Genomic DNA, 115,343 nt, shown 5'->3' with positions numbered 1-115,343 from the left:
GAGAATGAGGCGCCTGCGGCGTCCATTTTAGCCCTGATTTGTTGTGGGTTATTATGCAAAACATCCGTGTGACCCTGGTCATCCAGAACTGCCCTGTGAACCGGTTCGCGCACAATCTTGCCCTGACGGTCAAAAATATTTCTGATGCGGCACAGCAGAACTGTGATTTTGTTGTGTTCCCTGAAATGAACCTTACAGGGTATGCCCCGGCGGATTTAAGTAATGCCGTTGCCCTTGATTCCGGATGGATGGATGAGCTGAACCGGCTTGCACAAAAATACAATATCGCGATACTAACCGGACTTGTTGAAAAGGCGGCGTCTAAAAAAATCTATGCCACCCACCTGGTGTTTCGCCCGGATCAGTCCGTGGCCAGGTACAGAAAAATTCATTTATCTCCATTTGAGGCACCCTATTTCAGCTGTGGAGATGATGTCAAGGTCTTTAAATTCAAAGGGGTGCATTTCGGAATCCAGCTTTGTTACGACGCCCATTTTCCGGAATTATCCACGGCCATGGCATTAAAAAAGGCGGATATTATTTTTATTCCCCATGCGTCTCCACGGGGAACGCCTGAAGAAAAAAGCGCATCCTGGAAGCGCCATTTAACGGCACGGGCATTTGATAATGCCGTGTTTGTGGCAGCGGTTAATCAGGTCGGCGAAAATGATGCAGGGCTTAATTTCCCCGGAATATCCATGATGCTTGGCCCTGACGGATTTTTGGCCGGTGAAAACATCGCATACGAAAATAAAATGCACACCTATATACTGGACATGTCGGTACTTGAACAGATCCGCACCCACAAAATGAGATACTTTCTGCCCAACAGGCGGGCCAATCTCATTGAAAAATAATCCTCCAGCCTCAATGTTTTAAAGTTGAGATACTTCCAAATTAAAACCATAAAGCGCATGAAGGACATGAAGATTAATTTCCCGATATATATTCTTCATGTGCATCATGTCCTTCATGGCTATCACAATATTGAAATATGAATCTTTTACACAAATTATAACAAATACTTCCTAAACTAAAATATCATGAGAAAATAATTTCCTAAGAGAAACCCATAGTTTTCCGAATATGATAATGGGGGGATTGCCTGGCGAAAATATTCTTATGGGTTGAAATAATAAGCTTTTTCAGCCCGACTTTATTTGTTTGATATTTGTTTATTAAATTCGGTATGAAGATTGCTTATTTTCTCGAAAAAAAATAGAAAATACCAAACCTGTTGTGAAGCAGGGACGGAAAGCCACGGGTCTTAAAGTTGCATCAATAGAAAGCCGGGTTGCCTTTTGAAGGGTGACTCGGTTTTTGTTTTTATGGAGGGCAAAGGAAAACCGTCTGTTTTTTTAAATGGGGAATCAAGGAAAGCGAAATAAAAATAAACGAGGAAAACTCGGCCAGGGTGTATTTATTATGCGGTTGATCCAGAGGGCGTCATTGGAAGAGATCTGTTAATTTCAGGGTGATAAGGAGGAGCAGAAATGAAGATGTATAAGCTTTTATTGGTGGTCGTAGTATCTTTTTTCGCAATACCGCAAACCTCACCCCGAAAAGGGTTGAATAAAGGAAGTTCTCATGGCAATAAATGTTTTGCCAAAAACAAAGACGCCCAAAGGAGAACATGCCATGAGAACACGTCGTATATTATACCCTCAAACATCGGAAATGTACATTTGCGAATTAGATCAATGTCCGTTATGTGGTGAACAAAAGTTGAACTCAGGAAAACGGTCCGGGAAAATGCCGGGGAGATCATCCGTCCGGAGCATGTGGAACAACCCGGTATTGACGGTAACGGGTTTGCTGCCGTCACCTGTGATTGAAAATCCTACCACCGAGGGGAAAACGGAACAACATTCAGTCGATCAGGTGGAACAGGAACGGCAATCCATTGTGGATTCGCTGATACGCAGGGTGCGTTATCTGCTGACTTTAAAGGGACGTCCACCATTCCGCATGGCAGGCATTGAAATGTATCAAGGCTTTAGGGAAGTCTGTGATTGCCTGGAGGTATTTATCGCTCATATTTCAGATGAACGGCTGATCCGGTTACAGCACGGTCTGAGTGAAGCCCTCAAATGCTTTACGGATGACTATGATCAATTGAGCTGCGTAGCTGCGTAGGTTGGGTTGAGGAACGAAACCCAACAATTAAATGCAAACCGGAGGAAATAAGGCTGGGATATAACGACCCAACAAACAATTGATTCATTAAAATTTTTTGAATGGGATATGGGCTGAAAATTTATATGAACATGGATGGTTTGATGAATGCTCCTGGTTAAATGTTGGGTTTCGCTGCGCTCAACCCAACATTGGAGACCACAGGGGCGGCACCGGGCAGATGGGAAAATGGATAACACAAATTAACGAACCATGATGAAACGGTTAAGATATGCGGTACCGTCGGGCAAAGATTGCAGGAGGAACTTATTTTTTCACGGTAGTAACGTTCGGGCGGAAAAAGGTGTTTTCTGCCCCTGAAAACAAAAAACAAAGATGAGCAGGATTTTATGCGGCATGTGGAATACATTCATTACAATCCCGTTAAACATGGCTTGGTTAATGCCCCGGGAAGTTGGAAATATTCAAGTTTTCACCAATATGTGAAACAGGGACAATACCCGGAAAATTGGGGGGGCGGTGTGGTTTTGGATTTTGATGAAGGTGTTGGGCATGAGTGATGGATTTGAAAAGATAATTGTTGGGTTTCGTTCCTCAACCCAACCTACAGGGGGCTACAGGGGACACGTGGTTTAGTGAATAGAGCCTTATAAAATATTTAGGAAAATATCATGAAGGACCGTGTCAGACAAAATATATTTAAGGAACTTTTGGGACTGCTCAGCCTGAAAAAAAATTGAAGCTGTCTTTTATTCTTTACTGTCCTTTAATTTTTGCGCGCCGGTCAAGTCTTTGACAAGGGCGTTTCGGTTCTGGATATAGGCATTACGCATGGCTGTGTAAGGATCTATTGACGCTTTTTTGAACGCTTCATACTCTCCGATGTGAAATGATGCCCCGTTCACCGTTTCAAGCCCCCGTCCCCCCCAGCACAATTCCCAGGGCTGTACATAGTTGACTGGATTGATAAGCGAGTCTCCTGCACGGCCCACGGCATCCCTCAAAGAACTGGGACCAAGAACGGGCAGCATCAGGTAAAATCCGTTGCCAATGCCGTATGATCCAAGGGTCTGGCCAAAATCTTCATCCTGAAGCCGGATGCCCACATATTTCTGGGCAAAATCATTTAATCCGCCAAAACCAAGGGTTGTGTTGATGAAAAAGGCGGAGAATTCCATGCCTGCAGCTTCACCCTTGGCCTGGAGCAAATCATTGACAAAACGGATGGGGAAAAACAGGTTGTTAAAAAAGTTCTTAACCCCTCTACGGGCAAAGGTGGGAACTACCCGGGCATACCCCTTTGCTATTGGCCTTAAGCCATACATGTAAATCTTATCGTTAAAAACGAATACAGCCCGGTTAAATCCTTCAAGAGGATCTGCTACGATGGCATGGGTACTCTGCTCTGCCTGATCTTCCTGAAAAATATCTGCTTCAAACCCATCATCCTGTGCCGTATCTATTTGATCGGCTGCACCGGCTTCCTGATCAGCGCCTGAAAATACCATTTGTCCGGTTTGATCTGCTATATTACCGGCAACAACCGGGCCTGAGATCAGTGTCAGAATCAGAATACTAAGGACCCAATAAGATTTCATAGATATTTCCCCTGCGGTTTTTACCTGTTCATGACTCATTATCATCTTTAAAGATAAATTTTCTGATCAGCGACTCAATATCCAGGGTTGATTCGGTATTATTAAACGCCTCTTTATCTTCAAGCATGATATCAGATCCACCCGGAGAAATGGAAATATATTTTTCACCAATGATGCCTGCGGTTTTAATAGAGGCAATGCTGTCTTCGCTGAGTTGAAGTTCCTGATTGATTCTGAAGGCAACCTTTGCCTCCAGACGCTCTTTGTCCAGCCTGATCTCAGAGACATTGCCGATCTCAACACCGGCCATCTCAATTCGGGCACCGTCTTTCAAACCGCTTACAGAGGTAAAATATGCATACAGCGTATACCCCTTCGGGCCGAACATCGGGACACCACCCAAAACAACCGTAAGATAACCCGCACACAAAAGGCCGATAAGAACAAAGACGCCTACATATAATTCCTTATTTATTAATTTCATGAACCTGTCCTTAATTTTTCACTTATCAGGTCTCTTTTCCTGTCTCTTTTCCTGAAATAAATGCCTTGACTGTCTCATTGTCAGTCTGAAAAATCTCGTCACTTTTTCCAAAGTAAATAATTTTACCCTGATCAAGCATGGCCACACGCTGTGATATGGTAAATATCTTCGGGATATCATGGCTGACAATAACAGCGGTAAAGCCGAATTCTTTCTGGTATGTTGAAATCATGGCATGGACGCTGTTTCTTCTCACCGGATCAAGCCCTGACGTAGGCTCGTCAAAAAGCACGGCAACAGGCTCGGTAATCAGGGCCCGGGCAAGGGCCACACGCTTTCTGATCCCTCCGGACAACTGGCCCGGATATTTGTTTTCATGCTTGCTGATCTCCAGGGCCTGCATTTTTTCCTTTACCCGCTGCCGGATCTGATCCATGGGCATCTTTTTTTTCTCGGTTAACGGCAGAGCAATATTTTCCCACACCGTTAAAAAATCAAACAGGGCATTATCCTGAAACATAAAGGATATTTGTTTATAAAACCGGTGTTTTTGATCATTGTCCATTTCATTCATGGGTAAACCGTCCACGCGGACCTGACCGGAATCGGCATGTATCAGACCAATAATGTGTTTGATCAAAACAGATTTCCCCGTGCCGCTTTTACCGATTATGCATGTCACCAGACCCTTTTCAATGGTGAGATTGACGCCGTCAAGCACATGATTGGCTGAAAAACTTTTATGAATATCTATCAGTTCAATGTAAGGCTGACCCATGATTAAACCAGAAAAAAGGTGATGATGTAATCAGATATTAGAATAAGGACACAGGAATTGACAACCGCATCGGTGGTGGCCAAGGATACACTTTTAGCACCCTGCCCTGCCTGGGCCCCGGAAATATGTGCAAAAAAACCCTTGTAACAGCACATGGTAGAGACAATCACGCCAAATACGAGGGCTTTGACAAATCCACCGGTGACATCTGCAAGGTCAATGCTTCGGATCACTCTATCCATGTATATATAGCGGTTAACACCCAGCATTACAACGCCTGTCAGGTATCCGCCGAATATGCCTGTAACATCAAAAAGTGCGGTTAAAAGCGGAAAGCTGATAATGGACGCTGAAAGACGCGGGGAAAAGGTAAACCGTACCGGATTAATGTCCATGGTTTCAAGGGCGTCGATCTGCTCTGAAATTCGCATGACACCGATTTCTGCAGCCATGGCTGATCCGGCCCGGGCCGTAATCATGATAGCGGACAGTACCGGCCCAAGCTCACGGATAAGGGTCATGGCCACGGCTGACCCAAGGGTCGCTTCGGAACCGAAATCCACCAGGGTGTAATACCCTTGAAGACCTAGAACCATGCCGGTAAATATTGCCGTCAACACAATGACAAACATGGACTTAGCCCCAATAAACCACACCTGTTCCATGATTTTTGAAATCTGAACAAAAGGCACAAAATTCCGGCAGATACCCTGAGAAAAAAAGATTGATATTCGACCAATGGACCGGATGCCGTCAATGCAGGCGGAGCCTAATTTTTCAATACGCTGTTTGAACATAGTCCATACCTTATAAGCGTTCTTTATTCAAAAAACAAGCGGTTTGAGGCTGCCCCATACTTGACAAATCTGATTTGGAATCCGTCAACCCTGATAAAAAAAATTGACACCTACTCACTATTCTAATACGTATTGGTATAGCTAAAACGACGTAAGGGAGCATATTAAAGCATGGATAAACCTGCCACGATCCTTGGCATTGATGCCGGATCCGTATCCGTTCATCTTGCAATTATTGATAGAAACGGCAATCTTTTGCATAAAGCATCTGAATACCATCATGGCGATGTCAGGGCATGTCTGACAAAAATGCTGAACCATAAGGTCCTTTCATCGGTGACCCATGTGGCTAAAACCGCATCCACGCCCACAGATGTCAATGCAGCGCTCTGTGTTGACGAACAGGTGGCTGTCATACGCAGCGCACGTCACATCCATAAAGATTTCAGCGCTATTCTGCATGTGGGCGGGGAAAAATTTTTCCTAAGCCTGTTTGACGGCCACGGCAATTACAGGGGCCAGCGGCAGAATTCAGGGTGTGCAGCAGGCACCGGTGCATTCCTCGACCAGCAGGCCGGACGAATTCACCTGCCGGGATCGGAAAAAATTTCATCCATGGCCCTTGAAAACGGCGGTCGGCGGCCGGACATCGCCACCCGGTGTGCGGTGTTTGCAAAGACAGATCTGATCCATGCCCAACAGCAGGGCTATGATCTTAAACAAATCTGTGACGGACTGTGCTACGGGCTTGCCAGGAACATTGCCGACACCTTGTTCAAGCAGAATATCCCGGAAAAAGATATTATATTCTGCGGCGGTGTTTCCAAAAATAATGCCGTTAAAAAGCATCTTGAATCCATTATCGGCAAACGCCTTGTCAACGGAGAACATGCCCTGTTTTATGGGGCCATGGGCGCAGCGCTATGTCTTGCTGATGAAATGATGAATACCCATGTACCTGCCAAGTCCTTGAATGATATCAACACCTTTTTCCTGGACCGAAAAAAAATAAAAGGCATGCTTAATCCGGCGCTTGAGCTTACCCTGTCTGATTATCCTGACTTTTCGTCCGTTGAAACCCTTGATTTTGAATCCGTTGAAATTGAAATTTTCAAACCCATTGATAATGGATCTTCGATTAAAGGTTTTTTAGGGCTTGATGTAGGTTCCACAAGCACCAAAAGCATTATTATTGACCAGAATGGTGAGCCTATAGCCGGATTTTACACCCGGACCGCGTCAAGGCCGGTGGAAGCTTTCCAGCGCATATTTAAAGCCTGTGACCATCTCATGGCTGAAAAAAAGGTGGTGTTCAAAATCCAGGGGTGCGGAACCACAGGTTCCGGCCGACGCATTTCCGGTAAAATCATTGGTGCGGACTTAGAACCCGATGAGATCACGGCCCACGCCACCGCAGCCGTGAATCTTCACCCGGATGTGGATACCATCATTGAAATCGGAGGCCAAGACGCCAAATTTACCATCGTTAAAAACGGCCAGGTCACTTCATCGGTCATGAATGCGGTATGTGCCGCAGGTACCGGCAGCTTTATTGAAGAACAGGCCATGCGCCTTAACTGCCCGTTATCCGAGTACTCCCAGAGAGCACAGGGCATTGCGGCACCGGTATCCAGTGACCGGTGTACTGTTTTCATGGAAAGGGATATCAATTATTTTTTTGCCGAGGGGTATGGGAAAAACGAAATTTTGGCATCGGTGCTGCACTCGGTACGCGACAATTACCTGACCAAGGTCGCCAATATTGCTCAAATCGGTGACCGGGTCGTATTCCAGGGGGCCACTGCCAGAAATAGGGCCCTTGTGGCAGCCTTTGAGCAAAAATTGAATAAACCGATCCATGTATCCCGGTACTGCCACCTCACCGGTGCCCTTGGCATCGCCCTGATGGCCAGGCAGATGAAGGAAAAAGGCGAGCTGCCTGAATCTGGCTTTAGGGGTTTTCACCTATGGAAAGAAACTATTCCAGTGCGTCAGGAGGTTTGCCGACTTTGCACCAACCATTGCAAGATCACCATTGCCGAAGTAGAAGGAGAAGCCCTTGCCTATGGATTTCTGTGCGGCAGGGATTACCATACAAAAAAACGGGTTAACCCTTCAGGTCTTTATGATCTTTTAGGGCTTAGAAAAGAGGTCCGGCACAGGACCCTTCCCGAACAAGGCGTCTTAAAAAAGAGTGGAAAAAAAATAACCATAGGCCTTCCCAATGCCCTTCACATGACCCATGATCTTGATTTCTGGCAGATTTTTTTCAAGGAAATTGGATTGTCTGTGGTGACCAGCTGCAAGTGTACCGATCCTGTCAAACAAGGCAAACAGATTGCCGGGGCCGAATTCTGTGCACCTGTTCTTGCGCTGCACGGACATGTACGTTTTCTTGAGGATAAATGCGATTATATTTTTCTGCCCTTTTATTTTGAAGACAAAACCAATGAAAAAGGATTGCGTCGTCACCACTGTTACTATACCCAGTTTGCACCGGCAGTACTGAGTACCCTGACAAATCAGGGAAAAATACTCTCTCCCATAGTCAAATATCTGTATACAAACTTTCATACAAAAATGCAGCTATATGACACATTTAAGAAAATTGGAGCAAATATCTCCTTTTTTGACATATCATCTGCCTGGGATCGGGCGTTATCTGCCCAAAAAAACATGGAGCAAGCACTTGCCGGACTGTGGCGGTCCCAGAGATCGACCGGACGAGCCGACGTGCTGCTACTCGGTCGCCCATATACGGTTTTATCCTCTTCCATGAACAATAATATTCCAGGCATTTTTGCCAATTTAGGCATTAAAACATTTTTCAATGACATGATTGATCTGGAAGGCATTGATTATTCACCCATTGAACCATTGCTTAAGCAGATCCACTGGAAACATGCGGCGAAAAATTTACAAGCAGCGTATGTTGCCGCCACAACCCCCAATCTGTATCCGGTCTACATTTCATCTTTCAGATGTGCGCCGGATGCTTTTGCCGTGGATTACTTTAAAGAGATCATGGGATCGGCAAACAAACCCTATCTGGTGCTGGAACTGGATGAACATGACTCCAGCGTGGGATATGAAACCCGTATTGAAGCGGCTGTGAGGGCCTTTGAAAATCACAGGCGGCAGGATCAGGCCCCTCAAACCACTGATGCGTCTTTATTTATACCGAAATTTGATAGAAGCATTGAACAGAAAACGGTCATTTTCCCCAACTGGGATGCCATCTCTGGTCACCTCATTGTCAATATCATTAAAAATGAGGGGCACAATGCCATATTGATGGAAGAGAACCAGGAGACCCTTAAAAAAGCGCTTTTAACAAATACCGGACAGTGCCTGCCCTTAAATGCCGTGGCAGCGGGATTTATCCATACCGTTGAAAAAAACGGGCTCTCCCCGGAAAACACCGTTTTATGGCTCAATCAGTCCGATATAGCCTGCAATATAAAAATGTACCCCTACCATATCCAAAAAATTTTGACCCGCCATGGAAAAGGTTTTGAAAAAGCCAGGGTCTATTTAGGGGAGCTCTCTCTTTTTGATTTGGGGTTTAAGGCGTCCACCAACACCTATTTTGCATATATGTTTGGCGGACTTTTCAGGAGCATCGGCTGCAAAATTCGTCCATATGAAATAAACAAGGGACAGACCGATGAGGCGTTGCACACTGCAGGTGCCATCATGGGCACGGCATTTCTCACAGGCGGATCAAAGGAAAAAGCCCTTAAGGAGATCATGTCTGTCTTTGAACAGATCCCGGTAAAAAAAGAAACACGTCCCAAGGTGGGAATCTTCGGGGATCTGTATGTCAGGGACAACCGGATAATGAACCAGAATCTGATCCAGTTCATTGAGGATAATGGCGGAGAAGTCGTAACCACGCCTTATTATCAGTATGTTCAGATCATCGCCAATGCCTATTTTAAAAAATGGTTCAAGGAGGGCAAATACTTAAGCCTGATTTCAAACAAAGCGCTTCTGACAGCCGTAAAAACAATGGAAAAAAAATATTATCCATTTTTTGCGCCGTTTTTCAATGAAACGGAACTCAAGGTAAACGCGCCCTATGAACATATCCTTGAAACCTACGGCATGCTGCCGGAACATACCGGAGAGTCCATGGATAACTTGCTCAAGATCCACTATATTGTCAATGAACATCCGGATATAGCTCTTCTGGTTGCCGTCAACCCGACATTTTGTTGTCCGGGTCTTGTGACCGAGGCCATGGCCTCACAGATTGAAAAAAAGGTCGGCGTTCCGATTGTCAATATTACCTATGATCTGTCCGGAGGCAACAAGAACAGGGTGGTGGTGCCTTTCCTGAAATATTTGCGCAGATCCCCCTATTCCCAGAGCCGGAAAGCTTTTGTCTAACGTTCGGCCGGCAGATATGCCTTGGTTTCAGGGTATCTTTTTATAAAGTCATTCTGAAATTCAATGCGCTTGACATTAAACCGATTGTGGGAGTCAACAGCCCTGCGGTAACGCAGATAATATTCATCATACTTTTTTAAATGGATTGTACTTTCCGACTTGGTTATGGCGTCAAAATTCCGGTAACAGAAGCGCAGCAGGGTTTCAAAATTATCCAGATAATTTTCAAGGCTTTTAAAGCGCGCAATCACGATGCGGTTGTTGTAAAATTTTTTGATTTCATATACCCATTGCAGATCCTTTTGGGTGAAGAGATCCCTATAATGCCCCACAAACTCAACCATTTGCTTAATAGCGGCCTGATTATCAAGCATGGCCTGGCGAAGTTGGCCTATAAATACAATGGTCTGCTCAAGTTTATATAGATTTGACTGAACCTTGGACTGCTGCTCAAGTTCAATTAAAGCCTTGTCCAGGCTCTGGGTGGTCTGTTTAAGGATTTCACTGTAACGGATAAGCTGCCGGGTAACAGGCGGCAAGTAATCATATTTATATGTTGCCTTCATTCTGGAATAGATAAAAATTTCGCCGACAGTTACAATAAAGAAGCAGACCATAAAAATCAAAAACAAAACCAAACGATTACCTTTTCCGGATTTAAATATGAAATACGGGGTCGTTACAGGCGCTGCAAATACAATCGCAGCCCACCATTTAGGAAGGCTTTGACGCTTGCATTCTACGAACATCAGACCGGATAAAATAAAAATAAAAGAAAAATAAATATAATACACGCGTTAAAATTTCCTATGGGTTTTAATGGTATAACCAATACCGTCAGACTGCAGTGTAACAGCGCCCATCAGATCCGTTCGAAAAATTGAGATCCTTTTTTGCAAATACCGCTGGAAAACTCTCCGGCAGGGGAACTTATGTCTGTTCATATAACCGCATGATATTATAACTCCTGACGGGCTGACTTGATCAAGAAAAAGTTCACTTGAACTGGAACAACTGCCATGGTGGGGGGACATAAGAATATCTGATTTGAGACTAAAATTTTCTGCATGTATAAGTTCCCTTTCTCTTTTTTCTTCAATATCGCCTGGAAAGAGCATGGAAAAGGATAAAAAATCAAGTCGGGTAACAAGACTGTTGTTATTAACGTTATCAGATAATTGCGGACTTTTTCCGCCAATAATACTTATTTTAACCTGATCCCACGAAAACCGCCAGGGGTCAGGACCCGGGACATGAATTTTAATATCTTTTTTTTCAGCGATATCCATCAGATTTTTAAAAAAAACAGATGAGAGCATCTCATGATTTTTTATCCATTGTCTGACCCCAAAGTTTTCAAAAATAAAATAAAGGCCATTCATATGATCACTGTCCGGATGTGTCAGAATAACGGCATCAAGAGATAGAATCCAGCGCTTCCACAAAAAGGGGCCCACAATATACCGGCCGGTGTCAAAACTGGAACCTGAGCCAAATCCGCCGGCATCAATGAGCAGGGTTTTTCCGTCAGGCGTAATGATAACAGAGGCATTCCCCTGCCCTACATCCAGGGTGTGCACCACAAGTTTTCCGGGATAAAATCTTTTCAACATCCCCTGGCCTGTGGATACCATGCCGGCCGCAGTCAGAAGAAAGGTCAGATATATCGCACCCTTGTTCTTTTCCATGATTGCAAATCCAAGGCAAAGTATCAGTGCATAATATATTATAATTTCAATTGGCCGTGGTGTGACGACCCTGGCCCAGGTCCAGTCGAAACCGGCAATCCAATGAATACCCTGAAGACAATATGAAAGAATGTGGATATCTAAAGTTAAAAAAAGGTCGGAGAGGCCAGGCAAAAGATCCATAAACATCAGGCCTGCCAATCCCAGGGGAAGCCCTAAAAAACCGATGACAGGAATCATGACAAGGTTGGTCCCCACCTGGACCATGGGAAACATATTAAAATAAAACGCTGTCACAGGGGCTGCGCCGATCCCTGCAAACACGGTTGTCAAAATCATTAAACAAATTCTTTTAATCCATTTATTCTCGGGTATGCCCAAAGTCCGTCCAAGGAACATAAAGCCCGAGATAATAAAAAAAACACAAACAAATGAGAGCTGAAAAGAGATCGAAAACAAGGTACCGGGATCAATAAAAAGAATTAGACTTGCGGCAAAGTAAAGGGTGTTTAAAGGATCTTTTTCCTTTTCAATGAGAAAAGAGGTTAAAAAAACCGCTGTCATGATCAACGCTCTTTGGGTCGATGGTGAGAACCCGGCAAAAAAAGCATAGGCCGTCAAAGGCAAGAGCGTGAGAATGCCTGCTGCTTTTTTTGCATGGCCTGTTATGACAAAAGACGAGTGCTGATTTAATATAAATATAAAAACAGAAAAAAAACCAAATCCGACAAGAGACATGTGCAAACCCGAGACAGCTAAAATATGAGAAAGACCTGCTTTGGAAAAATTATCACGGGTTTTTTCATGAATCATCTCTTTTTGCCCTGTAACCAGTGCTGTAAGCACAGCCCCGGCCTGGTTGGAGAAAAAATCAGGCTGCCTCTCATCTGTGTTTTGGAGGGCTTTTGCAACATTGTCGGAAAAGCGTTCCCGGGTCCTTTGCAGAAATCGCATGCCCCGGGCAAATAAACTGCCGTCAACCCTGCCTGTATGTACAATGGTGTACGAATTGGCGTAAATGGTGCCGGTTATACCTTCAAGACGCATCCGAAATTCATGATCATACCCCCCGGGGTTGGAAAAATTTCGTATGGCTCTAATTTTTGACGTAACGATAATATGTTCCCCAAAACGCAGGGATGATACAGGTTGCTTTAAAGGATCATGATATATGGTTAAAATCAATTTTCCAACAGCGGTATCCGTACCGATGCTGGTACAATTTATGGTGTATCTGGTTTTATCTGGATATTTTTTAGGAAGAGAATTAATTATACCTGAAATCGGGTAAGTTTCACCATTGCAAAACCTGATGACATGTTGATCAGAATAATCTGGAGCGCAGATGCCTGCCATGCGGAATGCAGTCAAGCTAAAAACTGCAAGACATGATAAAAAAATAAATTTATCAGGTTTGAAAAGAATAAAGATAGTTGCGGCAGGCAGACACACCGCAATAAAATATATCCAGGGTGCAACCGGTGCCCAACTACCTGCTATGGCACCGGTTGCAAAGCAGAGGAAGATAAAGAGCATTGGCGCAAGGGTTAGCTTATGCCGTATGTCCACTTATGCCCTCCTTGGATGGGGGGTGTCAGGATGAAATTCTCTTAATATCTGCGCCCAGACCTTCAAATTTCTTTTCAATGCTCTCATAACCCCGGTCCATATGATAAACACGACTGATGACAGTGGTTCCTTGAGCAATTAAGGCTGCAATCACAAGGGAGGCACTGGCACGAAGGTCCGATGCCATTACAGGCGCACCCTGAAGATGAGACACGCCGCGGACGTTGGCGATATTCCCGCCGGAAATTTTGATATCAGCACCCATGCGCAGAAGTTCGTTTGCGTGGATAAATCGGTTTTCAAAAATGGATTCATGAATCACGCTGTTCCCCTGAGCAATAGTCATCAGCGCCATGAACTGGGCCTGCATATCAGTGGGAAATCCCGGGTACGGCAGGGTTTTTATGTCAATATTTTTGATAATTTCACTGCCTTTAATATGTATTCTGTCCTCAAAGGCGTCAACAATTGCCCCTGTGGCCCTAAGTTTATTGATAACGCCGCCTAAATGATCAGGTATACAGTCTCGGATAAGCACATCTCCCATAGTTGCTGCGGCAGCCACCATAAACGTGCCGGTTTCGATCCGGTCCGGTATTACACGACAGTTCGCACCATGAAGGCGACTCACCCCTTCAATGATGATAATGGGGGTACCCGCACCCGTGATGTTTGCCCCCATCCGGTTTAATGCGTCGGCCAGGCATACAATTTCAGGTTCCCTTGCCGCATTCCTCAATTTGGTTTGTCCTTTGGCTAAAACGGCGGCCATCATAAGATTTTCCGTACCGGTCACCGTGGGGATGTCAAAATAGATTTCATTTCCGGTAAGCCCCCCTTTAGCCGTTGCTTCAATGTATCCGCCGGCAATTGAGATGGTGGCACCTAACGCCTCAAGACCGGAAAGATGCATATTCACAGGACGGGCGCCAATGGCACACCCTCCGGGCATGGAAACCTTGGCCCGGCCGAACCTTGCCACAAGTGGGCCTAATACCAGAATAGAGGCTCTCATCTTTCTGACCAGTTCATACTCAGCCTCTATTTTATCGATTCCGGACGCATTAACAGTAAATGTATGACCCTTAAACTCACATAACGCCCCAAGATCTTCAAGAAGCATCTGTATTGAGGAGATGTCCATCAGGCGGGGTACATTTTCAAACGTGGAAACCCCATCCACGAGAATACTTGATGCAATAAGTGGAAGCGCAGCATTTTTGGCGCCGCTGATCAAGACCTCACCTTTTAGCTGCCGGCCTCCGTTGATTTGTATTTTATCCATTAAATAATTTCATTCCTGACTTGAAAGGAGGATTAATCATTGAAAAAACGCTGACAATAATCCATATTACCATCTTAACTATTTATAAATATTGGCGTCTTTTAGCATATAATATTAAGTTTTAAAACATGTTTTAAGGATGTAGTTTTTTTTAAGGATTCTGACTTTAAAATTATGCAAAACAGATATAGCGGTTCCGCGATAAAAACCGTACTTGTTACAGGGGCAACAGGTTTTCTTGGCTGGATGATCTCAAAGAATTTATGCCGATATGGTTATCAAGTTATTGGCACCGGCCGCTCGGAAAACCCGGCGCACAAGGGCGTAAAAAATTTTGAATACATCAAAGCCGATATTTCAGATACAACAACGCTGGATAAGATCTGTCATGACAAGCAACCGGATGTGATTGTTCACTGTGCAGGAATTGCTCACCAAAAGATGTTTCGGCCCCTGCCGGATACCTTGTATGACAAAATTAATTATCATGCCGCAGTGAATCTTGCCCAAATCGGCGGAAAAACCAATCCAAACCTTTATTTTATTCTTTTGTCTTCAATCTGTGTATATGGTGAGAATGGCAATATTAATGTTGATGAAACGGATCAATGCAATCCGACCAGTGCCTATGCAAAAAGCAAACTGAAAGCGGAAATCAGACTTAACGCCTTATTTGAAACCGGATGTATCAGAAAACTCGATATTCTCAGATTAGCGCCGGTTTATGCAACTGACCGGCGCATAAATTTAGAAAAACGGATCTGTGCACCTGGAAAATTGTTTTATTTTAAATATGGCTCGGGCCAACAAAAACTTTCTGTTCTTGCGCGAAAAAATTTGGTTGATTTTATCCGATACCGTATTTCGATTGACAATGCAACGCGTACCGGCAGTATTATGAATATCTCTGATCCTGAACCCTGCTCTTTTAATGAGATGATCCGCCTTATGAACTTCGGGCCAACTGGTCACAAAAAGCCTGTGTTTACAATCCCATTACAATCAATTAATATAGCAAGCCAAATAGCACGGTTTTGTTTTCCCACTAAAAAACAATTCATCTCTTCCTGCCACCATAAACTTGTCCGGGATATAGTAATCAACAATCAACGCATGTTGGAATCAGGATTCAAACCCAAATACACAATAGAAAACATATTGCAAAAAAAATACGAATGAAAGAAATTATATTACTATTTTTATGCTTTTTTTTAGGCATTGCAGGCGCGTGGACGCTTATCCGGCTTGGGGAACAAATCGGCATGACGGATCTTCCGAACGAAAGAAGTTCCCATAACAAAAAAGTCTGTAAAGGGGGCGGCATCGGCATTCTTTTCGCGATTATGATCGCGTCATTTTTTCTAAAAATAGCTCATTTTTTATGGTTACCAGCCCTGGGGATTTCTCTTGCAAGCCTATGGGGTGGAGATCGCTACAAACTCACTGTAAAACAGCGGTTATTTGTTCATTTTGGTTGCGGCATATACTTTCTTTTATTTTTATCTGAAACCATAAAAATTGGGGGTGATTTTTATTTGCTGAGTATTCCTCTGGCCCTCCTATTTATTGTAGGTACTTCAAATTTTTACAATTTTATGGACGGAATTGATGGAATTGCGGGAATAACCGGTCTTGTTGGTTTTCTTTTACTGGCAAATTACGGCATACGTATCCATGCGGCCCCCAATTATATTACCTTTTGTGTTTGTATCTGCGCTTCTTGCATCGGGTTTCTTTTTTTTAATTTTCCAAGGGCAAAAGTCTTTTTAGGAGATGTCGGCAGCATTTTAATAGGGTTTGTTTTTTCCTGTTTGACCATTGTACTGGCCAATTCCGCAATGGATTTTTTAATTATGGCTGGATTTATATTTCCATTTTATATTGATGAGATATCTACGATGGTGATCCGCATAAAAGATAGAGAGTCTCTTATTCTTGCTCATCGACGACATTTATATCAATTGCTGGTTAATGAAATGGAAACCCCTCATTGGCTTGTTTCAGTAGGATATGGAATTTTCCAAGCCATTGTCGGCTTGTCACTCATGACGGTTAAACCCTTGGGAGTATCGGCTATATTTTCAACCTACTTCATATATTCAATGTTATTTATAGTAATATCTTTGTTGGTCCGTTCTAAGGCTCACGCCTATAAATGACATAAGAATGAGGTTGGTTTCTATCCCTGCTGCTCTCCCGGAGAGAATTTACTGAATTTTTATTTTTACATTGCCCTGATCGTACTGCCCACTATCATCCACAAGAAACGGATCAAAATGGTACCATTCATAGGGATGTTCACGCAGGGTCTTTTCCAGCATGCCGGCATAAACCCCCGCCGATTGCGCAACAGCACAACTGCGTTCTTCCCGTGATGGGCAGGCAATACGGATGGGATCGGAGAACATAAACCGATAGGTTCCGGGAGCGGTGCGAAAGGTAAAAAAAACAAACAAAGGGGCTTTGGAGAGCAGGGCAAAGACATGGGGGAACTCAGGAATCCGTGCGGTTTTTCCTAAAAATGGAACACTGACCGATCTTTGATCCGGGTGCCACAGCTTATCCCCGGTCAAAGAGACCACCCCGCCGGACTTTAGAAAACGGATACCCTCTACAACATCAAGGGGAGAGCCCCCGGAGGGTTCAACAGCAACAATGCGGATGCCTTTGTCATTGAGTTCCTTTTTCTGGACAGATTCAATCTGTTCTTTGGCTTTGGACCCCATATAAAGGAGCAGCTTGAGATCCTTTCGCTTTTTTGCCATAAGGCTTGCGGCCACATCCCAATTGCCCATGTGTGACATGAGGACTATGGCGCCGCGCCCATTGTCCAGTGCTTCTTCAAACCCCTGCCAGCCCGTGGAGGTAAAACGGATATTGTCCTGCTCTCCGGGCCTGATCCGGTCCATAAATACAGTGGTAAAATTCTGGTATTGGCGCCAGACGCATTGCCAATGAAACAGACGGCCTTTGCCGGGAAAAAGAGCGCTGTAAAACCCGGCATTCACCGCAGCCCTGCCCGGAAAAATGAAAAAATAGCCCGCCGCAATGATCCGGGAGACCAGAGTAAAAATCCAGGGACCCAACCAGCGTGACAATACAATGAGTACTTTATAGGTCAAAGCCTTCACAAAAAAGACCCCTCTAAACCAAACCAATGATACGCCGGAAGACCAACCGGCTGAATGTGGCACTGTTGCGTAAAAAATCAATAACGGGATGAAAATGGGAGACCCTGTCCGCAGGATATGCGACACGGATGGGCACTTCAATAACGGCAATTTTATTTCTGTGGGCCTTAACCAGCACCTCCACTTCAAATTGATACCGCCTGGATCGGGTTTTCAGGTTCAGGGTTTCCGACAGCGGGTAGATGCGGAACCCACTTTGGGAATCCCGGAGGCCGGGACCGCCCGATGCCGTGATCCACAGGTTTGAAAACCGTCTGCCCATGCGGCTTGTCCATGGAACAGACGCATTCTCCATCTGTTTTCGATACCCAATGATCAATGCTTTTTTTCCCTTTGGGACTGCAGCAATCATGGCCAGGGCATCCTTGGGAAAATGCTGGCCGTCAGCATCCATGGTTATGGCAAAATCAGCCATTTCAGCCGCAACCCGGAATCCGGTCATCAGGGCGGCGCCCTTGCCAAGATTGTGTTCATGGGTAATCACGCGGATTCCCGGGATCCCTTGAAGCCGTTTCGGGGTGATGTCCGTGGAGCCGTCATCCACAACAATAACCGGCAATCCAAGCGTCACCGCCTCAAGCACCACCGCTTTGACTTTTACGCCATGGTTATACACAGGGATCACCACGGCAAAACGGCGCTCCGGAGTTTCCCGGCACCCATTTATCCTGGCTTTGGCATCCACGTATTTCCTCCTTGTGTGGATAATTTAGATCAAAGTAAAAAATTTAATTTTACCGTAACCCCAATTATCGGGTATAAATCGGTCATGGTGACCCTGCTCAATAAAATTTCCAACACCCCTTTTGTCCGCAATGCCATTGAAGACAAAGCAGATTTACGTGCTTTTCGTGAAAAGCCCTCTTTTAGAGTACTGGCCGGTGTCTCTGCCATTGCCTTCAGCTATGTTTTAGGCTGGCCCATGGTCGGTCTGATGGGCATTATCTCTCTGAAAACAGGAAATCCCTGGTTCGCCGTTATCGGCGGTCCCGCATTTTATGCTCTTTCCCACCTGGTTTTCATGGCCGGCATGGTCCTTTCCGGGGCCGAATACTCCCTGATTTTCCTTCGCTGGCTGACAAGAGTCACCATGGAGTCACTCATTGAGAGGTTCGGTACTTAGGATTTCGGAAACTGTGTCCATACCCGGACTGTTTTCTCATCCACGCCAACGGGTATGCCCTGGGCATTGGTGGCGCAATGACGGGTATAGCCCTTGCAGATCATCTGGTCATAGGTCTGGCTTGTGATCACATAGTCAAACTGAAGCTTAACCCGTTCCAAGCCGGCAGGCCGGGTATGGATCCACATCAGGTCATCATAAAACAGCGGCGCAAAATAGTTCAGCTTGGTCTCAATGATGGGATAGACAAACCCGCTCTCTTCAATCTCCCGGTAGGGGTAGGCGATATCCCGCATTAAAGCGGCCCTGCCCTGCTCAAAGAATCTTAAATAATTGGCATGGTAAACCACCCGGGAGCGATCCGTGTCTGCATAAAGGGTTCTATGGCTGGTTCTGTGCCAGAAAAGACCTGTGGTCAGATCCTTTACATAGGGCGTATTTTCATCTGTAATTTCAGGTTTAAACGGTTTGGGTTTCATACTGTTATACCCCTTTGAATACGATGCAGCAATTGGTTCCGCCAAACCCGTAGGCATTGGACAAAAGAAAAGAGTGCGGGTGAGCCCTGAAGGTATCCGGCACAACATCCAGGTCGTCAAAATCAGGGGTCGGACAATGGTTGATGGTGGGAAGCACCATGCCCATCTGCATGCCTTCAATGCTCAATGCAGCCTCAATGGCGGCTGCCGCCCCCAGGGTGTGACCGATCTGGGACTTGTTGGATGATACGGGAATCTGTCCTAAATGGTGCCCGAATACCTGCCTTAAACAGTCGGCCTCTGACAGGTCCCCCTTAAACGTGGAGGTGCCGTGGGCATTGATGTACTGGATATCTTGGGGTGCAATTTGCGCATCCTCAATGGCCTGGTGCATGGCCCGGACAATGGTCTCAACATTGGGACTGGTAAAATGAAAGGCATCCGAGGTCCAGCCCACGCCGGCCACTTCGGCCCGGGGTTTAAGACCGTGGGCTTTTACCACCTCTTCTGCGGCCAGCACCAGCACGCCACACCCTTCGGAGAGCACCATGCCCTTGCGGTCGCAGCTGAACGGACGGCTGGCCTGGCCGGGGTCATCATAGGCCCGGTCCTCGGGAGTGACTTTTATGGTGGCCCCCATATTGGCAAAACCCTGAATGATTTCCGGTACCAGAGGCGTGTCCACGCCGCCTGCCAGCACAACGTCCACATCACCGTCCCGGATCATCCTGGCCCCCATGCCGATGGCATGGTTGCCCGAGGCACACGCCCCCTGGGGGGAGAACAACGGCCCTGTAAAGCCTAAATCAATACCGGCCTTGCTTGCCGGCATGTTTCCGCACAGGTTGGGCAAAAGATAGGGGCTGACCCGCAAAGGACCTGCATTGGCATATTTCTCCGAGGCAATCCTGAAGGCATCCATACCGTTCAGGGCGGAGCCGATCAGACAGGCGGTCCGCCGACCGATATCGGGTTCCATGACAAGACCTGCATGAGCCAGCGCCTCCCGGCACACGGCCACGGTCAACAGCACAAACGCCGCATTCCAGTTATGGGCCTCTTTTTTTTCAAACATCCCGCTTGCCACCGGATCCCAGTCCGGGATTTCTCCGACCACATTGCTCAGGGTTTTCACCTCACACCGGGTAATCCTTCTAAACCCTGCTTTACCGGCCACAGCATTTTCAAAGGTCAGATCAAAGGTTGCCCCCAACGGGGTGGCCGCCCCGTACCCCAGGACAAAAACCCGCCTGTTCATTGGTGCTTTCATGGTCTTATCTCTATTCTTTCAGCATTTTTGCAGTACAATGCAGGCATTGCATCCGCCAAATCCAAATGCATTTTTTAACACATACGGCTGGTCCAGGCATCTTGCATTGTCTGTCACACAGTCAAACACCATGTCAGGATCAGGGTCATAATTAATGGTGGGGGGGATTTTCCCGCCAATCATCCCCTGGACGGCAAAAATGGTCTCAATGGCGCTGGATGCGCCCATGGCGTGGCCCATCATGGATTTATTGGCTGTCACCGGCGGAATCTTTTTGCCGAATACGGCACAAAGCGCATCATACTCCACCTTGTCTCCCACCTGGGTGGAGGTGGCGTGGGCATTGATACTGGAAACCGCACTGGGAGCAATCCCGGCATGGGCAAGGCTTAACTCCATGCACCGTGTTACCGTAGGCAGGTGGGGGGCCACCACATGGTGGGCATCCGAGGTCATGCCCCACCCGGCAAGGGCCACCTGATACCTCAAGCCCCAGCTTTGGGCAAACTCCCGGGCAGCCAGGATCACGGCGCCGGCCCCTTCGGAGACCACGAACCCCCGCCGATTGCTGGAAAAAGGACGGCTCGCCGCCTGGGGCGGGACGTTTTCCCCGGGCTTTGGATAAAAGGTACCGTTCATGGTGGCAAACCCGGCAATAATGGCGGGCACCAGGGCAAAATCGACCGCACCGCAGATGGCCACATCGCACAGGCCCTGCTCAATGAACATGGCACCGATGATCATGGAGGTGGACCCTGTGGCACAGGCCGAGATGGTTGCGGTGATGGGGCCGGTGGCGCCGGTGAGGATGGAAACCTTGCCTCCCACCATATTGATGCAGGCATTGAGATTGGTAAAGGGCTTGGGCAGGCGGTTCTCCTTCACCAGTCTTCGGTCCGCCTCCAGAGCGGCATCCAACCCGCCCAGGGCGGAACTGTAGGTGATGGCGGTTCTGGGGGCAATGTCAGGGGTGATCTCAATCCCGCTTCGCGCAATGGCCCGGGATGTGGTCAGCATGGCATGCTTGAAAATGGGCGACGTCCACTTGGCGCGTTCCCTGGGATTTAGAAAAGGATAGTCCAGATCCTCGATGCTCTCGATTTCTCCTGCAATACGCACCGGAAAGTTGTCATCCATGGGAAACCGGGTCAGCGGACCAATACCGCTGTCTCCGTTCAGCGCCTTTTCCCAGGCATCAGGAAACCGCGTTCCCAGGGCGCAAACCGCGTCATATCCCAAAATTACGGCTTGTCTGTGTGATGATCCCAAGGAGATGTCCTTTGTTTTTTACTTAAAATCCTTGCGGCCTGTTCCATGAGCCATGCCGTAGAAACCTTTTCTTTATCATAATCCGGCTGGATCGTACCGGCAAGTTCAACGCTGATGGTCCCGGAAAAACCGGTATGAAATAAAAACCGCCCGGGTGTGAACAGTTTGTCGGTATTGCGGATCACCAGCACACTTATGGGTGCGCTGCAAAGCCTTGCCATTTTAAACACACCGCTGTGAAATGCCAGAGTACCCTCTCCGGCGTTGCGGTTCCGGGTGCCTTCGGGAAATACAAAAAAAATCCCGCCCTTTTCAAGAAAGGGGGCAAGGGTTGTGGTCTGCCGCACCATCAGACTGGACAGCCGCCCCGTGGGCATGGACGGGATATACCCTGCCGCCCGTAACACCCAGCCGAACACCGGCACCTTGAAAAAGGTGCTCTTGACAATGGTTTTATGACGCCTGAACAAAGCGATCATCATCAATGGATCCAGATAGGAGACATGGTTGGCCACAATAATGCAGTTTTCAAGATTTTTGACCTCCGGGGCAATATGCAGGCCAACGCCCGGCATAAGCATACGCACCAGAAGAAAAAAACCTCTGTAAAACAGACAATTAAGAGATTGGATAGCCGATTCACGCATGGACGGGCAAAAAAAGACGATCAGGTAAAACGGGGAGAAAAACAGAAGAAATCCAAAAATAAAATAGCCCCAGAGCAGCAGCGTAATGATCAGATCCCGGGTAAAAGAGAGAAAAGTGAACCCCCTGGTTTCCGTTGCATTCACGGCGTTTGAAGATTGAGGGTTCATCAGTTGAATTTTCTCAATATTAAGGCAGTATTCACCCCGCCAAAGGCAAAGTTCTGAACCGACGCCGTATGGATCTTCTCCTCCAGCAACTGCCTTGTATGGTTGATCATGGCACAGGATTCATCCACGGTGTCAAGATTGAGGGTGGCCGGGATAAACCCGTGCTTCATCATCATCAGGGTAATGATGGTCTCAATGGCCCCGCAGGCGGCAATGGTATGGCCCATGTAGCTTTTCAGGGCCGTCACCCGGGGTTTTTCTCCATACACATTATGGATGGCTTTTGCCTCAATGGTGTCACCCTGGCGGGTGGCTGTGGCATGGGCGCTGATGAAATCCACATCCCGGCCGGCGATTTGCGCATCAGCCAGGGCCAGGGTCAGCGTCTGGGTGATCCCGGCCAGGTTGGGCAGAATCATGTCCCCCCCGTTGTTGTTGGAGGCAAACCCCACAACTTCACCCAGAATGGTTGCGCCGCGACGTTTCGCGTGGTCCAGGGACTCCAGCACAAGGGCGCCGGCGCCTTCTCCCACCACCAGACCGTCGCGCAGACTGTCAAAAGGACGCGGAGTGAGGTGGGGGGTGTTGTTGAACCGGGTGGAACAGGCCCGAAGGTTATCAAAAACAGCCACGGTTGAGGTGTCATACTCGTCGGCACCGCCGCACACCATGGCATCCTGCATGCCGAAGCGAATGGTTTCGTATCCGAAACCAATGGACTGGCTGCTGGTGGTGCATGCCGTACAGGGACTGATGACCCGGCCTGATATGCCGAACATCTTTGTAATATTAACGGCCGTGGTGTGGGCCATGGATTTTAAAAAATCGGCCGCATTGATGCCTGGATCACCCTCTTTACGGCCCTTAAAATAGGTTTTCATGATCTCGCGCTGGACAAACGGGCTACCGTGGATGGAGCCGAAAGCCACACCAACCTGTCCCGAGGTCAAAAATTCCTTATCCAGACCCGATTGTTCAATGGCCCGCCGGGCCGACTCGCAGGCAACAAAAGCCACCGGTCCCATGGTTTTTCGATGGTTTCGTTCAAAGTGATATGTCTTGGGATAATCAATGCTGCCATAAACACCGGACTGTATAAACCCGGACAGAAATCCGTCATCTTTAAGCTCTTTAACCCCGGAAATCCCTTGGGTCAGATGCCGGATGATCTCATCATCCGTATCCCCGATGGGGGAGATGACGCCATACCCTGTTATAACGACTCTGCGGTGCATTTTTCCTTAGCCGGCCTCCGGTTCAAACAAGGCCGCAACAGCAGCGCGGTCATACTTGCCGGAACGGGTCATGGGTATTTGATCGACAACCTTGATCCACCGCGGATGGGCTGCCGCTTCAAGGCGACCTGAAAGAAATTGCCGGATATCCCCAGGGGTGCAGTTCCCTTCCACAAACGCACAGATATCAAAGGCCCTGCCCCGGGGAACGGCCTTTGCCAGAACAAGCGCATCCCTGATACCGTCCATTGCCTTTAAAACCGACCCGACCCGGTCCAGGTCAACCCGGAGGCCGGCTATTTTCACAACAGCATCAGATCTGCCAAGGATGGCAAAGCGGTTTACGCAACATTTTTTTACCCTGTCGGGCACCAGATAAAAACCCGCATCATTCCGACTAATTTCAGACGAAATAAAAGGGGAACGGATTTTTAAGGATTCCTCTGCAATACGGGTTTCAATGACATCAAAAGGGGAAAAAAAAGTCTCGCCTCGCCCCCGGCATCTAAAGGCGATGCCGCCGGTTTCTGTTGAACCGTAAACCTCCATCACAAAAACGTTATTGCGTTGGCGAAAATTTCTTTCATCCGCCTCATCCAGTACGCCTGCCGAAGAAAAAGCCAGACGCAGGTTATGACCGGAAAAATCATGATCTTTCAAGGCCCTGAAATGGGCCGGCACGCTGACAAGAATGGTTGCAGCCGTATCCGTCACCGTATTGACAATCTCATGGGGAAATCGGCAGGTTTGATCAACCACCCTTGCGCCTGCCAGCAAAGGGGCAACCACGGAAAACAGCAGACCGTATATATGATAGGGCGGCACCGTGGCGACCACCACGTCATCACAGGAGATCTGATGCTCACCCACATGAAACAGGGCTTCGCCCATGATATTCTCCACGGTCTTTGTCCATATGGTCGGCGTCCCTGTTGAGCCGCCGGTATAAAGTTTAAGCAGGGGCGCACCCGGGTCAATGCCGGCGTTTAAGGGTATGGGAGTACGGCTGTGGCCGTCCGGGGTAACAAAAAGTTCTTTAAACCGATCAGGCAACGTCCTGTCCGGATCCGTCACCACCCATGTATGTTCCGGGTCACTTGCCAGATCCATAAGCGCCCCGTCCGAGATATCATGGGGCAGAATCAATATGGGCCCGCCGGCCAGCGCCGCAACAATTGCGGCAGCTATGACAGCCCGATTCATGGTAAATATGGCAAGGTATCCCCTCTGCGGATGGGTTTCAGGACACCTGTCAAGAATGACGTGGGCCATGGCATGGATATCCCCATAGGTGCATTTCCCGCAAAAAGATCTGTCACGCGCACCGACCATCTTCAAAGTCAAAAGGTCAGCCACGGCCTGTTCAGTCAAACAATGCAATGCATCGATTTTCATAAGTCACTGACCCTTGCAACAAAAAATCCCAGGGGCATTAAAATGCAGGGCAAAAATTCAGATGCAGCCAGGAGATATTTCAAGATATTATACACCCGCAACTTATTATTTTTACACACAAGGCTATAATGAAAGGCCTATGGTAGATAAGAGACTGTGAACTGTCAAGGACAAATCAGGACGCCCTTGGGGTGATTTGCGCGTGCTGCATGTTCCGATTGATTATGGGAAAAAGTGTCTTCCTATCAGCCGAGATGATGGGTTCCGGTAAAGGGATAAGAAAGCATCGTGTGTCGCTGCCGTCCCATACCGGAACCTGAAACAATTGGTTTTGAATATATGCGCTATTCTTCGTATTTGATTTTAACTTTCAATTTTTTCAAATCATCCGGCGTGAAGGGTTCGGCGTAAACTGCCATCTGTACAAGCGGTTTTGTCTTTGGTTCGAACGGCACCCACTGCTCCCCTTTCTTTTCCAAAAAAGGCCAATTCAACAGATCCGGAACAACAGGAATGATTCCTTTGTAAAATTCGAGTTTGCCGTCCTTAAATACGGCCGGGGTAAATGTTTGGGATGACGCAAGTGTTTTGACCGCTTCCGTGCCGTGGCATTGCTCACACTTTCTCCCTTCTTTCATAATTGAATGGGTAAAATAAGGCACGTAAGAAACAAACGGTTCGTTGTTTTTTCCAACCAAGGTTTGCATGGTTCCGCTTGTCACTGTTCCTTTGTACTTTACTAAAAGCAAAAAGTCTTTGGCTTTCATTGCAAAGCTTTTAGGTTTGGATTTTGTCTTGGCAAGTACACCGAAGTGACAATTATAACAGGTCATGGAATTTTGTACATGACAAGCGTTGCATGCCAATTTGCCCTTATGAACGGTATGGGACTTGGTGTCCGGAAGCGCGGGATAATCTTGCGTATCTTTTGTGTGACAGTTTGTGCACGCCGTATCCATTGCGCCGTCCTGTCTCATACTGCTGTAGATTTTTCCATCTCCGTGAACCTCTTTTTTGCTATGACAATCCATGCAGCTCATGTTGCTTGCTGCATGGGCCCCCTGGCATTCATGCAGCTCATCATATTTGCGTGTGGCTTCCTCCCGGGCATGGCATTTAAGACAGGTATCACTTGACCGGGCTATTTCGGTTGAGTAAACAAGGCCTTCTTCTGTTTTCTGAAGATGACAATCATCACAACTTTGCACATGACAGTTCTTACATCCAAGGGAGTTGTACGGTACGCCGCTTATCGCCATGAAACCGTCCTTGGCCTCATACCAATAACGCATGCCTTCACCGGTGTGATGTAAGCTTGAGATAAAACAGCCCTGTTGTTCTTCGGCATGGAGAGGCCCACCGAACAGAATCAGCAAGGATACAAAAAACAGAATAAAACAAAATTTGCACTTCATCTTTTCTTTTTCTCCTTTCTTTTTGTGAATAACGACCAATAGCAAACGGCTTTGCCATAACGAAACATAAGGATCTCAGACCAATTACTAAACGATCGTTCAAATAAACACGCATGATTAGTCTCTCAAATCTCAACAGATTGCGTCAAATTTAATTAGGAGACACAAAAAATTGAGCGAAGTCCTAGTTATGAACTCCGCCCCATATTTTTCAAACTTCAGAGAAAAAGTCAATCAACAATCAGGCAGACAGGCACTATTTGAATTTGTCCGGCATCTTATAAGGGTATGGCCCATTCCAAGGCCGTCATCAACCGATTCAATCCGAAAACCCGCCTTTGTGATGAGAGATTCTATCTGCGAAAACCGGTACATACGGCTGTTCCCATTTGCCATGGCTGTAAAATAGGGTGAAGAATTGATTAGACAATATGCAGCGATTTCATGTTTTTGGCGATCCCAGTATGTATCCAGAATGAACAAGTTGCCTTGGGGGGCCAATGCCTCCTTTGCCCGCTCAAGCAAACTTGAAATCTGCGCCTCGGAAAAACAGACCAGAAACTGACTCATCCATACCGCATCAAAACCGCCGGGAAACGGGGCTTTGGAATCGAGCAGATCACAAATAGGATATTCGGTGATTCTATTGCCGAAACCTTGTGCCGCAATATTCTCTTTTGCTTTGGCAAGCTGCCCGGGCAAATCCATCATAGTGACATGGACATCCGGATTATGGCGAACACATTGGATGGCAAATTTTCCGGTATTTGCGCCGATATCCAGAAGTGACTTCGGTTTAAGGTCAAATACATAGGGTAAGGCGTCGGGAAAGGCAGAGTCACTGTAGAAGTGGTCAAAAGCAAACCAACTTTTTTGAACCTTGGGAGGCAGATGACTTAATGCTTCGTAAATTGTGGACCACTTGCCAAACACTTCCAATCCGGAAGGCTTCCCTGTTGCAATCGCCTGATCCAAGCGAAAAAGTCCCTCATAGCAGACGTCATGGATAAAATCCATGTTCACTTTGGTTAATTCATCATTGAGCAGAAAATGTCCGACATTGGTTAGTCTATAGCAATCATCCTTGATCTCCAGAACATCCTGGCTAAGTCCGGTTTCACAGAGAATGGTCACCCCGTAGCAAGAGACGCCTGTTTGTTCTGCAATCGCTTCGATTTTAAGCCCGGGCTTTCCGGCCGCTTCAATAACTTTGAGAATGTTCAGATCCCTTAGCAGGCGTACCGCTTGGAACACCACAGGTGCAAAGGCAATTTTCTGGGCCTCATAACGTGCCCTGAGCACCTCTTTTTTGCCGGAATCAAATTTTTTATCCACTATTCACCTCATGAAAAAAACTAAGTGATCAAACAAAAACAGCCAAGTGAAAAAACTATCACGAATATAATTTCCTATACAACAGGATCTTTGTCATTTTTTCATTGCCTTATGAACAGTCGATATTTTTTCGATAAACCGGAGCAGACTGCATAATCCGCTCCAACGTGAGGATTCAAAGAAAACCTCCCTAATTAAATTTGATGTTTTTGGAAAACTGGCTTATAAAACAACTATCTACGGGCCGCCCGGCAAGAAGACAGTGTAATGGAGACCATCAACCGGATTATTAAAAAGGGAACATAATGCCGACAAAATCTTTGCCGGAATCCTTTCATGCCTTCTATGATACAGGATTTGAAGAAATGGAGCATACCGCCGACTGTGCCCTTCACGTTTGGGGGCAAAACCTGAACGAGTTACTGCTGAATGCAGCTCGCGGCATGAACAGCCTGATCGCCTTCGATCTTTCCTCTATTCCTGATAATATAGAAAAACAGTTTGAATTGGCGGCCATAGATGCCGAAAGTTTGCTGGTAGAATGGCTAAACGAACTGGCCTATTGGGCTGAAACACAAATGCTCATCTTCCGGCGGTTTGACCTGTACAAGGTCACGCCGACCCATTTACAGGCTGTTATGCACGGCGGTCACGCCTCACGCTTAAAAAAGCATATAAAGGCGGTAACCTATCACAACCTGAAAATTGTCGAGACAAAAAAAGGGGTGGAAGCAACTGTGGTGTTTGACGTATAATCATACGGCAAATTACAAAGAAGGTGTAAAATGATCAGCAGCCATGATTTTAAGCAAATCAACAAATACCTGTACGAAATCCCCAGGTCGTTTCGTGCCGATATGCGCGTGCCGGCCCGGTTTTACGCGGATTCGGAACTGCAAAAGGCTATACAGGGCGATCGAAGTCTGGAACAACTGGTCAATACAGCCACCCTGCCGGGAATTGTCAAGTACGCACTGGCCATGCCCGACATGCATCAGGGATATGGCTTCCCGATCGGCGGCGTGGTCGCCACCCAACTCCCTGATGGAATTATCTCGCCCGGCGGTGTGGGCTATGATATCAACTGCGGCGTGCGCCTGCTGGCAACACAACTGGAAAAAGAAGAAGCAGCCCCTTATCTGGAGGATTTGGCGTCGGCGCTCTACGCCAACTGCCCCAGCGGCCTCGGCAAAGGCGGCCATATAAAGCTTAAGCCGGGTGAACTGGATCTCTTGGTCGTAAAAGGCGCAAAATGGGCCTTGAAACGTGGCTATGCCACCGAGTCCGACCTGGAACGAACCGAAGAGGGTGGCTGCCTGGAGGGCGCCGATCCAGGCAAGGTCAGTGACAGAGCCAAAAATCGAGGCCAGGACCAGGTCGGCACCCTGGGCTCAGGCAACCACTTCATTGAGATAGATATGGTCGACCGGATTTTCGACGAACCGGTCGCCACGCGCATGGGCATCTTCCACAACCAGGTGACCGTCCAGATCCATTCCGGCTCACGCGGCTTTGGACATCAGGTATGCAGTGATTATGTCAAACGGCTTCAAAAAACGATTCAACAATACGGGTTTAGTTTGCCGGACCGGGAACTGGTTTGCGCACCCCTCAGCAGCCCGGAAGGACAAGATTATTTGGCAGCAATGAATGCCGCCGCCAACTATGCCTTTGTCAACCGCCAACTGCTCACCTATCATATCCGCCGCAGCTTTGAACAGGTATTGGCCGGAAAGGTAAAAAATCACCACGTGTACCAGGTGTACGACATCGCTCACAACATGGCCAGAATCGAAGAACACGAGGTAGACGGGCGCCGGATAAAGGTATGCGTTCATCGCAAAGGCGCAACACGCGCCTTTGGCCCCGGATCATCGCTACTGCCCGGGATATACCGTGACATCGGCCAGCCGGTTCTGGTACCCGGCTCAATGGGAACCGCCAGTTGGGTGCTGGTCGGCACGGAAGGTTCCATGACGCAAACCTTCGGGTCGATATGCCACGGGGCCGGGCGAGTAATCAGCCGCAGCAAGGCCAAAAAAGCTGTACGGGGTGCCAAACTGCGCGAAGAATTAGAGGCTTGCGGCATCCATGTGCGGGTCAGCAGCATGTCCGGCCTGGCCGAAGAAGCACCGAGCGCCTATAAAGACGTAGACCGGGTGATCGAGGTGGTTCACGGCGCAGGCATCGCCAAAAAAGTGGCCCGATTGATTCCGCTTGCCGTCATCAAGGGTTAGGGAGATGATAGACTCTCATTAACATTAAAGGTAAATTCCCAACTGGGTTTTATAAGTAACGCTATTTATAATTAGGGCTCACACTCAATTTGTCGTAAAAAAACAAGCCCTAAAGAAAATCAGCCCTGTTAAATCTGCTCAAGAATCTTTCTGGCCTCGTCTGCCCCTTTAAAGTCTTTTTCCAGTTCAAGTGCCCTCTCCAGATATTTCTTTGCATTGATGTAATCCCATTTTTTGTTATAGGCCAGGCCCAGGTGGTAGTTGAAAACGGGATTTTCAGGCTCCTTTTCGACGCAGCTGGAAAACTCTTCAATGGCCGAATCATAGACGCCTTTTTTATAGTAGATCCAGCCTAGGGTATCCATGATGGCCGGAATCTCTCCGCCCAGTTCCTTGGCCTTCCTGGCCATATCCAGGGCCTTGTTCATCTCCTTGTTCCGTTCGGCAAAGAAAAAGGCCAGGTTGTTCAGGGCCGGAACATGTTCCGGATCTAGCTCAAGAACCTTTTTGTAATGTGTCTGGGCCAGATCGTCTTCCCCTTTTTGTTCGTAAAAGGTCCCAAGATAGAAATGGGGAGCGGACTGATCCGGTCGCTGGGCTAACAGATTTTTATATGTCTCAAGCTCTTTTTCATCATTTTTTTCCGAATGAAAGATCTTGGCCAGTGAAAAGTAGGGTTGAATAAATTTCGGATTGTTCTGAATGGACAGGTCAAAGGCTTTTATTGCGGCATCCGTATTTCCAAGGGCCATGAAAAGGTCTCCCCTGAGCCCCTGGATGATGGACACGACAACGGGGGAGGCATCTGCCATGGCGTCAAGATGGGCATCACACCTGTGAAGGGCTGTCTGGTACTCTTTTTGGGTGCTGTACAACCGGATAATGTTGATAAAAACATCCATAAGGTTCGGGTTGATAGCCAGAGCTTTTTCATAGGCATCCAGGGCCTTGTCCGGTTGTTTATCCATGACGTAAAGATTGCCCAGGCTGAACAGGGCAGCCGGGTTCTGCGGATGGGTTTGAATCAGCTCCTCATAAACAGCCCGGGCTTTTTTCATCTCTTTCCGGGCGGCGTAAATATTTCCCTTCAATAAAAGGGCGTTATAGTTTTTGGGACTTAGTTTCAATGCCTCATTGATTTCAGTCTCGGCCAGAAAATAATCTGCCTGCTTGAAATAGATATCTGCCATGATAATCCTGGCTTTGAGGTGGCGGGGATTCTTTTTCAGGGTTTTGGCAAGATAAGAGATGGCCTGATCTGGTTTTCCCTGTTCCAGCAGCACCGATCCCATCAAGAAATTGTACAAAACAGAATCCGGCTCATCTTTTAACAAGGAGAGGAAAATCTGCCCTGCCTGATGCGGTTGTTTCCGGATTATCAGCAATTTTCCTTTAAGAACCTTGGCCTGGGGAAAGTCAGGGCGTACCGCCAATACCTCATCAACCATCTCCTCGGCTTTTTTGTACGCCTTGTGAAGAAAATAAAAATCCGCATACACGGTTTTCAAACCGGCATCGTCCGGATGGACGGCCAGGGCTTTTTTGATAAATTTTTCTGCTTTGTCCGGCTGCTCATTGGCATTGTAGAACCGGGCAATGAGCATATAAGGCAGAGGATTGTCCGGAGCCAGTTCAACCGCCTTTAAGAAGGATGCCTCGGCCAGGTCGTTTTCCTGCCGGTCGGCATGAAAGGTGGCCAGCATGATCCTGGGTTGAACCGCTTCAGGTTTTTGGCGGACCAGGTCTTCTAAAACGATCTGGGCTTTGTCATAGGATTTGTGGGCAAGGTAATACATGAATAATGCCTGACTGATATTCAGATCATCCGGAGTCGCTTGGACGGCCCTTTTCAGGATGGCTTCGGCCCTGGCGGATTCTCCCTGGGCCTCGTATATCCTTGCAAGGAGCAGCATGGCCTTGGTCTGTTTGGGATCCAGCGCAAGAATCCGGTCATAGATGGGTTCCAGGGTTTCCAGTCCCGCTTTTTTGCTGCCCAGAATTCCGGCTTTCAAATAGAGCCCCGTAATGTTGTCCGGATCAGCAGCAAGGACCTGTTCCACTTTTTTTTCCGCCTCAGGCCGTTTATTGGCCAGAAAATAAATCGAGGCCAGCTGGAGTTTGGTTTCAAGATTATCCGGTTCCAGCTGCTCCAGCCGTAAAAATGTGCCAAATGCCTCCTGGACCTTTTTCTGCTTGAGATAGGCCTGGGCCAGAAGATGGTAGGCCTGGGCCGAATCCGGTGTCAGCTTGAGGGCATTTTTCAACTGGATTTCAGCTTTGGCATATTCCTGCTTCTCAAAATAAGCGTTTCCTTCCCGGATAAAGGTGTCGGCTTTTTCCTGTTCGGAAGCACAGCCTTGAAGGGTGATAAAAAAAATCAAAAAAAAGGGTAACAAGCGCTTCATGTTTTCCTCCTGAAAGGTTGGCCCCTTTATTGAGGCAGAGAATGAATAATATTCCTATCATTGCGGTCCGGGTTTTCCAAGCCTCTTTTTTTATGCAATTGAAAAGAGACAATATTTGTATGCTGTGAAAAATGGAAAAACACTATCGTTAAAAACACGCCTGATTTTACAATATGCTTCCATTGGTGTGCCTGAAATGATATTTCGGAACCTGCAGATCACCCTCTTGATGATAGGAGCTAACGCATGTTGTTTTTCTGCCTTAAAACCATTTTAAACAAAATATTCTTCAAAAATCCGGAGATATAAATAATGACATGCGGTGCGTACATTGCGGCAATGGGAATCATCTCCGCCTTAGGGACAGGGACTGAGAGTACCTGCCAGGCCCTTAAACAGGGTGAATCGGGACTGGCCCGCGTGGATTTTTTCCAACTCAACCGCCCGGATTTGCCCAAGGTGGGCGTGGTTCCGGGAACAATCAAACACACGCTTCCCAGAACCCACGAACTTGCCCGGATAGCTGCCGAACAGATCATGGCGCAATGCAGCCGGGTCCCGGATGCCGTTGTTTTAGGGGGCACCACCGGGGGGATGCTGACCTGTGAATCCCTGCTCAAGGAAAAAGAGACCGATCCCGAACGCTTCCGGCACCACGGACTGGGCACGGTTGCCGAAGATATCGCCGACCTGATGGGCTGTACCGGCCCTGCCATCACCGTGTCCACAGCCTGTTCTTCGGGAAATACGGCCCTGGCAATCGCCTTGGAGATGATCCGTTCGGGCCGGGCCAAAACCGTCCTGGCCGGGGGAGCGGACGCCCTGTGCCGGATGACCTGTTTTGGGTTTCAGTCCCTGCAGGTGGTTGATCCCGCCGGGGCCCGCCCCTTTGACAAAAATCGTTCCGGCATGAGCGTTGCCGAAGGTGCAGGCCTGCTGCTCCTTGTATCCCAAAGGCCTGAAAATCCGGTGGCGGAACTGTCCGGGGGCGGCCTGTCCTGTGATGCATACCACGCCTCATCCCCGCACCCCGAGGGTAACGGCGCGTTTGATGCCATGGTAAAAGCCATGGATGACGCCGGCATCACCCCCGAGCAGATAGATTATATCAGCCTTCACGGCACAGGTACCGAGGCCAATGACAGGGCGGAAGCCCTGGCCGTGAACCGGCTTTTTAACAAAAACAGACCTGCGGCATCATCGGTCAAAGGCGCCACAGGCCACCCCATGGCCGCAGCCGGAGCCATCGAAGCGGTCATCTGTGCTATGGCCGTATCCAAAGGTTTCATCCCCGGCAATACCGGATTCAGTGCGCCGGATCCTGAACTGAATTTCATTCCGGTACCCAACCCCATCCAACAGCCCGTTCACAGGGTATTGTCAAACACATTTGGATTTGGCGGGAATAATGCAGCCATTGTGATCTCAAAAGCAGAAAACCGGAGAGCCGGAACCTGCTCCCGGGATGCAACAAGGGTTCAAAAACCGACAATGGGTCCCATGTCGGTTCTGGGTTCTGCCTGTGTAACCGGTGCGGGCACCACGGCTGACAGCCTGGAGGCATTTTACAAGGGACACTCTTTGGCAGGAATGATCACGGACTCAACCCTGACAGACCTGCTCTCTTTGAAAAAAGTGCGGCGGATGAAACGATTCTCCCGCCTGATGCTGGCCCTGGCGGTCCTGGCCGGAAAAGATGCGCCCCCCGGCATATCCCCGGCATCCATTATCGGCGGAACCGGCTGGGGATCGCTGTCGGAAACCTGGGACTTTCTTTCACGGCTTTTTGCAGGCAATGAAAAGTCCTCCAGCCCCATTGATTTTGTGGGGTCGGTCCATAACGCAGCCCTGGGCCATGTGGCCATGGAACTTGGTGCAAAAGGGGCCAACATCACCACCACGGGCGGGGATACCTCCTTTGAACAGGCCCTTTGGACAGCCGGGATTCTGGGTCAAAAAGACCATGCCCCGATGATGGTCATGGGCGGCGATGAACACCATCCGGACCTGTCTTTCAAATTTGACATGTCTGTGATCCCCGGGGAGAGGGCGGCAGACGGCGGCGGCGCCCTGGTGCTGGCCCCCGGAGCGGTTCCCGGCAAAACCACCCTGACCCCCCGGCTTTTCATGAAATATGACGACCGTCTTGGGCCCAAGGATTCCCTGACAGGCCTTATCCGGGAACTGCCGGATTTTAATGACAGGTATGGTGCCGTCATGGCAGGCATCCCCCGGACCTGTGCGGCCCGGCGAAAGGACCTGGCCGAAGCCTTGACCAATGCGTTTTCATCGTCCTTGCCAATTCTGGATTACCGTAGCCTTACCGGGCAGTTTGCTACGGCCCCGGCTGTTGCAGCCGTGCTTGCCGTGGACGCGGTGGAAAACAACAGGCTGCCGAACCCGAATGTCCAGGGACAATCCATGGATCTTCAACACCGCGGCATTCTCCTTCTGGGCCTTGGCAGATATCTTACCGCTGTTGAGGTGATGCCCGGATGAAAGCGCTCTCCGGACACTATTTTAGTCTTGTTTATGGCGTATCATTTTATTATATTACTTACCTTTAAAAAAAACCAATACAGGCAAGGCAAGGAAACTGTCTATGAAAACAGTGAGTTCTCTTCTGGATCAAGAATGGTATGCACGATATAAAGCCATCTCCAAGCTCAACATAAGAAGCTCCATCTATGATGTAACCAATCGCTGTAACCTTCGCTGCAAGGGCTGTTTCTTTTTTTCCTCCGGGGAACACGAGGCGGCCGAAGAGCAGATGGATATTTCAGAATGGAAAGCCTTTATTGATCGGGAAAAAGAGCGGGGCGTAAATCTTGCGATTCTCATCGGCGGAGAACCCACCCTCTGCATGGACCGGGTCGAGGCGTTTTATAAACGCATGCCCACCTTTGTTGCCACAAACGGGCTGATCAAAGTGCCCAGGGAGCGTTTTCCGAATATGATGGTGGGCATTTCGCTGTGGGGCAGCAGTGATGACGAAAAGACATTAAGGGGAAAGGATACCTTTGCCATATCCAGCCGCCACTATGAAGGCGATCCCCATGTTTACTATCTTCTGACCATTACCCCCAAACTGGTGGGAAATATTGAGCCCATTGTCCAGAAAATTCGCAATGTAGGCGTCAAAGTTCATATGCAGCTTCTTTCCAATGACGAAGGTGTGGACGGATTCAACTGGACCAATCAAGAGCTTGCAGACGTGTGCCGGGAAATGGACGACCTACTGGACCGCTATCCGGACACGGTGGTCTCCGCAAAATACTATCACAAGATCATCACCACAGGCACCATGTTGGGCAGGTCCTTCGGGTGGGCGGAGTGCCCCTCGGTGACGCAGCCCCTGGACGACCGGAAAAACAATCCCAGACGGCTGACCAACTTTATCCGCTGGGCCTCGGATCTAAAAACCATGCACCGCTGCTGCACCTCTGAAACCCGGGACTGCAGAACCTGCAAGGACGGCGCAGCCCATATGAGCTGGGTCATGGTCAATAAACGGGCACATATGAACAGTACCCGGGATCTGCAGAACTGGATCACCGTTTATGAAATGTTCGCAAAACTGTATCAGTTCATTCCATGGTAACAAAAAACGAAAATAAAAAGCCGATATACAGACAGATCGAAACAGTACACAAAGTGCCGTTCCACGACCTGGACCCCATGCATGTGATGTGGCACGGCAATTATTATAAATACTTTGATATTGCAAGGTTCGACCTGTTTAAAGCAGGAGGCATTGACCTGTATGAATACTCCCTTACAAAACATGTCAGCTTTCCGGTAAGCCGCTCATCCATCAAGCATGTTGCCCCTTTAAAATTTCATGACGAATTTATCTGCAAAGCGTCTGTGACAGAGGCTGAATACAAAATTGCCATAAATTTTGAGATCCGGCTTAAAAATACGGGCCAGGTCTGTGCCCGGGGAAAAGGAGAACAGGTGGCTGTGCGTGTGCCTGAAATGAGGCTTCTGTACAGAATCCCCGAGGATATCACCTCATCCCTTCTGGTGTGACCTCATGCCCCCAGGCCTTTTTGAGTGTACGAACATACAAAAAATGACAAAAGCCTTTGCCATTGGGTATGAAAGAATTGTGGCCTGGGCGGATCTGCTGGATCAGGTCAATGTCTTTCCGGTCCATGATTCAGATACCGGCAAAAATCTGAAAATCAGCCTGGCACCGTTTAAGCAAATCAAGCCGGCTCATGGCGCGTGCAATGGCGCCGGCAAACCATCGCCAGGGAGCTCTTTTGACCAACGCCCTTTTGATAAATTAATTGATAACCTGTCACGGTCGGCCGTCGGCAATTCAGGCAATATTGCGGCAGCCTTTTTTTCAGGCTTTTTGGCCCATCCATTGCCCATCTCTTTTCCCAATGCCGCCAGGCAGGGCTTAAACATGGCCATGAACGCCGTGGCCGATCCCAGGCCAGGTACCATGCTGGATCTGTTTGAAAGCCAGGCCCGTTTTTTTGATGACAAGGCAAGTGACGCCCGGCTGCACGAAGCATTCTTTGACACCGACGAACTGACCGAAGTACTCAGACAGAGTGTGGCCCAAAGCGTTACCCGACTGCCCGCCCTGCAGAAAGCAGGTGTCGTGGATGCAGGAGTGTTAGGGATGTTCCTGTTCCTGGAAGGATTTTTCAAAGCCCTTGAAGAGCGGCAGGATCAATGTATCCCGGTCATGGAAAGCTTCAAGGATCATCTCTGTGTCTCTGCCGGATACACGGAACCCGCAGAACCGGCGTTTTGTGTGGATTTACAGATCCGGATGGATCAAGGTGCCGGGGCCCCGGACGCACTGATTAAAACCCTTGGTGACAGTATTGTCATGGCACAAACCGATCAATCCCTGAAAATCCATGTGCACACCCGGGACAGGGAGGCGCTTAAGCGGCGGGTGTCTGAGCTAGGGGAGATCACGGCATGGGATGATGAACCCATCACAACCCGGCCGGAAAAAGCACCGGCCCGGGCAACCCCTGACACGGTGGGCATCATCACGGATGCGGCAGGCTCCATCACCCTTGAGCGGGCCGCAGCGCTTGGCATCACGCTCATGGACAGTTTCATCGTGACAGACGGCGGCGGGTCTCCTGAAACCCTGGCAGACCCGGCCCAAATCTATGCGGACATGGCCCGGGGTAAAAGGGTCATGACGGCCCAGGCCTCGGTATTCCAGCGCCGGGAAACCTTCAGGAAGGCCTTGGAACAATATGACCGGGTGCTTTACCTGTGTGTGGGGTCTGTGTATACAGGCAATTATGAGGTTGCCGTCCAGTGGGTTGCGGACAACGACCTTTCAGAACGCATGCAGGTTGTGGATACCGGTGCGGCATCCGGCAGGCTCGGGCTGATTGCCGAAACCGTTGCCCTGGCAGCCGAAACCCTGAAGGATCCGGCGGAACTGGCAGCCCATGCGGTAAAAATTATCGGGGCTTGCGACGAACTGCTTTTCCTCAACCAGCTGAAATACCTGGCCATGGGTGGCAGGATGTCCAAAACAGGCGGTGTAGCGGGTGATCTTCTCAGCATCCGGCCCGTCATCAGCCCCAGGGCAAACGGCGCCCAAAAAGTCGCAACCGTGAGAAACAGTGACAGCCAGATCCGGTATGCCGTCAACCGGCTTCAACACGAGTTTGAAAAAACCGCTTCACCAAGGATAGTTCTGGAATATTCGGACAACAGGGCATGGGTGGAGGCCTCGGTCATGCCCCAAATACGTCAGGCCTGTCCCCGGGCGCGTCTTTCCCTTGTCCCGTTGTCTCTGACCTCAGGTGTTCACATGGGGCCGGGCACGTGGGGAATGGCATTTTTACCCGGAGAACTGGCCCCGGGGGACACAGATAGAGGCTATTGCCATGAAAATCTTTTCAATCGTCATTATCCCTTTTTCCAAGGAGAGTCTGCCATGAAAGTACTCCTGATGTCCATGCCCGATGTAGCGCCCCTGGTCATTCACCAGAATGCCGTGCACTTCCCCAACCTCGGGATTGCCAGCATCGGGGGCAACATCCATGAACGCCATGAGGTCAGAATCATTGACCTGATCCGAAAACGCCGGGCCATCCGCGCCTATCTGACGAAACAGCTGACAAGGCTTGCGCCGGATATCGTGGGGCTTTCAGCCATGTCATGGCAATGGGACACCTGCTGCCGGATTATCCGGCTGATCAAACGAATCCGCCCCACGGCCAAAATCGTGGTCGGGGGATACCATGCCACCCTGATGACCCAGGAGATCACAAAATCCCCGGAAGGCAAACTCATTGATTTCATTATCCAGGGAGAAGGAGAGACGGCTTTTAAACGGTTGGTGGAAGCCCTGGACGGCCAAGACACCTTCCAGGACATCCCCTCCCTGACCTACAGGGATGGAGACGGATTCATCACCAATCCCATGGGTGAACTGCAGGATCTTTCCAAGTTGAAACCGCCCATCCGGGACAAACGGCGGCTGACCTGGGGATACCATGTGATGAACATGAAGGCCGAGGTGCTGGAGACCTCAAGGGGATGCACCCGAACCTGCAATTTCTGCAGCATGAAGCACATGTACGGCCGCACCTTCAGAACCTATCCCATTGACAGGGTCATTGCCGACCTTGATGACATTTACTATAATAAAAAAACCCGGCTGGCCTTTATTGTGGATGACAACCTGGTCCTGGACACGGACAGGGTCATCCGGCTGTGCGATGCCATCATTCAGCAAGGATACCGGCGCCTGAAACTGGTAGTCCAGGCCGACAGCCTGACCATGGCCACCAATGAGGGCATGATTCGTAAAATGGCCCAGGCTGGGTTTAAGTCCGTATTCTTAGGGATCGAAAATGTCTCAAAAGCAAACCTTGCCGTGGCAGGCAAGGGAAACATTGTGGAATATTCAAGAAAAGCCGTGGCATTGTGCCAGAAACACGGCCTGATGGTCATCGGCGGCCTGATATTCGGATTCCCCGATGATGACGAGACCGCCATCATTGAAAATTACCGTTTTTTAAAAGAGATTAATGCCGATGCCGCCTATTGCCAGATCCTGACCCCCTATCCCAAAACAGGCATGAGGGAACAGCTCATGGACCAGGGCCTTGTGACCAATGCCCTGGATTTGAAAAAATACAACGGCCTGTGGGCCAATGTCAAAACCCGTCACCTGAGTGCCGACAAACTGCAATACCTGTTCTGGTATCACCGCCAGACCGTTCTGGGATGGTGGGACCCGTCGGCCAGGGCCAAGGGGACCGGCAAATTATGGACCGGCATCTGGACATACATGTTCAAACCATTACTGCAACAGCAGCATGCCAGGGTCCTTAAAAAAAAGGGGTGGGAGGGCATTTATAAAGATGTGTTAAAAGAACAGGAAGAGATGAACACCTTTGAAGGCCTTTAATCTACACACTAAATAATAAAACCCATAATGCTTATTGTATTGGATGGAATATGGAAAAGCTGATTTCAGAACTCAAGCACAAAATTGTCGACACACTGGGACTGATGGATGTAACACCCGAAGATATCAATGAACAGGACCAGCTGATTGGCGGTCCTTTGGGACTAGATTCCATTGATGTCCTGGAGATGGTCATGATGCTGGAAAACGATTACGGGGTGGTCATTGACAACAAGGAGCTTGGAGAAACCGTATTTGCCACCCTTGATACCCTGGCCCGGTATGTTAACGAACATGGTAACTCAAGGTCATGACCCCATCCGTAGAGATGGCGGATCGAAGTGGACCCGGATATGAGGTCAGTAAGATCAGCATGACAGAAGCGTCAATCATCACAGCCCGGACGATCTTTGCCCCCGAGTCGCCTTGGTTTGACGGGCATTTCCCGGACAACCCCATTGTCCCGGGCATTGCCCAGATGAGCATGATTTTTGACCTGATGCAGCGGACCATGGGACCCGGAGTGAAACTTGAAGGGTTCAAGCGGGTCAGATTCAAGCAATTGATCAGACCGAACACCCCCATTTCAGTTTTGATAAAGCCGGCGAAAAAAACTCCGAATCGTTTTGAATATCAGCTTACGGCGGACCAGAAGGTTGTCTGTACTGGATTTATTGATATCCGTATTGGCCAGACAGTCAGGCCTCCGGAACAGGGCAATCGCATGTAACGTTCCTGCAGTTTCATATCAATGTCGAACGGCTCATGCGGAAGATACAGTATAAACTATAATCCTTCTCTTTAAATAGTAAGAAGCTACACCTACATATTGTGGATGAGCCTAAAACCCTGGATTTAAGTATTTATAAACATGTTGTGTATAGGACCTGCCTTTACTTTTTAAAGGCTTGATGATCAAAACTATTAATAATAGTCCGGGGTTCTAAATGCCATGTTGGGGATATTTCGATACTGATGTAGTCCACTGATGAATAAGATGTATTGCTAATCATGGCGACCATCATCTCGAGCAATATATCGAACAAGACAGGAATGGAGCAAAAGCCAAGTTTTAAAATTTAGCCTTGCCAACACTTCAGAATGGTTCATTAAACACTGTCTTTCTATAGAGTTTATTATTGTTAAATCAATATAAAAATCGTTTTTTTCATCATTCCATCTTGGAATAAACACTCTCTTAAAAAGTTTATACTTTTTTAAATTATCAAGAATACTCTCTGGAGTCTCTTGCGGAACTGGGATGAGGGGAGAAATATGAGTGAGTTGTGGTATCGGCGAGTCTTCATTGATAGGTAAACTTCTTGACAGATCACAAGTATTCCCTAATACTACCCAATAGCTATATTCACCCTCAATAAGGGAATATATTCTACCTTAATATCGGACCATGTATTCACATTGTCATAGTAACGACTATTAAACGTATATCCATCACTTCCATCTTTATTCATAGCAAAGTTACCCAATAACGGGTACGAAACAAGAGGAACACTCGTATTTAACAAAAGAGCGCCACAGATCACCATCGTTTTTGTTGTTTTTTTAAGGGAGTATTGGTATTGTCCCTGACCCTGCAATAAATCCTCGTACAATTCTGTATTATACATTTTTAATACTCCGGATTAAGTGTCTTTAGAAACTCAGGGTGAAGCAAATTGAAAAATACTGACAATGAAACTTCATGTTGTTTATCCAGTAATGAAATTAGGTCGCTAAAAGAAATATCCTGTTTTGGTTCGAAGAAAGTATCTGTATCTATGATAGATCCAACACGGCGATTATCACCTGAGATAACAGTTGAGTTGTTTTGAATGTTTACTCTAGTAACTAATTCTTCTTGTTCAAAAATAGTACTAACAGTAATCTGCTTTGCATTAAGAGGGGCATCATTAAGACTAATTGAAAGCGTAATTTTTTTTTCAAAAATATCAGCCTCAAAAAAGTCGATATATCTAATTCCAATCCGAGTGAATCTTTTTACAATTCCGGATTTTTCTAATTGTTTAATAATACTTTGTAGAAATGGATAAAAATTATCTTTCCAACCGACATAATTTCCTGGGTTCCCCAAGGATATCACATTGGGGCCAACATTTAATCGATATCCATTTGAAATAGATTGATAACATGGCGCAAATTTTAATTGTGGGTCTTTCTGCCTTAGCACCCCTGGAATATCAGCTATTGGTAATTTGTTGAAATTTGGAAAATCGTTTCGAACAACGCTAAACAGCATGCCTAAAATGGCATCAGGTGGGATTTCACTTTCAAAACGAAATTCTACAACAGCATCAATTATTGGATCTGGTGTTATTTTAGTCGGTCTTGGCATCGGTCTTGCCTTTACCTTATTTACAATTATTTATACTTAACACTAAAAAAATTTCCAAAATCAATTGGAACACTTTTAATATTCGTTGTTATTGGTCGACTATAGTTAAGATCACATAACCTAATCTTCCTACAACAAAAACATTAACCATTCTATTTTAGAATGTAAACCTAAAAGAAAAACAGAAACCAAGCAACTTAATTGGAGATTAAACATCCCCGGCAGGGAAACTCAAGATTAAATTTTAGGCCTGGTTCAAAACAAGGTTGCAGATATTAGGCAGACATAACTCTCTTAAAAATCATTTTAATATGCAAATTAAGTAGGTTACATTTTATGGCAAGTTAAAGTGTTACCAAAAACTGTTACCTTGTCTCCTGGAGAATTGAACCAGGCCAAATTTTATATATTATACTCCTGCCTCTGTTTGAATCCCCCCAAAGGCGAGCATTCTGTCTATCTGCCGGGTGCGTAAAAGTTCTGACACATAAATTTTCTTCAAATTGAATCCGGCTGAATGATCAGGCTGAAGATATCCTGCCACCGTTGCCTGTGTTCAGCTATAGCCGTCACCGGCTAATCCCCCTGCCTGGATAAAAGGCATGCTTCTTGCTTTTCTCCGAGAGGTAACTGGTTTGAAAGAGGCCCGGCCTTCAGTAATGAATCCGTCCGCCGGCCGTTCTCAAGCAAGCCGGAACAATTTACAGGTTAAGAAATCATGACGATCCAATTTGACACGACATTTGACGCTTCAATGGGCTCGCCCCGGTTAAACCCGGTTTCCAGAGAAGCATGGAGAACGGGGCTGCAAAACAATAAGGGCCCCGGGTCAGCATCTTTTTCAAATCTTCTCAAACAGGTGACACCCCCCGCCCAGGCAGCAGAACAAGACCCGGCGGCAGATTCTCTAAACGCCAGGCTCTCCCTGGTTTTGTCCCGGCATATGATGATGCAGATAAATGAAAGCCTTCTGGGAATACTGACCGAAAACGGGGATGATCAGCCGATTTGTGCCCCTTTCATGGACGGGCTTGAGCAGATGCTTTCCAACCGGACGGCCGGTCGGAAAATGATGTCAGAAATCCGACAGGCACCGTCAAAAAACCGCTTTCAGGAAATTGAAGCCAATGGAACTGTTACCGCAACAACCGAAGAGGCCAAACGGACTGACAGCCTTGACATTGAAGCAATCATTGAGAAAGCCGCCACAACCTTTGGGGTGAATTCAGGCCTCATCAAGGCGGTTATCCAAGCGGAAAGCAGCTTTAATCCCGATGCTGTTTCTCCCAAAGGGGCCATGGGGCTGATGCAGCTGATGCCGGATACCGCAAGGGAACTCGGGGTAAAAGACCCTCTGAATCCCACTGAGAATGTAATGGGCGGCACACGGTACCTGAAGCAGTTGCTGGACCGGTATGAAGGAAGCGTCCCCCTTGCCCTGGCCGCCTACAACTGGGGGATGGGGAACCTGGACTCCCGGCCAAGCCAGATGCCGAGGGAGACTAAAAATTATGTCGCAAAAATAACAGGCATGACCCTGACCTGAAAAACAGCCATATCCCTGCCATTGCGTTTTGTTAATCCTGGGTTGGGGGAATCGTAAAGGATATAAAATCAAGTGGGGTGAGGTATTTTTTACATGCGATGACCCTTGACCCATGAATCCTGAAATGGATATCTTGTCAGGAATATGTTAAGAAGCTTTAAAATTATATAAATGGAGAAAACTCTAAAAATGAACAAAGTAAGAACCATTGATGATGTCATTATCAATGTGACCCGGATTATCATTGATGAACTCATGATTGAGGATGTGACGCCCGAAACCTTTGATCCTGAAATGGACCTTGTGGATGAAGTCGGCATTGACAGTATGGATCTTGCCACCGTGGCCCTGGTGATCCAGGATGAATACGGTATCCGCATTGACGAGGATGACTACCCCAAACTGACAAACGTCCGGCTCATTGCCGAATACATCAACAACAAATTATAACTGCCATGGGCTGACTTGGTCTATCAACACCCAGGCTCAACCCACAACAAGAGATAAAGTTAAGTTAAGTTAAGTTAACAAATATATAAAAACCCTCTATGCAAACATATTGGAAATTCTCAGATATTCTGTCCGATCCGGTGATTCGCAGCCGATGGCAGCGGGTAAAAAAGTACTTTTTCCTAAGGGAATCCACCTATGACATGACCAACCGCTGCAATATCCGGTGTGAAGGCTGTTATTTTTATGAAGGCGACAAACAGTTTGTCACCGGGAATAACGATCCTGACGCATGGCAGGAACTGATGGTCAGAGAAAAGGAACGGGGAATCACCTTTGTTGTGCTGGCAGGGGCTGAGCCCGCCCTGGTTCCCGAACTTTTGCAGACCTGTTACCGGGAAATTCCTTTGGGCGCCATCGCATCCAATGGGTTAAAATTCATACCGGAGGGTGTGGGCTACAGGATCCACATCTCCGTGTGGGGCAATGACCGGACAAGCCAGGCCGTTCGCAGGGCTGATCACATGCTTGAAAAACAGATCAAAAACTACAAAGACGATCCCAGGGCCGTATTTGTCTACACCTTTACCAGCAGCAACATTGATGAGATACGGGATGTGGCCCCCATCCTTGCGGAAAACGGCTGCCGCTTCACCTTTAATATGTTTTCCGCGCCGGTGGGATATGATGGAGACCTGCGGCACAACCGGCAGACACTGGCAAAAACCAGGGAGATCATGATTGAGATGCTTGAAACCTATCCTGAGCATCTGCTCTTCTCCCACTATAACATCCTTGTTCATACCCATGAGATGGCCCTGCACGATCTTTTTCAATGTTCTTATCCGAGAATGAATCCGCATGAAGATGTGGGCCTGGGTAAAACATTCAGACAATACAGGGCAGATCTGACCTGGGACAGAAGCGCGGCATGCTGTGTGCCGGATACCGATTGTGCGGACTGCCGCCACTACGCGGCCGGCAGTGCAGTTGTCACGGCAAGACTTTTCAGACACGCGATTGATCCTGAAACCTTCAAGGCCTGGCTGGATTATGTGGATACCTATCTGGCCGTATGGGTGATGGGGTATGAAAAAGGGGAAAACCTGAGCCTGAAATTTGTAGACCCGCCAAGCAGAACCTGAGATGGACAGCTCCTTTACCCAGGTTCCGTTAACCATAGCCGTTTATCCCCACTTCATGGACCATTGTTTTGCAGGCAAGGTGGTTTTTCCGGCTGTGGAGGCGTTAAAGATCCTGGCCGGATTAATCGGGGAACGCGATTTTTTCACTTCCGCCTTTGCCCCGGGGCATATGGCGGATGCACGCTTCAATAAATTTCTTGTGCTTGAACCCGGCCAGGAGACCATTGACGCGCTGTGCAATATCCGCCCCATCGACGATACGCGGATTTCGCTATCCCTGGCCACCCGGTTTTCCTCAAAAAACGGTGCCATGACAAGAATCCGGGAGCATTGCACGGCTACCTTCTACGCCAAAACAGAACCTGTCCCAAACCTCTCCCCAGTCCATGCCCATGAATGTGAAGAGCCCGTGTTTAAGGTGGCAACCGATTCCATATACAGTGAACTGGTTCCGTTCGGGCCGGCCTTTCACTCCATTAAGGATGAATTGCGGCTTGCCCGGTCAGGCGCGTATGCAACACTGAAAGCGATGCCCGATGATCCGGATGATCCATTTAAAACCATGCTGGGATCAGGATTTCCCCTGGATGGAGCCTTCCATGCCGGCTGTGTCTGGAGTCAGCGGTTTTTCGGCGTTGTGGCCTTTCCGGTGGGGTTTGATAAACGGATCATTTACAAACCCACGGTTGAACATCAGGATTATACTGCCCGGGTCATCCCCCAATATCAAACCCACGGGACCCTGGGGTTTGACATATGGATTACCGACAAGCAGGGCGATCTGTGTGAAACCGTATCCGGGGCAATGATGAGAGATGTCAGCGGCGGAACCATCACCCCTCCGGCATGGATCAGGGAGGGCATCCACTCATGTTCATACTTTTCTGCCTGATTGCCTATGCCGCAGGCTCATTGAATGCTTCCATCCTTGTGCTGCAGGTGAAAACAAAAAAAGATCCCCGGACCCTGTTCAGCAAAAACGCCGGGACCACCAATGTTTACAGAATCTTGGGGGTGAAATGGGCCGGATTTGTTCTCATGGCCGATGTGGGAAAGGCGTTTCTGATTTCAGCGGTTGCCTCCCGGTTTCTGTCTGTGCCCGCAACCCTCTGGATGGGATTTTTTCTGCTCCTTGGGAACCGCTTCCCCTGTTTCCACGGATTTAAAGGGGGAAAAGGCGTTGCCCATTTCATTGGTTTGTCCCTGTTTCTCACCCCTTTATTTACACTGCTTTCCCTTGCCGGCTGGTGTGCAGGATATCTTTTTTTTCGGCTGCCTTTTGCCGGTTCCATGGTGCTTGTGGCCATTATCGGCATGGGCCTTGCCAGGATATCCGGAACCGATTTTTCGGGAATCGCTGCGATGATTGTATGTATGGGGTTTATCGTTCTAAATCACCGAAATAACTTGCTGGCCCTTGTATCCGGGAATCATTGCATGAACGTTTCAAAAAAGAGCCAATGACACGCCATGACACCTGAAACAGAAACCCCCTGGGCCTTTTTTGACAGGCTGTACTGCATCTCGCTTCGGGATCGTACTGACCGCCGGGAACGGATCAGGCTTGAATTTTCACGCATGGGCATTCTGAAGCGTGTGGAATTTGTCCTGGTGGAGAAAGATCACAATGATACCTGCCGGGGCATCTTTGCGTCCCATCTTCTATGCATGGAAAAAGCCATTGATGCCGGGGCACAACAATGGGTCGTATTTGAGGATGACGTGGTAATTCACCGGTATACCCCCAAGATTTTAAGCGCAGCCGTTACACATCTGTCAACCTGCGGCACCTGGAGCCTGTTTTTTTTCGGATGTCTGATCAGGGGCAGTTCAAAAACCGGTAATCCAGGGGTAAAAAAAATCAGGTATCAGGCATTGACCCATGCCTATGCCGTCAGCCGCGCCTTTGGCAAAAAGATCGCAAGACAGCCCTGGCGCGGGATACCCTATGACGTGATGCTCAAAAACCTTTGTGACGACTATTTGGGAATAACGCCTTTTTTTGCCTTCCAGAGCAATGCAGAAACAGACAATGATGCCTGCCGCGGCCTGGACAGGTTCCGGCGTTGTTTTGGCGGCCTTGGATTTATCCAGCTGATGAACGAATTTTTTTATGCCCACCGCCTGATGATCATTGTCGTTCATTTAGCAGTTCTCGCAGGTCTTGTGGTGTGCCTATGGTAAATTCAAAAAAAGGCGACAAACAGCTGAACATAGCTCTATTGATCATCACGATCCTTGCCGCGGCCTTCATGCTCTTTGTCAGTTTCCAAAGGCTTTATGTGGAAACGGATATCACGGCATCGCTTCCGACACACAACCGGGTGATCCATGACGCCCTTGATTTTTTTGACCACCATCCCCTCCAGGACCAGGTCATTATCAGTGCAAGCCTTGGCACCCGTGATCCGGAACGGCTGGTCAAACTTGCCGCCATGGTGGAAGAACAACTTTGGGCCTCCGGACTGTTCAGCCGTGTGGGAATGGATCACTACCAGCAGATCATGCCCGAACTGATCACCCAGGTGGTAAAAACCCTGCCCTTTCAATTCACCCGCACCCAGCTTGAAAACCGGATCCGTCCCCTGCTCTCGCCTGACGCCGTCCGGGAGACGCTCTCCCAAACCCATGACCGCCTCTTAAGCCTTGAGGAAGTGGGCACATCCGAATTCATAGCCCTTGACCCCCTCGGGTTGAAAAACATTGTGCTGGCAAGGCTGAAATCCCTGGCACCGGTTGATAAATTCAACTTTTACCAAGGCAAACTTTTGTCACCGGATTCACGGCATTGCCTGATCATAGCCACCCCCAAAGGCTCGGGCACGGACTCAAAATTTGCCACCCGGACCATGGATCTGATCCATGCCGTCCAGACCCTTGCCCAAACAGCGTTTTCCCGGCCGGATGAGCATGCCGTACTCACCTCGGTAGGGGCATTCAGGGCCGCCTATGACAATGAAAAAATAATCAAACATGATGTCCAAAACGCCATCCTCATTGCCACGGCAGCCATCACCCTTCTGCTGTTTCTGGCCTTTCCCCGGCCATGGATCGGGCTTTTGGCCCTGGTTCCGGCCATGTTCGGCACCATTGCGGGCCTTTTTACCTATTCCCTGTTATATGACAGCATCTCCCTGATCGTTCTGGGATTTGGCGGGGCCATCATCTCCATCACCATAGACCACGGCATTACCTACCTGCTGTTTCTGGACCAGCCCCAAAAAACATTTGGCAGACAGGCATCCACGGAAGTGCGGGCCGTGGGTCTGATCGCCACCCTGACCACGGTATGCGCCTTTCTCTCCCTGGGGATGAGCGATTTTAAAATTCTTGAAGAACTCGGGAAGTTTACCGCCCTTGGCATGGGATTCTCCTTTGTCTTTATTCATTCCCTGTTCCCAAGGATCGTGCCCATGCTTCGGCCGGCAAAAGCCCGGAGGCTCCCCCTGAAAGGGCTGGTCAATACCCTGATTCTTCCCGGCAACCGTGGTGCCTGGTTTGCCCTGGCGCTGACACTGGTCCTGGTGTGGTTTGCCTGGCCGGTCTTTCATGTGGATCTGTCCGCCATGAGTACGGTGAGCCGGGAAACCAGGGATGCGGATACAGCATTCTATGAGACCTGGGGCAAAGGATTTACAGGCAAGTCCCATCTCATGCTGACTGCCGATTCTGTCAAAAAGCTTCAGGATTTAAGCGACCGGCTGTCAGACAGGGTCTCTGCCGTTCAGACCCAAGGTGTTCCGGCCTCGGGCACAATACTTTCAATGATCTTCCCGGGGGAGGCAAAAAAAAAGGAGAACTATCAGGCCTGGGTACAGTTCTGGGGTGATGAACGGGTCACGGCCCTCAAACAGACCCTGATCCGGGAGGCAGACCGGCTCGGTTTTACCCGGGATGCCTTTGACCCGTTTTTAGGCCTGCTTGCCCCGGCCAACCCTCCGGACGGACCCGTGGCAATTCCCCAGGCCCTTTATTCCATGATGGGCATCTCCCAACCCAGAGACAACCGCGGTCACTGGATCTGGACCACAAGCCTTATGCGCAACCCGGATGTGGATGAAAAAAGTTTCTATGACGCCTTCAGCAGCATTGCCACCGTGTTTGAGCCCCAGCTTTTTTCCGACACATTAGGTGCCATTTTGTACACCACCTTTACCAAAATGTTCTTCATCATTGCAGGGGCGGTCCTGATCCTGCTTTTTATCTTTTTTCTAGACATCAGACTCACCATCATCACCATGCTGCCGGTCTTTTTTGCCTTTATCTGCACCCTCGGCACCATGAAACTGTTAGGACACAACCTTGATATTCCCGCGCTGATGCTCTCCATTATCGTATTCGGCATCGGCATTGACTTTTCCCTTTTTTTTGTGCGCGCCTACCAGCGATACCGTGACGAATCCCATCCCTCGGTCGAACTGATACGCCTGGCCGTATTCATGGCAGGCGTTTCCACCATGATCGGATTCGGAGTGATGTGTATGGCAACCCATTCGCTTTTGCAAAGTGCCGGCCTTGCCTCCCTTCTGGGCATCGGCTTTTGCCTTGGGGGCGCTTTTTTGATTCTGCCGCCCCTGCTGCGCCGCTATTTTATTTTACAAACCGCAGAATCGCCCCGGGGCAAAGGTTCATTGCCGGAACCCCAGGAAGATCAAAACCAGGAAACGGGCACACCGGCCCCATCCCGGATTCTTGCCAGGTACCGCACGGCCGAGGCATATCCCAGAATGTTCGCCCGCTTTAAACTGCAACTGGACCCCATGTTCAGAGAGCTGCCCGGGATTTTGGCAGGCAGGGACAATGTTTTGCGGATCATGGATATCGGCACAGGGCTCGGGGTGCCGGCCTGCTTTCTTCTTGAACGATTTCCCCATGCCCGTATATTCGGCCTGGAGCCGGATCCCGAAAGCCAACGCATCAGTGCCATGGCTGTATCAGACCGGGGAAGTGTTGCGCTGGGCAGTGCCCCGGATCTTCCCACTGTCTCAGAACCGATCCACATGGCCCTGATGCTGGACATGTCCCATTTTTTAACACCAGATGAATTCAGGTTGACCTTAAAAAGAATCAGGGCAACGATGGCTCCCGAGGGTGTCCTGATTATCAGGGCCATCATCCCACCGGCCGGAAAGCCAACACGGATCTGGATCATTGAAGCGCTGAAACTGAAATTAAAAGGGGTGGTTCCCCATTACCTGTCTGTGCAAGCCATCACAGATCTTATCAACGAAGCGGATTTCAGGATGGAACATACCCAAATATCCGGTAACAATCCGGAAACCGTCTGGTTTGTCGCAAAGGTCTCCCCATGAGTATCTGTACCAGTCACAATATTGGTTGTGCGGGAAACTTTGAATTTTCCAAACAAAAAATTGATCACGCAGTATCCGGCAATCGGCTTCTCTCCATGGAGATTGAGTTAAGCCTGCGGTGCAATTTTCGCTGCAGCTACTGCTATGTGCCCCATGACGCATATTTTGATAATGAACTCAGTCTGGACGAAATATTTGAAGTCATTATCCAGGCCAAAGCACTTGGGGCCGGGAAAATTATTCTGTTGGGCGGAGAGCCCAGCATCTACCCCCATATCCGGCAGGTCATTGAATTTTTAAAAAGCCATCATCTTGAAACAGAGATCTTTACCAACGGTACCGGCATTACCCCTGATTTTTCCCGGGAACTTCGCGCAGCCGGGGTAAGGGTGGTCCTGAAAATGAACTCCTTTGATGAGGCCAGACAGGATGCCCTTGCAGGTAAAAAAGGGGCGTTTCATATTATCCACAATGCCCTTGGCAACCTTAAAGCCGCAGGCTATCCCGCCAAAGATGCGTTCCTGGCCTTGAGCACCATTATCTGCCGCCAGAACCGGGATGAACTGATTAACTTGTGGACCTGGATCAGGGACAACAACATGGCGCCCTATTTTGAAATCATTACCCCCCAGGGCCAGGCAAAAAACAATACCTCCCTTGAACTTTCTCCCCTGGAACTCAAAGTGGTGTTCGAGGAAATATGTGCCGTTGACCGGGAGCGCTACGGCATTGAATGGGACCCCCAGCCGCCGCTCATGGGCAACCAGTGTATGCGGCACCAGTTTTCCTGCACCGTCACCTCCATCGGCAATGTCCAACCCTGTGTGGGGATTACAAAATCCATAGGCAACATACGGGAAACCCGCCTTAAGGATATTCTGGACCATTCCCGCGAACTTCGCCTGCTGAAAAATCACCGGCAAACCATCAAAGGATACTGCCGCACCTGTGAAAAAAATGACATCTGTTACGGGTGCCGGGGCGCAGCCTTCCAGCTCACAGGAGATTTTCTGGCGTCGGATCCCCTGTGCTGGCGAAACCCGGATAACCTTAAACCCCAAAATTAATTATTGCACTTTTCAAAAGCGAGACGGGTAAACATTTTGATCCATTTTTAACGGATCTGTTTCTTGATAATCTGGATAATTTTTTTTGAAAAAGCGATAGATCGCCCCAAGCTCATTGCTGAGAATGAGGCATACCAGAAAGATCTGGAAAAACAGACTGTCAAGCTTCAGCACGAGATAGAAGAAAGAAAACGGACTGAGAAACAACTTGTACAGGCAGAAAAAATGGCATTTCCTGGCGGATATATAGTTCAGGCTGTTAAATAGAGGTGGGTAGGTTGATCCTTCTACTGTGCTTCTTTTCTTTGCCGCTCGTACAGGGAAGGAATGGCGATATCCGGATGATTCAATCCTTCCACGGTCATCCACCGGGTGTGACCGTCTTCGGTTGATCCGGCCAGGGTGACGCAGCGATTGCCCCTCCTGTGGATACCAATGTAGAATGCCTGGGGATAGTGTTCATGCATGGTGGCAGGCGTTTTGGATGAGGTGTTCACAAAATCATAGGTTTGCACGAAGGAATCTTTTGCATAGTCGCCGTAGCCGGTGATCTTTGCAGGTGCCTCGATATTCCAGAAAACGTTTCTTACACCGGCATGGGGCATCACGCTCAAATCTCCACCCGGACAGACATAGAACCCCTTCATTTTTTCAAAGAGATTTTCAAAAGGAAAAATGCCGTGAAAATCCATGGCCGTGTCCGTGCCTGAATATGAATTTCTGCCTTCATAATGTGCCGTGCATTCTGTGATAACGTTTCCTGATGCCGTCATTGTAAGCGTCACCGGATGAACCAACCGGGCATGGAAGTGAACGTTTCTGACCAGGTTGTCGTTTCCCCATCCGATGGTGACACCGGCATGTCCTTCCTGTCCTGTAAATGTAAGGTCCTTCAGGGTCCACTGGGCAGATTGGCTGAGGATAATTCCCTGGGTCATGTCGGCAAAGGTCACATCTTGTACCCATCCGTTCACTGCGCTGCTGATCCAGATGCCACCCCAGAGATAATCCTGCTCCTTGGCGGTACGGATAATCTTTCCATCCGTATCCTTGAACGGTTTGTGGTGCCGGTAGCCGCCGGACCACGCACTTTCGATGCGCAGGTGTTCGATGCCGATCTCGTGAATGCCGTTAAAAGAGAAAATTTCAGGGGTATAGCGTAAGGGCTGATCAAACCTTGCCGGACGGGTTAGACGGATGGTATGGGCATCGAGAATCTTTTCAATGCCGGCAATCCAGGAAAGTTTCTGAACCGAAGCCCCAAACGTATCGTTCTGGACAGAACTGAGCGCAAAAGGTGTGGTCAGTTGCACAGGGATATCCGCTTTATGTGGTGCCGGATGTGCGGGGTCGATGAGAGGATCGTTGCATACGACAGTCACCACCTGTCCTTCAAAAAATTTTCCGGTATCGGTAACCCGAATATCTCTTTGTCCCCGGACCACGTCTTGTGTAAACGCGGCCAGTTCGTTACCCTCCTCAGGGCCTATAACTGCTACAGCCGTATGAGACCGGGCTTCTATTTCGGCTGAAACGGTTCCCAGACGGCGGACCCGCCCATCTTCTCCCGGCGCACCCATGAAAAGGATGGTGCCGGTTTTACCGGAGCCCTGGCCCCGCAAAACGATACGGTCAGAACGAATTTGAAGATAGGGAGACGTTTTTGTCTGATGAATGTCGTATCGGCCTTTGGGCAGAAATACAACACCGCCCCCGGCTGCTGCCGCAGCATCAATGGCCGCCTGGATCGCCAACGTGTCTTCCTTGCCGTCATCGGGAACAGCGCCGAATCGCACATGGGTGACATTGAAGAGCGGTTTTTTTATTTCGGGTATTGTTTTTTCCGCCATACCATACCCGGCTCTTGAAAAATCGGGCAGGCGGGTACCTGTGGGGCCGTTCCTGACAAAATCCGTCCATACGGAAGGGGTCCACGTTTTTGCTGTTTTATCTACACAAGCCGACCCTTCTTTTTCTCCGGATATTCGTTTTTCCACCCCGGCCTGATAGCATCCGACCGATAAAAAATAAGGCAGAATAAAAATGATCATGACTTTTGAAATCATTGCATGATTCAAATTTTTCAGAATTTGCATCAAGAGGCTCGCCTTTTCAGGTAGATATCTGTTATACGGGTCATCCGTGTTGACGTGTCATCATATGAACCAAAGCAAATTATATCGGTATATTGATGTGGTTGTCAATTTTACAATTGACGCAGACGATGTGACTCTTTATAGTCCACCAGTGTACGTAAAAAAAAGCAAAATGGTTTCAGGGTTGTTAAAGAACAAAGGAAACAGACGGCCCGGCAATTATTTATTGACCATTTGACATGAACACCCGTTAGGGACAACCGTGTTATTCAATTCCTTTCAATTCGCCATTTTTTTCCCTGTTTTAATCGGACTTTACTATTTCACCCCTCATCGGTACAGATGGGTTTTGCTTTTATCATCAAGCTATTTTTTTTATTCCTTTGCAAAAATTGAATATATTTTTATTCTCATGGGATCAACCCTGGTCAATTATACCCTAGGGCGCCTGATGTCAACCGCCCAGAAAAACAAAAGAAAACCTTATATGTGGGCAGGTGTTTTCTTAAATATCGGAACGCTTTTTTTGTTCAAATATTTCAACTTTTTCAACAAATCAACCGCCAGTGTGCTTGGGGCACTGAATATCCACCAGGATATTCCCATGTTTGACTTGCTCCTTCCGGTGGGCATCTCCTTTTATACATTCCAGGGCCTGGGCTATATTCTGGATGTTTATAACGACAAAGTTCCGGCGGAACGCAAACTACATATTTTTGCCTTGTTCACGGCGTTCTTTCCCCCGTTGCTTTCAGGTCCAATCAACCGGGCCAGGGACCTGATGCCCCAATTCAAACAGCCCCGAGCCTTTGATTATCAGAACGTCACCCAGGGGTTACGGCTCATACTCTGGGGACTTGTCAAGAAAATGGTCATTGCCGACCATCTTGCCGTCTATGTTAACCATGTTTACAACCATGTGGGGGATTATCAGGGCATTGCGCTCATTATCGCCACCCTGTTTTATACCGTCCAGATCTACTGTGATTTCTCAGGATATACGGATATGGCCCGGGGCAGCGCTCAAGTCTTAGGATATGACCTGATGGAGAACTTCAGGCATCCTTATTTTTCAAGGTCTCTTCACGAATTTTGGCAACGCTGGCATATCTCCCTGTCCACCTGGTTTCGGGATTATGTATATGTTCCGTTAGGGGGAAACAGAGTGACAATATGGCGGTGGCGATACAATATTTTTATTACCTTTCTGATAAGCGGTTTGTGGCATGGGGCGAACTGGACATTTGTCGTCTGGGGCGCTTTGCATGGCTTTATACTGATTTTGGAGAACGCAACACGCCATTTCCAGAGGCGACTGGCAGACAGGTTGTTTACGGGCAAGGCCTCCAGGCTGAATCAAGGGATACAGGTGGCCATCACGATCTCTATGATCTCTTTTGCCTGGATTTTTTTCCGGGCCAATTCGGTGTCGGACGCATTTACCATTATCCGTAAAATGTTTTTGATCGGTATTGACGGATTTGGTTTAAAACAGGCCGGGATCACTGTAGTGGGCATCCCGCAATTTATTTCTCTGCTTTTTATGGTTGTGTTGCTTTTTGGCGTAGAAATGTGGGAACGTCGGGGATGGGTCCAGGAACTGGTGGGAAATCTTCCACTCACGGTCCGCTGGGCCATCTATACGGTTGCATTCTGGTCTGTATTGATTTCGGGAGTGTTTGGCGTAAAACAGGAATTCATTTATTTTCAGTTCTGATAAAAGCAAAAAATGAACGGAACACTTTTTATTATAAAATTAGTGATATTCGGGGTGCTGAATCTTTTTATTCTCACACTCCTTCTCTATGGCTTTTCAGGGCGGCACCGGGATATCCATCTGTCATATGCCGAAAGCGAGTCAAACCTGCTGGTCATTGGAGAAAACGAACACTATCCGGTCGTCTTTCTGGGAACCTCAAGGGGCCGCGTGCTTTCCCGGGATGGAAACCATGAAATGGTGGAGAGAATCCTGGGCAGGAAGGTTGCCAACCTCTCCAAAGGGGGCGGCGGCGGTCTGATGCCCATGGATGTTCATCTCTCTTTTTTCCTGAATCAGGGAAATACGACAGACCATGTTATTTACCTGGTCGACCCGTTTATTTTCTATTCGTCCATCAACAATGAACACAACGATTTCTTTCTCAGGGATGAGCCCTTTGAACTGTTCATTTTCCTAAAGCTCATCAAGGAGCGTTATCCCCTGGACCGGCTCTCTTCCTACCTGCAGATGATTAAGGTCACGGACTGGCAAAAGATATCCCGCTATGCAGCCCCCGGACTCACGGAAGGTACGCTTAAGAAAATCGATGAAGAAAAGATGGAGAAGGCAAAAAAACATTATCTGAAAAAGTATGATCAGAACAACTTTGTCGCTTACGGCCATGTGGTTGATGACATTAATCGGCTGGTGAAAACCCATGGCGCCACAATCACCTATGTCATGCTCCCACTGTTCATGCCCGATTTTCCGGGCCTGCCTGAGGTAGATGCGTTCTTGAGGAAAACTGCTGATCGTGAAGCTGGGGTCTTTTACATCAACTGTGCATCGTGCATGCAGGATAAAAAATTTTATTACGACCATATGCACTTTAATAAAACAGGCATTGAGTACTTTCTAAAGACATATATCCGTCCCATATTATAAAAGACATTACCGCAAGCAAAGCTCATTCATAAGATAATTGAGTTTTACCTCAAATTTTCAGGTTGATATCTTAAATCTTCCAACCATTTCGTTCAGGTGTTCAGCAAGTTTCGACAGCTCCACAGCACTGGTTTCTACCTGATGGCTTCCGACATTCATTTCATTGGTCGCCTGACTTACTTTGGGCCAGGGTATCTCAAAGCTTTGAGATAACATTCATATTGGCACTGAATTAAGCAGCGTCTCTCCGGCCTCAAACCCGCCCTTAAGCTCAAATGCCATCACCCCGCCCGGACCACTGTGCTGCGTCTGGCCAAGATCATACTGGGGATGACTTTTCAGACCCGGATAGCGAACCCAGGCAATTTGGGGATGAGCTTCCAGGAACCGGGCAATTGCCATGCCGTTTTCCGCATGCTTTTCCATCCGGATTCCCAGGGTTTTGATACCCCTGTGTACCAGAAATGCATTGAAATGTAGCCTTCCTGTCGCCCGGCAAAAAGAGCTGCCCCGTGGCCGGTGGAATCAAACCGGAAGGCCGACGTCTGATAAATCGGCTGAACAACAGCCCTGGAGTCGTTTACCGACGCTCCGGCATGAATACACATAGATTGCGGGGTCAATTCTTTAAAATTCATAAGCGACCTCCTTTGATTGATTTTCATAAGACAAGTTAACATTTATATTATCAGCTTTGCAACACATATAAAACTGCAAACTTTTCCCCAGGGATAGTAAGTGCTTGACCTGAGGCGGATTGATGGTATGTGTAAGAAAAACGAGAACTCGAAAGATAAAAAAGCAAAGCCTCCATCAAAATATCGGGCAAAAAAACAGCCCCATTATCCCTAAAATTTACCTGAACGGTAAAGAGATTTAAGACAAATTAATCTAAATTACCGGAGTCCCTGCCGTTCAGGCAGGGACTGCTCCATGACCGCCTGCCCGATCAGCTCCGATAACGGAACGACCGACAGTTTCCTGGTTTTAAGTCCATTCAATAGACGCTCAAGTTCGGTTAAAAACGAAAAGAGCACTGTGTTATCCCGTGTCTCATGGTTTTCAGTCCAGGGCGTTGAATCATGGAGCAAAATAATATCACCGGGTTTCACCCGGTGCAGAATTTTTGACGCAATACCGGATATCCTGCGGTTGCCTTTATCCATGGCACGGCAGGAAAAATTTACAGCACTTAATCCCAATTCTGCCAGAACAGGTCCCAATTTGGGGTTGGTGATACCTGCCGGGGGCCGGAAAACCAGTGGCCGGATGCCATTGGCCGCAAGAACCGTCTGGGTTTTAATGATCTCCTCTTTGAGGCGCTGAGCTGATTTGAGCATGATCAAAGGATCGTGGGAATAGGTATGGTTGCCGATGGTGTGGCCCTGATCCAGAATTCGGGCAATGAGATCCGGATTCCTGCGGGCATTTTTTCCTGTGACAAAAAACGTGGCCGGCACCTGGTAAGTTTCAAGGAGAGTCAAAACCAAAGGGGTTGTGGTTCTGTCAGGCCCGTCGTCAAAGGTAAGAGAGACACAACGAATGCTGCGGGACCCCCGACAGATAACAGGCAAAAAAAAACCGAATCCCGTCAAAAAAGGAGCGGCCAGACACACCAGAATAAATCCCGCCAGTGGAAAAATGCTCCACACCGGTCCCCACAAAACAAACAAGGCGCTTGCCAAGACAAACGCAACAATTCCTATTTTCTCCCCTGTACTCAACGTTTTCTCATCTTATGGGATTTTTCGTGCTCCCAATATAAAATTTCATGTTGTAAGGAATTTTATAGGTCTGTAATTATATGGATCATGGGTTATTGACGTGAAGCTTTGAAGCGCCTGGCCTTAGCAATCAAAGAGGGTGCCCAGCTGGTGGTACCAAGGGTATGGATGTGGGTATAGGTGCCAAAGGTATTGTCTTTAAAAAATCCGTCCTTTTTTTCAATAATCCCCTTGCCCCTAGTCATTTTAAATGCCATGGCACTATCATCATAATCAATGGAAATCACCTTGGAGTATCTGAATTCATGGCCGCGAAGCACTTCTCCTTTGGCATAAAATGGATTTTCATTGACCACTTCAACTTCCGTGTAGCCATGGCCCTGGGGCCGTTTGGAAAGCCCAAACCGTAAGGGCAGGATACCGGTCATGGGGTAAACCACATCATCAAGACAAATACTCTCGCCAAGGAATATCAGGCCACCGCATTCGGCATAAATGGGAAGTCCTTTGCGGGACAGCGCTTTTAAATTATCTCTGAAAACCTGATTGGCAGACAGCTGGGTGGCGTGGGTTTCGGGAAAGCCGCCGCCCATGTAGATGGCGTCGACTTCGGGAATATCGGACTGGGATAAAGGACTGATGAATTTAATCCCGGCACCCAGATTTTCCAGGGCTTCAATATTATCAGGATAATAGAACTGAAATGCGGAATCCCGAACAACGCCAATGGTCACAGTGGAAATATCTGTTGCCTGCTTTTTATTTTCTGCCGTATTCATTGCAGGAACCGATTCCTGCCGGTCGTTGTCCACAAGCGGCATACCCTGTCCCTTAAACGAAGTGATCCGTCGGAAAAGTTCATCAACATCAATATTATCCAGGGCCACCTGCCTGGCCCGGGCCAAAGAGGTATCGCTTTCCTGGTGTTCTTCGGAAGTGACAAGCCCCATATGACGTTCGGGAAAATCTTCCTGCTTTAGCTTCGGCAGAGCGCCAAAAACCGGAATATTGCAAAAGTGTTCAATATTTGCCCGAACTTTTCCCTCATGGCGCTTTCCGGCCATACGGTTGAGGATAACGCCGCAAATATTGATATCCGGATCAAACTGCATGCAGCCCATGAGTACAGCGGCCATGGTACGGGTGGATTTGGTGCAGTCCAGTACCAGTATCACAGGCAGATCCAGCAGCTTGGCCAGTTCGCTTGTGGAGGTGGTCCCATCCAGATCAATGCCGTCGTAAAGGCCGCGGTTGCCCTCAACCATGGCAATATCGCAGGATTGGGAGTGAGTAAGATAAGAGGTTTGTACGACCGACTGGGCGCACAGATAGGTATCAAGATTATAGCAGGGGCGACCGGCTGCCCGTGATAGCCAGCCGGCGTCAATATAGTCAGGGCCCTTTTTAAAGGGAGCCACCGTTATATTCCGGGCTCTCCATGCGGCAGTTATCCCAAGGGATATTATTGTCTTGCCTGAACCACCCCTGAGTCCGGCAATAACAACTCCAGGGACTTTTTCCCTACTGACAGTCATGAATTAAGCGAAAAAATTCTCTATTCTTCGCCTTCGGAAGAATGCTGGATACCGGCACCCTTCAGACCGTACATAGTGGTGGATCCGGATGACCAGTATTCAAGAATGCCGTTTTCAACCATTTTGTTAACAACTTTTTTGATTTCCCGGGGTTTGTCATCGGGGAAAAGCTTGTAAAAGTCTTTAATATAAAATTTGGTTTTGCTGCCGGCCTTTCCCTGAAGCCAGTCAATAACGGCTTTTTCGGCTCCTTCTTTATCGTTCAAAAGATCGCTTGCCATGTTAGACTCCTTTCCTTTCGGTTGAAAGGGATGAACCGGAGAACAAAATGCACCCCGGTCCATCCGATATTAAATAATGTTTAAACCCAAATTAGTTTTTAAATTAGAATTTAAACTGAGTGGACTGACGCCAGCTCATGTAAGCCTGCTGACGGAAATCGTCAATCAGGTGGTGGGTGAAGTCAAGTTCACAAGCACTAAAGAATTTTTCCCATCCGATTCTCTCAGCCCAGTCACCCAGACGTTCGTATTTGTTCGCGCCGTTTGAATAGGCGTTAACAATCTTTTTGATGGCGTCGGTCATGGACGGCCAGCGGGGCATTTCATTGGGCAGGAAGGCCACAACAACCTTGGAAAATTTCGGCTCGGAGATACGGTTGGATACTTTACCACCAGCCATGAGAACAATACCGTCACCTTCGGTGTCGGCAAGTGGCATGGAGGGACACATGGTGTAACAGTTACCGCAGTACATGCAGCGTTCGTTTTTAACCTCAACGGATTTTACTTCAGTACCGTTGGGCAGTTTTACTTTTGAGGGCTTAATGGCTGCGGTGGGACATGCAGCAACGGCCAGAGGAATTTCGCAAACCTTGTCCAGGTATTCATGGTCAAGCATTGGCGGTTTTCTGTGGTAACCCAGGATGGCGATATCAGAGCAGTGAACCGCACCACACATGTTCAGGCAGCAAGCCATGGAAACACGAAGCTGAGCCGGCAGTCTCATCTGCTGGAAATCGTCAAACAGGGCATCCATGGTAGCCTTTACGGTACCGGAAGCATCGGTGGCCGGGGTATGGCAGTGAATCCAGCCCTGGGTGTGAACGATATTGGTTACGCCGGCACCAGTACCGCCGATGGGGAACTTATGGGAACCGCCGGAGAACTTTCTGGAAGCCAGATCGTTTTTAAGGGGCTCTACCTTGTCTTTGGAGTCAACCATGAACTCAATGTTGTTACGAGTGGTGAAGCGTACATACCCGTCACAATGTTTGTCTGCAATGTCACAGATTTCATTGATGTGCGTGGTGGACATCAGGCGGCAACCGCCGACTCTTACGGTGTATACTTCATCTCCGGAATCGGCAACATGAACCAGTACGCCGGGTTCCAAAATTTCATGATGAGACCACTTGCCTTTGTTGTTTGCGATAACAGGAGGATAAAATTCGTTATAGTCTCTGGGACCGATGTCGGTGATTCTGTTTTCCATCGGTTTTTTGGGATCATACCCTGTTGAAATAAATGCCATTATGATTCTCCCTTTTTATCTTAAGTGATGTTTTCTGAATTCGTCAACGTCACGTTCCCAGCCACCCGGAACTTCGTCTTCTTTCCAGAAGATGTAGGGGTTGGTTCTCGGGTAGGCAACATGCTGGGGCATCGCTTCGATGCCGGTTACTTCCAGAAGTTTCTGGAAGCCCTGGCGCATGATCAGCTCACCAAGACGTTCGCGGTTCTTGCCTTCTTCCATCCACCAATCCCAGATATTTTCAATTATTTCGGTAATTGCTTCGTAATCATTGTCGGCATTGACTTCAACAAAGGGAACCAGCAATGAACCCATCTGGGCACCGTCAAGGATAGGCGCCTTGGCACCGCAGAGAATGGAGAGACCGGTTTCTTTACCAATTTTCAGGGCTCTGGGCATAACATTGATACAATGCATGCAGCGGGTGCAGTTGGCATTGTCAATGGTCAGGGTTTTGTTCTCAAACTTCATGCAGCCTGTGGGGCAAAGTCTGACAACTTCTTTTTGAATGTTAAAGGGGCCCCAGTCTTTACCTTTGTGGGCACCGGCATTAGCAGGATATGCAGGATCGTTTTCAACATATTTGTTGACTGCGTCCTGATCAATGCGGATGTCGTCTTTCCAGGTACCGATAAAGGACATATCGGAACGTGCGATGGAAGCAACACAGCAGTTGGGGCAGCCGTCAAATTTAAACTTAAACTTGTAGGGGAATGCCGGACGATGCAGCTCATCCTGATATTCGTTGGTCAGGAAATGGCAAAGCGCGCTGGTGTCGTAGCAGGAATATTCACACCTGGACTGGCCAAGGCAGTCGGCAGGGGTTCTCAGGTTGGAGCCGGAACCGCCCAGATCCTGGTTGAAATCATGGGTCAGTGTCCAGAATACCTCTTCCAGCTGGGGCGTAGTGGTACCCAGCAGAATGATGTCGCCGGTGGCGCCGTGCATATTGGTAATTCCGGAGCCCCTGAAGTCCCACAGCTCAGTCAATTGTCTAAGATACTCGGTGCTATAGTATTTACCGCAAGGCTGGTTTACACGCATGGTGTGGAAATGCTCTACACCGGGAAACAGCTTGGGCTGATCGCAGTAACGGCCGATAACGCCGCCGCCGTAGCCGAATACACCAACGATGCCGCCGTGTTTCCAGTGGGTCCGGCCATGTTTGTAAGAAAGTTCTACAACACCAAGAAGGTCGTCTACACAATCCTGGGGGATCTGGAATTCAACGCCTTTTTCGTTTTTGGCTCTGACTTCTGCCTGCTGTTTCAGGTCAGAAACAAAGCTAGGCCACGGGCCGTTTTCCAGCTCGTCTAAGAAAGGAGTTTCATGCTTAGCCATTTACTTACCTCCGTTAAAAGTTGATTTACATGCAACAATGAAAAGATTTTCCAAACTTCTCATTAATATTCTTTTCTCTATCATTCCAAAGCATTAGTGAAAAAATTAACGCTTTGAAGCAGACATTATAAGCAAATAAACATAGGTGATATAGAATTTATAAGTCCGCATGTCAATAAAAACCTGTCATCACGGTGTGATTATATGTCCCGATGGGGTGCAAGCTCATCCAGCAGTGCCGGGTTGACTTCAAAACCTAAATCCACGGCAATATCACAATGTTTGATGGCCTGCTCGTAATCTTTAAGTTCCAGATAGGCCACGGCCAGGTTGTTATGGGCAATAGGGAAGTTAGGTTCCACGGACAGGGCCTGAAGATTGGCCTTGACCCCCTCTGCCACCAGTCCTTTCATAAAATAGGCGGTTCCCAGCGTCGTGTATGCCTGGATGAAATTTTTATTATGGATAATGGCCTTCTTTAAATTTTTAATGGCCTTGTCCACTTTTTCTTCATCTTCTTTGGCATCCTTGCCGTCCACCAGCTGCAGCAGAACAAAGGCCATGTTGGCATAGCCTTCGGCAAAGCCGGCCCGGGCCTTGGTGGCCTGCTGGTTGAACCGGAAACACCCCTCAAGGTCACCACTTTGCAGACACAGGCCGCCAAGCTGCACATAAGCCTCGGACAGGGTAGGGCTGCAGTCAATGGCGTCATGAAGTTCTTTTTCCGCTTCCGCAAACTCCTGCTTGCCGATCAGCGCAACAGCCAGATTATAATGGGTTGTGCCGCATTCGGCATTTTGGACCAGTGCGTGTCTGAGCCGTGCGATCTGCTCGTCTGCATTTTTAGGCAGGTTTCTGGAATCGGCCATTATTTATATCTCCTTTGGCTTTTTGTGACTTTATCATTGTGTTTAAATAAAATTTTTATATAATAAGTTCTTTTATTCGGGTGTCAAGGTCTTTCAGGGAAACTTAAGCGTCGTCCCGTAAGGAATTGGCACAACGTTTTTGGGCAAATTGTTTTATCCGCGCATGCCGCGCAAATAAACATCAGGAGTTTGTAAGTTATGGAACAAGGATGCTACACAGCACTTATCACCCCGTTCACCCCGGCAGGAGATCTGGACCGGGACGGCCTGTCCGGGCTCATTGATTTCCAGATTGAAAACCGGATTACCGGAATTCTTGCCACCGGCACCACTGGTGAAAGCCCGACATTTAAATGGGAAGAACATAATCTGGTTATTGATTTGATTGCCAAACAGACCAGGGGCAAGTGCACGTGCATCGCAGGCACCGGCTCAAACAACACGGCTGAAGCCATAACCGGTACATCCCATGCCGCAGAACAGGGCGTGGACGGTGTCCTTCTGGTGGATCCCTATTACAACGGGCCCTCCTCCCTTGAAATCCGGCGGGAATATTACGAGGCGGTGGCAAGGGAAACCCCGGGCCTGAATATCATTCCTTATATTATTCCGGGACGTACCGGTGCACAAATGTTGCCCCAGGATCTTGCCATACTTGCGGACAACTGTGCCAATGTAACCAGTGTCAAGGAAGCCACCGGCAATATAGACAACATGAAGCTGACCAGAAAACTTTGCGGGGACGGTTTCAATATCTTTTCCGGAGACGATGCCCTGGTATGCCGCGTCATGGCAGATGAACAGATCCGGGCCTGCGGTGCAATTTCAGTCATGTCAAATATTGCACCGGCATTCATGACCCAAATGGTTGAACTGCTTAACCGGGGTAAAACCCAAGAAGCCCTGGCTATTGAGACCGCATTGTCTCCGTTGCTGGAGCTTGTGGTCATCACTACCGAAGAGGAAAGCAAGTACGGACCTGTCAAATGCCGGGCCAGAAATCCTTTGCCCCTGAAAACCATGATGCAGATCCTTGGCATGCCGTCCGGCCCATGCCGCCAGCCCTTGGGGAAAATGACCCAAAAAGGATTTGATATGGCGCTTTCCGCTTTAAAAAAAGTACAGGCAGACAACCCTGAAATTCTTGCGCCGGTTGCCTCTTTCTTTAATCTGGATATTGACGCCCGCCTGAATGATACGTCGGCCCATAAAGCGTTGTGGTATAATTATTAATAGTGTTTGAACGAAAAGTCACCCATCTGCCGCGTTGCAGAAGAATTTACAATCCTCACATACTTTAGTATGCTCCGGTTGCAAATTCTTCTGCGCCTTGCATCTGGGCAACTTTTCGTCCAAACACGGTCCCGTAAATTTATGACCCCGTTGAGTCCCCGCCGTTCTCTTTGGACTTAAACATATCCTCTCCGGTATGGAAAAAAGTGGTTTTTAACCATTCAAATCCGAACTGAAGCAGTTTCACATCATCATCTTTAATCTGGGCCACCCGTTCTGCCGGGATATTGTACCGGGTAAGAAAAGAGGATTCAAACACGAACCGTTTAAACTTATCGATATTATAGCAGACCATGAAAAACATCTGTTTGGCCTGTTCGGAGAGCTGCATACTGGACGGCAAAGATTTTTTACGGACCATGAGATCCAGCCAACCTTCATTGACCTCATCACGCAGATCGACGCCCTGGTCCTCACGCCATTCCCCTACGGTCCATTCGTCCGGTTCATCAAAGCCTTTACAATGGGGCTCCTTGATCATGAAAAAGAACTCATCCTGATCGTTATCCTTTTGTTCGCCGGAATAACTCAAAGCGCCCACCCCAAGGGGATAGTACCGGCAGGTAGTAGGACGGTCTTCATAAACCATGCATCCCTCCTTGTCCTGGACAAACGGGCAGGACCTACGCTCATCATCAAGGAGCTTGAGGGTCACCACGGGCATATCCGCTTTTTCAAGAAGCTGGGGGGTGGTAAATATGGACAAAAATTTCTCGGAATCAATGTCCAATTTTTTGCGCATGGTTAAAATATCATAGGGGGTGAGCATAATATCAATCCCCCTGCAACACTCTGTAAAACAGGAGACGCCTTTATGGCATTTGAATTTAAACCGGCTTTTAAGGCTAAGCTGCTCCGGCGGAATTTCCGCCCGGGCCTGGGTTGCATCTGTCTTATTTTCAGCGTTCATTCACTATTTCCTTATCAATTAATAACAAGCAATATAAAAATTAAATATCATACTGGAAATAGGCAATAATGTCAATTGGATAGCCTGATGCATTAACCAAAGCAGCCCAAATCCCTACAGGATTGTTCATTTTGAGTTTGACACGACAGCCTCTGCTAATCTAAAAATATAAAAATTGTTTGAACATAAAAACCTTCGACGAAAATAGTCGTTCAAACACCAACAAAATATTTAGGTCTGCTCTGACATGCCCTGCCCCGAAAATCAGGGAAAATTTCAGTATCAAGTATTCAAGGAGTCGTTATGAGAGTAAAAAAAGCGGTATTCCCGGTAGCAGGTCTTGGCACCCGGTTTATCCCGGCTACGAAGGCCATGGCCAAGGAGATGCTGACCGTAGTGGATAAACCCATTATCCAGTATGCTGTTGAAGAGGCGTTTGCAGCCGGTATTGAGCAAATTATTTTTGTCACGGGCCGGGGCAAAAAAGCCCTCGAAGATCACTTTGACCGCAGCTATGAGTTAGAGACCATGCTCAAAACCAAGGGGAAAACAGACTTGTTGCGGCAGGTCAATGAACTGGTCCCCCGAACCGGTACCATTGTTTACACCCGCCAACATGATCCCCTAGGGCTTGGCCATGCCATCTGGTGCGCCAGGGACATTGTGGGGGATGAACCCTTTGCCGTACTTCTGGCCGACGATATGATCCAAACCCCGGATAAGCCTGTACTCACGAAAATGGTGGAAAAATTTGAACGGTTCCGGGCATCCATTGCCGCGGTCATGGAAGTGGAAAAGGATCAGACCGATAAATATGGCATTCTGGATGCAACCCCTCTGGAAGAGGATATGGTAAGAATCAATGACATGGTGGAAAAACCGAAGCCCGAAGACGCCCCGTCCAACCTGGCCATCGTGGGCCGCTACATCCTTACCCCGAGAATCTGGGAATATCTTGGAAAAAAACAGGCCGGTGCCGGCGGTGAAATCCAGCTCACCGATGCCATGAAGGGACTTTTAACCGAACAACCGATCTTTGGATATAAATTCAAGGGCACCCGGTTTGACTGCGGCGACAAGGTCGGGTTTCAAATGGCTAATCTTTCCTTTTCCCTTGAACGACCGGAAATGCGAGACAAACTGCTTGATTTCATAAAGACGATCAAAGCCTGAGACTGATCTTCAGCTGCTTTTATACCGTGAATACAACGACATCACCTTTTGTACATAGGTCTGGGTCTCTTCATAGGGTGGAATTTTGTTGTATTTGTCCACAGCCGATGGACCTGCGTTATAGGCGGCGAGGGCCAGGGCAAGTTTCTCATTATACCGAATGAGCATCCGCTTCAAATAACGGGTTCCGCCCATAATATTCTGGGACGGATCAAAGGGATTTGAGATATTCAGGGAGGCGTCGTTCTGGGGCATGATCTGCATAAGCCCCCTTGCCCCTTGGGTGGACACGGCATTGGGGTCAAAACAGGACTCGGCATGGATCACGGCCTTGATCAATGCGTGATCCACACCAAAGGCACTGGCGGCTCTGGAAATAATATCGTTGTAGACATCAGGCCCGGCCTTGAATCTTCTTGTCCGGGCCAGTAACTCGTCCCCGCTATTTTCCTTGAGATAAAAGGTACAGTTTCTATTAGAAGTAGGCGTATTGGTGAAATTCACACCATCGGGCTCAATGCACTTGTATATGTCCCCCAGGGCCGTGCAGGGAGATGTCAGGCACAGCCATGCGAAAAGAAAAAATATCGCCCTAAACCCCGGAACCTTTACCGACCTATCTTTTCCTTTTGCGCTTTTCAACCCGATCCTTATACTCCTTTAATGCAAGTTTTTCAGGAAACTTAGGGTTTGCCACATATCGGCCGGTATTTTCAAGAAATGTATTTACCAGATTTTCCAGCACGGCATCCTTTTCATGATCCATGATCATGTTACGTTCCAGCCGGTAGCGATATTCAATGGGAGACCCTAATATATTTAAAATATCATCAAATTCAGTATCAGACAACGGTTCAGATGTGAACAATGACATTTCCACAGGAATCTTCATTGTCGCGGTCATGATCACTACCCAGGCATCTGCCCCGATTTTTCTTGAATCGTCAAAAATTTCAAGAGAGCGGCCATAGTCAAAATCTAACTTTTTATAAGGTATTCGTTCCATTTTCAAATTATTTACTTTGGTTGTTATTACATGTTTTGGCAGGATTCAAAATAATTCCAACTGAATATCCTTGGATTTTTGTTTTTTAACCTGCGTTTTTCCCTTTTCATACCGGGCCAGTTCCTTTTCGATATCATCAATAAAACAGGACCGGTTTCTGTGCTGCTCCCGGCCGAATATGCGTCTTTTTCGTGCATATGTCAAATAAAGCATCTCCTTTGCCCGGGTCATGGCCACGTAAAAAAGGCGGCGTTCCTCATCCGGGTCTTCCACGGTTTTTCCGTCCCGGGCAAAGGGGATCGTGCCGGTTTCGCAGCCTGTAACAAAAACAACTGGAAATTCAAGACCTTTGGCGGCATGCATGGTCATCAAAGAGACTTTTTCAACCGTTTTGTCCAGGAAGTCAGGGTCCTGGTCCAGCCGTAAGGCGTCCAGAAGATCACAGGGAGAGGAGTACCGGTCTGCCAGTGCGTTAAGGCGATGCAATGCTGCTGCCAGCGTTTCATCTGTGTTGCCCAGGGCCTTAATATCCAGCCAACCTGCCAAGGTACCAAGAAGTTTTGACGTGTTCATGGGGAGTGAAAGTTCTGCAATCCTGGGTAAAAATTGTGCAAACTGCTGCTGATCAGCCTCACTGCCACGGCCAAGAAAAATCCGCACCAGGGCCAACAGATCTTTTATACCTGCCATGTCGACCCAGTGTTCCCGGTCTGCGGTCTGAAAAGGGATGCCGGCCTTCTCAAAGGCCTTGGCAAAGGCCATGGCCTGATGCCGGGTTCGGTAGAGAACGGCAAAGTCGGAAAAGGCATATTCTCTGTCCGTTCCGGAATCCGATCCCGTGCCCTTATCCATGGAGAGAAAAGAGAGGCCCCCTACCCCTTTTTCAATGATCTTTCCCACTGCAACGGCCTCGGCGCTTTCACTCGCAGTTTCATTGATCAAAATTTTTTGTGTACCGTCAAGGCTTGCATAAATTTTACGCCCCTCATTATCCTTATCATCACCCATACTAATCACCTGGAAAGAGGCATCCAGGATGGTTTGGGTGGACCGGTAATTGCGGCGCAGGCGTATCTGTTCGCACCCTAAAAAATCGTGTTCAAACCGGTTGAAAAACCGGCTGTCCGACCCTCTGAATCCGTAAATGGACTGATCAGGATCACCAATCACGAAAATATGACTGTTTTGTGCAAGAAGCTTCACCAGTCTGTACTGGCCCGAATTCAGGTCCTGGTATTCATCCACAAAAATATACGTATACTGTTGACGCACCCGTTCAAGCAGAGCCGCATCCTTAGAAAAAAGTCTGAAACAGATGAAAATCAAATCCTCAAAATCTGCCAGGCTGCGTTCTTGAAGCAGCCGGTCATAGGTTTTGTACACCTCGGTCCAGACCGGATCAAAATCTTCAAGGACGCTCTCTTCAGCGTCATGCAAACTTTCATCACCAGGCGCCTTTAATTGTTGCTTTTGCAGGCTGATCCAGGCATCTATTTTTGAGACTGTTTTTTTGGGCACCTTTTTTTCGCCTGTCACCGCTTTGACGGCCAGTCCCAGTACCTCAAACCGCAGATCATCCTCCATAAGCCCCCGCTTAAAATCTGCATAACGCTTAAGCGTGTTAAGGCAGAAGCCGTGAAAGGTAGCAGCTGTCACAAGGTGTCCCTGTTTTGGCATAAAGGATTCAATCCGACCGGTTAATTCGCCGGCCGCCTTATTTGTAAAGGTCAACGCCAGGATGTTTTCAGGGGCAGCCCTGTTTTCCCGGAGCAGCCAGGCGATTCTGGCCGTAAGGGTTCGAGTTTTTCCCGTACCCGGCCCTGCCTGGATCACCACGGCCCTTGATTCGGATTTAACCGCTCTTTCCTGCTCCGGGTTCAGCCCATCAAGGATATTTTTCGAGCTGACAGATGCCGGGGTCTCTTTTTTTTCAGATGACGGCAATATCACATCTTTGCTTTGAGGCTTTTTATGGCGAAGCGGTTCGTCGGTCGTTTTTTTTGCTTTTTTACGGGGCAAAGGACCGGTAAACAGGCTTTTTTCTCCCTGGATACGCTCCTTTTCCTCCCGGGTAAAAATATTGACCGTTCCATACTCACCGTCATATCCGGGATCAATGTGAATATCCCCGGCTCTTATCTTTTGTATGGCCTGGGCCAGTAAAGGCACACCGGCACCTTCAATGATTTCAGGCGAAAGCTGTGTAAGTATGGCAAGTTCCGGCCCCAGGGCATTGACAGCCTTGTCATAATGGGTTTTCACCTTTTTGGTATTGGGACCAACCTCAAAAATCTGGGCTAAAATATCGGCCAGGGGCACCAGATAGGAATGGGGATGCCGGTTTTCAGGTGTAAACCCCTCCGGCCTGTCAGCCAGTTCCCGGACCCGGTAAAGCACGCCCAGGGTCAGGGGTTTGCCGCATTCGGGACAAATCCCGCCCAAAGCCGCAGTCTGGTCGGGATTAAGGCACACCCCGCATTTGCGGTGGCCGTCATAGTGGTATTTTCCCTGGTGTGGATACATATCCAGGGTGCCTTTGTAAGCGGTCAGGTCATGGGTTTCAAGGGCACGTCTCACCGCACCAAAGGCCAGATCCGTATCAAACACCGAAGCGTTGCGGCCCAGATATCCCGGGGAATGGGCATCGGAGTTGGATATCAGCCGGACCCGGTCCAGATCTTTCACCCGCCAGTTCATGGGCGGGTCCGATGACAGGCCGGTCTCACAGGCAAAGATATGGGAACTTAAATCACCAAAGCACTCTTCAATGGTATCAAATCCGGACTTGGACCCGAACATGGAAAACCAGGGAGTCCAGATATGAGCCGGGACAAAAAAGCCCTGTTCGGATGTCTCCAGCATGATCTCCAGCAGGTTCCTTGCATCCAGCCCTAAAATAGGTCGACCGTCGGATTTGATATTGCCGATGGCATCCAGGCGGGCATTAAATTTCTTTGCCGTGTCCAGATCCGGCAGATAGATCAGATTATGATTTTTGCGGACCCTTGTACCTTTCTTATATATATTGGAAATCTCAGCCTGGAGAATAAAACGCACAGCTCCCTTGCACAGAAACGGCACGTGGGCGTCAATCTGTTTTGCAATTTCATCTTTTAAGGCAAACAGGCCGGGTTCGGCAGGCTCAAGTTTAGCTTCTATCTCCTGTATCCAGGCCGGATGGGTAAAATCCCCTGTGCCCACCAGGGTAATGCCTTTAACCTGGGCGCTGTGGTAAATATGCTCCAGGTCCAAATTTTTGGCCGTGGCCCGGGAATATTTTGAATGGATATGCAGATCTGCTATATATTTCATGAAACCTGTCCGTGAAGTGTTAATTTTGTATCAGGCCATTATGTACATGATTTACACTTAATTTAAAACCCGGATTCTGATAAATAATGCCGGACAAGCAACCCAAACCAACTGGAGCGCAATTATGGACAATATGACAAAAGAACGGATCAAGGCCTGGACGCCTTTGGGACGTCCAACCTTAGGCATTGCAAACACAGAACATCCCGAGCAAAAAAAATTCGAAACCTTTGCCCGCCAATGCCAGGAGATATCGGCTGCCATATCCTGGAGGCAGAGTACTCAACCTGCCGCCCTGCCCGGCTTTTTCCTGAAAAATAATATTCTATATTCCGCTCTTCCCCTGGAGCGTGAACTGTTACCTTTTTTAAAAGGCCTGGACTCCCTTGAAAAGCCGCATCCGGTTAATGATATTCAAAAAACTTTGGACAATATCGAAGCGCCCTGCCGACTGACCCTCTATATTGCCCTGCAGTGTCCCCACTGCCCGGGGATGGTTGAGCGGCTGATTCCCCTTGCAGCCGCCTGTGAAAAAATTTATCTTCATATCATTGACGGCTCCCTGTTCCCTGACAAAGCCCAGGAAGATAAAGCGATGTCCGCACCCTGCCTGATTCTCAACGATGATACCCGATGGACCGGGGCAGTGGCGGAAGAAGAAATTGTGGACATGATCGTCAATAAGGAGAGCATGGACCTGGATACAAAGGCCCTGAAAACCATACTGGAAGATGGCCGGGCAGAATGGATTACCCAACGGATGCTCACCACCAACCGCTTGTTCAAAGGATTTTCCGGACTTCTTCTCCATGAAACCTGGTCTGTGCGTTTAGGTGCCATGGTGGTTGTAGAAGCTCTTGCTGAAAAGGCACCAGCCCTGTGTTCGGATTTGGAAAAAATTTTAATTGAGGTATTCAGCACCAAAGATATCCCTGTCCAGGGTGATATTTTATACGCATTGGGAGAAATCGGCACCCCCGACACCCGCAACTGGATTGCCGCACAGCAGGAGGCCCTGTCCCACGAAGATCTCAAGGATGCGGCAAAGGATGCGATTCAATCTATCGAGGACAGATTGAACATCTGAAAAAAAATAACGTCAGGGAAACGCCCATGAAAATCGCCGTCACCGCATGGTATTTTCAAAGAAGCACATAGCATCTCCAAATCACAACAGATGAAGCGGTAAAACAACAAAAGGCCTCAATTTTTGAAAACTGAGGCCTTAACGTCTAATTGAGCATAAAAAAGTTTAAATTCCATTAACTGTTCACGTTACCCTTCAAGATCTACCCAGCCCCTGTCAAAATCTCTCCAGGCCCTGTCAACACTATTGCCGACTGTTCCAAACAAATCATCCAGTTCATCTTTCATCGGAGACCAGTCTGACGGGCATTCATTTTCTAATTCATCAACGCGAGCCTGAGCAGCCGCTACCTGCTGTTCAATCTGCCCTATGAGTGGTAAAATTTTTTCTTTTTGTGCAGCATCATACTTATCTGAAACCTTTTTCAACGCTTCCAATTTTTCTTTCCAACCATTAACTTCAGCCAACATTGCCTTACAATAATCCTTAACTTCCATAATTTTTCTCCTTCAATTTAAATTAATGAAATGACGAATCAGACATATAACTTTTTCAAAGATACATAGATCATCATTCAATTCTAAATCAAAATGTCTTTGAATAACTGGTCAGCAATGGCTCTGGATCAGAATAAAATTATATGTTTGTTTACTATACAACCTTGTCAGATAATTGTAACCATATTTTTAAAATTTCCGATTATCACAAACATTAAACAGGTCGGTTTATGTACTGAAATTCTTATGAAAGAGTTAACCAAGCATAAATGTCTCCCCCTGCGAAAAAGCCAACCCTGTTGCGACAACGGATCGGCAATTCTCAGTGGAGAAATGCCCGGCCCTGTTAGGGATACCAGGCATTATTGACTTTCAGGTATCAGAGTGTTAAAAAGGAAACATTTCCTTATGATTTTTACTAAGTCTTTAAAAGCAAAGACAATTTAAACCTGATGATATGGAGATCGTGTTTTATAATGTTCTCATCTTTAAGGTCGAAATTTTTTTCTCTGAATTCTAATCGTAAATTAAGAGAAAAATAATAAATGAAAAAAATCCCCTTCAGCAAATTTACCTCGTACGGAAACAATTTTGTAATTGTTGACGAAGTGAATTCTCCTATTTTCGGCGAAACAGAAAAGGGGCGATTTGCCCACTTTGCCACCAATATGTATTTCGGAATTGGCTCAGACAATTTTTTGGTTGTTCAAAGATGTACAAGAAAGGTTCTTGATTCAATCAATCAGGTCAGGGGGTACTGGGATGAACTCCCGGACCTACATGAGGCGGATTTTATATTCAGAATGTTTGAACCCGATGGAACAGAGGCGTTTTCCTGCGGGAACGGGCTGATGTGTATCGCCAATTACTTGTTTAGAACCTACCAACTGGCATCCGTTAAAATAGTTACGGAAATACCCACTAACCACCCTAAAATAATTGATATCGGAACGGAACGTGATGGGCAGTCAAGCTGGGCCAATCTAGGGCAGCCACGTAAAATTACGCAGGATTTGTTTAAACCGGAAATTGCCCAATTGTATGACGATATCATCTTGACGGTAGACAACCTTGAAATTGGCTTTCGTGCCCATGACCTTGAACCATTTTCCAATCAGACCCGATTAACCCTTAAAGGCTATATTGTTTTTACAGGAGAGCCTCACATGGTTATTTATCCGGAAAAAGACGGGATACTGAGCGGCTTTGAAGAGGTTTTTTTTGCGACATCAGAGTACACCTCAACTTTAGGAAAACCTGCTGAGCGTCGTGTTGATTTTGGTATCTGGCTGGTCGATCGCATTGGTCTGGCTTTGAACAATACCTATAAAAATATGTTTCCTGCAGGAATAAGCATCAATTTTGCCAGACCGATTTCAACCCCTGGAGAAAAAGGGATTCTTGAATATCGTTGTTTTGAAAGGGGTATCTTCAAGGAAACACTGGCATGTGGAACCGGCGCTGTGGCGGTTTCTTACATATCCAAACGGTTAAATAAAATCATACCTGGGGAAAACACTATTTTGCCATATCGATGCCGGCTTCATGAACCGGAATCTAAAATTAAAATTCATGAAAATGAAACCGGAGAGTGCCGAATAATAGGGTTTCCTGTCATGCTGGTTAATGGTGAATTTGAGTTAAATCATTTATAAAATATGGGCGACAGGAAAAGCATGACAGAAAATTTTGTTACATTCTATTCTTTAAAAGATAAAAATCATTACGAACGTTTTTGATGAAACCTATTTTTTCACATTCTAAACAAGATACTAGCCTGCAGGCTTTGACGAATGTCTATTTTGACTTAGTTTGCAAGCATTCATCTATAATTAAAAAAGTCCTTGCAGAACAAGGTGATGCAACCATCGCCGAGTACATAGCCCACTACCCTTTGCCACTGGGGAATGGTTGTCAAAAAAAGGACGATTTTTATGAAATTGTTTATGATTACCTCCTGCCAATTCATGGTGAATCCATTGCCCGTCGGACCGTGATGGACCTTTCTATGACACCGGTCGCACTGACCGCGAATCATCATGGTGTCGACTTTTTCGCCCAATCGGTACAGGGGACCTTTCTTTTTTCCCTCATTCTCTCTTTCATGAATCCGACACAATCCACGATACCGGTAATTGCCTGTGCCAATGTGCCTTTAAACAATCTGACGTTTCCCAGGGGTATGTTACTTTATCACACGGCTAAAAACGATTGTGCCGGCATGCCACAAAAAATGCCTCTATTCTCGGACAAATTAAAAACAAGTTACGTCAGTTTAGTTGGCCCCATTGACAGAGATCAGGTTAAAAGGGCAATTGACCGGAACGGAAAGCTGATAACCCAGGGAGAACTTTTGCCCGAATATGGCAATGTACTGCATGATATCCTCGAAACAGATTATGCCCAAACAGTTTCCCAGGGATGGCAAAGTTATTCAGAGCAGTCCGTTGTTTTAAATCATCGGCTGTGGAAACGCATGTTTTCAAATTCTGATATGCCACTGGACCTGGTTTACATGGATCTGGAAGCAATTGTTTCCAGGCTTTTGATAAAAGATTTGGCAGACGCGTCATCTTTGATTCACAGGCTGATGTTTGACCCCGATATTGCCGGGGATCTGATATCGAATCTGGATGGGGCCCCGGCTTGTTGGCAGGGAAAAAAACTTGACCTCAGATTGATGGAAGATTGTAGCAACAATGGTGTTAAAAAGGCTTTAGCAAATTGCGGAACCCATTTTTTCTGGGGTGTGGGTTTAAAAAACAAATTGATTCCCATGGTCCTCGAAGGCCGGTCATCCGGTCAACTCCGGTTAAAAGGAAAGGATGAGCACGGTAAGATTTATACGCTTCCTTTTGCACCTTTAAGCGTTATTGATGCGCTTAAAAATGGCGGTTTGCTGCCATCCCTTTTCACATGTTACACCAGTATTTCTCTGGCAAGAGGTATTGGGTGTATTGGAGGATATTACCAAAGCGAATATCTTCCCCGCATGCAACAGGGAATCATTAATGTTTTAGCTAAACATTCAAGCATGAAGGAGATATGCAGTCAGACTGAAAAAGTACCGACAGGGTGCTATCTTTCCGGAATGCAGGCTGTAATGACAAAAGCAGGGGAGGACTATTTAATCCCTGCAGGACCTATAGAAATTATCGCCAGGGGCGGTCTTAATAAGGAAGACATCTCTAAAATCAAGCAGTTAACGATAAAAGAAGCGCATTTAGCCTCGTTGTTCGAAACCATTCCTGATATCGTCCCCTTCCCTGAGCGGTATAGTAAATGGAGCCGGGACGTCTCAATGTTTTGCCATGCACTGCTTAGAGACAAAATTCCTCTTGTCTGAACAACTTATTCCGGCAGCGTAGACTGAACGAGCCAGGTAAGGCTCCCAATAACGCCATGGACCAATCTGACCATCAATACCCAGACTAAGTACCCAGCGCTGTAATTATGCCGCTAGTTTATATTGATTTTGAGTGTCAAATTTTTCCAACATTTTAACTTTTGTGTAAGACCACTGAATCGGTTTGGGATTCTGGTTAACATATTCAAAATACTCCATAAGCTGTGATTCCAAAGTAAATATTCGGGTTAGTCATTTTTAAGTTGATTTGAGTAAAGTCCTAAAATTCTGGTCCAGAGGATAAACCCAAACATCTTTGATGGGAACAATCACCGTCCCTTTCTTTGGGTTAGCACCTAATTTACCACGCCCTTTAGTTTCTCCAACAATTTGCCAGTTTGCGGCTTTATAACAGGTCCCTGCGAAACGATCTTTTTGAACAAACGTCTCAAGCAGGACAGGTCGGATATTATACTTGTTGTGCCAATCATCAGGGAGTCGGTGTGTGATTAATGAGAGAACTTTGGATGCCAAATTTTTTGATTGAATCCATGGCAAAATAAGGAATCTGGCATTATTCACAATCAAATGCAAATTTGGCAATACCGCAAAACTCACCCCGAAAAGGGTTGAATAAAGGAAGTTCTCATGGCAATAAATGTTTTGCCAAAAACAAAGACTCCCAAAGGAGAATATGCCATGAGAACACGCTGTACATTATACCCTCAAACATCGGAAATGTATATTTGCGAATTAGATCAATGTCCGTTATGTGGTGAACAACTGAAGTTGAGTCGTTATTCAAGCGGACATAAAATTGTACAAAACCTGTCATCGACAGTGGAAGTCGGTTATTGGCCCAAGCAGTGCGACAGTCCCGGTTGCACCAATTACGGGGAAAAGTGGCGATCCTCTGAATGGCAGCAAATTGCTCCGATGTATTGCACCTATGGTTTTGACGTCATTACAACGATCGGATGGCAACGACAGGCCAGCAGATGTACTTTCGAAGAGATTCACTCGGATTTAGCCGGCAGAATCACCATCAGTGAAGCCCGACACCCTTTCTGCCAGTTGCATTATCTCAAAAATATTGCTGAACCGGCAGCATCGACTGATGAGACAATGAAAGTTGAACTCAGGAAAACGGTCCGGGAAAAGGCTGGCGAGATCATCCGCCCGGAGCATCTGGAACAACCCGGAGTATTGACGGTAACGGGTTTGCTGCCGTCAGCTGTCATTGAAAATCCTACTGCCGATGGGAAAACGGAACAACATTCAGTCGATCCGGTTACAGCACGGTCTGAGTGAAGCCCTCAAATGCTTTACGGATGACTATGATCAATTGAGTGAAGTTGCCGGCTGGTTGATTCATATCTCGACGTTGCTCGACCCAGACGAAAACCCGTCTCGAACGGGAGATGAGGTAGAAAACGAACTGGTTGAGTACCTGGACCAGTTACTTGAGCAAAACAAGGATAATCCGACACTGTTCATATTCGCAAGCAAGATCCGTAAAACTACTCGTAATTACGCCTCCGGCTTGTTTCACACTTATGATCTACCTGCTTTGCCGAGAACGAATAATGATCGGGAAAGTGAATTCCGCGGACTCAATCAGCGCCTACTGCGAACAACAGGGCAAAAAGGAGCTACAAAGCGTATGATCCAATGTTCTGGAGCGTGGGAATTGATTCCGCGCCCGGGAAATCTTGAGGAAACGATTAGCGCATTCTCATCTGTTGATATGGAGGTATTCCGTGAAGAGTGACAACGACTTTGCAATCACCGTAATCGTTTCAAACTCCATACCCGTTCCGGCAAAAAAGTTCGAACGGAACTGGAAAAATTGACGGCACGCTGGCTGGAATTACCACAGGATAATCAAAAAAGGTGAGTTTTGCGGTATTGCAAAAAAAGGATTTAAGACAGGTGATCTGGTATCTTTTTCCAGACTGCCACTTAAGGAGAGCCCAAATAAAAAAGGGCTCAGAAGAAAAGATTCTTCTAAGCCCTTAAAATTTGGGTTGGAGGCGGCTCCCGGATTTGAACCGGGGAATAACGGCTTTGCAGGCCGTCACCTTACCTTTCCGTAAAGACTTCTTTCTAAAACCTTACGCTTAACGCACAGTATAGGCTGCTTTCAAAAAAAAGCAACAATTATTTTAGTTAAGTGCAGATTTTGTAACTTCCCAACAAGTACGCTAAGCCATAACTATCTAAATTCACTAAGACTATCTTTTAGTATGGATTTTGCATTTACTTGAATTGTGTTACATAATTTTCCTATTTAGGGGGTATTTAATTGAAAGAGATCAGAAAAGTTGATGAAGCGTGGAAGTTTTATAATGATTTTATCTTACAATCATTTTCAAAGAGATGTAAAACGACGGAGACAGGCAGATGGAAAAACCATATTGCCCCGATAGTTGGAGAAAAAACCATTAAGGAATTGACCATTTACGATCTTCTTGAACTACGCAAATCGTTGGAATCAAAAAATTTGAGTCCTCAGACTGTTTTTCATTGCTTATCCTTACTGCGTAGAATCCTTAACCGGGTTGTCGATTATGACCACTCTGTGCAGGTGCCTAAATTCAAAAATGTGATGCCAAAATTTGACAACCGTAGGTTGCGTTATCTTTCAAAGCCAGAATTGGACGGTCTTCTAAATATTTTAAAGCAAAAATCAAATGCCTGGTTTGAAATATCATTATTTGCCGTTAACACCGGGCTGCGGCGAGGGGAGATATTTAATCTCGGTTCTGAAAATATCAACGACAGTGACCGGCATATTTGTGTTTTAGACTCTAAAACTCATAAAAACAGAGTCGTTCCTTTAAATGGCACAGCTTTTAAAATAATCTCGGATAAAAAAAGTAATAAAATATTTACCTTTTCCGCACCAAAAATATTTGAACAGGCTGTTAAAGAATCCGGCCTGAATGATGGGATCAAAGATTCCAGGCATAAAGTTGTCTTCCACACATTGCGACATACGTTTGCAAGTTGGCTTGTCCAGGATGGGGTTAAACTTGAGGTGGTCAGTAAATTGCTTGGCCACAGCAGTATTAATATTACAATGCGGTATGCTCATTTAGCACCTTCCCAGGCAAAATCCGCTGTTAATTTAATAAGTGACAAACTTGAATAAAAATTTAGCGATTATTATAGATTTCTGTATACTTTTCATAGATTTCTGCATGTTTTTTATCGAAAAATGTAGATTTTTGAAGAATTCTCCAAATATCTGTATTTATCTCGAATATTCTGTATAAATCTTCGAGGATAGGAGGGCAGGACATGTAAAGTAGGCCCACTTTTCAAGGTGTTCAACTTTACGTCCTGCCTTATTCGCTTCACTCAACGGACCTTATTCGCTATGCTCAACGATGATTTTTTAACCCATCTTTTCGAACAAAAAATATTAAGTCTATGAAATCATAATAGTTATATTTTTGTATAGCACTACACCATTCGCAATGCAATATCGTATCATTTGATGAAATTTTTTATGTTAATGGCCTACTTAAAAAATCCATATTTTCATTGGGTTATGAGGACAATCCACAAGTGTAGTGCTATAACGCACTATTTAAAATTCATAACCAACTGAAATAAAAACACAACTCTACATAGCTTCAAAAAGATAGATTAAAATGTAACTGGACCATGATAGCTGCAGTTAAGATTCAAAACCATCAAAAATGGTGGCGGTGTTTACCGGAAGGGAAAAAGTATGAAAATACCTTTTAAATCATCGCCGCAAACGTGCCTGGACGTTTAGGGAAAAGTGCCGGTCAGAATCAGCCTTCAACATCTGGGAAAAGGGTGTGAACCAACCGATCCTAGTATTGTTGACCAGGATATCCCCCCGGACGCCCTGTTTTTCGACTGAATGAAAAAAATTTTTCAAAACACCCGCCTGTAACATATCCGCCTCCACGGGCAAAACGTGGTCGCCCTTCAGGGTAGGTTGTAGGCCTTTTCCGCCAATTGTTTAGGTATCTTCCTATGATAACAAGATCTGCACCATGGGCAGCGAAGTTCTTGGCAATGGCAAATCCGATACCGTCACTACCTCCTTATGTAATAACTGCGGTTTTTCCTTTGAATGTAATCATAATATCTCCTGTACTAATTACAGGTTATTGGTACACAGGAGTTTATCTGAAATCTCTCTGTTGTCATTGACATAGGTTAATTTGAGGCGTTTTTTATCCTTGATTGAAGACCATGCCAAAACGGGGGCTAAACCGCCTTTAAAAAATTTTCCGCCTCACGCGTCATCTTAGGATGCCAAGATTGAACCATTTAAAAAAAACTGGAAGAAGTCCGCTTTAAACTTAAGATGATTCTATGTTTTTTTCAAAAAAACATAAGACAAAAAGTATTAGAGTCGTCCTGCTTTTGGAAAAAGAATATTGTTTTCAAGATGGACATGCTTATGCAGATCGTCTTCAAACTCATTTAATTTTTTGAACGTGAGCACAAATGTGTTGCATGCGTCTTTTGGAATTTTGTAATCACCTGCAAGTTTGCGAATCTTATAAACTGCATCACCAATTTCATCGTGTTCTTTATAAAGTGTTTTCAGAGTTCTTTTGATTCGTTCTATATCCGGACAATCTGACAGCATTCCGGACAGTTTGCGGCCTTTGAGAATTAGGTCATTGGAGCATTTGACGCAGACATCGAAGTCAAATAAATCGGTCAGCACTTCGGTCGTGCAGGTAGATGTGACAAAGTTCACGGTCCAAGCCAAGGGGGGCGGCAAATCCGGTTTAAGGATCAGGGTAAACCAAAGCCCGCCCCGGGCAGAGGACCACTGTCTGTTCAGCCGGCCCCTGGAGGTTGTCTGGACTTCGGCAATGACGCAACTATTATAGTGGACCCCTTGATCTTGCCGGGCCGTCTCCCGGGCTTAGTCCATGGTAGAATCAAGTTCCGAGAAGTGGAAAATTTTGTCCTGAGGGAAACAAAAAGGATACAGCAGGTTGCCGGCATCTTGAAGTTTGTACTTTGTTGGCAGGGCTTTAATATCCACGATAGCTTATTTCAGGGCCTTAATGTGTTTCCAGACCGTTATCCAGGAAATTCCGGCAGCTTCACTGATTTTGACCGCTGAAACAGGTTCTTCATCCGACTGGTACAAAACTTTAAGAATCATCTGCCTTTTATCCGGCAATATTTGGTTAACCTTCATAGCGAGTATTGGTTAACAGAGAATTCAGGCTTGGGTCAAGCAAAATTTTTTTGATAAACCCCTTTATTATATCATATGGCAAAATTTTCCTCACTATTTTACAATTTGGATTTTTAGGGCGTAAAGCCTAAGTTTTCAGCTGGTTTCTTCTTGACATATCATCCGCTCCTGCTAAAACGAATGAAGTATAATAAACTACTCAATCCACACGGAAGCCCTCATGAATGCAATGCCAAATATTTTTGATGAAACTGATCTGTCAGAAATTTTCAAAGATCTTGCCGACCAGGAATATGCAGATGTATTAAAAAGTGGACGCAGGGTAATCATGCCCCAAAAAAGTATTCTGTTTCATCAAGGAGATCCAGCCGTAAATGTTGTACTGGTGAACCGGGGCCGGTTAAAACTGAGCAAACTGAACGAGCAGGGCAAAGAGGTCATTCTCCGCTATATCAGTACCGGAGAATTGACAGCCGCAGTGGCTGTACTTAAAAATTGGGATTACCCGGTCACTGCTGAGGCAATAGAAAAGACCGAGGTAACCTTGTGGGACAAACCGACAATATTGCACCTCATGCAAAAATATCCGGCTGTCACAGCCAATCTGCTAAACACCATTTTGGAACGTATTGATGATTTGCAGAATCGATACCTTGAAGTGTGTACCGAGCATGTAAATCAGCGGATTGCCCGTACCCTGCTGCGGATCATGAGGCGGGCCGGGACCAGAACCCGGTCGGGGATTCAGATTGATATGCCCTTAAGCCGTCAGAATATTGCCGACTATGCAGGGACCACTTTATACACCGTCAGCCGCACCCTCAGTGCCTGGGAAAAAAAAGGCTGGATAAAATCCGGCCGTGAACAAATTATTATCACCGATCCCCATTCCCTGAACAAATTTGCCGAAATCGGATGAAAATATGTTATTTTGTTTGTTCGGCGGATTGTAATTTTTAAGTTAAATGTTTCATCATCAGTAAAAATAGCTTTCCATTGTTTGCGCCAGAACAAAGAAGCCGTCTCAAATAAGGTTTATTTCTATCTTTACTATTAAAGGCCGGAAGAATTAAGCCTAAAGTCCAACCGTTATTTCAGGCAACGTTGAATCGTATGTCCTGGTGGTTCCGGGTTTCTGCCCTTCAGGGTATGGCCGTTATTTAAAAGGAAAACGATTTTGAACAGTCCTGAGTTAAAGAACATCACGATCAAAGAATTAATAGACCAATATCCGACGCTTATCAAATTATTTATGGACATGGGGCTGCTCTGTATCGGCTGTCCGGCAGAGACCTTTCACACAGTGACGGATATTGCAGGAGAATATGGACTTAATCTGAATCATTTTGTCGATCAGATTAACAGGGTTATTCAAAATACAGCCATACCAACAAATTCAAGAACAAAAACCATAAAATAGGAGGAACGCTATGAAAGCACGAAAGATCAAAGAAGACATTTACTGGATGGGCTCAGTGGATTGGGACCGTCGACTGTTTGACGCCCTTGTTCCCCTTCCGGATGGGACCAGCTACAACGCTTATCTTATTAAAGGAAGTGAGAAAACGGCATTGATTGACACGGTTGATCCTCCCATGGCCAAAGAATTCATGGGCCAGCTTAAAGGGGTCAAAAATATCGATTACATCATCTCAAGCCACGCGGAACAGGACCATTCAGGAACGATCATGCAGGTCCTTGAAAAATATCCCAATGCTAAACTCATATCCACGCCCAAGGCCAAGGATCTTCTCAAGGATCTTCTGAATATTCCGGAAAATTTTTTCGTTTCCATAGAAGACGGGGAGACACTCTCTTTGGGGGATAAAACCCTGAAATTTATTTTTACCCCCTGGGTTCACTGGCCTGAAACCATGGTAACCTTTCTGGAAGAGGACAAAATTCTGTTCAGTTGCGATTTCTTCGGTTCCCATATTGCCTCAAGCGACCTGTTTGTTACGGATCAGGGCCGGGTGTATGAGGCGGCCAAACGGTATTTTGCCGAAATCATGATGCCCTTTAGAAGCATCATTAAAAAAAATATGGAAAAGCTGGCCCCCTATGACATTAAAATGATCGCCCCGGGCCACGGCCAGATATTTCCCGATGCCGGTTTTATTCTTGATGCATATAAAAAGTGGACCGAGGGTGCCCCCAGAAACACCGTTGTTATCCCCTATGTATCCATGCACGAAAGTACAAGACTCATGGTGGAGCACCTTGTGGGTGCCCTGGTGGACAAGGGGGTCAGGGTGGAACAGTTTAACCTGGCTGTCACCGATATCGGAAAGCTGGCCATGGCCCTGGTAGATGCCGCTACCATTGTTGTGGGAACTCCTACCATCCTGGCCGGCCCCCATCCTTATGCCGCCTATGCCGCTTTTCTGGCCAACGCCCTGCGGCCCAACACAAAATTTCTCTCTGTAGTAGGCTCCTATGGCTGGGGTGGCAAAACCGTGGATACTCTTGCCGGGATGATTCCCAACCTTAAGGTCGAGGTAATTGATCCGGTTCTCTGCAAAGGCGTCCCAACCGCAAGTGTATTCAATGCCCTAGATGATCTGGCAGGTGCCATCGCCCGGAAACACAAAGAAAACGATTATAGATAAAAACAACCTGTTTAATTTTATCCACACCCGTATCATAGCCCAAAAAAGGAGCAAATAATCATGTTTTGTTTTCAATGTCAGGAAACCGCAAAAAACATCGGCTGCACCGTAAAAGGTGTCTGCGGAAAGCCCGAAGAAACCGCCAACCTCCAGGATTTGCTGATTTTCGTGCTCAAGGGAATCTCTGTCTATGGTGAAAAGCTCAAAGAACTGGGCAATCCCGACCGGTCCAATGACGATTTTGTGGTACAATGCCTGTTTGCCACCATTACCAATGCCAACTGGGACGATGCACGATTTGTCAGTATGATCAATGACGGTCTGAAGCGCAAAGACCTGATCCGGTCAAGGTTTTTGGCCGCATACAAAGAGAAAAACAATACAGCGTTTGACGGTCTACTGCCTGAAGCAGCTACCTGGACCGGGGATGTGTCCGATTTTGCAGAAAAGGCAAAAACCGTAGGCATTCTGGCCACGGAAAACGAGGATGTCCGTTCCCTGCGCGAATTGCTGATTATCGGCCTTAAAGGGGTGGCCGCCTATGCCGACCACGCCGCTGTCCTGGGATGTCAAAAAGATGAAATCAACGATTTTATCATGGAAGCTTTGGTCTCCACCACAAAGGACCTGTCCGTGGATGAGATGATCGCCATGGTCATGAAGGCCGGAGAAATCGCCGTTAACACCATGGCCCTGCTTGATGAAGCCAATACAACAGCCTACGGAAATCCGGAGATTACCGAAGTCAACATCGGTGTGGGTAAAAATCCAGGAATTCTGATCTCAGGCCATGATCTTAAAGACATGGAAGATCTGCTCAAACAGACCGCCGGCACCGGCATTGATGTATACACCCACGGTGAAATGCTGCCGGCCAACTATTATCCGGCATTTAAAAAATACGATCATTTCGTGGGCAACTACGGGGGCTCATGGTGGCAGCAGAATAAAGAATTTGAATCCTTTAACGGTCCTATCCTGCTGACCACCAACTGCCTGGTACCTCTGAAAAAGAGCAACACCTACCTGGACCGCCTTTTTACCACCGGCGTGGTGGGGTATGAAAACGCGGTACACATTGCAGACCGGCCCGAAGGCGGAGCCAAGGATTTTTCAGCCCTGATTGAAAGGGCCAAAACATGCGCTCTTCCCGAAGAGATTGAGACGGGCACCATTGTGGGCGGATTTGCCCACAACCAGGTCCTGGCCCTGGCCGACAAGGTGGTTGATGCGGTAAAATCCGGCGCCATTAAACGTTTTGTGGTCATGGCAGGCTGCGACGGCCGGCAGAAAAACCGCAATTACTATACAGAAGTTGCTGAAAAGCTGCCCAAGGATACGGTGATCCTCACAGCCGGCTGTGCCAAGTACCGCTACAACAAGCTTGACTTAGGCGATATCGGAGGTATTCCCAGGGTACTGGATGCGGGTCAATGCAACGATTCCTACTCCCTGGCGGTCATTGCCCTGAAACTCAAAGAGGTGTTTGGTCTGGACGACATTAATGATTTGCCCATCTCCTACGACATTGCCTGGTATGAGCAGAAAGCCGTGGCCGTGCTCCTGGCCCTGCTTTCCCTCGGTGTCAAGGGCATCCGCCTTGGACCCACACTTCCGGCCTTTTTGTCTCCGGCCGTGGCCAAGGTTTTGGTGGAAAAATTTGACATCAAGCCCATTGGTACGGTGGACGAGGATATTGCAGCCATGATGGCCGGCAATTAATCCTGCCCGAACTCGTAAAAAATAGAACCGGTATTGTTTTTTCAGCAACTGAAAGCATACCGGTTTTTATAACGTACATGGGCCGCAAACCCACAACAAACAATGAAACTAAAGATACCAACAATGCAGGCTAAAACGGGCGCTGCAGGCGCTTCGCCCTCTTATCTATGGTTTCTTATAAAAATATATAAACATTTTGTGTCTGAACGATAAAATGGCCTATGACTTGCCAAATGTATCGGAATTTTATACATTTGATTTACTTTTAAAAACAGGTACCGTGCCCGACACACACAAGCGCATGCAGTTGGGCATGGCCAAAGCCCAACCCACTGATGCGAGACGTTCATGTGGTCAAACGGGCGCGGTCTGGCAAATAGCCCGATAATATCGTACTGCGGAAGCGTTGTTTCGCCTTGTTCGTTATAACGCAGCTATACGGCTACGAAGCAAAGCTATATCCGTAGTTAAAAGAGAATTTACACCTCACTACCCTGGACGACCAAAGTTACCGGTACTCTTATCCTATGGCCGGTAAGGTTAATATTATAGTGCCGGGAAGTAGGATTCCAACAACCCCACATCTTGCGGAGACGATGTAAATATGAACAACGGATTCATGGACAGCCTTATAGAGCAAAATCCCGATGCAATGATATTTGCTGATACTGAAGGGACAATACGTGTATGGAATCTGGCGGCTGAGCGTATTTTTGGATTTACCAAAGAGGAAGCAATCGGATCAAACTTAGACATCATAGTTCCGCAAAACTTACGAAAGGCCCACTGGCGCGGATATGAACAAGCGATGCAAAGGGGGGAAACAAAGTATGTTGGGAAGTCCTTGCCTACGAAATCTTTACATGCAGACGGGTCTGTCATTTACGTTGAACTCGGTTTTTCTATTGTTTTAGATTCCGCAAAGAATGTGATTGGGGCGTTGTCAAGCGCGAGAGACATTACTAAGAGATACAAGGAAGAACGGGAGAATCGAAAGAGGTTGGCTGAGTTAGAGAATGCTCGGAGGTAAGAATTCCAAGTTTCCCCGGTTATCTATGTTAAAATTTTTAAGAATCAGCATAAATTATACCTGGAAGCTCGGGCAATTTTATTTCGAAAATAAATTTTAATAGGTTAACAGGCGTGAGGTTTCAAATGAAAAAAATGCTCAAACCCGCAATTTTTGTCTTTATCGGCATTATTATCGCTTTTCCTGTATTTAGCCTGACCTACTATACAATGGTGAGAACATCAACGCCTGGATTCTGCGCCTCCTGCCACGAAATTCAACCCGCTTTTAATGCCTGGAAGACCTCTACCCATGTAAACAACGCCCAGGGGTTTGTGGCTGATTGTATGGATTGCCACCTGCCTGCCCCGCAGGATACAATTAACTTTTTTTATACAAAAACAGCCCACGGCATCAAAGATGTATTCGTCCATTTTGCCTATGGGACCTATGATCGGGAAAAGAGCCGTGAGCATACTTATGCAACCTTTAAAAATGCACAATGCCGAAAATGTCACCGAAATCTTTTGAATATGCCGGATAAAAGGGGAGCCATGCTGGCCCACCGGACAGTTCTATACCCTAAAAAAGGATATGAAAAAAAGTGTGTAGACTGCCACAGAAATCTGGTCCATGTGGACAGTGAAATTTATAAGTATAAAGAAAAACAGGCACCTTATAGAGGATTGGGGATTTAGGCTTTATAAACCTTGTAACGGTTACACATAAAATAAGGGGATACCATGAAAAAAAAATTGAGTGCACTTCTGGCGGGTGTATTTATCACCGGCATATCCACATCCGCAGTTTTATGTTCGGATGTCCAGATGAATATACCAAAATCAAAAGAGTTTAGAATCGAGCGGTCCATGTCACCTGAGGCTATGGCGTGTATCGAATGTCATAAAAAGCAGCATCCCGGCATTTTTCCGACTGGGCGGCCAGCCGTCATGCCGGCGCCAATATCACCTGTTACGACTGTCACGCTGCCGAGGCTCATGATCCGGACGTCAGTCAATCACACTTTAAAGAGTACGAAGCAAACGATACGAAATACGGGCAAAAAAAATACATGGTTCCGGTTTCCGCCGTGGTCACCCCCAAAGACTGCTCCCGCTGCCATCCGGATGAAGCAATGCAATACAGCAAGAGTAAACATGCCAATACCCTTGAGATTATCTGGAAAATAGATCCCTGGCTCAACGATGGCATGAACAGTGACTTTGAGCGGGTAAACGGCTGTTACCATTGCCACGGCACCATTTTAAAATTAAAAGACAAAGAACTTGATCCGACAACCTGGCCCAACGTCGGTGTGGGACGGCTGAATCTTGACGGCAGTAAAGGCAGTTGCACAAGTTGCCATACAAGACATCGTTTTTCTGTTATGGAGGCCAGAAAACCCCAGGCCTGCGGGCAATGCCACCTTGGTCCGGATCATCCCCAGATTGAAATTTTTACAGAGTCAAAACATGGGGATATTTACGATGCATTTGGGGATGAATACAACTGGACCGCCGCTCCGGGCACATGGAGTCCTGGTGTTGATTTCAGGGGACCAACCTGTGCCTCGTGTCATATGTCCGGTGCCGGCAGTGTGATGACCTCCCATGATGTCACTGAAAGATTATCCTGGGAATTGCAAGCCCCATTGACAATCAGGCCCGAAGATTTTAAACCGCTTCCGGCCCAGACAAACTGGCAGGAAGAACGGACTAAAATGCAGGAAATCTGTATGCAGTGTCATGGAAAAAGGTGGACCGAATCCCATTACAGCCAGATGGATCAGACCATCAAAGAATATAATGAGGTTTATTTCAAACCGGCTAAGGCCAAGCTTGACGAACTCTACGCAAAAGGCTTGCTCGACAAAACCCGTTTTTTTGATGAGCCTCTTGAGGTGGAGTACTATGAACTATGGCACCACGAAGGGCGCCGGGCAAGGATGGGGGCTGCAATGATGGCCCCGGACTACTCGTGGTGGCATGGATTTTATGAATGTAAAAAACGGTTCAACACGTTTATGGAAGAAGCCAACCACCTGATTGAAACCGGTGAAAAATCCTACAAAGCGGAAAATTATCCAAACGCCACCGGTAGTACGACAAAACCACCTGAAATTTTCAAACAATAGTTAATGCAAAACGTAAATGCAGCCGCCCAAGTTACTTTGAGCGGCTGCATTTTTAGGTTTGCCGCCGGGCTGTGTCCCATCAGATCGGCGGAGCAATGGTGACGATGATCCGCATTTTGGTATCCGCCATGACCCCGTGGGGTTCCCTGATTTCAGAAATCAAAATATCACCTTCATTGGCTGGAATTTTTGTATCATTTTCCCCCAGAAACCACCCTTTTCCTTCAAGAACCTGGATGGACAATTCCCCGTCCAGATCGTGGGAGTGCACTGGAAACGTCACGCCGGCATCAAGATTAAAATTGATGATTTTGAAAAATTCTGACGTTTGAACTAAAAAAAATCTTTTCATGGCTCCAGGTTTAAACTCGTTTGTCTCTGTGAGTTTCAAAACTTTCATGTTTTTCCCTTTCACATTTATTGTCTTTGTTTTAAATTGTCATGCTGACTCTTTCTTATCGGAAATACCGGGTTGTTTCATTGACATATATCAAGTTCTCAAAAAAAGAGAGAACTTGATATATGTCAATGCATTATCGATCAAAATTATTCATTTTTTTTGAGGCAGAGGTTATGACCTTTAACCAATATACGCATAGGTGAATTTGGGAGCTATCCTTTGTTTAGGATTTTGATTGTCAGACACCAACCCATGATGCTTTTTTCATGTCATCCTTTTTTGGGTATTACGTTTTTGTATGATAACACTACAGCGACACTTCCGAAATCGCCTCTGTCGATGGAGTATTTTATAGCTTTAAATCAGCTAAAATGTGGTGATTCCCCCCCCCCTTTTTTTTTGTATGAAAAAACAAGTGTCGCTGTAGTGATAAAAGTCCTTTAATGATATATTTTCCCAATGTGCAATTACACTCAGAGTTGGATCTTAATCGTGGAGCTATTCACAATATGGCTACTCAACTACGCGAAGGCGTGGTAAAAAAAAGCCTCAGATAACCCTTCAGGAAGAGGTTGAGTGCGATGAGGTGTATATATATCGTTGCAGAGCACAAAGGCAACCCCGAGGCTGTATCAAAAAAACGTCGAGATGGTCGCCGTAACCGATTAAAAGGTGCTATAGAGCGTGGTACGCAGGAAAAAGAGAAGCCACCTATTTTCGGGATGATACAACGGTGTGGGCAGGTTGTGATTCAAATGCGCCCCAATGTCCGGCAGACCACCATTGAGCCTTTGATAAGGGCCACTATACAACCAGGAACATTGGTCTACACCGATGAGTCTGCCATTTATGACCGTTTGGACGAATGGGTTTATGATCATGAAAATGTGAAGCATGGAGCCGGTGAATATAGCAGAGATGACGATGGAGACGGATTTTATGAAGTCCATGTGAATACAATGGAGGGCTTCTGGTCATTACTCCGAAGCTGGATTCGCCCACATCGAGGTATCTCATAGGAGAAACTTCCTTTTTACCTCGGATTTTTGGCGTTCGTTCATAATGTTGGTAAACGAGGAAAATCCCTGTTTCACTCACTTATTGAGCTGATGATTAACTAAGACCCAAAACGCGACATGAGCCCTTAATGAAAAAAATTAAAATCACAACGAACATCCCTCCCCTGATTCTCATTGGAACGATTATTGTTCTTTTCCCAATTTTCGCCTTTATGACGATTGACAGGATCAACAAGCAAAAAGAGCAAAGTATAAACCTGCTGCTTGAAAAGGGCACTGCATTGATCAGGGCATTTGAGGCCGGAACCTATACAGGGATGATGAATATGAGGTGGTCTGGTACTGCTGTGGAAAATCTGCTGGCAGAAACCGCTGCACTGCCCGACATTTCTTACCTGTTTATTGTAAATAAGGATGGGGAAATACTGGTTCACAATCAGAAAAAAAAAGAAGGAAACCTGTATGGCCGGGATCTGGATCTTCAGGCTGTGATTAAGGAGAATAAAACCGGATGGAGAATTATAGAAGATCAAAGCGGTAATCAGGTATTTGAGGTACACAAAAAATTTTCACCGCTAAACACGAACAGATCACATCGCTCAAACTTGATGATGGGCATGCATCGCAGAATGCATGGCAATTGGTTCAATGAGATTGATTTGTATAAAGATACGATAATTTTTGTCGGCCTTGACATGGAATTGATCACAAGTGCGGACAGGAGTGATACCCAGCATGCGATAATGATGGGAATAATTCTGGCGTTGATAGGGTTTACCGGGTTTGTCCTGGTATTTATCGTTCAGCGGTACAGCCAGGCTAGATCATCTCTTTCAAGAATACAGGTATTCTCCGATAATCTTGTGGAAAATATGCCGATAGGGCTGATCGCCACTGATATGAACAGCCGGGTCATTTCAATCAATCCCGCAGCTTCAGCTATTCTGGATATCTCTCAGGATCTCAATCTACAGGGGATCGACAATGTTCTTCCCGGTGAAATCAGACATCTGCTTGAAACAATTCCAGGCGAAAAGGGCCTGATTGAAAAAGAGATTATAATTAAAAGAGGTGACAAGTCAGAGAGTACACTGGAAGCAATTGTCAGTCCGCTATTTGATAAAGAGGGAACTTCTCTGGGCACCCTGCTGATCCTGCGTGATAAAACAGAACTTCATCGTCTTAGAACTGAGATTGAACAAAATAAACGGCTTGCTGCAATCGGCAGGCTTGCGGCTGGCGTGGCCCATGAGATAAGGAACCCTTTGAGTTCCCTGAAAGGATACGCTACTTTTTTCAAAGAGATTTTTGATCCTGATTCTGAAAACTTCACGATAGCCGACACGATGACCAAAGAGGTAGACAGGCTGAATCGAGTGGTTGGGGAGCTGGTAGAACTTGCCAAACCGGTAGCTGTTTCAGGAAGTCCAGTCGATGTTGGCGCGCTTGTTTCCGAATGCCTGCAGTTGATCGCCTATGAACCGGATGCAGAACATATCGAAATAAACACAGCTATCGAACCTGGGCTGCCCCAGATCAATGCGGATGCGGACAGATTGAAACAGGTATTGCTTAATCTCTGCCTCAATGCAATTCAGGCCATGGAAAATTCAGGTGTATTGAATATTAAAATATATAATGAAATGTCTGGTGAAACCATTATTATTGAAGTGTCTGATACAGGATGCGGAATAAAGCAGGAAGAACTTCATGATATTTTTGAACCTTATTTCACGACAAAGCTTTCCGGCACAGGACTTGGACTGTCTATCGTGCATAATATCGTAAAGGCTCATAAAGGGAGAATAGAGGTTTCGAGCAAACAGGGAAAAGGTACGGTATTTAAAGTTTTTTTACCCAAAAGGATATCCTGAATATGAAAAAAAACAAAAGCACGATTCTGGTTGTTGATGATGATCAGACTCACCGGAATATGCTTAAAACATTATTGGCCAAATGGGGGTATCTCATTGAGGAAGCGGACGACGGGCAGGTTGCCATTAATCTGGTTGAAAAAAAGCCCTACGATCTGATTCTTATGGATATTAAAATGATAAAAGTCTCCGGACTGGTTGCCCTGGCCGAAATAAAAAAAATAAATCCTGCCATACCCGTAATTATCATGACGGCTTTTTCTTCCGTCCAAACTGCGGTAGATGCTTTGAAGAATGGTGCATACGATTACCTGACCAAGCCGTTTGACTTCGACAAGTTGAAACTTACTATCCAACGTTCTCTTGAACACACCCGACTCAAAAAAGAAAACCTACAGCTCAGGGAGAGTCTTGGAAAAAATTTTGACTGCAGTAATATCATTGGCAGACATGAATCCATGAAGGAACTGATTCAGACCGTTTCTCAGGTTGCCGGGACAGACGCCACGGTTCTAATCAACGGGGAATCAGGCACAGGGAAGGAGTTGATCGCTGGTGCGCTTCATTACAACAGTCATCGCAAAAATGGACCTTTTATAAAAATCAATTGTGCGGCAATTACGGAGACATTACTGGAATCTGAGTTATTCGGCCATGAAAAAGGCGCTTTTACAGGCGCAAACCGCAGTAAAGAAGGGAAATTTCAACTGGCCGACCATGGAAGCATTTTTTTAGATGAAATCAGTGAGACATCAATGTCCATGCAGGTCAAACTGCTAAGAGCACTGCAGGAAAGAGAAATCACTCCTGTTGGCGGGGAAAGATCAATCAAAATAGATACCAGGATAATTGCGGCAACCAACAAGAACCTTGTTGACCTGATAGCCAGCGATGATTTCAGAGAGGATCTGTATTACCGCTTGAATGTGATCACTCTCAAAGTTCCTCCGTTAAGGCAGAGGACTGGCGATATACCTCTTCTTGCACAGCATTTTTTAAAGATCTATTCTGAAAAAAACAACAGACCGATTAAGGGATTCACCCCGGATGGAATGGACAAGCTGACAAATCATAACTGGCCGGGAAATGTCCGGGAGTTAATGAATACAATTGAGCGAAGTGTTATACTTTCAACCCAGAATTATCTGGGAGCCCATGAAATCCAGATCGAAGATAAAAGCGCCGAATCGTCAGAGACCGGAAATCGCAACAACAATTCAATCGATTTAGGAGACAGATCTCTGCACGAGATTGAAAAACTTGCCATATTGAAAATGCTGGAAAAGACAGGAAACAATAAGAGTGAAACCGCCAGGCGGTTAGGTATAGCCAGAAGGACCCTTCACCTAAAACTCAAAGAATACGGCGTCATGGATTAATTGTGAGATGGTGGTTGATACCCTTGATCCCATCCAGCAAAGGATATGCTTGATTACAGATTTTAAAATATAAGGATGGCTATATTTTATCCAAATCAGTGGCTAAAAATTATCCACTCTTTCTTAATCAAATAAAAACCCATCAAGCTCAAAGATCAATATTCTATTTTATTTAAAATTGTTGAATGAAAAATATAAGGCGGCACGTGTCTTGCTCTTTATCGTATTAAAAGTAATCATAAATATTTTGACATGTTCCCGGAATTTTTAAGGCAGTTGCATCCTAATCTTGCAGCCCTTGGCATAGCAGCAAGCAGCATATCCGTGGTCACAAACAGTTTAAGACTGTACAACGCAAAGGAGACGAACAATGAAAAAAGAAGATATGATGCATACAAGAGGGCTTGTTATTAAAAAAGAAAAGAACGGATTTGCACAGGTCGTCATGGATCGAAAAAGTGCCTGTTCAGGGTGTGATACAAGGAAGGTGGACAAGTGCCGCTCCTGTCTGACAGGAACGAAAATAAAAGCCAGGGTTCACAATTCCAAAGGTGCTGAGGAAGGGGACATTGTTACGGTCAGTATGAGCCGGGCAAAAATCATGAAAGGGGCTGCCGCTTTTTATTTGATCCCAGTTATTTTCCTGATTGCAGGGGCCTTTGTCGGGTCTTCTCTTGGGGATTTTTTGACCATCGACAACAGCCTCTCAGCCATAATTGGTGGATTTGTCAGTCTTGTTTTCGGATTTTACATTGTCCGGAAAATATCCGAGCGCATGAATTCAGACCAGGGACTGGTCCCGGAAATTACGGAGATCGTCTCTTCAGGTTCCAGTAACATCCCGGTCAAATGAAATACAGATAACTTTAATTCTGGTAGTGGTAACTTTAATAATGAAGGGATGGTCATAAAAATTTGCTTTTTTCTTTAAATTCTTCGATATCAATTTCACCATTTGCCAATCGTTTTTTCAATAAATCCAACGCGGTCTGATGGGCATTGTCTGACTGGCTCAGCTTAATTATCCACCGGACAACAAGGATTAATATAACCAGAAGGATTACCCAGAAAAAAATCATCGACCAGCCCATATATCCGCCGCCCATCATGTGAGCGCCTGGATAGAAGGCCTGGGTGTTACCCCATCCGGCAATGGAACTTCCTGTAAATACAAATAGTATGGCTAATACCCATATGCCAAGGGAAATTATATTTTTCATCATCTTCACCTGCTTTCATTTTAGTATTGAAGCTCTCCTCAGGCGACTTAACCAAAGACTAAATGCCGGGGTAAGGTCAAACGTATACCCCGACATTGTGATCAATGTTTAGAAACAGCCGCCGTATCCGTGTCCACCCCTGCCCATGCCGTAATTAAAACCAGGGGCTTTGTCAGAAAAAAGCTTCTGCATTTCTCTTTTATGGTCAAAACGTTTTTTTTCAATCTTTGAAGACAGATCAAACAGTTCTTTTTCTAACGCGTCTATTTTAGCCTGGTCTTTCTCAGGCTTTGAATATTCCTTATTCAATTCGACGCGTTTCTGGTAATATTCACTTCTAACCTCCTGAGTTTCTGAGAAAAATTTATTCATCTGGTCGTGCATCATCTGCTGATCTTCCACGGACAGATCATTCCACATGTGGCCGCCCATATGGGAGCCATTCATCATGCCGTAACCACCTCTGTGATAGCCGCCCCCCATGTTATAGCCACTGCCATGGGCAAATGCATAGGCTGCAAAACCGGTAAGAAGAAGGATGGTTCCGAGAATAAAAACTTTTTTGATTGAATGATTAGTCATGTCTATAAACTCCTTTATATTTGGGTTGCTAAAATCAATGCCAACGCATTTGTAATTGTATAATTCAACAACTATGCCAAAACTGTATCATGCTGATATCACATGCAATGTCCATGTTTTTGAGATCTTAATTAAAATTGACTGGTTAATTTTTAGGCAGAAGGCGGATAATTATTAGGCACCATATCATGGATATGATGCTGGATGACTTGATTGATATATAAGCTATAATTAAAGATCACACCATCGAAGTCTATTGAGAACCTACAAAGAACACATGGGAAATGCCGACCTTGACATATACCCTACCAGGGCATAGTATATGGTATGACATATCAATTATAAAGGAGGCACATGAACCCCGGATATAAAGACCAGATACCCAGTTTAAATCGTATTGAAGGACAGATTAAAGGTATCAAAAAAATGGTAGAGGACCGCCGGTACTGTGTTGACATTTTAACTCAGCTCAAAGCAGTTAAAGCGGCTGTTCACAAAGTCGAGCAGGAGATACTCAAATCACATATGCAGCATTGCTTAATGCATGCAGTGCAGTCAAAAAATGAAAACGATATTTTAGAAAAGATTGAAGAATTAATGCAGCTCTTAAGCAAGCGAATATAAAAAGGGGGGTCATTATGAGTATTAAGACCCAACTATTAGATATCAATGGCATGACATGCGGCGCATGCGTTCGTCATGTCGAAAATGCCGCAAAAGAGGTGCCGGGCGTTAAAGACGCTTCGGTAAATTTTGCGACAGAAAAGTTGAAAGTTTCATACCAACCTGAAAAATTTAAAATAGAGGATCTAACAGCAGCAATAAAGAAAGCAGGATACGAAGGATATCCTGAGAAGACGGAAAATTCAAAGACGTTTGGCGTCAAAGGGATGACCTGCGCAGCATGTGTAAAGAGAGTAGAAGATGCAATTGCCGATGTGAAAGGGATAAAATCGGCAACAGTTAATTTGGCAACCGAGAAAGTCCGTATAACTTTTTCAGATAATGAACTGGATCTTTCTGATATTTTCCATGTGGTTGAAACAGCAGGCTACCAACTTGTGGAAGCCGGTGAAGAAGAGTCTGAAAATAAGAAAAACATAGAACTTAAACGGCAATTTACCAGCCTTGTTGTTTCCATAGGTTTTGCGATTCCATTGCTTCTTATTGCCATGCTTGAGATGGTCGGCATTCCCCTTCCGGACTTTATCAGTCCGATGCACAGCCCGAAAACGTTTGCTGTGAGTCAACTATTCCTCACGATTCCCATAATTTTTTGCGGTCTCCATTTTTATGTTAAAGGGTATCCTGCCCTTTTCAGGGGGCATCCAAATATGGATTCTCTGATCGCCATAGGTACAACCTCAGCTATCGTTTACAGTGCGTTTAATACCGTCTTGATACTGACAGGCAGGACGGACCTTGTGATGCACCTGTATTATGAAACTGCCGGGGTGATCATCGCATTAATCAAGGTTGGAAAATATATGGAGGCTGTCAGCAAAGGCAAAACATCAGGTGCGATAAAAAAACTGATGGGGTTGCAGCCTAAAACAGCTATCCTTGTGAAAGAGGGTAAGGAATCCATTGTGCCGATTGAGCAAGTTGTTCCAGGTGATGTGCTGTTGGCAAAGCCTGGAGAAAAAATTGCTGTGGACGGCACTGTCCTTGAGGGACGCACATCGGTCGATGAATCTATGTTAACAGGGGAAAGTATCCCGGTTGACAAAACAGCTGGAGATACCGTTACTGGTGCCAGCATGAATCAGACCGGAACGATTCGTTACCGCGCAGACCGAGTCGGCAAAGAAACAGCGCTTGCCCAGATCATTCAGTTGGTTGAGGAGGCCCAGGGGAGTAAGGCGCCTATTGCAAGAATGGCTGATATCATTGCCGGCTATTTTGTTCCGGTGGTTATTGGTATCGCCCTGGTTTCAAGTAGTGCCTGGTTTATCGGCGGTGCAGAAATAAGCTTTGCGCTGAAAATTTTTATTGCAGTACTTGTGATTGCCTGCCCCTGCGCCTTGGGACTTGCAACGCCAACGGCAATTATGGTCGGTACGGGACGGGGGGCTTCTCTGGGTATTTTGATCAAGGGTGGTCAACCTTTGGAAATCGCCAGCCGGGTTAAAACCATTGTGTTTGATAAAACCGGCACTATCACAGAGGGTGAACCAAAGGTGACCGATGTTATCGCATTTAACGGTTTTGAAAAAAATGACGTTTTACAGTTTTCAGCATCAGCAGAAAAAGGATCTGAACATTCTTTAGGTGCCGCCATTGTAAAAGAATATGAAAAGCTGGATACGCCCTTCCATCAGCTGAACGATTTTGCTGCAGTGGCAGGCCGGGGCATTCGGGCAAAAGTAAATGATAGAAATCTGATGCTTGGTAATATTGAATTCATGACTGAAAATAATATCTCTGCAAACGATATTCCAGAAGCCGACATCTTATCTAAGGAAGGTAAAACAGTCATGTATTTGGCATTGGATGGGAAATTAGCCGGTATCATTGCGGTTGCAGACGTCGTGAAATCCGATTCAGCGGATGCCATTGCAAAACTCCACAAGATGGGAATTAAAACGGTAATGCTGACCGGTGACAACAAACTAACGGCTGCCGCCATAGCAAAACAGGTGAAAATAGATGAAGTCGTATCGCAGGTCATGCCTGGCGAAAAAGCGGAGAACGTTAAACAACTTCAAGCTGACGGCTCGTTTGTGGCTATGGTTGGCGATGGTATAAACGATGCACCTGCATTGGCTCAGTCAGATATTGGATTCGCAATTGGATCTGGAACCGATGTGGCTATGGAATCTGCAGGTATTGTTTTAATGCAGAACAGCCTGAGTGGCGTTGTGACAGCAATACAACTGAGCCGGGCGACTTTACGGAATATAAAAGAGAATCTGTTTTGGGCATTTGCCTACAATACAGCGGGGATTCCCGTGGCAGCAGGCGTTCTATATTTATTTGGAGGACCGGTATTGAACCCGATGTTTGCTGCTGCAGCCATGGCAATGAGTTCTGTATCAGTTGTAACCAATGCCTTGAGATTAAGATATTTTAAACCGGATGAAGGAATACAGTATCCTGATCAAAATATAAAATCTGAAAACAAGGAGACGGAAATGAAAACAAAAATCAACATTGATGGTATGAGTTGTATGCATTGTGCAAAAACCGTAACAGAGAAACTCAATGGTGTAGAGGGGATTTTTTCAACCACGGTTAATCTTGAAGAAAAGCATGCGATTGTGGACTCAAATTCTCCCGTGGACGAGGCTCTTGTTACCCAGGTGATAACTGATGCGGGTTACAAAGTCTTGGGAATTGAAGCACATAAGCAATAAAAAGTATTTTAGCGACACCCATAGTAATAAGAATGCAACCGTTTAAGATTCGTTCTAACGGCTGCATTTTTTAGTAACATAAATTTCTCAATAGCACCGCTTTTAGAAATACAATCGAGCGAGCCTTTTGTCTATAAGTGTTCGTTTTTCAGAGAGCTGTACCGGATACAACATATTGGGGCGCCGCGAGGGCGCGGGATACCAGCGGATGAAGGTTTCGCCTGAGAAATTGTCGGTTGACCCGGGTAACTGCCCAGAGAGTGGGACAGGGAGACCTCTCTGCTGCACTTATAGGTGCCGATAACTGGCTTTCCTACCGTGAGAGCTTTCATTTAAAAACAAGGAGGAGAATGAATCGTTTTTTGTTAGAGAATGAAACTGTAATTGATAGGCAGACGGGTTTGATGTGGACAAAAAATGCCGCTTTATTAGATTTCCCCATGAGTTGGAGTGAGGCTTTAAATATTGTTAAAGAGCTCAACAAATCAACCCTTTATGGCTACCAAAATTGGAAAATCCCCAATCGTAAAGAATTATTGAGTTTGATGAGTCATAATACGATTAATCCAAGTCTGCCAATCGACCATCCTTTTACAAACGTATTTACCGGTTACTATTGGACTTCTTCAACTTGTGCAAGATTGCCTGATCAGGCATGGTACATTCATTTGGGAGGTGCCAGAGTATTCAAGGGAATGAAATATGGTTCATATATGGTTTGGCCTGTCCGAACTGTAGAAAGCCCAAATAAAAGCAAATTGTTTCAGACCGGGCAAAAGACTTGTTTTGATGAAAGCGGTATTATTATAGATTGTCATGATACCGGTCAAGATGGCGAGTTACAGGCAGGCATTGAGTTCACCAGGGATCGTTTCATAAAAAATAAACAGACTATCTATGACAATGATACAGGTCTGACATGGTTACGAGATGCAACTTTCCATAGTGAAATGACGGATTGGGCTTCGGCTTTTAATTTGATTTCAAAGATGAATACAGAACTGGTATATGGACACAATGATTGGCGAATCCCCAATATTATTGAACTGGAGAGTTTAACAGATATAAGCCAACATTCTCCAGCTTTGCTGGATGGTCATTTATTTAATGATGTACAGGAATTTTATTGGTCTTCAACCACAAGTATGTATGATACGAATTATGCATGGGTATTGTATATGGTAGACGGATCTATTGGCGTTGGATATAAGCCGTTATCGGAATTTTATCTCTGGCCTGTAAGAGGAAAAGAAAAAATGATGATCCTATGACAGCCAACTAAGCAAATTCAGCCGATGTGAAAAGCCGCGCGGCTGATTAGCGACGTTCACGGCGGCTCCGCCGCCGTGAATCGCGGTGCTGACTTCGTCCAGTACCTTGTCCCGGCGCCCCTGGCGCCTGAATCGGGTAGCCGGGGGTTTTAATCCCCCAGCCCCACACCACCCCACAAGCGGGTCCGCATAGGGCGGTTCATTAAGGTTACCGGGCCGTAGCCGGGTAATGAATTTTCACCCACTGGTCTTTGACAGATATTAACCCTTGTTCAGACAGCCATTTATTGGTCATGCCCGATTGCGTAGCCATGGTTCTGGAAAGATGCCATGGCCCCCTTCGGCTGAGAGCGGTCATTATGGCCTGTTTTTGGGAGGTTCCGAGTTTAAGCAGGTGGCGGACTTTGGTACGGGTATACCGCCACTGTTTCCAGTAGCACATCCGTATCCGGCGGCGGAGCCATTCATCTATTAACGGGATGGGACGATAGTACTCCGATATTCCGTAATAGTTCATCCAGCCGCGCACATATTCCGCTAACTTCTTGTACCGGTACTCCATGGATACAAACCAGCTCCTTCCGGTAAACAGACGTAGCCGCCGTTTAAATTCCAGAAAGGATTTTTCACTCCATCTGATTTTGCCGTTTACAAAGACAAAACCAAGAAAACCACACTCTTCCACAGGCACCACCTTGCTTTTCTTTTCATTAATCCTGAGCCGAAGCTTATTTTCAAGGAACCTCTTGATACTGGCCATCACACGGTTTCCGGCACTCAAACTTTTTACCATAATGATAAGTCGAGTAGCCCGAGGGAACCACCCCCTCAGGCCCTCACAGAACCGGACGTGAACGTCTCCGCTCATCCGGCTCCTATTGACCAGCCTATGCATAGAGTAGTCTCCAATGGGCAAACAAATTTGGCTGTCTTCGTGCAATTCGAGCCAGCCACTGACTTGCCCTTCGTCGATGTCCCCTAAAACGTTTGTATTTCCTTGTTGCCCAAATCACCAACCGGCGATCCAGGCACCTTAAGGCCGGGTAGAGTGCAGATTTATAAAACCTGCCATAGTAGTTAATCCAACCTTGAATGACAGGATTGAACATGTGGGCTAAATCTTCCAGGCTCTTGTCACTGCGCCTGGGCCAATTCCACTTTCGTGAGGTTTGCCGAATTGCTTTTGCTGCTTTATTGCTGACAGCAGGAGAAAAATTAATGAAGAATTTTCTCCATCGGTTCTTTGATTTCCGAGCACGAAATGTATAACCCAGAAAATCAAAACTTGTCAGGGCATAATCCTTTTGCCGGTCTGTATCCTTGCAGTAGACTATTTTCGTCTTCTCCGGATGTAATTCCAGTCCCACATTCTCCATTCGCTCATTCAGCTTTCTAAGCAAATATTCAGCCTGGGCAAGGCTTTTACAATGGCACACTGCATCATCCGCATAACGCTCAAACGGTGTGGCCGGGCACTGCCTTTCCATCCAGTTGTCAAATGCATAATGCAAAAAGAGATTGGCCAGCAAGGGACTGATAACACCTCCTTGCGGGGTTCCCTTCTTTGGATGGAATAGTGTGTGGTCTGTCATCATCACAGGGGCTTTCAGCCACCGTTCTATATACAGAAGCACCCATCTGTCATCCGTGTGATACCGAACTGCTTTCATCAAAAGATCATGGTCAATATTATCGAAAAATCCTTTAATATCAAGATCCAATACCCAGTCATATTTCCAGCAATTCTCCCGGGCTTTCCCAACTGCATCCAAAGCAGATTTCTCCGGTCGATAGCCATACGAATCCGGATGAAAATGTTTTTCCAATTCCGGCTCCAATTGCTGTTTGACTATCTGCTGAGCGATTCTGTCCGACACTGTCGGTATTCCCAACGGCCTCATTCGACCGTCTCCCTTGGGTATTTCCACCCTCATTACCGGAGGAGGGAAATAACTGCCGGAGGACATCCGATTCCAGAGCTTGTAAAGATTGTCCTTTAAGTTAGACTCAAACTCTTCGATTGACTGTCCGTCTACACCGGCAGCCCCTTTGTTGGCTTTAACCCGTTCATATGCCTCCATAACCTCAAGTTTAGGAATACAAAACGGCTTTGCTTGGTTCAATCCAATCCTCCTGTTTCCAGTTGTTTTCTTTACTTCAAGCTGGTCAATGCTTCCCCTTCGCTCCAATTCCATTACAGAATCTTCATCACTACTACGGGTCGCTCCGCCCCTGTGCCCTGCATCGGTACTCTCATACTTACGGGTCCTCCGCTTGTATTTCTCCCTTAGCATCAGGGCGACAGGTTCCCACGTTCCACACAAAAGCCTGTCCCAAGTTCACGCCACCTTTATGCCGGAGGCCGCCCGGCCAGTAAACAGGTAACCGCCGAACTTATCCCGGGTTAACGACTACCCCCCGGTTTTGACCTCATCCCTACGCTTTCGACACTTCAATAGTGATTCACTTGCGTTCGTCTCCTTGGAACCTACCTGACAAGATCTTGTCCTGCCTTTTCCGTAACGCTCACCACCCCGGCTCTTAACCGGCGCAGCTTACGGTGGTTTGAAGCCTCCACCTGCATGGCGGCTTCGAGGGGCCTTCCCTCATCTTTTGTGCAGCATGGCTGCACTGTTTATTGCAACAGTGTCTGCCTTCGTGGCACACAGTCGTCAGCGTACCGGGTAAACTGGTGACCGCGCCTCTCCAGCTCCTTGTCAAGATCATCGAGAAGAATGTTAGCGAGCAGTGGTGAAAGTGGCCCCCCCTGGGGAACGCCGGTTGGTGTTGCCTGAAGGCGATTGTTGACCATAACACCGGCCCGGAGGTATTTACCGATAAGTCTTAACACACGCTTATCCTTTACCCGGCGGGCAACCCTGACCATAAGGACATCATGATTCACTTTATCAAAAAATTTCGACAAATCGGTATCAACGGCTACTTTAAAGCCCTGCCCTATGAACTGTTTTACCTGCCGGACACCATCATGGGCCGACCTTCCGGGTCTGAAGCCGCAACTTGATTCCGAAAATAGCGGATCAAATATTAACCCCATGACCTGGGCGATTGCCTGCTGGATAACTCTATCCAGCACTGTTGGGATACCAAGTGGACGTTTACTGCCGTCCGGTTTTGGTATTTCCACCCTAAGAACAGGGGAAGGGACGTATGCCCCTTCGAATAAGTCTGTACGTATCTTCGGCCATAACTTACGGAAGGCATCCGGGAATTCATCGACAGGTACACCGTCGATCCCGGGAGCCCCTTTGTTGGCACGTACCTGTTTCCAGGCTTGGTGGACATTTTCCGTTGACAGGATACGTTCCAGTAGATGATCATTTGAAAATGGTTCTTTCATGACGCGCTTGTACTCTACTCCTCCATTCGGATTCACTATAGCTACAAAGCACATGAACACCTCCTTTTCTCTTAATGTTCAGTCCTTCACCATGTCCGGGACATTACTCCCGGCGTTTGGCTACTATGACGTCTGCTGACTTCTGCTCTGTCACCAGACAGGTTACCCTGAAAGGCGCAATGAAACGTCTTTTGCAAGTGCTGCCTATTGTTCGTGTCTCATCACCGTCGGCGACAGCCGGTGATGCCTGGACCTTGGTTTCCCGGTATGGTCCGAGCCGGGAGTTGTTGCAAAAGGTGCTCAACGCATGCAAAACAGATCTCCCCGGATAAGAACGTGAACTGTCACTACACAACCGCAGCATTTACCCTGTCTCCTGAATCCTGGGCTTCGACATGTTGTGCTGGCTTACCCGGAGACCAGGCCTTATATGCTGTTTCTGTTCGTCGGCTCATAGTTTTGCACTCCAACTTCCTTCAGACGGTTCCTCGCGGTTCCGCCCTTGTTTTCGGCTAATACTTCTGATAATGCTGTATGCATTAACAGGATTCACGTATAGGGGACTTGCACCCCATAAGTTCACGCCCATGCCGGGCGTACACAAGGTACTGGACCGGGCACCGCACACCGAGCAATCAAACTGCGTTTGCTTGATCGGCGCACGGCGCCGGTCAGCACCGCGATTGATTTCCAGTATTTTTTTAGGAAAACAAAACCCCACAATCTATTATCAAAAGGGCCTTGATCATCCTTTCGGCCATGTATTGGGTAGGGGCAGATTCCATATCTGCCCTGTTCGGGTAAATTCGTTGGTTTCTGTGAGTTTTAAAACTTTCATGGATTTTTCCTTTCACATTCTAAAAAATTTATTTTGCTGTTTGCCGGGTAAATGAATCCAAAACGCCATGCATGATCTTATTGATGTGGGAAAAATTATTTTCCGTTGATAAAATTTCTGTTTTCGACTGAACGTATTTTGATCCGTCAATTTCATCCTTACAGTTCAAAATCGGCTTTCGACAGTCTGCCGTGTTGATTCCAGGTGAAATTGAATCCAATAATATGATCTCCAAAAACAAACCCTTGGTTCAGACAGGCCTGGCTTTTTGCGATATGCACTGCTCCTTTTGGGATATCAAAAGTATCCCCATGCCAGTGGAAAACACATGTCTGCTGCGGGAAAATACCTGCCAGAATAGTATCATTGATCGCTTTGCTGGTTTCTATGTCAAACCAGCCGATTTCTCGATATTTATTTTTATGGACATTCGCCCCCATCACCTGTGCAATCAATTAAGCTCCCAGGCAGATTCCCAGGATATTTTTTTTGTGCCTGACAGCCTGCTCAATTAACTTTTTTTCTTCATAAAGCCAGGGATAGGAAGGCTCATCATTTGCCCCCATGGGACCTCCCATAACAATCAAGCAGTCAAAATCGTTAACTGACGGAAGTGTGCAGGATTTAAAAAATTGTGTCTTGCTTAACTGATGGCCGCCCGTCACTAATACCGGAGCCATCATGCCAAGATCTTCAAATGGGACATGTTGCAGATAATGAATTCTCATCGACTTGTTCCTTTTTTTCTGAGAGGTTTTTTTGACTTTGTAAAGGGTTGACAGCAATGGCCGTTCAGCATATCCATGGAGTCGTCATTTTTGAGCTTCGTTTGATTTTTGTAGATTCTGCATATTCTGTGCCCGGAATTGGTTCATCATCAGGATCATCCGCTGCATTTTTTCCGGACTAATGTGATTAAGCGTTTTGGATGACGGAGCCGTATCAGGTGTAGCATGCTGCAAATACGCCTGAAGTGGAATGTTGTTCTTCCAGTGCCCGGACAATCCGGCAGTAGTGATTCCTGCTGTAAAAATCAATACAAAAAATATAGCGATGGCCATTGCGCCCAAGGACTTTCGACCTGGTACCAGCTTAAATCCCAACACCTTTTTTTCCGGGCAGGTTTCAATGCAGCTCATACACGTCGAGCATTCAAGGGAATTGATCCACGTTTTCTGCCGAATGTCGATATTGCCGGGGCAGACAGTTTCACACCTGCCGCAATCAATGCAATGAGATGGCTGCCGATGAATTCTTCCCAGGCTCAAAAATCCGATAATTCCCAGTAACGCGCCGTATGGACACAGGTACCGGCACCAGAAATTTCGAATAGTGATCGTCAAGCAGATCAGCACAACGATAACAATGAAAGCCGTTGTGGACATATCCTTGAAAAATTTGAGCATTTTGATATCGGCAAATTGATTATACGGGCTATGGATAAACTGCTCTATACTGGAGACCGACATTTTATAGAATATCTGATAGATAAAAAAACCGGCGATCAAATACTTCAAAGAGCGCAATAAAACGTCAAAAATGGCTGGCAGCCTCAGCGTTTTTTTTAACAGCATCCCGTTCAGCTTGGCGGCACCTTCTGATAAGAAGCCAATTGGGCAGACCCAACTGCAGAAGCCTTTTTTAGTAACCACCGCAGTGGCACAGATGATTAGGAACAACACAAGCGCTGATGGATGAATTGAGTTAATGATGCCGGTATAAAGCCAATGCTTTAGACTCACAAGGGCACTAATAGGTAAAAAAGCCTCAACACCGGCAGGTCTTTCAATCTCTGGAAGCACCCCGTTTTCAAGACAGGAGACAAATAAATAAAATCTGATACCGATAAAAACAACGATACCTGAAAAGATTATCTGGACAGATCGCCTGGTTGATAACGGTGTTGTTTTCATTCTTCGTGGAATCGTCAACAAAGACGGGGGAAGACATGGTGAATATCGGTACCATCATGGAGTACGGGGCCACCATTAAACATTCGAACGGCGCGGCCATAATTATCCCCGCAAGATCCTTTCTGTAGTTGGTAATGAAAAAGTACCGCAAGCATATCCTCATATGACTATCGTGAGGAGATCCGCCCTGCGCTTTGAGCCTCCGACACATGGCCAGTGCTTCCGGTAATGCCATTTAATCCGCCGCCCATTGCCTGGTAAAAAGCAACAGTGTTGACCAGCCGTTTGGCTTGACCTTCTATCAGATCGACTTCGGTCTGAAGCCGTTGCTGTTGTGCGATAACCAGATCGTAATAGCTGGCTGCTCCAAGCCTATACCGACGCTGTGTTGACTCTAAAGACTTTTCAGAAGCGGAATCAGCGGCAGAAAGAGCCCCCAGCCTTTTTGAATCATTCTCCAGTGCTCGCAATACATCTGCCACGTTGCGAAACGCTTCCAGAACGACGGACCGGTAGTTTGCCGCAGCCGTATCAAAGGCGGCAAGAGCCGCTCTCTTTTCAGCGGGCAAGCCCGGATTGAACAGGGGTTGTGTAAGCTGCCCCACCAGACTCCAAACAGCAGAACCACCGCCGAACAACGCACCGGTCGTCAGAGCCTGCGATCCAAGATCGGTATTAAGGTTGAGTTGGGGATATAGTTTCGATATTGCAACCCCGTATTCTGCATTAGAGGCATGCAGCAGCGCTTCCGCACCGAGAATATCCGGCCTTGCATGTACCAGTTCAGAGGGGATTAACAGCGGCAACTCCGGCGGCAAGGTGAAATCCTCCAGGGTAAACGACGGCAGCAGGTTCTCTCCTGGAGCTTTACCGACAAGAACGGCTAAAAAATGTTCGTTTTGTTGAAGTTGATAATGTAACGACGGTATTTGGGCGCGCGTTTGCTCCAACTGTGTTTGCAAGGCCAACGCATCGTCCGGTTCTTTATGACCAAGACGAATACGTTCCAGGGTAAGTTCGAGTTGATTTTCCTGCGACTTTAAGATGTTTTCTATAATTTCAGTCTGCCTTTTCAGGCTTGCCTGAGTAATGGCCGTTGTTACGATATTTGCCACCAGTGTCAAGCGAGCGCCTTCTAATTGGAACTGCTGATAATCGCTTCGGGCGGCCAGAGCTTCCAACGCCCTACGATTACCTCCGGCCAGATCAAATGTATATGTAACGCCTACACCGGCGTTGTAAAGACCGAATTCCCTGGCATCGTCGGTCAGCCCCGATGAATTGGGGTTGAATCGCTGGCGCTGGCCGGTGAGGTTGGCTTCAACCTGGGGATAAAGTGTCGAACCAGCCTTCGCCGCATAAAGTTCCTGGGCCTGACGCAAGGTAGCCTCTGCCGCCATCAGGGTTGGGTTATGTTCCAGGGCTTCACAGATAAGCGTTTCTAGTTGTTCGGTGCCCATCGCTCGCCACCAATATTTATTTAAGCGTTCTTCTTTAATAATGTTTTGTGGATCACCCAGCATGGTGGGGGAGGAATTTAAATTTGCAGCCAGCGGGGAGGAAGTATAACCACTCACATCAGGGGATGCTGGACGCTGGAAGTCAGGCCCAACAGCACATCCTGCAAACGTCAGAAGACACACTCCTATTAAAGCATAATGAACAATCTTATTATTATTTTTCATAAAAATGCTCCTTGAATTTTTTAAATGGCCTTTTTGGATTAACCTCATTCGAAGTCACGTCCTTCACCTTCTTCTTCATAGGTTACCCCGTCACGGATGTTATAAATGCGTTTAAAGGTGGGAATGATTTTTTCATCGTGGGTGACGACAATAATGGCGGTCTCAAATTTTTTGGCCATATCATTCAATATCCGGATTACAGCCAGGGCGCGCTCACTATCAAGCGGAGCGGTCGGTTCATCGGCCAATATTACCGGGGGACGATTGACCAGTCCCCGTGCAATAGCCACTCGCTGCTGTTCTCCACCAGAGAGTTGAGAAGGCATGGCCTTGGCGCGATGTTCCACATCAAGTGCTTTGAACAATTCTATTGCCCGTTTACGCGCCCCGGCGTTTGGCATTCCCGCCAGCATGGGCAGAAGAGCGACGTTGTCGGTGACGTCGAGGAAAGGAATCAGATAAGGTGCCTGGAATACAAAGCCGATCCGATCCCGCCGCAAGGCACGAAGATCTTTGACCTTCCACCCGTCGTCATAAATGACGTCATCTCCGAGTATCATTTTTCCGGCGGTCGGCTCAATCACCGCTCCCAAACATTTAAGGAGCGTACTTTTTCCAGATCCAGAAGGACCTATCAGTCCAACGACCTCGCCCGGCGCAACGTGCATGTCTACCTCCTTCAGAGCATCAACGGCGGTATCGCCGCTTCCATAACGTTTTTTTAATCCCTGGATACGAATACCTTTAGCAGTCATATCAGCCCCCTATGGCCTCGGCCGGGTCGACCCTGAGTGCGGCACGAATGGCGATAATGCTCGACAGTACGCAGATCATGACCACGGCCATAAAACCCATAACGGAGTCGAGTGGTTGCAGCAGCACATATTTGGGAAAGATTGGCGCCATTAATAAAGTTGCCGAGATCTTTCCCACCACAAAGCCGATCAAACCCAGAGCGATGGACTGTTGCATGATCAAGCCGACAATGGTGCGATTCCTGGTGCCAATCAGTTTCAAGACGGCAATTTCACGAATTTTTCCGAGCGTCAGGGTGTAGATGATGAAGGCGACAATGGCGGAGCTGACAATCGAAAGGATCACCAGGAACATGAAGATCTGTCTGGCGGAGGTAGCGATCAGCTTGCCAACCAGAATCTCCTCCATCTGGCTGCGGGTGTAGACGGTTAAGCGCTTCCAGCGGCGGATCGACTCAGCGACTTCTTCCGGGTTATGGCCTGCTTCAACCCGCACTAAAACAGCATTGACGTAAGGGTTGGTGGTTTGCGAGGCAATAACCGCATCAAACAGACCGGGCACTTCGGGCCGGTTGAAGGAAGGGTCCTCGGCCGTGCGTCGACGCTGCCTCCGGATGGCGTCATTATCCTTGAGAAACTGGGCTTCCTGGGCATCTTTAAGCGGAATGAACACCATCGGGTCGCCATTGGAAGAGACCATCCTCCTGGTCAGCCCGACTACGGTGTATTGGTTACGGCGGATCTGGATACGGTCACCAAGTTTAAATCCGGAAGCGATGTCGGCGACGGCCTCGTAATGGCTTCGAGTAATCTGACGACCCGCGACGAGATGGGGAGGCCAGCCGGGTGTTCCTGGCCCTCCGGGCGTGATGCCGGTAACCATGGCACGCACGTCACCTTCTTGTTTGGCCACCTGCATGGTTAGATACGTGATGTTCGCCGCCCGTTTCACCCCCGCCATGCCTCGAATCCCACGCCAGAGATCATCGTATAGACTTGATGACTCGGCGTAGGGACCAAGTGTGTTCTTCTGCACCACCCAAAGCTCAGCACCGCTGTTGTCGAGCAATACTTTGGCATCGTCCACCATGCCACGATAAATCCCTGCCATAGACAGTGTGATGCCGATGAGCAGCCCAAGGCCCATACCGGTAAAGACGAACTTTCCCCATGAGTGCATGATGTCGCGTCCTGCCAAACTGATCATGGCGTCACCCCCGGAATATGGTCAACGACGTGAATCCGGCTGTGCGCATTCAAGGTGTTTTCGCTGTAGACCACTATCCGGTCACCCGCCTTGAGCCCTTCTTGTATCTGCACACGGCCCTCCAAGTCTGCAATCCCCAGTGAAACGGGTGTAAAGTGAAGATCGTCATGGGTGACCTGCCACACGCCCAGTCTGCCGTCAATGTTGTGGATGGCGGCATTGGGGACAATCGGCGTTGCCCCAAGGGTCGGCAAGGTGACCGTGACTTCCACCAGTTCGCCGACAGGCGGCAGCGGATCAGGAATTTGATCGAAGACAACCTTGGCAAGCGTTTCCTCCGTTACCGCGTCGGCCATGGGTTCAATTCTCAGAACGTGTCCTGCCCTCTGTTCTCCTGCCTGGGAACGTAATACGATCCGGGCTGATAAACCAGCGGCGAGACCCTGTGCACGAATTTGATCAAATCGGGCATTGACCCAGAGCGTGTTTGGATCGATCAGCTCTACGACATCCTGACCTGCGACCACGGTGGTTCCCGGTTCGGCATCACGCGAAACGACCAGACTGTCAACTGGCGCAATAAGAGACAAATTACTGCGCTGCGCCTCTAACGCGTCCCGTTCGGCATGTAAACGGGATACCTCCTCCCGTGCCGCAATCAACCCCGCTTTTGCAACCAATAGGTCGTGTTGCTTAGTGGCTACCACTTCCTCGCTGGTGGAACGTGCCTGAAGTAACTGCTCGTAACGCAAAGCCTGTGTCTGGGCATAATCCCGACGCACCTGCGCTTCGTTTAATTGAGCGTCTGCTTGTTTCAGCGTGGCATCTTGAGCCCTAATATGTTCAATAAGATCTACCGGGTCCATTTCACCAAGGACTTGCCCAGCCTTGACACGATCTCCTACGTGTACGTCCAGGCGCTTGACCCGTCCCGAAACTGTTGGACCAATCTTGTAGGTATGACGGGCTTCAAGGGTTCCGATGCCGAATAGTGCCGGGGAAAGGCTCTTATTCTCGACCGTGACCAAGACAACGGCTACCGGGGCAAGCGGCCCGGAACGTAAGGCTACATAAACAAAAAGAGCAAGTAGAGGAACAAGTACAGCTGCCAGCGCCAATGTACGTTTTTGGAAAGGCAATTTTTTCATGATGCACTCCTGATGCCTCTTTGATAGATTGCAAAGACTTTTGGCGCAATGCGGCTCATATAACCCACATCCCCAGCTATCAACGACTGCATGACCAATCCCTGAATGGTGCCGATGAAAAGCGTGGCCGCAGTCTCCTTATCAAGATTTCTGTCAACTTCACCGCAGGTCTTTCCCTGGTCAAACAAAAGATTTAGGCGATCTGAATAACGGCCGATGAGCGTTTGAACCATCCGCTTGGGAGCGGTATCTTCAGAGCGCTGCAATTCCCCAACCAGCATACGGGGAATACCGGGATGCTTTGTTATAAAATCTACATGCGCCATAAACATGCTTTCAAGTGCGGCAAGAGGAGATGACTCTGCGTTTACTGCTTTTTCGATGCGGGACATTAACCGTTCTGCCACCCATTCCATAACGGCCTGTAAGATGGCATCCTTGTTTGAAAAATGACGAAAAATAGCACCCTGGGTCACTCCCATACGTTCGGCTATGGCAGCCGTGGTAATCTCGCTCGGGTTCTGTTCACCAGCCAACTCTACCACCGCCTCTATCGTCGCCATCCGTCGTTTCTCAGCCGGAAGATGTTTATTTGATGAGTTCATAGGACCTCTATAAAAGATAGTAATTAATTACTTTCTTTTATTTTTTTTAAACAAGAGTTGTCAACCAGTTTTTTTGAAAAACTGTTGATGCTGAAGAAAAAGCCCCTCTGCAGTACCCTCGGGGTTTGAAGTCCAATGGTACGAAAAGTTACTATGGGTATATTACCAAGCAGTTCGGTAATATTCTGTGCTATGTTTCGATTCATCAAATGCCTCCTGTATCCTGGATGTTACTCATCCTTACCGGAAAAGGCCACACCAAACGCTCGACTCCGGGATCAGGAATTTATCATCGCTTCCTGCGCCGTGCTTTTCGGGAACAGGATGTTGTTTTCCAGATGAATGTGCTCGTGCAGGTCGGCCTCCAAAGCCTGAAGTCCGTCGTAGAGCGCCGCAAAGGTCCGGCAGCCATCGGCGGGAAGCCGGTAATTTCCGGTCAGCTTGCGGATGTCTACCAAGACATTCCCCGCGTAATCATGCTCCAGCATCATCTGTCGAATCGGGTTTTCAATTGTTCCGCAGTGGACGACCGGCCGAGGGCCGGTTCCCGACATAAAGGCATCAATGCCCTTGATGGCTGGGAAGAGAATCTGCTCCTCTTTCAGCAGGTGCGCCGAGAGTTCTTCAGCGAGCCCGTCAAACAGTTGCCGCAGCTGATTCAGCAGCTCACCGTGTTTTTCGTCGTGAGCGCGCTGAACCTTCTGCAGCAGTCCGTCGAGACGCAATAGCTCTTCCTTTGTGAAGGCGTGGTGCTTGTCGAGAATATGGTCGGCCAAGACGGTGAGCGTGGCCGCATTCCAGTCCGTAGCAGGCTCCTCTTTTTGCGCGGAACTCCAGGCCTGTTTCAGTTTGTCTTCAACCGTGCGCCAGTTCAGCCCGGCCGCCTGCACCGCGGCGGACAAAGGACGCAGTCCTCCGCAGCAATAGTCGATCCCAAGCTTTTCCAACTGTGACCGCAGCTGAGGGTGCTGTACCACCAGTTCGCGGACGGTTTGCTCCGGGCTGATCTTTAACGGACGGTTTTTTTCTGCGTTTGATTTATTCATAGCCTCTCCTTTTTCTCTTAATGTTGTGGAGATACTACCCGCTTCCTCGCCGCTCCGCCTTGATTTGGATCAAGAAAATCACCAACGAATAAAAAAACGGCGAATGAAAAATCCAGTCTATCCAGCATACGAAGTAGGGCGTCTGAATCCTAACTCCCCGGTTTTACAATCTCTAATTTAACCTTAACAATTTTTTCATTCAAAGTCTATGACCGCAAATGGCCGTTGGCGTTTTGAAAACTGGTGAATTTTGGAGCAATCCTTTGTTTAGGATTTTGATTGTCAGACACCAACCTATAATGCTTTTTTTTCATGTCATCCTTTCTTGGTTATTACGCTTTTGCATGATAAAAGTACTTTAGTGATATAAATTTAATACTTCAAATCAATGGTGGTAAAGTTATCGATACAAAATTTACAGAGTCGTATTTTCAGAAATTTCGTTTGCTTCTGATTTCTGTATTTATGTTAATTGCATTGGTACCACTGGTGTTTTTGGGGTTTAATGGGTTTTCCAAAGGCAAGCAGATGATTGAAGACAAAGCAGCGTCCTATTTAACCAATCAGGCCAAAAGAAACGCTGAAGCCATTAAACTGTTCATGATAGAGCGGGTGAATGATATTCATCTGATCAGCAGTATTTGGGATATTTCAGAGACAAACTTCAGCGCTCATATTGATCAAATAGTGAACGACCAGCATAGACCCTATGTTGACGTTTTCATCATGACGCAATCCGGGCAATTCGTCTTCAGTACAGGAGAAGAAAAGATTGATTCAAAAGTTCTGGAGATGGCGGCATGCGATACACTATCCTGGCAGGGAATAAAAATGCCGAAAATATTCAGCATGACTAAAAACAATAATTACATCCCAGTATTAATGCTGTCAAAACCCCTGTCATCGGGTACAGTCACAAAAGATAGGCATTTTTTATATTGCCTGATCGACTTTAGATCAATAAGTGTGTTGCTCAGAGACAATAATATGGAGGCGACCGGCGAAGTCTATTTGGTTAACGAAGAGGGATTGTTTTTATCCACATCCCGATTTGGCGCCAAAATCCTTGAAACCAAGATTTCAATGAAAAAACAATTGCCCGAAGGTAATTTGCCTGCATATCAGGCCATTGACTATCGGGGTAAATCTGTTCTGCAGGCCAGCCAGAATGTCGATCCGTTTGGCTGGATCGTAATGGCGGATCAGGACATGGTAGAGATACTGAATCGTATCAAGACGCTGGAGAAAAAGGCATTTTTTTATGCCCTCATAACCGGAGGACTTGTTTTGGTTTTGGCTTTTTTTATATCAACGTCCATTGCAAATATGGTCAAGGAAAAATACCAGCGTGAAAAGCAAATGGAATTTCAGGCGATTCAGAAAGAAAAATTAGCATCTATGGGTCTTCTAACCTCCGGCCTCGCCCATGAATTGAACACGCCTTTGGCAAATGCGTTGCTTTATACGCAAATTGCCCTTGAGGAGATGGAAGAGCAACCTTTTGACAAGGAGAGCATATCTCAGCATTTGTTGACTGTGATTGATGAAATTAAGCATGGCAGCAGTGTCATAAAAAATCTTTTGTATTTCTCAAGACACACACAAAGTGACCTGCAAACAGTCAATTGCAATGATCTTCTGACAAAATTGATGGAAATCACTATTCCTCACTGTGACGCAAAAAATATTCATGTTGAAATGACTTTAATGCCTGATATCCCAGATGTTTTGGCAGATCCCAGCACCCTGCAGTCCATCATTACGAATCTTGTGGCAAACGCCATCGAGGCCATGCCTGATGGCGGCGTTCTTACATTGAGCACCCGCTATATTCCAGTCTTGAAACTGGTAAAAATTGAGGTGACAGATTCCGGTATCGGTATCTGCCAGGAGGATATGTCAAATATATTTAATCCGTTCTATTCAACCAAAAAGCCGGGGGAGGGAACGGGCTTGGGACTTTTTATCAGTTATGAAATGGCAAGGAAACTGGGCGGTGATTTAAAGGTGGTCAGTGCAACCCAGGACGATGCGAGCAAACCTGGGACAAATTTCACCCTTGAACTTCCAACTGGGGGCTAGAAAAATATGAGTGTGGTTCCGTTTAAAATATTAATCGTGGAAGATGATATGACTTTAAACAGAGGCTTGGTACATGTCATTAAAAAAATGGGGTACGATGTATATTCCACAAAGTCCGGAGAACAAGCCCTGAAACAGATCAAGCAGCATTCATTTGATCTGGTGATTTCAGATTTCAAACTGCCTGGCATTGACGGTAAGCAGGTTTTAAAAGCAGCAAAAAAATACGATGCTGGTATCATGTTTATCATGATCACAGCATATGGCACAGTAGATACAGCCGTTTCTGCCATGAAAGAAGGGGCTGAAGATTATATTCTGAAACCCTTTGATATGGAAGAACTCAAAGTTGTAGTCAAAAGACGTTGGAGAA

At 47.0% G+C, this 115,343-nt stretch carries 100 protein-coding genes, 2 pseudogenes and 1 riboswitch; of the genes and pseudogenes, 50 read left to right on the top strand and 52 right to left on the bottom strand.

Annotated features, from left to right (window positions below):
• Nucleotides 1-53: 53 nt before the first annotated feature.
• Both DESPODRAFT_RS07035 and DESPODRAFT_RS07030 read left to right on the top strand, forming a co-directional pair.
• Complete coding sequence (locus tag DESPODRAFT_RS07035) at nucleotides 54-857, top strand: nitrilase-related carbon-nitrogen hydrolase (RefSeq protein ID WP_004072424.1); 804 nt, start codon at nucleotides 54-56, stop codon at nucleotides 855-857.
• 360 nt (nucleotides 858-1,217) lie between these two features.
• Nucleotides 1,218-1,302, top strand: a riboswitch (cyclic di-GMP riboswitch).
• A 285-nt stretch (nucleotides 1,303-1,587) separates the two neighbouring features.
• The gene (locus DESPODRAFT_RS07030) at nucleotides 1,588-2,136 is read left to right on the top strand and encodes a hypothetical protein (RefSeq protein WP_040015879.1); all 549 of its coding nucleotides are present in this window, start codon (nucleotides 1,588-1,590) and stop codon (nucleotides 2,134-2,136) included.
• 749 nt (nucleotides 2,137-2,885) lie between these two features.
• Here the strand turns inward: DESPODRAFT_RS07030 and DESPODRAFT_RS07020 are convergent.
• The 4 genes from DESPODRAFT_RS07020 to DESPODRAFT_RS07005 are packed head-to-tail and all read right to left on the bottom strand — an operon-like array spanning nucleotide 2,886 to nucleotide 5,793.
• Nucleotides 2,886-3,734: an MlaA family lipoprotein gene (locus DESPODRAFT_RS07020; protein ID WP_040016232.1), complete on the bottom strand. Its 849-nt coding sequence runs from the start codon at nucleotides 3,732-3,734 to the stop codon at nucleotides 2,886-2,888.
• 28 nt (nucleotides 3,735-3,762) lie between these two features.
• Nucleotides 3,763-4,218, bottom strand: coding sequence for an outer membrane lipid asymmetry maintenance protein MlaD (gene mlaD / locus DESPODRAFT_RS07015; protein ID WP_004072421.1), 456 nt, complete (start codon nucleotides 4,216-4,218; stop codon nucleotides 3,763-3,765).
• A 25-nt stretch (nucleotides 4,219-4,243) separates the two neighbouring features.
• The gene (locus tag DESPODRAFT_RS07010) at nucleotides 4,244-4,996 is read right to left on the bottom strand and encodes an ABC transporter ATP-binding protein (RefSeq protein ID WP_004072420.1); all 753 of its coding nucleotides are present in this window, start codon (nucleotides 4,994-4,996) and stop codon (nucleotides 4,244-4,246) included.
• A 2-nt stretch (nucleotides 4,997-4,998) separates the two neighbouring features.
• Entirely contained in the window at nucleotides 4,999-5,793 is a 795-nt protein-coding gene (locus DESPODRAFT_RS07005; RefSeq protein ID WP_004072419.1) for an MlaE family ABC transporter permease, read from the bottom strand.
• 171 nt (nucleotides 5,794-5,964) lie between these two features.
• Between DESPODRAFT_RS07005 and DESPODRAFT_RS07000 the strand changes: the two genes are divergently transcribed.
• On the top strand, nucleotides 5,965-10,185 hold the full coding sequence (locus DESPODRAFT_RS07000; protein ID WP_004072418.1) for an acyl-CoA dehydratase activase: 4,221 nt from the start codon (nucleotides 5,965-5,967) through the stop codon (nucleotides 10,183-10,185).
• Here the strand turns inward: DESPODRAFT_RS07000 and DESPODRAFT_RS06995 are convergent.
• The 3 genes from DESPODRAFT_RS06995 to murA form a co-directional block, all read right to left on the bottom strand.
• On the bottom strand, nucleotides 10,182-10,817 hold the full coding sequence (locus DESPODRAFT_RS06995; protein WP_245532035.1) for a hypothetical protein: 636 nt from the start codon (nucleotides 10,815-10,817) through the stop codon (nucleotides 10,182-10,184). The genes DESPODRAFT_RS07000 and DESPODRAFT_RS06995 overlap by 4 nt on opposite strands.
• 165 nt (nucleotides 10,818-10,982) lie before the next feature.
• Nucleotides 10,983-13,409, bottom strand: a complete 2,427-nt coding sequence (locus DESPODRAFT_RS06990; protein ID WP_040016231.1) for a DNA internalization-related competence protein ComEC/Rec2 — start codon at nucleotides 13,407-13,409, stop codon at nucleotides 10,983-10,985.
• Nucleotides 13,410-13,467: 58 nt separating this feature from the next.
• Entirely contained in the window at nucleotides 13,468-14,727 is a 1,260-nt protein-coding gene (gene murA, locus DESPODRAFT_RS06985) for a UDP-N-acetylglucosamine 1-carboxyvinyltransferase (protein WP_004072415.1), read from the bottom strand.
• Between the two features lie 174 nt (nucleotides 14,728-14,901).
• On the opposite strand from murA, the gene DESPODRAFT_RS06980 reads away from it, so the two are divergent.
• The gene (locus DESPODRAFT_RS06980) at nucleotides 14,902-15,906 is read left to right on the top strand and encodes an NAD-dependent epimerase/dehydratase family protein (protein ID WP_004072414.1); all 1,005 of its coding nucleotides are present in this window, start codon (nucleotides 14,902-14,904) and stop codon (nucleotides 15,904-15,906) included.
• Nucleotides 15,903-16,886, top strand: coding sequence for an MraY family glycosyltransferase (locus DESPODRAFT_RS06975; RefSeq protein WP_004072413.1), 984 nt, complete (start codon nucleotides 15,903-15,905; stop codon nucleotides 16,884-16,886). Before DESPODRAFT_RS06980 ends, DESPODRAFT_RS06975 begins: the two co-directional genes overlap by 4 nt.
• 48 nt (nucleotides 16,887-16,934) lie before the next feature.
• Here the strand turns inward: DESPODRAFT_RS06975 and DESPODRAFT_RS06970 are convergent, their stop codons facing one another.
• Both DESPODRAFT_RS06970 and DESPODRAFT_RS06965 read right to left on the bottom strand, forming a co-directional pair.
• The gene (locus tag DESPODRAFT_RS06970; protein WP_004072412.1) at nucleotides 16,935-17,858 is read right to left on the bottom strand and encodes a lysophospholipid acyltransferase family protein; all 924 of its coding nucleotides are present in this window, start codon (nucleotides 17,856-17,858) and stop codon (nucleotides 16,935-16,937) included.
• A 13-nt stretch (nucleotides 17,859-17,871) separates the two neighbouring features.
• Complete coding sequence (locus DESPODRAFT_RS06965; RefSeq protein WP_004072411.1) at nucleotides 17,872-18,603, bottom strand: glycosyltransferase family 2 protein; 732 nt, start codon at nucleotides 18,601-18,603, stop codon at nucleotides 17,872-17,874.
• A 15-nt stretch (nucleotides 18,604-18,618) separates the two neighbouring features.
• On the opposite strand from DESPODRAFT_RS06965, the gene DESPODRAFT_RS06960 reads away from it, so the two are divergent.
• On the top strand, nucleotides 18,619-19,041 hold the full coding sequence (locus DESPODRAFT_RS06960; protein WP_245532034.1) for a hypothetical protein: 423 nt from the start codon (nucleotides 18,619-18,621) through the stop codon (nucleotides 19,039-19,041).
• Here DESPODRAFT_RS06960 and DESPODRAFT_RS06955 read toward each other — a convergent pair.
• The 8 genes from DESPODRAFT_RS06955 to DESPODRAFT_RS06920 all read right to left on the bottom strand — a co-directional run bounded on the left by DESPODRAFT_RS06955 (nucleotide 19,038) and on the right by DESPODRAFT_RS06920 (nucleotide 28,254).
• Complete coding sequence (locus DESPODRAFT_RS06955) at nucleotides 19,038-19,520, bottom strand: acyl-CoA thioesterase (RefSeq protein WP_004072409.1); 483 nt, start codon at nucleotides 19,518-19,520, stop codon at nucleotides 19,038-19,040. The two genes, DESPODRAFT_RS06960 and DESPODRAFT_RS06955, sit on opposite strands and share 4 nt — an antisense overlap.
• Before the next feature lie 4 nt (nucleotides 19,521-19,524).
• A complete protein-coding gene (locus tag DESPODRAFT_RS06950; RefSeq protein ID WP_004072408.1) occupies nucleotides 19,525-20,790 on the bottom strand; it encodes a beta-ketoacyl-[acyl-carrier-protein] synthase family protein in 1,266 nt (421 codons plus the stop codon).
• Between the two features lie 18 nt (nucleotides 20,791-20,808).
• Nucleotides 20,809-22,059 (bottom strand): beta-ketoacyl-[acyl-carrier-protein] synthase family protein, encoded by a 1,251-nt coding sequence (locus DESPODRAFT_RS06945; protein ID WP_004072407.1) that lies wholly within the window; start codon nucleotides 22,057-22,059, stop codon nucleotides 20,809-20,811.
• Nucleotides 22,032-22,874, bottom strand: a complete 843-nt coding sequence (locus DESPODRAFT_RS06940) for a lysophospholipid acyltransferase family protein (RefSeq protein WP_004072406.1) — start codon at nucleotides 22,872-22,874, stop codon at nucleotides 22,032-22,034. The genes DESPODRAFT_RS06945 and DESPODRAFT_RS06940 overlap by 28 nt, the downstream gene beginning before the upstream one ends.
• On the bottom strand, nucleotides 22,874-24,109 hold the full coding sequence (locus DESPODRAFT_RS06935; RefSeq protein WP_004072405.1) for a beta-ketoacyl-[acyl-carrier-protein] synthase family protein: 1,236 nt from the start codon (nucleotides 24,107-24,109) through the stop codon (nucleotides 22,874-22,876). Before DESPODRAFT_RS06935 ends, DESPODRAFT_RS06940 begins: the two co-directional genes overlap by 1 nt.
• 6 nt (nucleotides 24,110-24,115) lie before the next feature.
• Complete coding sequence (locus tag DESPODRAFT_RS06930; protein WP_004072404.1) at nucleotides 24,116-25,504, bottom strand: AMP-binding protein; 1,389 nt, start codon at nucleotides 25,502-25,504, stop codon at nucleotides 24,116-24,118.
• Nucleotides 25,505-25,848: 344 nt separating this feature from the next.
• Nucleotides 25,849-26,919, bottom strand: a complete 1,071-nt coding sequence (locus DESPODRAFT_RS06925) for a cytochrome c3 family protein (RefSeq protein WP_004072403.1) — start codon at nucleotides 26,917-26,919, stop codon at nucleotides 25,849-25,851.
• A 234-nt stretch (nucleotides 26,920-27,153) separates the two neighbouring features.
• Complete coding sequence (locus DESPODRAFT_RS06920; RefSeq protein ID WP_004072402.1) at nucleotides 27,154-28,254, bottom strand: SAM-dependent methyltransferase; 1,101 nt, start codon at nucleotides 28,252-28,254, stop codon at nucleotides 27,154-27,156.
• A gap of 305 nt (nucleotides 28,255-28,559) precedes the next feature.
• Here DESPODRAFT_RS06920 and DESPODRAFT_RS06915 point away from each other — a divergent pair, with 305 nt between their 5' ends.
• Both DESPODRAFT_RS06915 and DESPODRAFT_RS06910 read left to right on the top strand, forming a co-directional pair.
• The gene (locus tag DESPODRAFT_RS06915; RefSeq protein WP_004072401.1) at nucleotides 28,560-29,009 is read left to right on the top strand and encodes an archease; all 450 of its coding nucleotides are present in this window, start codon (nucleotides 28,560-28,562) and stop codon (nucleotides 29,007-29,009) included.
• Nucleotides 29,010-29,039: 30 nt separating this feature from the next.
• Nucleotides 29,040-30,491 carry an RtcB family protein gene (locus tag DESPODRAFT_RS06910; protein WP_004072400.1) on the top strand — a complete coding sequence of 484 codons (1,452 nt, stop codon included), beginning with the start codon at nucleotides 29,040-29,042 and terminating at the stop codon, nucleotides 30,489-30,491.
• A gap of 128 nt (nucleotides 30,492-30,619) precedes the next feature.
• Here DESPODRAFT_RS06910 and DESPODRAFT_RS06905 read toward each other — a convergent pair whose 3' ends face one another.
• Nucleotides 30,620-32,896: a tetratricopeptide repeat protein gene (locus DESPODRAFT_RS06905; protein ID WP_004072399.1), complete on the bottom strand. Its 2,277-nt coding sequence runs from the start codon at nucleotides 32,894-32,896 to the stop codon at nucleotides 30,620-30,622.
• A 312-nt stretch (nucleotides 32,897-33,208) separates the two neighbouring features.
• Between DESPODRAFT_RS06905 and DESPODRAFT_RS06900 the strand changes: the two genes are divergently transcribed.
• The 6 genes from DESPODRAFT_RS06900 to DESPODRAFT_RS06875 all read left to right on the top strand — a co-directional run bounded on the left by DESPODRAFT_RS06900 (nucleotide 33,209) and on the right by DESPODRAFT_RS06875 (nucleotide 41,040).
• Nucleotides 33,209-35,395, top strand: coding sequence for a beta-ketoacyl-[acyl-carrier-protein] synthase family protein (locus DESPODRAFT_RS06900; protein ID WP_004072398.1), 2,187 nt, complete (start codon nucleotides 33,209-33,211; stop codon nucleotides 35,393-35,395).
• A 103-nt stretch (nucleotides 35,396-35,498) separates the two neighbouring features.
• Nucleotides 35,499-36,497 (top strand): radical SAM protein, encoded by a 999-nt coding sequence (locus tag DESPODRAFT_RS06895; RefSeq protein WP_004072397.1) that lies wholly within the window; start codon nucleotides 35,499-35,501, stop codon nucleotides 36,495-36,497.
• A complete protein-coding gene (locus DESPODRAFT_RS06890) occupies nucleotides 36,491-36,928 on the top strand; it encodes an acyl-CoA thioesterase (protein ID WP_004072396.1) in 438 nt (145 codons plus the stop codon). The genes DESPODRAFT_RS06895 and DESPODRAFT_RS06890 overlap by 7 nt, the downstream gene beginning before the upstream one ends.
• 4 nt (nucleotides 36,929-36,932) lie before the next feature.
• Nucleotides 36,933-40,310, top strand: coding sequence for a B12-binding domain-containing radical SAM protein (locus DESPODRAFT_RS18585; RefSeq protein WP_004072395.1), 3,378 nt, complete (start codon nucleotides 36,933-36,935; stop codon nucleotides 40,308-40,310).
• A 50-nt stretch (nucleotides 40,311-40,360) separates the two neighbouring features.
• Nucleotides 40,361-40,624 carry a phosphopantetheine-binding protein gene (locus DESPODRAFT_RS06880; protein WP_004072394.1) on the top strand — a complete coding sequence of 88 codons (264 nt, stop codon included), beginning with the start codon at nucleotides 40,361-40,363 and terminating at the stop codon, nucleotides 40,622-40,624.
• A complete protein-coding gene (locus DESPODRAFT_RS06875) occupies nucleotides 40,621-41,040 on the top strand; it encodes an ApeI family dehydratase (protein ID WP_004072393.1) in 420 nt (139 codons plus the stop codon). Before DESPODRAFT_RS06880 ends, DESPODRAFT_RS06875 begins: the two co-directional genes overlap by 4 nt.
• A gap of 900 nt (nucleotides 41,041-41,940) precedes the next feature.
• Here the strand turns inward: DESPODRAFT_RS06875 and DESPODRAFT_RS06865 are convergent.
• Entirely contained in the window at nucleotides 41,941-42,663 is a 723-nt protein-coding gene (locus tag DESPODRAFT_RS06865) for a TIGR04255 family protein (RefSeq protein ID WP_004072391.1), read from the bottom strand.
• A 718-nt stretch (nucleotides 42,664-43,381) separates the two neighbouring features.
• Between DESPODRAFT_RS06865 and DESPODRAFT_RS06860 the strand changes: the two genes are divergently transcribed.
• From DESPODRAFT_RS06860 to DESPODRAFT_RS06820, 9 genes are all read left to right on the top strand, one after another.
• Nucleotides 43,382-44,209 (top strand): lytic transglycosylase domain-containing protein, encoded by an 828-nt coding sequence (locus DESPODRAFT_RS06860; RefSeq protein ID WP_004072390.1) that lies wholly within the window; start codon nucleotides 43,382-43,384, stop codon nucleotides 44,207-44,209.
• A 189-nt stretch (nucleotides 44,210-44,398) separates the two neighbouring features.
• Nucleotides 44,399-44,659 carry an acyl carrier protein gene (locus tag DESPODRAFT_RS06855; protein ID WP_004072389.1) on the top strand — a complete coding sequence of 87 codons (261 nt, stop codon included), beginning with the start codon at nucleotides 44,399-44,401 and terminating at the stop codon, nucleotides 44,657-44,659.
• 98 nt (nucleotides 44,660-44,757) lie between these two features.
• The gene (locus DESPODRAFT_RS06850) at nucleotides 44,758-45,804 is read left to right on the top strand and encodes a radical SAM protein (RefSeq protein ID WP_004072388.1); all 1,047 of its coding nucleotides are present in this window, start codon (nucleotides 44,758-44,760) and stop codon (nucleotides 45,802-45,804) included.
• A 1-nt stretch (nucleotide 45,805) separates the two neighbouring features.
• Nucleotides 45,806-46,696: a polyketide synthase dehydratase domain-containing protein gene (locus DESPODRAFT_RS06845; protein ID WP_004072387.1), complete on the top strand. Its 891-nt coding sequence runs from the start codon at nucleotides 45,806-45,808 to the stop codon at nucleotides 46,694-46,696.
• The gene (locus tag DESPODRAFT_RS06840) at nucleotides 46,675-47,268 is read left to right on the top strand and encodes a glycerol-3-phosphate acyltransferase (protein WP_004072386.1); all 594 of its coding nucleotides are present in this window, start codon (nucleotides 46,675-46,677) and stop codon (nucleotides 47,266-47,268) included. Before DESPODRAFT_RS06845 ends, DESPODRAFT_RS06840 begins: the two co-directional genes overlap by 22 nt.
• A gap of 6 nt (nucleotides 47,269-47,274) precedes the next feature.
• Nucleotides 47,275-47,988: an LPS biosynthesis glycosyltransferase gene (locus DESPODRAFT_RS06835; RefSeq protein WP_004072385.1), complete on the top strand. Its 714-nt coding sequence runs from the start codon at nucleotides 47,275-47,277 to the stop codon at nucleotides 47,986-47,988.
• Nucleotides 47,982-51,116, top strand: coding sequence for an MMPL family transporter (locus tag DESPODRAFT_RS06830; protein WP_004072384.1), 3,135 nt, complete (start codon nucleotides 47,982-47,984; stop codon nucleotides 51,114-51,116). Before DESPODRAFT_RS06835 ends, DESPODRAFT_RS06830 begins: the two co-directional genes overlap by 7 nt.
• Nucleotides 51,113-52,183, top strand: a complete 1,071-nt coding sequence (locus DESPODRAFT_RS06825; RefSeq protein WP_004072383.1) for a radical SAM/SPASM domain-containing protein — start codon at nucleotides 51,113-51,115, stop codon at nucleotides 52,181-52,183. The genes DESPODRAFT_RS06830 and DESPODRAFT_RS06825 overlap by 4 nt, the downstream gene beginning before the upstream one ends.
• Before the next feature lie 63 nt (nucleotides 52,184-52,246).
• Entirely contained in the window at nucleotides 52,247-52,450 is a 204-nt protein-coding gene (locus tag DESPODRAFT_RS06820) for a hypothetical protein (RefSeq protein ID WP_004072382.1), read from the top strand.
• Between the two features lie 20 nt (nucleotides 52,451-52,470).
• Here the strand turns inward: DESPODRAFT_RS06820 and DESPODRAFT_RS06815 are convergent, their stop codons facing one another.
• Entirely contained in the window at nucleotides 52,471-54,279 is a 1,809-nt protein-coding gene (locus DESPODRAFT_RS06815) for a glycosyl hydrolase family 28-related protein (protein ID WP_004072381.1), read from the bottom strand.
• Between the two features lie 349 nt (nucleotides 54,280-54,628).
• Between DESPODRAFT_RS06815 and DESPODRAFT_RS06810 the strand changes: the two genes are divergently transcribed.
• Both DESPODRAFT_RS06810 and DESPODRAFT_RS06805 read left to right on the top strand, forming a co-directional pair.
• Nucleotides 54,629-55,996, top strand: coding sequence for an MBOAT family O-acyltransferase (locus DESPODRAFT_RS06810; RefSeq protein WP_245532033.1), 1,368 nt, complete (start codon nucleotides 54,629-54,631; stop codon nucleotides 55,994-55,996).
• A gap of 12 nt (nucleotides 55,997-56,008) precedes the next feature.
• Nucleotides 56,009-56,923, top strand: a complete 915-nt coding sequence (locus DESPODRAFT_RS06805) for a hypothetical protein (protein ID WP_004072379.1) — start codon at nucleotides 56,009-56,011, stop codon at nucleotides 56,921-56,923.
• A 216-nt stretch (nucleotides 56,924-57,139) separates the two neighbouring features.
• On the opposite strand, the gene DESPODRAFT_RS06800 is transcribed toward DESPODRAFT_RS06805, so the two are convergent.
• The 7 genes from DESPODRAFT_RS06800 to DESPODRAFT_RS06770 all read right to left on the bottom strand — a co-directional run bounded on the left by DESPODRAFT_RS06800 (nucleotide 57,140) and on the right by DESPODRAFT_RS06770 (nucleotide 63,925).
• Nucleotides 57,140-57,385, bottom strand: coding sequence for a PLP-dependent transferase (locus DESPODRAFT_RS06800; protein WP_083843550.1), 246 nt, complete (start codon nucleotides 57,383-57,385; stop codon nucleotides 57,140-57,142).
• A 434-nt stretch (nucleotides 57,386-57,819) separates the two neighbouring features.
• The gene (locus DESPODRAFT_RS06795; protein WP_004072378.1) at nucleotides 57,820-58,647 is read right to left on the bottom strand and encodes a polysaccharide deacetylase family protein; all 828 of its coding nucleotides are present in this window, start codon (nucleotides 58,645-58,647) and stop codon (nucleotides 57,820-57,822) included.
• A 92-nt stretch (nucleotides 58,648-58,739) separates the two neighbouring features.
• Nucleotides 58,740-60,182 carry a cobyrinic acid a,c-diamide synthase CobB gene (locus DESPODRAFT_RS06790; protein ID WP_004072377.1) on the bottom strand — a complete coding sequence of 481 codons (1,443 nt, stop codon included), beginning with the start codon at nucleotides 60,180-60,182 and terminating at the stop codon, nucleotides 58,740-58,742.
• Between the two features lie 20 nt (nucleotides 60,183-60,202).
• Nucleotides 60,203-60,463 carry a dissimilatory sulfite reductase D family protein gene (locus DESPODRAFT_RS06785; protein WP_004072376.1) on the bottom strand — a complete coding sequence of 87 codons (261 nt, stop codon included), beginning with the start codon at nucleotides 60,461-60,463 and terminating at the stop codon, nucleotides 60,203-60,205.
• 103 nt (nucleotides 60,464-60,566) lie between these two features.
• Nucleotides 60,567-61,715, bottom strand: a complete 1,149-nt coding sequence (gene dsrB / locus DESPODRAFT_RS06780) for a dissimilatory-type sulfite reductase subunit beta (protein WP_004072375.1) — start codon at nucleotides 61,713-61,715, stop codon at nucleotides 60,567-60,569.
• A 15-nt stretch (nucleotides 61,716-61,730) separates the two neighbouring features.
• Nucleotides 61,731-63,056: a dissimilatory-type sulfite reductase subunit alpha gene (dsrA, locus tag DESPODRAFT_RS06775; protein ID WP_004072374.1), complete on the bottom strand. Its 1,326-nt coding sequence runs from the start codon at nucleotides 63,054-63,056 to the stop codon at nucleotides 61,731-61,733.
• Nucleotides 63,057-63,256: 200 nt separating this feature from the next.
• Nucleotides 63,257-63,925, bottom strand: coding sequence for a tetratricopeptide repeat protein (locus tag DESPODRAFT_RS06770; protein ID WP_004072373.1), 669 nt, complete (start codon nucleotides 63,923-63,925; stop codon nucleotides 63,257-63,259).
• 198 nt (nucleotides 63,926-64,123) lie between these two features.
• On the opposite strand from DESPODRAFT_RS06770, the gene dapA reads away from it, so the two are divergent.
• Nucleotides 64,124-65,158, top strand: coding sequence for a 4-hydroxy-tetrahydrodipicolinate synthase (gene dapA / locus DESPODRAFT_RS06765; protein ID WP_004072372.1), 1,035 nt, complete (start codon nucleotides 64,124-64,126; stop codon nucleotides 65,156-65,158).
• Between the two features lie 139 nt (nucleotides 65,159-65,297).
• Here dapA and DESPODRAFT_RS06760 read toward each other — a convergent pair whose 3' ends face one another.
• Nucleotides 65,298-66,128, bottom strand: a complete 831-nt coding sequence (locus DESPODRAFT_RS06760) for a YkgJ family cysteine cluster protein (RefSeq protein WP_004072371.1) — start codon at nucleotides 66,126-66,128, stop codon at nucleotides 65,298-65,300.
• A gap of 303 nt (nucleotides 66,129-66,431) precedes the next feature.
• On the opposite strand from DESPODRAFT_RS06760, the gene galU reads away from it, so the two are divergent.
• The gene (galU, locus tag DESPODRAFT_RS06755) at nucleotides 66,432-67,301 is read left to right on the top strand and encodes a UTP--glucose-1-phosphate uridylyltransferase GalU (protein ID WP_004072370.1); all 870 of its coding nucleotides are present in this window, start codon (nucleotides 66,432-66,434) and stop codon (nucleotides 67,299-67,301) included.
• 9 nt (nucleotides 67,302-67,310) lie between these two features.
• Here the strand turns inward: galU and DESPODRAFT_RS06750 are convergent, their stop codons facing one another.
• The 3 genes from DESPODRAFT_RS06750 to DESPODRAFT_RS06740 are packed head-to-tail and all read right to left on the bottom strand — an operon-like array spanning nucleotide 67,311 to nucleotide 71,619.
• On the bottom strand, nucleotides 67,311-67,943 hold the full coding sequence (locus DESPODRAFT_RS06750) for a lytic transglycosylase domain-containing protein (RefSeq protein ID WP_004072369.1): 633 nt from the start codon (nucleotides 67,941-67,943) through the stop codon (nucleotides 67,311-67,313).
• The gene (locus DESPODRAFT_RS06745) at nucleotides 67,918-68,307 is read right to left on the bottom strand and encodes a hypothetical protein (protein WP_004072368.1); all 390 of its coding nucleotides are present in this window, start codon (nucleotides 68,305-68,307) and stop codon (nucleotides 67,918-67,920) included. The genes DESPODRAFT_RS06750 and DESPODRAFT_RS06745 overlap by 26 nt, the downstream gene beginning before the upstream one ends.
• Before the next feature lie 45 nt (nucleotides 68,308-68,352).
• Entirely contained in the window at nucleotides 68,353-71,619 is a 3,267-nt protein-coding gene (locus DESPODRAFT_RS06740) for a UvrD-helicase domain-containing protein (protein WP_004072367.1), read from the bottom strand.
• Between the two features lie 124 nt (nucleotides 71,620-71,743).
• Here DESPODRAFT_RS06740 and DESPODRAFT_RS06735 point away from each other — a divergent pair, with 124 nt between their 5' ends.
• Complete coding sequence (locus DESPODRAFT_RS06735) at nucleotides 71,744-72,706, top strand: thioredoxin family protein (protein WP_004072366.1); 963 nt, start codon at nucleotides 71,744-71,746, stop codon at nucleotides 72,704-72,706.
• A 188-nt stretch (nucleotides 72,707-72,894) separates the two neighbouring features.
• On the opposite strand, the gene DESPODRAFT_RS06730 is transcribed toward DESPODRAFT_RS06735, so the two are convergent.
• Nucleotides 72,895-73,203 (bottom strand): sll1863 family stress response protein, encoded by a 309-nt coding sequence (locus DESPODRAFT_RS06730; RefSeq protein ID WP_004072365.1) that lies wholly within the window; start codon nucleotides 73,201-73,203, stop codon nucleotides 72,895-72,897.
• Between the two features lie 545 nt (nucleotides 73,204-73,748).
• On the opposite strand from DESPODRAFT_RS06730, the gene DESPODRAFT_RS06725 reads away from it, so the two are divergent.
• The gene (locus tag DESPODRAFT_RS06725) at nucleotides 73,749-74,858 is read left to right on the top strand and encodes a diaminopimelate epimerase (protein WP_004072364.1); all 1,110 of its coding nucleotides are present in this window, start codon (nucleotides 73,749-73,751) and stop codon (nucleotides 74,856-74,858) included.
• A 353-nt stretch (nucleotides 74,859-75,211) separates the two neighbouring features.
• Nucleotides 75,212-76,549 (top strand): hypothetical protein, encoded by a 1,338-nt coding sequence (locus tag DESPODRAFT_RS06720; protein WP_157488434.1) that lies wholly within the window; start codon nucleotides 75,212-75,214, stop codon nucleotides 76,547-76,549.
• A 258-nt stretch (nucleotides 76,550-76,807) separates the two neighbouring features.
• Here the strand turns inward: DESPODRAFT_RS06720 and DESPODRAFT_RS06715 are convergent, their stop codons facing one another.
• Entirely contained in the window at nucleotides 76,808-77,167 is a 360-nt protein-coding gene (locus tag DESPODRAFT_RS06715) for a Druantia anti-phage system protein DruA (protein ID WP_371905009.1), read from the bottom strand.
• Between the two features lie 30 nt (nucleotides 77,168-77,197).
• Between DESPODRAFT_RS06715 and DESPODRAFT_RS19345 the strand changes: the two genes are divergently transcribed.
• The 3 genes from DESPODRAFT_RS19345 (at nucleotide 77,198) to DESPODRAFT_RS06695 (ending at nucleotide 79,703) form a co-directional block, all read left to right on the top strand.
• Nucleotides 77,198-77,860, top strand: coding sequence for a hypothetical protein (locus tag DESPODRAFT_RS19345; RefSeq protein WP_216594045.1), 663 nt, complete (start codon nucleotides 77,198-77,200; stop codon nucleotides 77,858-77,860).
• Between the two features lie 34 nt (nucleotides 77,861-77,894).
• Nucleotides 77,895-78,320, top strand: a complete 426-nt coding sequence (locus tag DESPODRAFT_RS06705) for a hypothetical protein (RefSeq protein ID WP_040015876.1) — start codon at nucleotides 77,895-77,897, stop codon at nucleotides 78,318-78,320.
• Nucleotides 78,321-78,854: 534 nt separating this feature from the next.
• The gene (locus DESPODRAFT_RS06695; protein ID WP_004072359.1) at nucleotides 78,855-79,703 is read left to right on the top strand and encodes a tyrosine-type recombinase/integrase; all 849 of its coding nucleotides are present in this window, start codon (nucleotides 78,855-78,857) and stop codon (nucleotides 79,701-79,703) included.
• Between the two features lie 1,239 nt (nucleotides 79,704-80,942).
• Here DESPODRAFT_RS06695 and DESPODRAFT_RS21855 read toward each other — a convergent pair.
• The 3 genes and pseudogenes from DESPODRAFT_RS21855 to DESPODRAFT_RS20930 form a co-directional block, all read right to left on the bottom strand.
• Nucleotides 80,943-81,188, bottom strand: a complete 246-nt coding sequence (locus tag DESPODRAFT_RS21855) for a hemerythrin domain-containing protein (RefSeq protein WP_083843619.1) — start codon at nucleotides 81,186-81,188, stop codon at nucleotides 80,943-80,945.
• 6 nt (nucleotides 81,189-81,194) lie between these two features.
• Nucleotides 81,195-81,431: pseudogene (locus DESPODRAFT_RS21850) on the bottom strand (biotin--[acetyl-CoA-carboxylase] ligase); the annotation flags it as partial.
• 171 nt (nucleotides 81,432-81,602) lie between these two features.
• The gene (locus DESPODRAFT_RS20930; protein WP_157488433.1) at nucleotides 81,603-81,719 is read right to left on the bottom strand and encodes an HTH domain-containing protein; all 117 of its coding nucleotides are present in this window, start codon (nucleotides 81,717-81,719) and stop codon (nucleotides 81,603-81,605) included.
• Between the two features lie 256 nt (nucleotides 81,720-81,975).
• On the opposite strand from DESPODRAFT_RS20930, the gene DESPODRAFT_RS06680 reads away from it, so the two are divergent.
• The 7 genes and pseudogenes from DESPODRAFT_RS06680 to DESPODRAFT_RS06650 all read left to right on the top strand — a co-directional run bounded on the left by DESPODRAFT_RS06680 (nucleotide 81,976) and on the right by DESPODRAFT_RS06650 (nucleotide 89,229).
• The gene (locus DESPODRAFT_RS06680) at nucleotides 81,976-82,674 is read left to right on the top strand and encodes a Crp/Fnr family transcriptional regulator (RefSeq protein WP_004072357.1); all 699 of its coding nucleotides are present in this window, start codon (nucleotides 81,976-81,978) and stop codon (nucleotides 82,672-82,674) included.
• 258 nt (nucleotides 82,675-82,932) lie between these two features.
• Nucleotides 82,933-83,175 (top strand): DUF1858 domain-containing protein, encoded by a 243-nt coding sequence (locus DESPODRAFT_RS06675; RefSeq protein WP_004072356.1) that lies wholly within the window; start codon nucleotides 82,933-82,935, stop codon nucleotides 83,173-83,175.
• Nucleotides 83,176-83,185: 10 nt separating this feature from the next.
• Nucleotides 83,186-84,364, top strand: a complete 1,179-nt coding sequence (locus DESPODRAFT_RS06670; RefSeq protein ID WP_004072355.1) for an FprA family A-type flavoprotein — start codon at nucleotides 83,186-83,188, stop codon at nucleotides 84,362-84,364.
• 60 nt (nucleotides 84,365-84,424) lie between these two features.
• The gene (gene hcp / locus DESPODRAFT_RS06665; protein ID WP_004072354.1) at nucleotides 84,425-86,086 is read left to right on the top strand and encodes a hydroxylamine reductase; all 1,662 of its coding nucleotides are present in this window, start codon (nucleotides 84,425-84,427) and stop codon (nucleotides 86,084-86,086) included.
• A gap of 604 nt (nucleotides 86,087-86,690) precedes the next feature.
• Complete coding sequence (locus DESPODRAFT_RS06660) at nucleotides 86,691-87,116, top strand: PAS domain S-box protein (protein WP_004072353.1); 426 nt, start codon at nucleotides 86,691-86,693, stop codon at nucleotides 87,114-87,116.
• A gap of 125 nt (nucleotides 87,117-87,241) precedes the next feature.
• Nucleotides 87,242-87,793 carry a cytochrome c3 family protein gene (locus DESPODRAFT_RS06655; RefSeq protein ID WP_004072352.1) on the top strand — a complete coding sequence of 184 codons (552 nt, stop codon included), beginning with the start codon at nucleotides 87,242-87,244 and terminating at the stop codon, nucleotides 87,791-87,793.
• Nucleotides 87,794-87,838: 45 nt separating this feature from the next.
• Nucleotides 87,839-89,229, top strand: a pseudogene (locus DESPODRAFT_RS06650) (multiheme c-type cytochrome).
• A 79-nt stretch (nucleotides 89,230-89,308) separates the two neighbouring features.
• On the opposite strand, the gene DESPODRAFT_RS06645 reads toward DESPODRAFT_RS06650, so the two are convergent.
• Entirely contained in the window at nucleotides 89,309-89,629 is a 321-nt protein-coding gene (locus DESPODRAFT_RS06645; protein WP_004072350.1) for a cupin domain-containing protein, read from the bottom strand.
• A gap of 581 nt (nucleotides 89,630-90,210) precedes the next feature.
• Here DESPODRAFT_RS06645 and DESPODRAFT_RS06640 point away from each other — a divergent pair.
• From DESPODRAFT_RS06640 to DESPODRAFT_RS06625, 4 genes are all read left to right on the top strand, one after another.
• Entirely contained in the window at nucleotides 90,211-90,648 is a 438-nt protein-coding gene (locus DESPODRAFT_RS06640) for an IS1595 family transposase (protein ID WP_216594044.1), read from the top strand.
• A 128-nt stretch (nucleotides 90,649-90,776) separates the two neighbouring features.
• Nucleotides 90,777-92,522, top strand: a complete 1,746-nt coding sequence (locus DESPODRAFT_RS06635; protein WP_004072349.1) for an ATP-binding protein — start codon at nucleotides 90,777-90,779, stop codon at nucleotides 92,520-92,522.
• 2 nt (nucleotides 92,523-92,524) lie between these two features.
• Nucleotides 92,525-93,901: a sigma-54-dependent transcriptional regulator gene (locus DESPODRAFT_RS06630; RefSeq protein WP_004072348.1), complete on the top strand. Its 1,377-nt coding sequence runs from the start codon at nucleotides 92,525-92,527 to the stop codon at nucleotides 93,899-93,901.
• A 370-nt stretch (nucleotides 93,902-94,271) separates the two neighbouring features.
• Nucleotides 94,272-94,754 (top strand): SoxR reducing system RseC family protein, encoded by a 483-nt coding sequence (locus DESPODRAFT_RS06625; RefSeq protein WP_004072347.1) that lies wholly within the window; start codon nucleotides 94,272-94,274, stop codon nucleotides 94,752-94,754.
• A 52-nt stretch (nucleotides 94,755-94,806) separates the two neighbouring features.
• Here DESPODRAFT_RS06625 and DESPODRAFT_RS06620 read toward each other — a convergent pair whose 3' ends face one another.
• Entirely contained in the window at nucleotides 94,807-95,124 is a 318-nt protein-coding gene (locus DESPODRAFT_RS06620) for an SHOCT domain-containing protein (protein ID WP_170299812.1), read from the bottom strand.
• 105 nt (nucleotides 95,125-95,229) lie between these two features.
• The gene (locus DESPODRAFT_RS06615) at nucleotides 95,230-95,703 is read right to left on the bottom strand and encodes a Spy/CpxP family protein refolding chaperone (RefSeq protein ID WP_004072345.1); all 474 of its coding nucleotides are present in this window, start codon (nucleotides 95,701-95,703) and stop codon (nucleotides 95,230-95,232) included.
• Nucleotides 95,704-96,057: 354 nt separating this feature from the next.
• Between DESPODRAFT_RS06615 and DESPODRAFT_RS06610 the strand changes: the two genes are divergently transcribed.
• The 3 genes from DESPODRAFT_RS06610 to DESPODRAFT_RS06600 all read left to right on the top strand — a co-directional run bounded on the left by DESPODRAFT_RS06610 (nucleotide 96,058) and on the right by DESPODRAFT_RS06600 (nucleotide 100,330).
• A complete protein-coding gene (locus DESPODRAFT_RS06610; protein ID WP_004072344.1) occupies nucleotides 96,058-96,327 on the top strand; it encodes a metal-sensitive transcriptional regulator in 270 nt (89 codons plus the stop codon).
• A 14-nt stretch (nucleotides 96,328-96,341) separates the two neighbouring features.
• On the top strand, nucleotides 96,342-99,059 hold the full coding sequence (locus tag DESPODRAFT_RS06605; protein ID WP_004072343.1) for a heavy metal translocating P-type ATPase: 2,718 nt from the start codon (nucleotides 96,342-96,344) through the stop codon (nucleotides 99,057-99,059).
• Between the two features lie 350 nt (nucleotides 99,060-99,409).
• Nucleotides 99,410-100,330 carry an Lcl C-terminal domain-containing protein gene (locus DESPODRAFT_RS06600; protein ID WP_004072342.1) on the top strand — a complete coding sequence of 307 codons (921 nt, stop codon included), beginning with the start codon at nucleotides 99,410-99,412 and terminating at the stop codon, nucleotides 100,328-100,330.
• A gap of 208 nt (nucleotides 100,331-100,538) precedes the next feature.
• Here the strand turns inward: DESPODRAFT_RS06600 and DESPODRAFT_RS06595 are convergent, their stop codons facing one another.
• The 4 genes from DESPODRAFT_RS06595 to DESPODRAFT_RS06585 form a co-directional block, all read right to left on the bottom strand.
• A complete protein-coding gene (locus DESPODRAFT_RS06595; protein WP_245532031.1) occupies nucleotides 100,539-101,198 on the bottom strand; it encodes a group II intron maturase-specific domain-containing protein in 660 nt (219 codons plus the stop codon).
• 19 nt (nucleotides 101,199-101,217) lie between these two features.
• Complete coding sequence (ltrA, locus tag DESPODRAFT_RS06590; RefSeq protein ID WP_052314732.1) at nucleotides 101,218-102,624, bottom strand: group II intron reverse transcriptase/maturase; 1,407 nt, start codon at nucleotides 102,622-102,624, stop codon at nucleotides 101,218-101,220.
• Nucleotides 102,625-102,818: 194 nt separating this feature from the next.
• Nucleotides 102,819-102,962 (bottom strand): hypothetical protein, encoded by a 144-nt coding sequence (locus DESPODRAFT_RS20270; RefSeq protein WP_172635710.1) that lies wholly within the window; start codon nucleotides 102,960-102,962, stop codon nucleotides 102,819-102,821.
• Nucleotides 102,963-102,965: 3 nt separating this feature from the next.
• On the bottom strand, nucleotides 102,966-103,745 hold the full coding sequence (locus DESPODRAFT_RS06585; RefSeq protein ID WP_004072340.1) for a reverse transcriptase domain-containing protein: 780 nt from the start codon (nucleotides 103,743-103,745) through the stop codon (nucleotides 102,966-102,968).
• A gap of 71 nt (nucleotides 103,746-103,816) precedes the next feature.
• On the opposite strand from DESPODRAFT_RS06585, the gene DESPODRAFT_RS06580 reads away from it, so the two are divergent.
• Complete coding sequence (locus DESPODRAFT_RS06580) at nucleotides 103,817-104,023, top strand: hypothetical protein (RefSeq protein WP_040015875.1); 207 nt, start codon at nucleotides 103,817-103,819, stop codon at nucleotides 104,021-104,023.
• Nucleotides 104,024-104,687: 664 nt separating this feature from the next.
• Here DESPODRAFT_RS06580 and DESPODRAFT_RS19925 read toward each other — a convergent pair.
• The 9 genes from DESPODRAFT_RS19925 to ric all read right to left on the bottom strand — a co-directional run bounded on the left by DESPODRAFT_RS19925 (nucleotide 104,688) and on the right by ric (nucleotide 112,888).
• Nucleotides 104,688-104,984, bottom strand: a complete 297-nt coding sequence (locus DESPODRAFT_RS19925) for a type 1 glutamine amidotransferase (protein ID WP_052314672.1) — start codon at nucleotides 104,982-104,984, stop codon at nucleotides 104,688-104,690.
• On the bottom strand, nucleotides 104,985-105,257 hold the full coding sequence (locus DESPODRAFT_RS19920; protein ID WP_052314671.1) for a glutamine amidotransferase-related protein: 273 nt from the start codon (nucleotides 105,255-105,257) through the stop codon (nucleotides 104,985-104,987). It lies immediately after the preceding gene.
• Nucleotides 105,258-105,341: 84 nt separating this feature from the next.
• Nucleotides 105,342-106,442 carry a 4Fe-4S binding protein gene (locus tag DESPODRAFT_RS06570; protein WP_004072337.1) on the bottom strand — a complete coding sequence of 367 codons (1,101 nt, stop codon included), beginning with the start codon at nucleotides 106,440-106,442 and terminating at the stop codon, nucleotides 105,342-105,344.
• A gap of 167 nt (nucleotides 106,443-106,609) precedes the next feature.
• Entirely contained in the window at nucleotides 106,610-108,127 is a 1,518-nt protein-coding gene (locus tag DESPODRAFT_RS06560; RefSeq protein WP_004072336.1) for an efflux transporter outer membrane subunit, read from the bottom strand.
• Between the two features lie 44 nt (nucleotides 108,128-108,171).
• Nucleotides 108,172-108,882: an ABC transporter ATP-binding protein gene (locus tag DESPODRAFT_RS06555; protein WP_004072335.1), complete on the bottom strand. Its 711-nt coding sequence runs from the start codon at nucleotides 108,880-108,882 to the stop codon at nucleotides 108,172-108,174.
• Nucleotide 108,883: 1 nt separating this feature from the next.
• Entirely contained in the window at nucleotides 108,884-110,089 is a 1,206-nt protein-coding gene (locus DESPODRAFT_RS06550; protein WP_004072334.1) for an ABC transporter permease, read from the bottom strand.
• The gene (locus DESPODRAFT_RS06545) at nucleotides 110,086-111,237 is read right to left on the bottom strand and encodes an efflux RND transporter periplasmic adaptor subunit (RefSeq protein ID WP_004072333.1); all 1,152 of its coding nucleotides are present in this window, start codon (nucleotides 111,235-111,237) and stop codon (nucleotides 110,086-110,088) included. The genes DESPODRAFT_RS06550 and DESPODRAFT_RS06545 overlap by 4 nt, the downstream gene beginning before the upstream one ends.
• Nucleotides 111,234-111,842: a TetR/AcrR family transcriptional regulator gene (locus DESPODRAFT_RS06540; RefSeq protein ID WP_004072332.1), complete on the bottom strand. Its 609-nt coding sequence runs from the start codon at nucleotides 111,840-111,842 to the stop codon at nucleotides 111,234-111,236. Before DESPODRAFT_RS06540 ends, DESPODRAFT_RS06545 begins: the two co-directional genes overlap by 4 nt.
• Before the next feature lie 278 nt (nucleotides 111,843-112,120).
• Nucleotides 112,121-112,888 (bottom strand): iron-sulfur cluster repair di-iron protein, encoded by a 768-nt coding sequence (gene ric / locus DESPODRAFT_RS06530; RefSeq protein WP_004072330.1) that lies wholly within the window; start codon nucleotides 112,886-112,888, stop codon nucleotides 112,121-112,123.
• 528 nt (nucleotides 112,889-113,416) lie between these two features.
• Here ric and DESPODRAFT_RS06525 point away from each other — a divergent pair.
• Nucleotides 113,417-114,970 (top strand): sensor histidine kinase, encoded by a 1,554-nt coding sequence (locus DESPODRAFT_RS06525; protein WP_172635719.1) that lies wholly within the window; start codon nucleotides 113,417-113,419, stop codon nucleotides 114,968-114,970.
• A gap of 48 nt (nucleotides 114,971-115,018) precedes the next feature.
• Nucleotides 115,019-115,343 (top strand): response regulator (locus DESPODRAFT_RS06520; protein ID WP_245532030.1); only part of this gene is annotated, 325 nt, incomplete at its 3' end.

The organism is Desulfobacter postgatei 2ac9 (genome assembly GCF_000233695.2).
Classification (GTDB): Bacteria; Desulfobacterota; Desulfobacteria; order Desulfobacterales; family Desulfobacteraceae; genus Desulfobacter; species Desulfobacter postgatei.
This window is presented reverse-complemented; position numbering and strand designations above follow the sequence as displayed.

What these genes read in the sequence shown, in the direction of transcription:
- DESPODRAFT_RS07035 (WP_004072424.1), top strand. Translation starts at nt 54, where the DNA reads ATGCAAAACATCCGTGTGACCCTGGTCATCCAGAACTGCCCTGTGAAC.
- DESPODRAFT_RS07030 (WP_040015879.1), top strand. Translation starts at nt 1,588, where the DNA reads ATGGCAATAAATGTTTTGCCAAAAACAAAGACGCCCAAAGGAGAACAT.
- DESPODRAFT_RS07020 (WP_040016232.1), bottom strand. Translation starts at nt 3,734, where the DNA reads ATGAAATCTTATTGGGTCCTTAGTATTCTGATTCTGACACTGATCTCA.
- mlaD (WP_004072421.1), bottom strand. Translation starts at nt 4,218, where the DNA reads ATGAAATTAATAAATAAGGAATTATATGTAGGCGTCTTTGTTCTTATC.
- DESPODRAFT_RS07010 (WP_004072420.1), bottom strand. Translation starts at nt 4,996, where the DNA reads ATGGGTCAGCCTTACATTGAACTGATAGATATTCATAAAAGTTTTTCA.
- DESPODRAFT_RS07005 (WP_004072419.1), bottom strand. Translation starts at nt 5,793, where the DNA reads ATGTTCAAACAGCGTATTGAAAAATTAGGCTCCGCCTGCATTGACGGC.
- DESPODRAFT_RS07000 (WP_004072418.1), top strand. Translation starts at nt 5,965, where the DNA reads ATGGATAAACCTGCCACGATCCTTGGCATTGATGCCGGATCCGTATCC.
- DESPODRAFT_RS06990 (WP_040016231.1), bottom strand. Translation starts at nt 13,409, where the DNA reads ATGCTCTTTATCTTCCTCTGCTTTGCAACCGGTGCCATAGCAGGTAGT.
- murA (WP_004072415.1), bottom strand. Translation starts at nt 14,727, where the DNA reads ATGGATAAAATACAAATCAACGGAGGCCGGCAGCTAAAAGGTGAGGTC.
- DESPODRAFT_RS06980 (WP_004072414.1), top strand. Translation starts at nt 14,902, where the DNA reads ATGCAAAACAGATATAGCGGTTCCGCGATAAAAACCGTACTTGTTACA.
- DESPODRAFT_RS06975 (WP_004072413.1), top strand. Translation starts at nt 15,903, where the DNA reads ATGAAAGAAATTATATTACTATTTTTATGCTTTTTTTTAGGCATTGCA.
- DESPODRAFT_RS06955 (WP_004072409.1), bottom strand. Translation starts at nt 19,520, where the DNA reads ATGAAACCCAAACCGTTTAAACCTGAAATTACAGATGAAAATACGCCC.
- DESPODRAFT_RS06950 (WP_004072408.1), bottom strand. Translation starts at nt 20,790, where the DNA reads ATGAAAGCACCAATGAACAGGCGGGTTTTTGTCCTGGGGTACGGGGCG.
- DESPODRAFT_RS06940 (WP_004072406.1), bottom strand. Translation starts at nt 22,874, where the DNA reads ATGAACCCTCAATCTTCAAACGCCGTGAATGCAACGGAAACCAGGGGG.
- DESPODRAFT_RS06935 (WP_004072405.1), bottom strand. Translation starts at nt 24,109, where the DNA reads ATGCACCGCAGAGTCGTTATAACAGGGTATGGCGTCATCTCCCCCATC.
- DESPODRAFT_RS06930 (WP_004072404.1), bottom strand. Translation starts at nt 25,504, where the DNA reads ATGAAAATCGATGCATTGCATTGTTTGACTGAACAGGCCGTGGCTGAC.
- DESPODRAFT_RS06925 (WP_004072403.1), bottom strand. Translation starts at nt 26,919, where the DNA reads ATGAAGTGCAAATTTTGTTTTATTCTGTTTTTTGTATCCTTGCTGATT.
- DESPODRAFT_RS06915 (WP_004072401.1), top strand. Translation starts at nt 28,560, where the DNA reads ATGCCGACAAAATCTTTGCCGGAATCCTTTCATGCCTTCTATGATACA.
- DESPODRAFT_RS06910 (WP_004072400.1), top strand. Translation starts at nt 29,040, where the DNA reads ATGATCAGCAGCCATGATTTTAAGCAAATCAACAAATACCTGTACGAA.
- DESPODRAFT_RS06905 (WP_004072399.1), bottom strand. Translation starts at nt 32,896, where the DNA reads ATGAAGCGCTTGTTACCCTTTTTTTTGATTTTTTTTATCACCCTTCAA.
- DESPODRAFT_RS06900 (WP_004072398.1), top strand. Translation starts at nt 33,209, where the DNA reads ATGACATGCGGTGCGTACATTGCGGCAATGGGAATCATCTCCGCCTTA.
- DESPODRAFT_RS06895 (WP_004072397.1), top strand. Translation starts at nt 35,499, where the DNA reads ATGAAAACAGTGAGTTCTCTTCTGGATCAAGAATGGTATGCACGATAT.
- DESPODRAFT_RS06890 (WP_004072396.1), top strand. Translation starts at nt 36,491, where the DNA reads ATGGTAACAAAAAACGAAAATAAAAAGCCGATATACAGACAGATCGAA.
- DESPODRAFT_RS18585 (WP_004072395.1), top strand. Translation starts at nt 36,933, where the DNA reads ATGCCCCCAGGCCTTTTTGAGTGTACGAACATACAAAAAATGACAAAA.
- DESPODRAFT_RS06880 (WP_004072394.1), top strand. Translation starts at nt 40,361, where the DNA reads ATGGAAAAGCTGATTTCAGAACTCAAGCACAAAATTGTCGACACACTG.
- DESPODRAFT_RS06875 (WP_004072393.1), top strand. Translation starts at nt 40,621, where the DNA reads ATGACCCCATCCGTAGAGATGGCGGATCGAAGTGGACCCGGATATGAG.
- DESPODRAFT_RS06865 (WP_004072391.1), bottom strand. Translation starts at nt 42,663, where the DNA reads ATGCCAAGACCGACTAAAATAACACCAGATCCAATAATTGATGCTGTT.
- DESPODRAFT_RS06860 (WP_004072390.1), top strand. Translation starts at nt 43,382, where the DNA reads ATGACGATCCAATTTGACACGACATTTGACGCTTCAATGGGCTCGCCC.
- DESPODRAFT_RS06855 (WP_004072389.1), top strand. Translation starts at nt 44,399, where the DNA reads ATGAACAAAGTAAGAACCATTGATGATGTCATTATCAATGTGACCCGG.
- DESPODRAFT_RS06850 (WP_004072388.1), top strand. Translation starts at nt 44,758, where the DNA reads ATGCAAACATATTGGAAATTCTCAGATATTCTGTCCGATCCGGTGATT.
- DESPODRAFT_RS06845 (WP_004072387.1), top strand. Translation starts at nt 45,806, where the DNA reads ATGGACAGCTCCTTTACCCAGGTTCCGTTAACCATAGCCGTTTATCCC.
- DESPODRAFT_RS06840 (WP_004072386.1), top strand. Translation starts at nt 46,675, where the DNA reads ATGTTCATACTTTTCTGCCTGATTGCCTATGCCGCAGGCTCATTGAAT.
- DESPODRAFT_RS06835 (WP_004072385.1), top strand. Translation starts at nt 47,275, where the DNA reads ATGACACCTGAAACAGAAACCCCCTGGGCCTTTTTTGACAGGCTGTAC.
- DESPODRAFT_RS06830 (WP_004072384.1), top strand. Translation starts at nt 47,982, where the DNA reads ATGGTAAATTCAAAAAAAGGCGACAAACAGCTGAACATAGCTCTATTG.
- DESPODRAFT_RS06825 (WP_004072383.1), top strand. Translation starts at nt 51,113, where the DNA reads ATGAGTATCTGTACCAGTCACAATATTGGTTGTGCGGGAAACTTTGAA.
- DESPODRAFT_RS06815 (WP_004072381.1), bottom strand. Translation starts at nt 54,279, where the DNA reads ATGCAAATTCTGAAAAATTTGAATCATGCAATGATTTCAAAAGTCATG.
- DESPODRAFT_RS06805 (WP_004072379.1), top strand. Translation starts at nt 56,009, where the DNA reads ATGAACGGAACACTTTTTATTATAAAATTAGTGATATTCGGGGTGCTG.
- DESPODRAFT_RS06790 (WP_004072377.1), bottom strand. Translation starts at nt 60,182, where the DNA reads ATGACTGTCAGTAGGGAAAAAGTCCCTGGAGTTGTTATTGCCGGACTC.
- DESPODRAFT_RS06785 (WP_004072376.1), bottom strand. Translation starts at nt 60,463, where the DNA reads ATGGCAAGCGATCTTTTGAACGATAAAGAAGGAGCCGAAAAAGCCGTT.
- dsrB (WP_004072375.1), bottom strand. Translation starts at nt 61,715, where the DNA reads ATGGCATTTATTTCAACAGGGTATGATCCCAAAAAACCGATGGAAAAC.
- dsrA (WP_004072374.1), bottom strand. Translation starts at nt 63,056, where the DNA reads ATGGCTAAGCATGAAACTCCTTTCTTAGACGAGCTGGAAAACGGCCCG.
- DESPODRAFT_RS06770 (WP_004072373.1), bottom strand. Translation starts at nt 63,925, where the DNA reads ATGGCCGATTCCAGAAACCTGCCTAAAAATGCAGACGAGCAGATCGCA.
- dapA (WP_004072372.1), top strand. Translation starts at nt 64,124, where the DNA reads ATGGAACAAGGATGCTACACAGCACTTATCACCCCGTTCACCCCGGCA.
- DESPODRAFT_RS06760 (WP_004072371.1), bottom strand. Translation starts at nt 66,128, where the DNA reads ATGAACGCTGAAAATAAGACAGATGCAACCCAGGCCCGGGCGGAAATT.
- galU (WP_004072370.1), top strand. Translation starts at nt 66,432, where the DNA reads ATGAGAGTAAAAAAAGCGGTATTCCCGGTAGCAGGTCTTGGCACCCGG.
- DESPODRAFT_RS06745 (WP_004072368.1), bottom strand. Translation starts at nt 68,307, where the DNA reads ATGGAACGAATACCTTATAAAAAGTTAGATTTTGACTATGGCCGCTCT.
- DESPODRAFT_RS06740 (WP_004072367.1), bottom strand. Translation starts at nt 71,619, where the DNA reads ATGAAATATATAGCAGATCTGCATATCCATTCAAAATATTCCCGGGCC.
- DESPODRAFT_RS06735 (WP_004072366.1), top strand. Translation starts at nt 71,744, where the DNA reads ATGGACAATATGACAAAAGAACGGATCAAGGCCTGGACGCCTTTGGGA.
- DESPODRAFT_RS06730 (WP_004072365.1), bottom strand. Translation starts at nt 73,203, where the DNA reads ATGGAAGTTAAGGATTATTGTAAGGCAATGTTGGCTGAAGTTAATGGT.
- DESPODRAFT_RS06725 (WP_004072364.1), top strand. Translation starts at nt 73,749, where the DNA reads ATGAAAAAAATCCCCTTCAGCAAATTTACCTCGTACGGAAACAATTTT.
- DESPODRAFT_RS06720 (WP_157488434.1), top strand. Translation starts at nt 75,212, where the DNA reads ATGACACCGGTCGCACTGACCGCGAATCATCATGGTGTCGACTTTTTC.
- DESPODRAFT_RS19345 (WP_216594045.1), top strand. Translation starts at nt 77,198, where the DNA reads ATGGCAATAAATGTTTTGCCAAAAACAAAGACTCCCAAAGGAGAATAT.
- DESPODRAFT_RS21855 (WP_083843619.1), bottom strand. Translation starts at nt 81,188, where the DNA reads ATGCTGTCAGATTGTCCGGATATAGAACGAATCAAAAGAACTCTGAAA.
- DESPODRAFT_RS20930 (WP_157488433.1), bottom strand. Translation starts at nt 81,719, where the DNA reads ATGATTCTTAAAGTTTTGTACCAGTCGGATGAAGAACCTGTTTCAGCG.
- DESPODRAFT_RS06680 (WP_004072357.1), top strand. Translation starts at nt 81,976, where the DNA reads ATGAATGCAATGCCAAATATTTTTGATGAAACTGATCTGTCAGAAATT.
- DESPODRAFT_RS06670 (WP_004072355.1), top strand. Translation starts at nt 83,186, where the DNA reads ATGAAAGCACGAAAGATCAAAGAAGACATTTACTGGATGGGCTCAGTG.
- hcp (WP_004072354.1), top strand. Translation starts at nt 84,425, where the DNA reads ATGTTTTGTTTTCAATGTCAGGAAACCGCAAAAAACATCGGCTGCACC.
- DESPODRAFT_RS06660 (WP_004072353.1), top strand. Translation starts at nt 86,691, where the DNA reads ATGAACAACGGATTCATGGACAGCCTTATAGAGCAAAATCCCGATGCA.
- DESPODRAFT_RS06655 (WP_004072352.1), top strand. Translation starts at nt 87,242, where the DNA reads ATGAAAAAAATGCTCAAACCCGCAATTTTTGTCTTTATCGGCATTATT.
- DESPODRAFT_RS06645 (WP_004072350.1), bottom strand. Translation starts at nt 89,629, where the DNA reads ATGAAAGTTTTGAAACTCACAGAGACAAACGAGTTTAAACCTGGAGCC.
- DESPODRAFT_RS06640 (WP_216594044.1), top strand. Translation starts at nt 90,211, where the DNA reads ATGAGGTGTATATATATCGTTGCAGAGCACAAAGGCAACCCCGAGGCT.
- DESPODRAFT_RS06635 (WP_004072349.1), top strand. Translation starts at nt 90,777, where the DNA reads ATGAAAAAAATTAAAATCACAACGAACATCCCTCCCCTGATTCTCATT.
- DESPODRAFT_RS06630 (WP_004072348.1), top strand. Translation starts at nt 92,525, where the DNA reads ATGAAAAAAAACAAAAGCACGATTCTGGTTGTTGATGATGATCAGACT.
- DESPODRAFT_RS06625 (WP_004072347.1), top strand. Translation starts at nt 94,272, where the DNA reads ATGAAAAAAGAAGATATGATGCATACAAGAGGGCTTGTTATTAAAAAA.
- DESPODRAFT_RS06620 (WP_170299812.1), bottom strand. Translation starts at nt 95,124, where the DNA reads ATGATGAAAAATATAATTTCCCTTGGCATATGGGTATTAGCCATACTA.
- DESPODRAFT_RS06615 (WP_004072345.1), bottom strand. Translation starts at nt 95,703, where the DNA reads ATGACTAATCATTCAATCAAAAAAGTTTTTATTCTCGGAACCATCCTT.
- DESPODRAFT_RS06610 (WP_004072344.1), top strand. Translation starts at nt 96,058, where the DNA reads ATGAACCCCGGATATAAAGACCAGATACCCAGTTTAAATCGTATTGAA.
- DESPODRAFT_RS06605 (WP_004072343.1), top strand. Translation starts at nt 96,342, where the DNA reads ATGAGTATTAAGACCCAACTATTAGATATCAATGGCATGACATGCGGC.
- DESPODRAFT_RS06600 (WP_004072342.1), top strand. Translation starts at nt 99,410, where the DNA reads ATGAATCGTTTTTTGTTAGAGAATGAAACTGTAATTGATAGGCAGACG.
- DESPODRAFT_RS06595 (WP_245532031.1), bottom strand. Translation starts at nt 101,198, where the DNA reads ATGAGCGGAGACGTTCACGTCCGGTTCTGTGAGGGCCTGAGGGGGTGG.
- ltrA (WP_052314732.1), bottom strand. Translation starts at nt 102,624, where the DNA reads ATGCTAAGGGAGAAATACAAGCGGAGGACCCGTAAGTATGAGAGTACC.
- DESPODRAFT_RS06585 (WP_004072340.1), bottom strand. Translation starts at nt 103,745, where the DNA reads ATGTGCTTTGTAGCTATAGTGAATCCGAATGGAGGAGTAGAGTACAAG.
- DESPODRAFT_RS06580 (WP_040015875.1), top strand. Translation starts at nt 103,817, where the DNA reads ATGACGTCTGCTGACTTCTGCTCTGTCACCAGACAGGTTACCCTGAAA.
- DESPODRAFT_RS19920 (WP_052314671.1), bottom strand. Translation starts at nt 105,257, where the DNA reads ATGAGAATTCATTATCTGCAACATGTCCCATTTGAAGATCTTGGCATG.
- DESPODRAFT_RS06570 (WP_004072337.1), bottom strand. Translation starts at nt 106,442, where the DNA reads ATGAAAACAACACCGTTATCAACCAGGCGATCTGTCCAGATAATCTTT.
- DESPODRAFT_RS06560 (WP_004072336.1), bottom strand. Translation starts at nt 108,127, where the DNA reads ATGAAAAATAATAATAAGATTGTTCATTATGCTTTAATAGGAGTGTGT.
- DESPODRAFT_RS06555 (WP_004072335.1), bottom strand. Translation starts at nt 108,882, where the DNA reads ATGACTGCTAAAGGTATTCGTATCCAGGGATTAAAAAAACGTTATGGA.
- DESPODRAFT_RS06550 (WP_004072334.1), bottom strand. Translation starts at nt 110,089, where the DNA reads ATGATCAGTTTGGCAGGACGCGACATCATGCACTCATGGGGAAAGTTC.
- DESPODRAFT_RS06545 (WP_004072333.1), bottom strand. Translation starts at nt 111,237, where the DNA reads ATGAAAAAATTGCCTTTCCAAAAACGTACATTGGCGCTGGCAGCTGTA.
- DESPODRAFT_RS06540 (WP_004072332.1), bottom strand. Translation starts at nt 111,842, where the DNA reads ATGAACTCATCAAATAAACATCTTCCGGCTGAGAAACGACGGATGGCG.
- ric (WP_004072330.1), bottom strand. Translation starts at nt 112,888, where the DNA reads ATGAATAAATCAAACGCAGAAAAAAACCGTCCGTTAAAGATCAGCCCG.
- DESPODRAFT_RS06525 (WP_172635719.1), top strand. Translation starts at nt 113,417, where the DNA reads ATGATTGAAGACAAAGCAGCGTCCTATTTAACCAATCAGGCCAAAAGA.